Genomic DNA, 96242 nt, shown 5'->3' with positions numbered 1-96242 from the left:
CTTTGAGGTTGCAGATAAAACTGACGAAGTCAGCTCAAAACACTGTTTTGAGGTTGCAGATAAAACTGACGAAGTCAGCTCAAAACACTGTTTTGAGGTTGCAGATAAAACTGACGAAGTCAGCTCAAAACACTGTTTTGAGGTTGCAGATAAAACTGACGAAGTCAGCTCAAAACACTGTTTTGAGGTTGCAGATAGAACTGACGAAGTCAGTAACATATACCTACGGCAAGGCGACGTTGACGAGGTTTGAAGAGATTTTCGAAGAATATTATCTTTTCACATTCGGTCTCCTTATATAAAAAAGCGATTCATTTTGAACCGCTTTTTCTTATTTATCGCCCTTGTTACGAATAACAAAGCCTGTTTGCTTTTCACTTGAAGTATTGCGTGGTTTTTTATTGTCTTTATTACGGTAACGTCTGTCTTTATCAAAACGGTCATTGACACGACTTCCTTTTTTGAAATCATCACGGCGACCACCACGACGGTTGTCTCCACGGCGATTATCACGACGGTCATCTCCATGACGACCTCCCTTAGCTTTACCACCGAAGGCATTACCTGATGGTTTAAATGGCAGTGGTTTTTCACGCGCAATCTCCACTTCAGGAAGGCTATCAGGATCTTGAACAGTGAGACTCAAGATATACATTGCCAATTCTTCTGGAGTAAACTCAGCAGCTAGCTTACGAGCATCCTTACCAAATTTCTCAAAATTAGCACGAATGGTTTCATCTGCAAAATCACGTTCGATTTTCTTGAGAGCTACCTGTTTTTTAGCTTGGAAAGCTTCTTCTGCACTTGCAGGTTTAAGACCTTTCATGCGTTTCTTAGTCAAGTTTTCAATAATTTGAAGGTAGCCCATTTCGTTTGGAGCAACGAAGGTAATTGATTGACCTGATTTACCAGCACGACCTGTACGACCGATACGGTGAACATAACTTTCAGGATCTTGTGGAATATCGTAGTTGTAGACATGGGTCACACCTGAAATATCCAAACCACGTGCTGCCACGTCTGTTGCAACCAAAACATCAAGATTACCGTTTTTAAAATCACGAAGGACACGAAGACGTTTGTTTTGGTCCAGGTCTCCATGAATTCCTTCTGCACGGAAACCACGGATTTTAAGTCCACGAGTCAATTCATCTACACGACGTTTGGTACGACCAAATACGATAGCAAGTTCTGGTTGTTCCACATCCATGAGACGAGTCATAGTATCAAATTTTTCTTGTTCCTTGACACGGATATAGTACTGGTCAACCAATTCTGTGGTCAATTCCTTAGCCGCAATCTTCACATGCTCAGGTTCTTTCATAAACTGAACACCGATACGTTTGATGGCATCTGGCATAGTTGCTGAGAAAAGAAGAGTTTGTCGATTTTCAGGGACACGGGAGATGATAGCTTCAATGTCTTCAAGGAAGCCCATGTTGAGCATTTCATCCGCTTCGTCAAGGATGAGCGTTTCAATGTCTTGCAATTTCAAGGCCTTGCGTTTAATCAAGTCTAAGAGGCGACCTGGAGTTCCCACCACGATATGGGCACCCGATTTAAGAGCCTTAATTTGTTTTTCGATGCTTGATCCGCCATATACTGAACGGACTTTGACTCCCTTACTACGACCAAATCGGAAGAGTTCTTCTTGACTTTGGACAGCGAGTTCACGAGTTGGTGCAATCACCAAGGCTTGGATGGTCGCTTCTTCTGTACGGATTTTTTCAAGGGTAGGCAAGCCAAAGGCTGCAGTTTTTCCTGTACCAGTCTGAGCTTGACCGATAACGTCCTTGCCTTCAAGGGCCAAGGGAATAGTTTGTTCTTGGATCGGACTAGCTTCTACAAAACCAGCTTTTTCAATCTCTGCTAGCAAATCAGCAGACAAGTTTAAGTCATTAAATTTCACGTTATTCTTCTTTCTAAAGGTGGTGCGAAGCCACCCTATAGGGCTTAGTTTATACTTTTCTTTTTATGACGTATTTTCATATACTGGATACAAAATCGTGTTGCTTCTTTTCCACAAAAGAAAAGTACTGTTTTCTTTGCAACCCATCTAGTATAACACAAGACCAGAGCAAAAGATAGCCTAATTTCTCTAGAAAATCATGTAAGCGGTTTTTGGCTTTCCTTTTTGATGGAACGACCTAGATAATAAGACAAAGCCAAGGCGATACTATATAAAATGATAAAAACGAACAAGGTTTGTGTGTAAGAATGAGCCATTTTATAAGTCTCTGCTAATAAAATAGGTCCTGCTAAACCAGCCATTGCCCAAGCTGTTAAAATATAACCATGCAGAGCGGCCAATTCCTTGGTTCCAAAAATATCACTGAGATAAGCTGGAATCAAAGAAAAACCAGCTCCATAGCAAGTCATCAAAATAGACATAGCGACTACAAAGAAAACGGAATCTGTAAAGAGCCAAAGTGAGAGAGAAAAGAAAAGATTGACAAGCAGTAATATACTAAAGGTTAGAGGGCGACCGATATAGTCAGACAAACTCGCCCAGAGCAAGCGACCAAATCCATTGAAAATCCCTAAAACGCCCACCATTACTGCTGCATGACTTGTAGACAAGCCAGCCATCTCCTGTGCCATTGGCGATGCCGCTGAAATTAAGCCTAAACCACAAGCTATGTTGATAAAGAAAATAATCCAAAGTATATAAAACCGATTGCTTTTTAGAGCCTGATTTGCAGCCATTCCTTGCGTCAAAGAGGCTGTTTTTTCTTTCCCTGAAGCAGATAAAATTGCAAGCTCTTGCTCATTTGGACGCTTAATGAATTGTGAAGCTAGGAGCATGATAATAAAGTAACTTGCACCTAAAATATAAAAAGTTTCTACAAGCCCTACCCCTGCGATGAGATGTTGCGCTATGGGACTAGTCAATAAAGAAGCAAAACCAAACCCCATAATCGCTAAACCTGTTGCGAGACCACGTTTATCAGGAAACCATTTTATAATCGTTGACACAGGGGTAATATAGCCTGCTCCCAAACCAAGCCCACCTAAAATACCATAAGCGAGATACAACAACCACAGTTCCTGACGGTCTATTGCAAATCCTGTTAAGATATTTCCACCTGCGTATAGAAAAGCAGATAGACTCCCCATGACTCTCGGACCAAATTTTTCTACCAAACGCCCCATAAATGCAGCCGATAAGCCTAAACAAAAGATTGCTAGACTAAAGGCAAAGGCAACAGAAGCCTGATCCCATCCCGTTTTTTCAATAATAGGGTTACGATAAACACTCCAAGCATAAGTAGAACCCAGCATTAAGTGTAAAATGACCCCAGCAAAGGCAATAATATAACGATTCGATTTCATAAAACCTCCTATTTTCGAACATTTATTCTATCTTATATAAAAATAGGTAGGATTTTAGTTTATCAAGCTTGTCAAAAAATTACTAGTTTTTTGTCTGGAAAGCGTTTTTATCTTTTTCTGTCTTTTTCGTAGCAGAATTGTGCAAAAGTTTTTCTCTTGTGCTAGAATGAAATGCGAATAGGAGGAACTCTAAATGTTAACTTATGATTTAATCGTTATCGGATTTGGTAAGGCTGGTAAAACACTAGCTGGTAAATTAGCTTCAGCTGGCAAAAAAGTTGCCCTCGTTGAACGTAGTAAAGCTATGTATGGTGGAACTTGTATCAACATTGGTTGTATCCCAACTAAAACCTTGCTAGTTGCTGCTGAGAAAGACTTATCTTTTGAAGAAGTCATTGCTACCAAAAATACTATCACTGGTCGCCTCAATGGTAAAAACTATGCTACTGTTGCTGGTACAGGCGTGGATATCTTTGATGCGGAAGCTCACTTCCTTTCAAATAAAGTCATCGAAATCCAAGCTGGTGATGAAAAACAAGAACTAACTGCTGAAACAATCGTCATCAACACTGGTGCTGTTTCAAACGTCTTGCCAATTCCAGGACTTGCTACAAGCAAGAATGTCTTTGACTCAACAGGTATCCAAAACTTGGACAAATTGCCTGAAAAACTTGGAGTCCTTGGTGGCGGAAATATCGGTCTTGAATTTGCTGGTCTTTACAACAAACTTGGAAGCAAGGTTACAGTCCTAGATGCCTTGGATACATTCCTACCTCGTGCAGAACCTTCCATCGCAGCTCTTGCTAAACAATACATGGAAGAAGATGGTATTGAATTGCTTCAAAATATCCATACTACTGAAATCAAAAACGATGGTGACCAAGTGCTTGTCGTAACTGAAAACGAAACTTACCGTTTCGATGCCCTTCTCTATGCAACTGGACGTAAACCAAATGTAGAACCACTTCAACTTGAAAATACAGATATTGAACTAACTGAACGTGGTGCTATTAAAGTAGACAAACATTGTCAAACAAACGTTCCTGGTGTATTTGCAGTTGGGGATGTCAACGGTGGTCTTCAATTTACTTACATTTCACTTGATGACTTCCGTGTTGTTTACAGCTACCTTGCTGGAGATGGCAGCTACACACTTGAAGACCGTCTCAATGTTCCAAACACCATGTTTATCACACCTGCACTTTCACAAGTCGGTTTGACTGAAAGCCAAGCAGCTGATTTGAAACTTCCATACGCAGTGAAGGAAATCCCTGTTGCAGCCATGCCTCGTGGTCACGTAAATGGAGACCTTCGCGGAGCTTTCAAAGCTGTTGTGAATACTGAAACAAAAGAAATTCTTGGAGCAAGCATCTTCTCAGAAGGTTCTCAAGAAATCATCAACATCATTACTGTTGCTATGGACAACAAGATTCCTTATACTTACTTCACAAAACAAATCTTCACTCACCCAACCTTGGCTGAGAACTTGAATGACTTGTTTGCGATTTAAGTTGAGATTTGATCGTATCGAACAGCCCTCTTTGGGCTGTTTTTGCTTCTGCGAAACACCAAATCTGTCTTTTCACTCTTTTGTGATATAATAGAAACATGAACTTAAAAACTACTTTGGGCCTTATTGCTGGGCGCTCTTCCCACTTCGTTTTAAGCCGTCTTGGCCGTGGAAGTACGCTCCCAGGAAAACTTGCCCTTCAATTTGATAAAGATATTTTACAAAACCTAGCTAAGAACTACGAGATTGTCGTGGTCACTGGAACCAACGGAAAAACCTTGACAACTGCCCTCACTGTCGGTATTTTAAAAGAGGTTTATGGTCAAGTTCTGACCAACCCAAGCGGTGCCAACATGATTACAGGAATTGCGACAACCTTCTTAACAGCCAAATCTTCTAAAACTGGGAAAAATATTGCCGTTCTAGAAATTGATGAAGCCAGTCTCTCTCGTATCTGTGACTATATCCAGCCAAGCCTTTTTGTCATCACCAATATCTTCCGTGACCAGATGGACCGCTATGGTGAGATTTACACGACTTACAAGATGATTTTAGATGCTATTCGTAAGGTGCCTACTGCCACTGTTCTTCTTAATGGAGATAGTCCACTTTTCTACAAGCCAGCTATTCCAAATCCTGTAGAGTATTTTGGTTTTGACTTGGAGAAAGGCCCCGCCCAACTGGCTCACTACAATACCGAAGGGATTCTCTGCCCTGACTGTCAAGGCATCCTCAAGTACGAGCACAATACCTATGCAAACTTGGGTGCCTATATCTGTGAAAGCTGCGGATGTAAACGTCCTGAACTGGACTATCGTTTGACAGAACTGGTTGAGTTGACCAACAATCGTTCTCGCTTTGTCATTGACGGCCAAGAATACGGCATCCAAATCGGTGGTCTCTACAATATCTACAACGCCCTAGCTGCGGTTGCTATCGCCCGTTTCCTTGGTGCAGATTCACAACTCATCAAGCAGGGATTTGATAAGAGCCGTGCAGTCTTTGGACGCCAGGAAACCTTCCATATCGGTGATAAGGAATGCACCCTTGTCTTGATTAAAAATCCAGTCGGTGCAACCCAAGCTATCGAAATGATCAAACTAGCTCCTTATCCATTTAGTCTATCTGTTCTTCTTAACGCTAACTATGCAGACGGTATTGACACCAGCTGGATCTGGGATGCTGATTTTGAACAAATCACTGACATGGACATTCCCGAAATCAACGCTGGCGGTGTTCGCCATTCTGAAATTGCACGTCGCCTCCGAGTAACAGGATATCCAGCTGAAAAAATCATTGAAACAAGTAGTCTGGAACAAGTTCTTAAAACCATTGAGAACCAAGACTGCAAGCATGCCTATATCCTAGCTACCTATACTGCTATGCTGGAATTCCGCGAACTGCTGGCTAGTCGTCAGATTGTTAGAAAGGAGATGAACTAATGGTTTATACTTCACTTTCCTCAAAAGCTGGCAATTACCCCTATCAGCTCAACATTGCCCACCTCTACGGAAACCTCATGAATACCTACGGGGATAATGGAAACATTCTCATGCTCAAGTATGTGGCTGAAAAGCTGGGAGCTCATGTGACGGTTGACATCGTTTCTCTCCATGATGACTTTGACGAAAATCATTACGACATTGCCTTTTTTGGTGGTGGTCAAGACTTTGAACAGAGTATCATTGCAGACGATCTACCTGCTAAAAAAGAGAGCATTGACAACTACATCCAAAACGACGGTGTGGTTCTGGCTATCTGCGGCGGTTTCCAACTATTGGGCCAATATTATGTTGAAGCTTCAGGTAAACGTATTGAAGGGCTAGGGGTCATGGGACATTATACCCTCAACCAGACCAATAATCGCTTTATCGGGGACATCAAGATTCACAATGAAGATTTCGATGAAACCTACTATGGTTTTGAAAATCATCAGGGCCGTACCTTCCTCTCAGATGACCAACAACCACTGGGACAGGTAGTCTATGGAAATGGAAATAACGAAGAAAAAGTCGGCGAAGGGGTTCATTATAAAAATGTTTTCGGTTCTTACTTCCACGGGCCTATCCTCTCTCGCAATGCCAATCTGGCCTATCGCCTAGTCACTACTGCCCTCAAGAAGAAATACGGTCAGGACATCCAACTCCCTGCCTATGAGGACATTCTCAGCCAAGAAATCGCTGAAGAATATAGCGACGTCAAAAGCAAGGCTGACTTTTCTTAAACAAAGTAAAACTATATCAAAGAACTCCGTTATCTTGTCGGAGTTCTTTTTGTCTGTTCTTTTACCCTTCTCCCTTGCATTTTCTCTCATTTTTTGCCAAAATAGAGGGGTAGAAAGAAGGTAGCATATGTCTAAATTACAACAAATCGTAACATATCTTGAATCAGAAAAACTAGACGTCGCTGTCGTATCTGACCCCGTCACAATCAATTACCTCACTGGCTTTTACAGTGATCCCCATGAACGCCAAATGTTCCTTTTTGTCCTAGCAGATCAGGAACCTCTCCTCTTTGTGCCAGCCCTTGAGGTTGAGCGTGCAAGCAGCACTGTTTCCTTCCCAGTTGTAGGCTATGTGGATTCTGAAAATCCATGGCAAAAAATGAAACATGCTCTTCCACAACTTGACTTCAAACGTGTCGCTGTTGAGTTTGACAATCTCATCTTGACCAAATATCATGGTTTAAAAACCGTTTTTGAAACTGCTGAGTTTGAAAACCTCACTCCTCGTATCCAACGCATGCGCCTCATCAAATCAGCTGATGAAGTGCAAAAAATGATGGTTGCAGGTCTCTATGCGGACAAGGCTGTTAATGTTGGTTTTGACAATATTTCTCTTGATAAGACTGAGACAGATATCATCGCCCAAATTGACTTTGCTATGAAGCGTGAAGGTTATGAAATGAGTTTTGATACCATGGTCTTGACTGGTGATAATGCTGCAAATCCACACGGTATTCCAGCAGCAAACAAAGTTGAAAATAACGCCCTTCTCCTCTTTGACCTTGGTGTTCTAGTCAACGGCTATGCGTCAGATATGACTCGTACGGTCGCTGTCGGCAAACCAGACCAATTCAAGAAAGACATTTATAACTTGACTCTTGAAGCTCAACAAGCTGCTCTTGACTTTATCAAACCAGGTGTGACTGCCCATGAAGTGGATCGCGCTGCTCGTGAGGTCATTGAAAAAGCTGGTTACGGCGAGTACTTCAACCACCGTCTTGGTCACGGTATCGGTATGGATGTCCATGAATTCCCATCTATCATGGAAGGAAACGACATGATCATCGAAGAAGGCATGTGCTTCTCTGTTGAACCAGGTATCTATATCCCTGGTAAAGTCGGTGTCCGTATCGAAGACTGCGGTGTTGTTACCAAGGATGGCTTCGACCTCTTTACAAGCACCAGCAAAGACTTGCTTTATTTTGATTAAAATTTTTCAAAAATCTTCCCACAATAAAACGCATAATATCAAGTTTTTTCAATACCTGATACTATGCGTTTTTTCTGATTTTTAGGACTTTCTCCACAGCCTCTTTACTTAATCTTCTTGATACTTTGGCTAAGGATAAATCCTACAATCATCCCTACCATATTTTGCATGAAATTTGGTAGAATTTCTGGTAGAGCTGCAGCCCAGCCATTCATCAATGTAGAACCCAAGGCGTAACCCCCTACCATAGCAATCGTTGCCAAGATAAGGCCTAACCACTGAGCTTTTCCTTTAAATCCTGCGAAAAATCCCTGTAAGCCATGGTTGATTAAACTAAAGAACATCCACTGAGGGTAGCCTGATAAGAGGTCAATCAAGAAACCTGCTAGTCCTCCGACTACAGCCCCTTCACGACTACCAAAGTAGAAGGCCGCAAAGAAGACACCCGCATCTAAAAGAGTTAGAATGCCTGTCGGTGTTGGAATTTTTAAGAAATAACCTAGAACCACAGAAAGAGCGGTTAATAGGGATACAAGGGCGATTTTAGTTGTTTTGGTTTGCTTCATATTGTCTTACTCCATACTGATCTGCTTGTGCAATGGCACGGTAAACGAAAGCCTTAGAGCTTTCTACTGCTGGTAAAAGTTCATCACCTTTAAGCAAGTGACTGGCAATGCTAGAAGCAAAGGTACAACCTGCACCAGCATTTTGGCCTTGGATGACAGGATTTTCTAGGACTGTAAAGTTTTGTCCGTCATAAAAGACATCTACAGCCTTGTCCTGACTAAGGCGATTGCCTCCCTTGATAATGACTGCTGGCGCTCCTAATTCATGCAATTTCTGTGCTGCAGTTTTCATATCTTCAAGGGTTTTAATCTCTTGATCTGCTAGTAATTCTGCTTCAGGAAGATTAGGCGTAATCACACTGACATGAGGGAAAAAGCGAATCAACTCTTGGCAGAGTTCACTAACTGCTACGTCGTGCGTTTCCTTGCAGACCAAGACAGGATCCAGAACCACAGGCACTCCTGGTCGTTGTTTGATAAAGTCCAATGCCTTCTCAGCTACGCTGACAGTTGGTAGAAGACCAATCTTAATCCCCCCAAACTCCACATCACGCAAGCTATCTAATTCATATTGAAAAATGACATCGTCAGTTGGAAAGACTTCAAATCCTTTTTCTGTCAAGGCTGTCAAACAAGTCACTGCTACAAAGCCATGCAAGCCGTTCAAGGTATAGGTAGCCAAATCAGCTGACAAACCACCACCACTAAAAATATCATTTCCAGAAAGTGCTAAAATACGATTATTCTTCATAACGAATCTCCTTTAAATATAAACCATTTGGTGCTGCAGTGGGACCTGCAAGCTGCCTGTCCTTTTTCTCCAAGATGAGGTCAATCTGCTCTACTGGCATGCGGTTATTGCCAATTTTGAGTAGCGTCCCCACCATATTGCGAATCTGCTTATACAAGAAACCATTTCCTGAAAAGGTAAAGGTCAAAAACTGGCCTGTCTCATCCACCCTAAGGCTAGCTTCTGTAATAGTGCGAACCTTATCTTCTACACTAGTCCCAGAGGCTGTAAAGCCAGTGAAATCATGGGTTCCTTCTAGCTTTTTGATTGCAATCTGCATGCGTTCCACATCGAGTGGGTAGGGAAAGTGAGTGGCATAGTGACGGCGCATAGGATTCTTGGGACGTCCTCTATCCACAATAAACTCATAAGTCTTGCTATGCTTGGCATAACGGCAATGAAAATCATCTGCCACAAGCTCAATCGAAATCACATCAATATCTTCAGGGGACTGGGTATCCAAAGCAAAACGGAGCTTCTCCTCATCCATCTGATAAGGCAGGTCAAAATGAATAACCTGTCCCAAAGCATGAACCCCACTATCTGTCCTACCAGCACCGTGAACAGTGATGGCTTGCCCCTTATTCAATCTAGTCAAGGTTTTTTCAATTTCTTCCTGAACACTACGCGCATGAGGCTGGCGCTGAAAACCAGCAAAGGCGTAACCATCATAGGAAATAGTTGCTTTATATCTCGTCACAACTTCTATTTTATCAAGAAATTAATCTGTAGACAAGGTTCTAAAATAAATATTGTCTGGGTACAAAAAACTCAAAAGAAAAACCTAGGAAACCAATCCTAAGCTCTCTTTTGGAGTAGGTACATGACAAAGATAGAGGTTACAATTAACCAAGATCCTAAGATAGCAAAGACCAACATCCCATTGTGAGTCATCAAGCCAATTGCACCTAGAACCAATGGGGTCGTAAAGGCTCCGAAACTACAGCCTAATACGGCAAATGAAGTTGCTTGATTGAGGAGTTTAGCTGGAATTCGTTCAGAAACAAGTTGAAAGACCGTCGTCAAGGCTACACTGTAGGCAAAACCAGCCAGAATGCTTCCTGCCACTACCACCCACAAGGATGGAGACAAGGCAATCACAATTTGCCCCAAACCAAAAGTAATACCAGACCAGAGGAGCAGTTTCTCTTTAAAGATAGAAATCAAGAAAGAGAAACTCACACCAGCCACAATCCCGATCAACTGCATGACACTAAGAACAAAACTAGATAACTGGGCATCTCCAAGTCCTCTTTCCACCATCAAACTTGGAATACGGATGGTAATAGCTGTATTGGTACAAACTACCACTGCTGCTTCTATAGCTAGGGTAAAAATCAAGCCTTTCATTTCTCGAGTTAAGTGACTTGCTTCCTTCGCTTTTTTCTTGACTTCTTTCTTTTCTTTTCCATAAGGGACAAAGAGCAGATAAAGGGTCAGCACCAAAAATCCAGCACTATAGGCTAAGAAAGTAGCTGTCCAACCAAATGACAACAACTGGCCGACTGCCAAGGTAATGAGAGAAGCTCCAACAACCTCTGCAGAACCACGTAGCCCTAACATCTGAATTCGCGTTTTCCCTTGATAGCGTTCACTGATAATAGAAATTGCCTTAGCATTAATCATCCCAACACCCAAACCAAAAAGAATCCGTGTTCCAAAGACAAAGGGATAGGCTTGATACCAAAAGGGTGCTGTTCCACTCAGTGATAAAATCAACAATCCCAAACTAATCTGTAATCGCTCAGGAAATATTTTTTCTAAGAAACCATTTAGTAGTAACATAATCATAATTCCAAAGGAAGGCAAGCTAGCCAAGAGCTCAATTTGTTCCTTAGGATAGCCTTGATAATAGTCAAACATGGCTGGCAGGGCACTTGAAATCGAAAAGGAGGTAATCAAAACGAGGGAGAGAGCCAAAATACTGGCCCGTTCTAAAAATTGTTTCATGAAATCTCTTTCTATCTTTCTCTTAATCTTCTACTTTTTTGATCGTTATCAAACAAGCAAGAAAAGAAGAAGTCCCATTGGTTTGTAGACTCCTTCTTAAACTCGAAAATGAATCCCTTGTGTCTTATACTCAATGAAAATCAAAGAGCAAACTAGGAAGCTAGCCGCAGGCTGTACTTGAGTACGGCAAGGCGAAACTGACGTGGTTTGAAGAGATTTTCGAAGAGTATTAGGATGACTTTCTCTTGATTTGCTTAATAAAATAGAAGATAAATCCTGCCACCATATAGGCAACAAAGATAATCAGACACCACTTGAACACGACATCCCAACCCTTGTTCACATTCAAAAAGAAGTAAGGGAAAGGATTATCCTTGGCATTTGGAATATTGAGTTTTAAAACCAAACCATTAAAGAGAGCAAACATCATATACAGCAAGGGTAAAATCGTCCACACAACTGGATCCCAAATCTTGTATTGACCCTGTTTGTCAAAAAAGAGGGTATCTGCGAAAAACCAGAGGGGAACGATATAGTGGCAAAGGAAATTTTCTAGGGTATAGAAATTAGTCGCAATAGGCGCTAAGAGGAAATGGTAAATCACACAGGTAATCATGATACTCATGGTGACTCCACCTTTTAAGCGCAAGAGACTTGGTCTTTGCCAGTTTTCACCTACACGGCTCATAACCTTTAAGAGATAGAGCGTAAAAATAGTTACTAACAGATTTGACAGAACCGTGTAATAGAGAAGCATCCCAAAACCACCATGCTTGGTAATTTCAAGATAAACTCCCGTAAAAGCCGCTAGAAACAAGAAGATACGGCTATAAAATACAAGTTTATAGTGTTTTGACATGTTTAAATTTTCTTCACAAACTCTGATTTGAGTTTCATGGCACCGAAGCCATCAATCTTACAGTCGATATTGTGGTCGCCTTCTACGATGCGAATATTTTTCACGCGCGTCCCTTGTTTCAAATCTTTTGGCGCACCTTTTACCTTCAAGTCCTTGATGAGAGTTACTGTATCACCGTCAGCCAATTTATTTCCATTGGCATCGATAGCAACAAGACCCTCTTCTACATCTGCAACTTCAGCAGGATTCCACTCATAAGCACACTCTGGGCAAACCAGTAGGGCACCGTCTTCGTAGACATACTCTGAGTTACATTTTGGGCAATTTGGTAGGTTGTTCATGGTTTCTCCTTATCATCATTCGCTATTCTTTGAAAATCAAAATTTCTCGAACAGCAACTATTATACCCTAAAATCAGCATTTTGACAAATTTAGAAAAAAACCGATATCTATCTATCGGCTTTTCTACATTTACATTCTTTTTTTAGCTTCTGCTTTGATTTTTTCAACTACTTCTTGAATGTTCAAACCAGTTGTATCAAGGTAGACAGCATCCTCTGCTTGTTTGAGAGGCGAAGTCTCACGATGACTATCCTTGTAGTCACGCGCAGCAATTTCCTCTTTTAGAGTTTCAAGGTCTGTTTCAATTCCCTTGGCAACATTTTCCTTGTAACGACGCTCTGCTCTCTCATCAACAGAAGCTACTAGGAAAATTTTTAATTCTGCTTGTGGCAATACAACAGTCCCAATATCGCGACCGTCCATGACAATCCCGCCTTGTTGGGCAATCTCTTGTTGGAGAGAAACTAGTTTCTCACGCACTTGAGGAATTGCTGCAATAGCAGAAACATGATTGGTTACTTCATTTTCACGGATAGGATGGGTAATATCCACATCCCCTACAAAAACAAGCTGTTCCCCAGTTTCTGAACGCCCAAAACTAATTGGATGCTGGTCCAACAAGGCTAGAAGGGCTTCGACTTCTTCTACTCCTAACTGGTTTTGGAGAGCCATATAGGTTGCCGCACGATACATGGCACCTGTATCTAGATAGGTGTAACCAAAATCCTTGGCAATAATCTTTGCGACTGTACTCTTACCACTGGAAGCAGGACCGTCAATAGCAATTTGAATTGTTTTCATATCAACTCCTATTTTATTTTTATAACATCACCTGGATTAGCAAACCAAGACCCTGTAGCCATGTGCCCAGGATTTAAGGCTTCTAACTGTGCAATGGAGATTCCAGCACGAGCGGCAATGGCTGCTTCCCCTTCTCCAGCCAAAACTTTTATCGTTCCTTCAGGATTAGCAGCTTCTTCTGAACTACTAGAAGTAGATTCTGGCTCTGAACTTTGCTCAGGCTGGGAACTGCTTGAAGATGAGACTTGTACTACACTTGCATCAGAATCGTGAAAATCTTTCAAGGCTGCTGTGCGATTACTCCCCCCCGATGATAGATAGATGAGAACAATAATCATCACGACTACAATCACGAAGAAAATACTAGCTAAAATCGTCAAGACACGATTAGCCACTACATCTCTGCCTTGAGTTCTCTTACGACGCTCTGCTCTTGATTCTTCTTGATCATAAATATCTTCTTGCCACGGTTCTTTTTCCATACCCTACTCCTTGTTTTTTTTTACTTTTCTTATTACAATATAAATATGAACATGAAAATCACACTTATACCTGAACGATGTATCGCCTGTGGGCTTTGCCAAACTTATTCTGATTTATTTGATTACCACGATAATGGAATCGTGCGTTTTTACGATGACCCTGACCAACTAGAAAAAGAAATTTCTCCTAGTCAGGATGTCTTAGAGGCTGTTAAAAATTGCCCAACTCGCGCCCTGATTGGAAACCAGAAAGCCTAAATCAATGGCGATAATCCACTCCCTCTAGTTTAGCATATTTCCATGTAAAATTATAGTCTTTTCACTTTATTTTTTTCTGTAAAATCAGGAAGGTCACTTTTTTCTTTGATGAGATAAAGTGGTCTTTTTTTGGTCTCCAAATAAATTTTACTGATGTACTTGCCGAGAATTCCAATGGTCAAGAGTTGAATGCCTCCAAGAAAGAGAATGACAGCCATCAGAGAGGTCCAACCTGATGTCGGATTGCCCAAAATGAGAGTCCGAACCACAACAAAAAAGGTCATCAGTAGAGAAATAAAACAAGATAGGAGACCAGCTACGAAAGCTATAATCAGGGGAAAATCTGAAAAATTAACAATCCCTTCAATGGAGTAGAAAAAGAGTTGCCTAAAACTCCAACTGGTCTTGCCAGCCTGCCTTTCGACATTTGGATAGTCCAGATAGTGGGTTTTAAAGCCGACCCAGGCAAAGAGTCCCTTAGAAAAACGATTGAACTCAGTCAAACTTAAAATGGCATCGACTACAGACCTTCTCATCATACGAAAATCACGGACACCTGACGGCAGGGCTACTGGGCTGATTTTTTTCATAAGGCGATAAAAGAGATTAGCGCAGAGACTACGTAAAACTGGTTCTCCTTCCCGACTAGTTCTCCTTGTTCCAACACAGTCCAAATCTGCATTTTGGTCTAGTAAGTTTTTCATCTCAAGCAACATACTAGGAGGATCCTGGAGGTCTGCATCCATTACCACCACCAGATCTCCTGTCGCATATTGTAAGCCTGCATAGAGAGCTGCTTCTTTGCCAAAATTTCGTGAGAAAGAAATATAATGCACTGCCGGATTTTGCTCCCGATAGGTCTTTAAGAGTTCCAAGGTCCCATCACTTGATCCATCATCGACAAAGACATACTCGATTTCTGTTTCCAAATCTGGAAGTAAAGCTTCCAGAGCCTGATAAAAAAGAGGAAGTACTTCCTCTTCGTTTAAACAGGGGACAATGATTGATATCACCATCTTAGTCTTCAAATCCATTTGGATGCTTGCTTTGCCAACGCCATGCGTCTTCACACATTTGGGTGATGCCGAGTTCTGCTTCCCAGCCGAGTTCTGCTTTGGCTTTTGCAGGATCTGAATAGCAGGCCGCGATATCTCCTGGGCGACGGTCTACGATGCGGTAAGGAATTGGGCGTCCCACTGCTTTTTCCATATTTTGGATAATTTCAAGAACTGAGTATCCTTTACCTGTTCCAAGGTTATAAACGTTTAGACCTGAGCCTTTTTGGATTTTTTTCAGAGCTGCAACGTGACCTTTAGCCAAATCGACAACGTGGATATAGTCACGAACACCAGTTCCATCTTCCGTATCGTAATCGTCTCCAAACACTTGCACTTGCTCTAATTTCCCAACGGCTACTTGAGTCACATATGGCAAGAGATTGTTTGGAATACCGTTTGGATTTTCTCCCAAATCACCACTCTCATGGGCTCCGATTGGGTTAAAGTAACGAAGCAAGACAACATTCCACTCTGAGTCTGCCTTGTAGATATCTGTCAAAATTTCCTCAAGCATAAGCTTAGTGCGGCCATATGGGTTGGTCACTGAAAGTGGGAAATCTTCCAAGATGGGCACTGTGTGCGGATCCCCGTAAACTGTCGCAGAAGAACTGAAAATGATGTTTTTACAGTTGTTTTCTTCCATGACCTTCAAAAGACTAACAGTCCCAGCTATATTGTTGTCATAGTAGGCAAGAGGGATACGTGTTGATTCGCCAACAGCCTTCAAACCAGCAAAGTGAATGACACCTGTTGGTTCTTCTTGTTTGAAAATGTCTCTAAGGGTATCTGTATCACGGATATCAGCCTCATAAAAAGGAATCTCAACTCCTGTAATTCTCTCAACAACTTCTAAACTTTTTCTGTTACTATTAACAAGGTTATCCACCACAACAACCTGATGACCTGCTTGGATTAACTCAATAACAGTGTGGGTTCCGATAAAACCTGCTCCACCCGTTACTAAAATCTTTTCTTGCATCTTTTTTCCTCGATTCTCGGATTTTTTCTTATTTTACCATTTTTGATAGGGAATGTCATTTGCCATCCTAGAGGGTAGGATAAAATTTCAGTAAAATCTTATTGTTTAACATAGTTTTCAATTGAGTAGTTTGCTGGGTCTAAGGTCATTTCCCTGCTTTGTACCAGTTGTGCTAGGTGGTAACCAATGATAGGACCAGTTGTAAGGCCTGATGAACCTAGTCCACTAGCAGCATAGACACCTGCTAAGCCAGGTACTTGCCCAAAGAAAGGTGAGAAATCACTGGTATAGGCACGGATTCCCACACGCTCAGATCTTGAAGTAGCTTCGGCCAAGATCGGATAGTGAGGCAAGGCGACCTCCTCCATTTGTTGGAGTAAGGTTTCATCTACCGTCAAATCAAATCCCATATCATTTTCATGAGTAGCACCTAGAGACAATTTCCCACCTGCAAAAGGAATCAAATCCCACTCCCCTTCTGGCATAACAACAGGGTATGATTCTATATCTTGGGCAAGCTGATAATCTCGGAGTTGTCCTTTTTGAGGACGGACATCCACAGCATAACCCAAGGGTTCTAACATATCCCCCAACCAAGCTCCCGTCGCCAAAATAACCTGATCAAACACCTCTTCACCAATCTGGTAACCTGATGCTAACGGTGTCAGAGTCACTTTTTCTTTGACCAGCTTAACCTGACTGGCTTCCAGCAAACGAGTCACTAAGAGTTGACCATCTACTCTCGCTCCACCAGAAGCATAGAGCAAGCGGTCAAATCCCTGTAAGCCAGGGAATAATTCATTAGCTGATGCTGGGTCCAGAATGGCTAATTGCCCTATCAAGGGAGATTCTTCTCTGCGCTGGAGGGCTAGTTGATAGAGTTCTTCCAACTTAGTTTCATCCTTTTTCAGGAGAAAGACTCCCGAACGCTGGTAAAAGTCGATCTCTTGTCCTGACTTCTCTAAATCAGCCAATAAATCCACATAAAAATCAGCCCCCAAGCGCGCCATCTTGTACCAAGCTTTATTGCGGCGTTTGGAAAACCAAGGACTGATAATTCCTGCTGCAGCCTTGGTTGCCTGACCCTGTCCATGGTCAAAAACGGTCACCTCTAGGTCACTTTCTTTCGAGAGGTAGTAGGCAGCTGTTGCTCCCACAATTCCTGCTCCGATAATAGCAACTTTTTTCATTGTTTTCACTTTCTAACTAGATATGGTGGAAAGGATTGGTCGATGCTTGACTAGGTACAATATCGATTGTCCAGCCCTTTTCTCCTTTCCATTGATTAAGAAGCTCTGCAATTTTTTCCACAAAAAGCACTTCAATATAGTGACCTGGGTCCAATGCCAACAAGCCATCTGACAACATATCCTGGGCAGTATGGTAGTAGATGTCACCAGTGATATAAACATCTGCCCCTTTTGCTAAAGCATCCTTATAGAAAGACTGCCCACTACCACCACAGATAGCCACTCTTGAAATAGGCTTCTGCAAGTCATTCTCTTGATAATGCACCAATCGAAGACTATCTAGGCCAAAGACTTGCTTGACATGTTGGGCAAAATCCCCAAAGGTCTGAGGCTGAATATTCCCAATACGTCCAATTCCACGTTCAGGGCCAGTTTCCTGTAGATAAGTCGTCTCCTCAATTCTCAGCATCTGACAGAACCAATCATTAAGGCCATTTTCAACGATGTCAATATTGGTATGGCTGACATAAACTGCGATGTCATGCTTGATGAGATCAATGTAAATCTGATTTTGTGGACGGCTAGCTACCAAATCCTTGATGGGACGGAAAATCGGCGCGTGCTTGACAATAATCAAGTCTACACCCTTTTCAATAGCTTCAGACACCGTTTCTTCACGAATATCCAGAGTCACCATGACCCTTTGTATCTCCTTATCCAAAGTGCCAATTTGCAGGCCACGACTGTCTCCCTCCATGGAAAATTCCTGAGGGCAAAAGGCTTCATATGCATTAATTACTTCACTTGCTAGCATGGAGAACCTCCTTGATGGCTTGAATTTTATCTACTAGAACTTGACGTTCCTCCAGATTTTTTTCTGGGATTTGTCCGAGGGCAAACTCTAGCTTAACAGCTTCTTTTTGCCATTTTTGGACAAAGACTGAACTGACCTCTTTGGACAAGAAGGGACCAAAGCGAACATCACTGGCTGATAGCTTCATTTGTCCAGCTTCCACCACCAAAATTTCATAAAACTTGCCAGCTTCTTCTAGAATACTTTCTGCCACAATCTGAAAACCATTGTCTTGCAACCAAATGCGCAAGTCGTCTTCACGATTATTGGGCTGGAGGATCAAACGCTCTACATTAGCTAACTTGTCCAAGCCTTCTTCTAAAATCCTAGCAATCAAACGACCTCCCATGCCAGCAATGGTAATGACAGACACTTGGTCTGCCTCTTCAAAAGCTGCCAGCCCATTGGCTAAACGGACTTGGATTTTCTCCTTTAGGCCGTGAGCCTCAACATTTTTGACCGCAGACTGATAGGGGCCTTCCACCACCTCACCTGCAATGGCGCTTCTGATTTGGCCTCTCTCAACCAACTCGATAGGCAGATAAGCATGGTCACTTCCCACATCTAGCAAAATGGCTCCCTGTGGCACAAAGGAAGCCACTAATTCTAATCTCTTTGAAATCATTTTCTCTCACTTTCCAAAACTCTATTATCTCTTATTATACCACATTTCAGCCAGCACTCCTGCACCTAAAAAGACCGCAATCCATAGATTGCAGCCTTTATTTATTTTCTAGCTTGATAACGACTGGTTAGAATGAAAATCACGGTAAAGACCAACATCATGACACCATAAACAGGTAGCGTTTGTCCTGTCAAGGTTGAAATTTCAAGTAGTTTTTGGATTCTTGGGAAGAGAGCTGTCGCTAGGAAGCCTCCTACTGACCAAACAATCAAGAGGACACGCCAGAGAGTGAATGGCATGCAGGCTCTAAATACGGATAAGAAACCAATTGACCCCAATAGATAATAGAGTAGAGTTGAGATTTCTAACTCAGACCAACCTTGGCTACTTCCAAATATTTTCACAAAAAGAACGCTGAACACGACCATGAGAGCGCTTGGTAGGGCACGAAGCATGGATCTTCTGAGGAAGTTTGGTTCGACAGGTTTGATATTTCTCTCAAAAGTCAGAACGAATGGTGGGAAACCTTCCACGAATTGGTCAATCATGGTAATCTGGATTGGAATAAAAGGGAAAATCAAGATCCATTCAGACCGTCCCAGAAGAGCACTGGCAATACAGATAACTGCGAGCAAGAATGAGTAGATGGTCTTTATCAAGAAAATCGGTGCGATGTGGGCAATGTTATTGACCACACGACGACCTTCAAAGAGAATCTCAGGAACATCATTAAAGTCAGAGTTCAAGAGAACCAGATTGGCAATCTGACGAGTCGCTGGATCTCCCTCAGCCATTACGATGGAACAATCCGCCTCACGAAGAGCCAGGATATCATTGACTCCGTCCCCTGTCATAGCTGTTGTATGCCCTGCTTTTTTCAGAGTTTGGATGATGAGTTTTTTTTGATGAGGGGAAACACGTCCGAAAATAGCTATCTCTTCAGCCATAACAATCAATTCTTCATCAGTGATTTTTGAACAATCTACATAGCTATGGTAGTCCGCAAAACCAGCCTTCTGGGCAATGCTGGACACCGTAACTGGATTGTCACCAGAGATAATTTTCAATCCCACTTCCTGAGAACGGAGATAGTCCAGCGTCTCTGCTGCTCCTTCTCGAATGGGATCCAAAATTTCCAGCAAGGCTAGAGCCTGAATATCAGATGGTTTTTGTGGTTTGTGATGGTCTAATTTCTCCTGACTGAGAGCTAAGACCAATACACGTGAACCTCTCTCCAAGGCCTCTCTGGCTTCTGGGACCTCAGAATCCAGCAACATCTCAGGCGCCCCTAAGAAAGCTGTTCCCAAACCCTCTAACTCCATGGCTCCCCACTTGCGGTCGCTAGAGAAGGGAAGATTCGAAAGCATAGGATAGGCTACTTGGCCTTGGAAACGCTGGCGAATGGCTTGAGCTGTTGGATTTTTATCCTCACTGTGAGCTATGTAGCTGGTCAAAATGCTGGCAATAGTCTCTTTACCATAAGTGTCCGTCAGCGGAAGAACAGCCTCCACCTGCATCTTGCCTTGGGTGATAGTGCCCGTCTTGTCCAGACAGAGCATGTCCACGCGCGCCAAGGTCTCAACAGAGTACATCTCCTGCACCAAGACCTTTTTCAAGCCCAACTTAATCACCGCTGTCAAGAGCGAAGTAATGGTCAAAAGGGCAATTCCCTTAGGCAACATTCCCAGCAGGGCTGTCGACGAATTTACAACGGATGACTTGAGAGGCAGGCCTTTTAAAAGCAAGGCTTCTAGCAAGAGAGCCAGACCAAAGGGAATGATAATCTTTCCAGTAAAACCAGCTAACCTGTCCAGCGATTTCATGATACGGGAGTTAATCGGTTTAACGGTCTTGGCTTCCAGCATGAGCTTGGCAGCATAGTTGTCTGCACCTACATGATGGACACGAGCTAAAACTGCACCACTGGCTAAGAAACTTCCTGACAAAAGCAAGGCATCCACTTCCTTTTGCACCAAATCACTTTCCCCCGTCAACATGGCTTCATTGACTTCTGCAAATCCTTCCAAAACCAAGGCATCACTAGGAATCTGCTCTCCAGCAGACAAACGAATAACATCTCCTAACACCAATTCTTCCGGATTCAGAGTCACTTCTTGGCCATCACGAATGGTTTTGACCTTTTCCTTGGTCATGAGATTGAGCTTGTCCACCATGTGTTTAGCCCGCAGCTCGGTCACAATCCCAGAAAAAGCGTTAAAGCAGATAACAGCAAAAAAGACCAAATTGCTCCAAGCCTGCACAAAGGCAAGGGCCAAAGCAATGGCAAAGTTCAAAGCGTTAAAAAGGGTAAAGACATTTCGTTTGATGATTTGCCAAGTGCTGGTACTGGCCGAAGCAGTAAAATCATTGACCAAGCCCTTAGTCTGTCTTTCCTTGACTTCTCTTTGGGTTAATCCCATAATCTTATTTTTATCCATAAATTCTATCATATCATTTTTTTTAACAGAATTCTAATCTCATCCCAAATATGCACCTAGTCAAGGGAAAAGTTTGCCAGCCCTCCTTTGATAAGGTATAATAATAACAAGAAAATAATCGAAGGAGATCGCATGTTTTATACTTATTTACGTGGATTGGTTGTATTACTCCTATGGTCCATCAATGGCAATGCCCACTATCATAATACTGATAAAATTCCTAATCAAGATGAAAATTATATTTTGGTTGCCCCTCACCGTACCTGGTGGGATCCTGTTTACATGGCCTTTGCGACCAAGCCAAAACAATTTATCTTTATGGCCAAAAAAGAACTCTTTGCCAACCGTATATTTGGTTGGTGGATTCGTATGTGTGGTGCCTTTCCTATCGACCGTGAAAATCCTAGTGCTTCTGCCATCAAATACCCTATCAATGTTCTCAAAAAAAGTGATCGCTCTCTCATCATGTTTCCAAGTGGGAGCCGTCACTCAAACGATGTCAAGGGTGGCGTAGCCTTGATTGCCAAGATGGCCAAGGTCCGTATCATGCCGGTTACCTACACAGGTCCTATGACCTTGAAAGGCTTGGTTAGCCGTGAGCGTGTCGATATGAACTTTGGAAATCCAATCGATATCTCAGATATCAAGAAAATGAATGATGAAGGCATTGAAACAGTCGCCAATCGCATCCAAGCAGAATTTCAACGTCTGGACGAGGAAACGAAACAATGGCACAATGATAAAAAACCAAACCCACTCTGGTGGCTTATCCGCATCCCTGCCCTTATCCTTGCGGTTATCCTCGCTATCCTAACTATCATCTTTAGCTTCATCGCAAGCTTCATCTGGAATCCAGATAAGAAGAGAGAAAAACTTGGTTAAATAAATACAACAATCCCTTGGCAAAAGCCAAGGGATAAATCTTTTATTCAATTTTCCATTTTTGGGCCAACCAGCTGGAAAAAGCTAGGAATCGTTCAACTACTTGTTCATGGTGTCCATAAGGATCAAAGACAAACTGGCCGTTCGGATAGTGTTTCTGAAGACTGGTATGGATTTGCTCAGCATAGACCGGTGCTTGAGCCAAGCGATTGGTATGATGGGCTCCTTCTGTTTGACCGTTCTGTAAATACAGCAAACAGTCCAAATTTTTCACATTTTCTTCCTTGCAGTAAGTCACAAAATCAGGATACCAAAAGGAACCACAGATCGAAAAGACACAGGAAACCTTGTCAAAGCTGAAAAGACTGTAGACTGCCACCAAACCACCTAGTGAATAACCTCCGTAGGCAAGGCGAGTTTCGTCCAGGCGATAAAGAGACTGCAACTTGTCTAAAAGACCTCCAAATAAATGATCATGATAGACCTTGGCCTGACCTCCAAAATCTGGAGCTCCATCTCTCAGAGCAGCTGCCTTCCAAGGAGTGTAGTCATCTAGGCGATTTTTAGAGGTCAAGCCCACTAAAATCACAGTATCGGACAGAGACGATAGGAAATCCAAGTTTCCATCATTCAATAAAATAGCTGGATAGGTTTGATTGGGGTCGTAGTTAGAAGGAAGGCTGACCTTGACTTGGATTCCTTCCCAATCAAACTCATTATTTATTGATAAAGTCATTGATTTTCTCAAGGGAATCAATCACTGCTGGACCATAATCCATCAACTCATCGTAAGAGATAGTCATGATTTTTTGATTCTTAATAGCAGGAACACCTTCCAAAACAGCATTTGCCTTCATCAACTCTACTGCGTTGGCATCCAATTTTTTGTTGCGGTCGCTGGTTACATAGATAATCAATTCAGGATCCATTGACACGAGATTTTCCAAGGTCAAGCCCGATGTTCCCGTTGCAACATTTGTATAACCAAGTTGATTTAACAAACTTTCTTGCAAAGCAGACTTGTAGGCACCGAAGGTTTGATCATTATAAGCAACCATAATCAAAGCCTTTTTCTTTTCACCTTGGCTTGCTGGATTTGCTTTCTTAACAGCGTCAATTTTAGTTTGTAATTGGGCTGCGTATTCATTAGCCTTGTCCTGAACATTAAAAATCATTCCAAGATTTTTGACATCTTCTACGATATTCCCCAAATCTTGCTGAATTGTTGAGAGAGAAGCCTTTTGAGTATAAACTGGGATTTTATTTTCATTCCAAGTGCTAACTGTCCCCAAAGATTTTTCAGAAAACATCATGTTTCGACCCATCACAGCGTCTGGCTCATAAGAAAGGACTGTCTCTTGTGAGACTGTTTTTTTATCCCCAATTTGAGGAATAGTCGCAATCGCGTCCTTGTATTTGTCCGTCACAGCATTGTCAGGGTTGAGCATGCCAGCAATTTTATCTTTCAAGCCTAACTCCAATAAGATTTCAGTGGTTGAAAGATTGTTGGTAATAACTTTTTCAGGTGTCTTGTCAAAGACTTGTTCAACTTCATTTCCCTTAGCATCATAAGTTTTGATCGTTAACGGATAAGTCGTCTCTGTGCTGGCCTTTTGACTTGTTTCTGTGCTAGATTGTGTGGTAGCTGTTTCTGTAGTAGTATTGCCACAAGCTGCCAAAGTTAAGGTAGCTACTGTTACGAGTAAAATGCTTAGTGTTTTTTTCATCTTGTTTTCCTTTTCATTCTTATAAATAGTGAATCATAGCTTGCTGATCCTCGGTCCAAGTAACCTGACTTTGAACTCCATATACAGTTTGCAATGACTCAGGGGTGATGGTCTCCTTTGGAGTCCCTTGGTAAAGGATTTCCCCCTCTTTCATCAGATAGAGATAATCCGAATAGCGACAAGCAAGTTGAATATCATGCAGGACAGCTAGAACATTGACCTTGAGATTCTTCACAATGGCCAGCAAGTCTAGCTGGTACTTGATATCTAGGTGATTAGTTGGTTCGTCCAGGAGCAAGAGAGTCGGTTCTTGTGCCAAGGCCCGTGCTAACAAGACTCGTTGCTTTTCTCCCCCTGAAAGAGACGAATAGAGACGAGTTTTCTTCTCAAGCATATCCACCTTGACGAGGGCATCTTGAACGAGAGCATAATCTCTTTCCCTTTCCTTCTGTAAAAAATAGAGGTGGGGAGTTCTGCCTAGCAAGACGATTTCTTCAACTGTACAATCAAACTGTAGCTGGTTAAACTGGGTGACAACTGCCATTTGCTTGGCTGTTTCTTTGAGTGACCAATGCTCCAGCGGCTTTCCATCTAGGCTTATCAAGCCTTTGTCCGCCTTTTCCTGACGATAGAGGAGTTTAAGTAGACTGGTTTTCCCGCTTCCATTTGGTCCTAATATCGTGTGAAATTGATTCCCTTCAACCTTAAGAGAAACTCCTTTGAGGATTTTTTTCTCTCCCAGTCCAAAGTGGACATCCTGACAAATCAAGTCCATATCAGACCCTCACCTCCCTTCGCCTACCTCCAACAATGTAAATAAAGAAGGGAGCACCTACTAAGGCTGTGAAAATACCAATAGGAAGCTCTGCGTTTGGAATGATGATACGAGAGAGTACGTCTGCCCAGATGACAAAGAGGGCACCTAGCAAGGTTGCAACAGGAAAAAGCCTCCTGTAATTCGTTCCTACTAACCCTCGAGCTAAATGTGGGGTAATCAGACCGACAAATCCAATAATCCCACAGGTTGCCACCAAGACTGCTGTCAGCACAGCCACCATTGTCACATAAAGATACCAATAAAAGCGTAAGGGAATCCCCAAAGTTAAAGCAGCCTCATCTCCCATCATCATCGCATTGAAAACACGATACTGAGTAGAGAAAAATAGAAAGGCCATTCCTACTACTATAGTTGGCAGGACCAAGTCTGCCCAGGAAGTCCCAGCGAGCGAGCCCATGGTCCAAAACTTAATGGTCATCACACTATCCGCATTAGCGCCAACTGAGATAATAAAGTTGGAAAAAGCCAGAAAGAGAGCATTGACCACCGTTCCTGATAAAATCAGGCTAGAAGTTGTCATCCTTCCCTGCATAGAGGCTATGATGAGGACAGCAATTGTTGCCAAAATAGCTCCAAGAAAAGCTCCAAGGCTAATCATCACTTTTAAACCAAGAATGATGCTTAGGGTTGCTCCTAGAGTTGCACCAGCAGAGATGCCTAAGACATAGGGCTCAGCGATGGGATTGTTCACTGTAGACTGCATCACGCTACCACACATAGAAAGACCTGCTCCTACTATCAGACCTAATAATACTCGAGGGAATCTCATGTTCCATACAATGGCAAGAGTAGACTTGGAAACCTCTCCTATCTCAAGAGGAAATCCCAACCTGCTCAACATAATCCGATAGGTATCTCCTAGATTAATCGCAACAGATCCCATAGAAACTGCTAGAAAGAGAGAAATCCCTAAAATACCTAGCAAAATAAGCAAAAGTATCACAAATTGCTGGTCTTGTCGGCTTCCAGAAAATTTGGAAAGCATGCAAACCTCCTTTGATAGAATCTTAAAAATTTAGAAAATTCTCATGAAAAGTATACCATATTTTCAACAATGGAACAAGATGAGAAAAATAAATATAGTTGGTCTTACAGTGCTAATAATCGTAACCGAAGATTATACTTGAGTATATCGAGGTAAAGTGACAACATAAAAAGCCCTCTGAAAATCAGAGAGCCAATTTGAGCTCGGGATAAAATCCTAGTGAAACAAAAAAATCTACACGGTCAGAAAAGTCTCTATCGTGCCATTTTCATACATGATGTATAGTCCAAGTACAATGAATACTAAGGGCACAATGATTCGCTCGTATTTTTCAATTGTCTCGAATATTAACGGAATAGAGGATAACACCCGACTAATCTCGCATAAGATAATTATGCCGATTACAAACACAAGCAAGGCCACGAGGGTCTGTGACCAATCTAACGAAGCAAAATAAGGTATATAGATACCTAAATTATCTCCGCCAGACGCAATTGTCAGCAATGTAACTGTCCAAAACAGTTGATTTGCCTTGCTTTGTTCTAATCTTTCGATAATTTCTTCCTCTTCTTCCTCTTCTTCCTCACCTTCTCCAACAATTGCAAAGCGAATCCCTAAATAGATAGGGATTAAACCAAGCAATCCAACCATCCATTCTTCAGGCACGAAATTAACGACATAAGCAGCAACTAAACTCGCCCCTACAAGTAAGCCTGTGCCTAGATATTGCCCCGCATAAATATGCCATTTTTGTTTATTCTGTGATAGCTGTGCAAATAAAATAAATAAAATAATTAAATAATCGATACTGGTGGAAATATAAACACCAATAGCAGATATGATTGTCTGTCCCATAAAAAACCTCCTGTATTGGTCAGTAATAAATCAGCAGATTTTAGGAGAGCACAGACACATTAATTTAGCTATCGCTAGTGGGTAATTTCGAACATAGGAAAGCATTTTACTCCTCCTCAAAACGTAGTTACAAAGTAATTTCTAACTGGAATTCGGTGACTACTTCCATGTAAATTATAACATACTATACTTTACTTCGTAAAGTGTGGGCTCTCCGAAGGGGCTTGCAGACAGCTACTCGGCTTTTCAAGCCGAGTAGCTACGCACCCTTATGGTGTAATTAGCTGATACCATTTGAGGTTTTTGTAGTCTCCAAAATTGTGACCGATAAAACCTTAATGAAAAAGCCCTCTGAAAATCAGAGAGCTGATTTAAGCCCGGGCTAAAATCCTAGTGAAAAAGATGAAACTCCTTGCACTCATCGAACACTGTGTCCTTTCCCTATTTTCATACGGATTTTTGACGCCCTTAGCATCATAATTCTTGCTGGATAAATCGTTTATAGACTAGGCAACGAGGAGAAGAATGTACGAAACTTTCAGTGAAACAAAAAAAATCTCCCCGAAGGGAGATCATTCTGGTTTATTTTACCTTACAGTGCTAGGAACCGTAACCGAAGATTATACTTGAGTATATCGAGGTAAGGTGACAACGCAATGTAAGTGGAAAATAAAGCAGATTAGCGACGAAGTCCTAGAGAGTTGATCAACTCACGGTAACGGTTAACGTCGTTTTTACGCAAGTATGCAAGCAAGTTACGACGGCGACCGATTTTCTTCATCAATCCACGGTAAGTAGCGTGGTCTTTTTTGTGTTGTTTGATGTGTTCGTTAAGGTGGTTGATTTCCCAAGTAAGGACAGCAACTTGAACCTCTACTGAACCTGTATCACCTTCGTGACGTGCATATTGTGCGATGATTTCATTTTTTTTCTCTTTTGAGATTGCCATGATGTTTCTCCTTTTTATTTGGCTTCATCCGAGTGACAGGTTGGCATGCCTGTAACCAAGAAGAAGTTATTTGTCTTTACGACAATCCCTATTCTACCAATAACTAACTTCTTTGTCAACAGATTTACTTTCTTGTTTTAAATATGCTATAATAATCATAGCAAGAAATCTAAGTTGTCTGTTTTTTAAAACGAGGTGATTATCATGCCTAGATTCTATTCCCATCTCCCCTACTATCTGGTCATATTTTTCTTTTATTGGCCACTTTATCAGTTGTTATCACTAATTATTTCTGACCCCCTTTTGCTCAAGAGTCTCTACGTAAATAATATTCTCTTCTTTACACCTCTGGTAATCTTGATTGTATCGTTACTCTATAGCTACCGTTTCCGTTTCTCTCTTTGGTGGTTACTGGGGAACGGACTGCTCTATTGTTTTACCATCATTACTTTCAGAGAATTTATCCTTCCCTACTTCCTAGCCTATGAAGTCTTTGCCATAGTTGGTATGGCTGTCGGTATTGGTATCAAGCGTATTCTACAAAAAATGAAAAACAAAAAACTTTCACAAAATCCTTGAAAAATCTCACAATCATGCTATAATAATCCATAGAGACAAGTCACTTAATCCCTTTCTACTAGAGAGTGCGTGGTTGCTGGAAACGCATAGGAAGCCTAAACTGATACTACTCTACTGACTTTTATGAAAACATAAAACGGTGGCCACGTTAGAGCCGATCAGAGGTGTTCCTCTCTTTTGAGGAACATAAATGAAGGTGGAACCACGTTGCGACGTCCTTTCGAGGATGTCGCTTTTTGTTTTTCAGAAGGAGGAAGAATGGTGCTTTACATGATTGGTGGATCGCCTTGTAGTGGAAAGTCAACAATTGCCTCACTTCTTGCTAGACAATATCAGCTACGTCATATCAAACTCGATGATTTGGTAGACGAGATGATGAGTCAAGCAAGTGCAGACTCCCAACCAATTTGCCTTCTTAGACAGGATAGAAGTCCGGAACAAATCTGGATGAGAAATCCAGAAGAGATGGCGGATGAAGAATGGCACTTTTATGAGGAGATTTTTCCTTATGTAAAATCTTACTTGATAAAAAATCAAAACAGGCATCTCTTGGTGGAGGGAGCAGGACTGTTGCCTCACTTGGTTAAGGAGCTTGAATGTCCAGCGTCTTCCTATCTATGCTTAACTCCGACAGCTGATTTTCAGAAAAAGCATTATAGACAGAGAGAATGGGTTCCTTATGTCTTGGAGGGAACAACCAACCCTGATAAAGCTTTTGAAAACTGGATGCAACGAGACATTCTTTTTGCCCAAATGGTTCGTAAAGAAGCAATGGAATTAGGATATTCTAGTCTCTTGACAGATGGTAGTCAATCAGAAAATCAGACTATGAAAGAGGTTGCTCGGCTCTTAAAATTGTCCAACAAAAAATAATAAATATTTAAGGAGAACATCATGATTAACATTACTTTCCCAGATGGCGCTGTTCGTGAATTCGAATCTGGCGTTACAACTTTTGAAATTGCCCAATCTATCAGCAATTCCCTAGCTAAAAAGGCCTTGGCTGGTAAATTCAACGGCAAACTAATTGATACAACTCGTGCGATCACTGAAGATGGAAGCATCGAAATTGTGACACCTGATCACGAAGATGCCCTTCCAATCTTGCGTCACTCAGCCGCTCACTTGTTCGCCCAAGCAGCTCGTCGTCTGTTCCCAGACATTCACTTGGGAGTTGGTCCAGCCATCGAAGATGGCTTCTACTACGATACTGACAACACAGCTGGTCAAATCTCTAACGAAGACCTTCCTCGTATTGAAGAAGAAATGCAAAAAATCGTCAAAGAGAACTTCCCATCAATTCGTGAAGAAGTGACTAAAGACGAGGCACGTGAAATCTTCAAGAACGACCCTTACAAGTTGGAATTGATTGAAGAACACTCAGAAGACGAAGGTGGTTTGACTATCTATCGTCAAGGTGAGTATGTAGACCTTTGCCGTGGCCCTCACGTCCCATCAACAGGCCGCATCCAAATCTTCCACCTTCTCCATGTAGCAGGTGCTTACTGGCGTGGAAATAGCGACAACGCTATGATGCAACGTATCTATGGTACAGCTTGGTTTGACAAGAAAGACTTGAAAAACTACCTTCAAATGCGTGAAGAAGCTAAGGAACGTGACCACCGTAAACTTGGTAAAGAGCTTGACCTCTTCATGATTTCTCAAGAGGTTGGTCAAGGGCTTCCATTCTGGTTGCCAAATGGTGCGACTATTCGTCGTGAGTTGGAACGCTATATCGTTGACAAGGAGTTGGCTTCAGGCTACCAACACGTCTATACTCCACCACTTGCTTCTGTTGAACTTTACAAGACTTCTGGTCACTGGGATCATTACCAAGAAGACATGTTCCCAACTATGGACATGGGTGACGGGGAAGAATTTGTCCTTCGTCCAATGAACTGTCCGCACCACATCCAAGTCTTCAAACACCATGTTCACTCTTACCGTGAGTTGCCAATCCGTATCGCTGAAATCGGTATGATGCACCGCTATGAAAAATCTGGTGCCCTCACTGGTCTTCAACGTGTACGTGAAATGTCGCTCAACGACGGTCACCTCTTCGTTACTCCAGAACAAATCCAAGAAGAATTCCAGCGTGCCCTTCAGTTGATTATCGATGTTTATGAAGATTTCAACTTGACTGAATACCGCTTCCGCCTCTCTCTACGCGACCCTCAAGATACTCACAAGTACTTTGACAACGATGAGATGTGGGAAAATGCCCAAACCATGCTTCGTGCAGCCCTTGATGAAATGGGCGTGGACTACTTTGAAGCCGAAGGTGAAGCAGCCTTCTACGGACCAAAATTGGATATTCAAGTTAAGACCGCTCTTGGAAAAGAAGAAACTCTTTCTACTATCCAACTTGACTTCTTGCTTCCAGAACGCTTCGACCTTAAATATATCGGAGCTGATGGTGAAGAGCACCGTCCAGTTATGATCCACCGTGGAGTTATCTCAACTATGGAACGCTTCACAGCTATCTTGATTGAGAACTACAAGGGTGCCTTCCCAACATGGCTAGCACCTCACCAAGTAACTCTCATCCCAGTATCTAACGAAAAACACGTGGACTACGCATGGGAAGTAGCTAAAAAACTCCGTGACCGTGGTGTCCGTGCAGATGTAGATGAGCGCAATGAAAAAATGCAGTTCAAGATCCGTGCTTCACAAACAAGCAAGATTCCTTACCAATTAATCGTTGGGGACAAGGAAATGGAAGACGGAACTGTTAACGTTCGCCGCTATGGCCAAAAAGAAACACAAACTGTCTCAGTTGATGACTTTGTTCAAGCTATCCTAGCTGATATCGCCAACAAATCACGCGTTGAGAAATAAGAACCAAGTAAAAAGTCTTTAAAATCAAAAAAACGCATAATATCAGGTGTTGAATGACCTTGTTACTATGCGTTTTATTCTTTATAATTTAGCTATTTCAAAATTACAAGTTCTCCATTCTTAATTTCCCAAACTTGGTCAAACTTACTTAATAATTCGTTTTGGCGATGTAAAGTAACAATGACGGCGCTTGGTAGTTCCAGAACTCTTTCCAATTCCATTTTAAACTGATTAGTATCCAAGGCAGAGAAAGGTTCGTCTAGGATAAGCAATGGATTTTTACGATTTTTCTCACGATTTAAATACATTCGTTGTTGCTGACCACCTGACAGGGATTGTGGTGGAATTTTTTCAAAATCTTCTTCTCTGAATTTTTCATTGAAACTATTGAATAGCGTTACATTATTTTCATAACTCGAAATAAATGTATGTTCTTGTTGCAGAATCATACCGAATCTTCCCCAAAGATGGTCCAAAACAAGCCCATCTAGCACAATTTGTCCTTCAAAATCTTCATCTGTTCCATTTAAAATGTTGAGAAGACTACTTTTTCCAGACCCATTCTTACCAATAAGCGCAATTTTATCCCCTTTTTGAATCGTAGCGGAAGTAATTATCAATTTTGATTCTCCCAGTTGTTTGGAAATGTTTTTCAAAGTAATCGTATCAAAAGAATGTTGAGGTGCTTGAACTGAAACGGGTCTCCCAACAATGTTTTGAAAACTCTTGATTACAGGCTTTACGGACTCTAACATTTGTAAATCATAAAGGATTTCCTGTATTGGTTCAGAAAAAGCATTAATATATCCGAAACTCGCCACCACCTCAGGAATACCGAGTTGCTGGTGAGATAGAGAGTAGGCTAAATAAATAAACAGAACAAGACTAATGAATTCAAAAGAAACACCTGTCAATAAGATGCCTGTAATTTTTGTCAAACCATACTTAAAATACTTATCCTGCAAATTCTTTAGAGAACTCTTTTGTTGATTCAAAAAATGCGACATAGTTAGTTTATTTACCAAATGATGTCCCATGAGCAAATCCTCCAAAGTTCGATAGTAATCTCCTTGTTTTTTCAAGTAAACCTGTCTACGATTAGCGGTCAACTTCCCAACGATTTTAGGAATTTGAATACTAATTCCAGTAGAAAAGATTAAAATCAGTGATACAATAGGATTAATTGTTCTGCTAATAATGAAAGCGTAAATGATGATACGTAAAATTTGTTTGATAAAACTCATCAATGGAGGAAGGTAATCCTTTTCCAACGAATCTAGGTCATTAGATTGATAGGAAATATACTCTGCTACTGTTTTCTGCTTGAAATCGTGGTGACTGAGTCCCAGAAGTGAACGAAACCACTCATTTTTCAAAGTAGTCGAAAAGATAATCCCCTGCTTCCAATCAAGTATCATTTGGATATAGTTACAACTCAAATAGCCTGCCACTGACATAGAGTAACCATATAGAGCTACTTGATAATCCCCTTTGATTAATGCCTGCGTGAAATACGGTAACAAAGCTGTGCAGATATTCGATACTACACCAAAAAGAAAATTAAAGAAGAGATACCATCTAATAGTTTTAAGATATGGTAGCATATACGATACTCCTTTCTAATGCGTTTTTTTACATATCGCAGAACAATCTCTACTATTCCCTATTTCAGATAGTGCGATACTCGGACATTGAGTGCAATAATTGTAAATCACACAAGTACTGCCGTTTTTACTATCATTCAAAATATAATTTGCTATTTTGTAAAATATAGGTCTATCCCATGTTTCTTTGATAGATGTAAAATGAATATTTCCAATACTTCTATTGAAAGTAAGCTTTTTCAGTTTTTCTAACGATTTAGGCTATTTCGTGACACACCCACAATCCGTGAAAATTCTGGTTATATCAGATTATGTGATTTTCGTAAGAATTTTATATTGTCTCCAATCATGGCAGTCTCCTTTTACTTGATAAAACTATTGTAACATTTAGAAATTAAAAACTGGTTCAAAATCAATAGAATGTGTGTATTCGATACATTCAATAAATTCTTGGAAACAGTTCCACACCAGTTACACAAATCTATATACACCTATCTCATTCAAAATAAAAAGAAAGCTGCAGTTCTTTTAATCCTGTATCAACGATTCATTCTGAAATCGAATAGGAGACATTTCCCAAGTCTACAATTCACTTCATCTCAAATTAATTTTTGTAATTCACCTTTAGTTTATAGATTTTATACTCAACAAAAGTATAAAGCATACAAAACTTCACTTTGAACCAGTATTTATACTATATTCCGTATTAAAAATTCTATTATTGGTTTTGTAAAAAACAGTCTTCAAATATCCTGAAATATAGCAAAAAGAGATTGGGTAAAAACTCATTGTCTCTTCTCACTCAATTATCAGATTCATATCGGAAAACTTAATTCTTACTATCGTTCCTTTTCCAACCTCAGACTCGATACAAATCTGGTGCCCCAGTTCTTCAGAAATCTTCTTAGATAGATAGAGGCCAAGTCCAGATGACTGCTGAGTTAGGCGTCCATTATATCCTGAGAAACCGCGTTCAAAGACTCGGAGGACATCACTATTTTTTATCCCGATTCCTGTATCCTTGATACAGAGTTCCTGGCCTTCCATATAAATCTCCAGACCACCTTCCTTGGTGTACTTGAGGCTGTTTGAGATGATTTGCTCAATAACCACTAGTAGCCACTTTTTATCCGTCACAATTTCTTTATCAAGGTCATATAGGTTGACATTTAGGCCTTTTTGAATAAAGAAAAGAGCATATTTACGAATTATTTCCTTGACCAAATCCTCGATTTGCACCTGCTTTAAGACCAAATCATCATGGAAACTTTCTAAACGCAGGTACTGTAAAACTAGATTGGTATAGGAATCAATCTTGAAAATTTCCTGTTCTAATTGCTGCTTCAGTTGGCGGTCGGCTACTTCTGCAACTAAGAGTTGACTGGCTGCAATGGGGGTCTTTATCTGATGGACCCACAAGGTATAGTAATCCAACAAATCCGTCAGTTTTCTTTCTGCGTCAGACCTCTGCTGATAGAGTTCCATCTCACACGCTTCTAATTTTTCTGCTAAAGCTATTTCCAATGGAGATTTGGCTTCCCTCTCACCATAGAGAAGTTCCTGACGATAGACCTGCATTTCAACCAATATGTCCCAAGTAAAAAATAAGATGGTTACAAAACAACACAAGAGGAAAAAGTAGAGAAAGTAAATTCCCAAACTGGCAAATAAAAACTGAAAGAGCAAAACTAGAAATGCTAAAGCAAGCAGATAGACAAACAGACGACTACGGGAGCGCAGATAGGCTAGAAAAAATTGTTTCCAATCAAGCATGCTTCAGACCGTACCCTATCCCTTTCTTAGTTTCGATAAATCCTACCAAGCCCTGCTCTTCCAACTTTTTACGCAAACGAGCCACATTGACAGAGAGGGTATTATCATCAATGAAAAAGTCACTGTTCCAAAGTTCCCGCATCAGGTCATCACGCGCTACGATATTGCCCGCATGCTCAAACAGAACTCGTAAAATCTGGAATTCATTCTTAGTCAAATTCAAGACTTGCCCTTGATAATGTAAATCCATGGATTTGGTATTGAGAATCACACCGGCGTATTCCAGTAAACTCTCGTCACGCCCAAACTCATAGGAACGACGCAACAAGCCCTGAACCTTGGCTAAAAGAACCTGCTGGTCAAAAGGCTTGGTCACAAAGTCATCCGCCCCCATATTGATTGCCATGACAATATCCATAGCCTGATCTCTCGAAGACAGAAACATGATGGGTACCTTGGAAATCTTGCGAATCTCCTGACACCAGTGATAGCCATTAAACAAGGGCAAGCCAATATCCATGAGGACCAGATGAGGTTCCGACTGAACAAAAAGACTCAAAACTTCCATAAAATCTTCTACCAGCACCACTTCAAATCCCCATTCAGAGAGCATTTTTCCGACTTGTTGACGAATGACCTGATCATCTTCTACTAGTAAAATCTTGTGCATGCGCTCCTCCTTTTCTATTATTATAACAGATTTTTCCATGCTGGAAGGTCTGAAACTGAATTTGAAAGAGCTTGTTTTTAGCCAACAAAATGAGGCAACCCTACTAGCTAATTTGAGGGAAATTTGATAAGATAAACAAAAAGAAAGGAGCTCTTATGGCCAATATTTTTGACTATCTTAAAGATGTCGCACACGATTCCTTTTACGACTTACCTTTGAATGAATTAGACATTTTAGCCCTAACAGAAATCACCTACCTCTCCTTTGATAATCTGGTCTCCACAACTCCTCTGCGACTTTTAGACCTGGCAACTCAGGTTCCAAGGGAGCCTAACATGTTGACCAGCAAAAATCGCCTCCAGCTATTAGATGAACTAGCTCAACACAAACGCTTTAAAAATTGCAAACTCTCCCATTTTATCAACGACATCGACCCTGAGCTTCAAAAACAATTTGCGGCTATGACCTACCGCCTCACTCTCGATACCTATCTGATTGTCTTTCGTGGGACAGATGACAGTATCATTGGCTGGAAGGAAGATTTCCACCTGACCTATATGAAGGAAATTCCTGCTCAAAAGCACGCCCTTCGCTATTTAAAGAACTTTTTTGCCTACCATCCTAAGCAAAAGGTCATTCTGGCTGGGCATTCCAAGGGAGGAAATCTAGCTATCTATGCTGCTAGCCAAATTGAGCAAAGTTTACAAAATCAAATCACAACAGTTTATACCTTTGATGCGCCTGGTCTCCACAAAGAACTGACACAAGCTGCAGGCTATCAAGGGATAATGGATAGAACCAAGGTCTTCATCCCACAAGGATCTATTATCGGTATGATGATGGAAATCCCTAACCACCAAATCATCGTGTACAGTACTGCCTTGGGTGGTATCGCCCAGCACGATACCTTTAGTTGGCAGATTGAGGACAAGCGCTTCGTCCAACTGGATAAGACCAACAGTGATAGCCAACAAGTCGACACAACCTTCAAGGAGTGGGTGGCCACAGTCCCTGACGAGGAACTTCAACTTTACTTCGACCTTTTCTTTGGCACCATTCTTGATTCTGGTATTACTTCTATCAATGACTTGGCTTCCTTCAAGGCGCTTGAACACATTCATCATCTCTTTGTCCAAGCGCAATCCCTCACTCCAGAAGAAAGAGAAACCTTGGGACGCCTTACCCAGTTATTGATTGATACCCGTTACCAAGCCTGGAAAAATAGATAAAAAAACTTATGAAAAGGTAAAAAACTTTTCATAAGCTTTTCTTGTTTTAAAGAAGAATTCACTCCTTCATTTGACTCTCTGCATCGGCCACGACTTGTTCTAAACTGGTCTGACCAAGCTCTGCCTCCATAGCCAACTGAATTCTCTCCAATTTTTGATCCAAAACATCATGAATATGAGCTCCAACTGGGCAATTTGGATTTGGATTGTCATGGAAACTAAAGAGTTGACCAGTCTTACCAAGACACTCAACCGCTTGATAAACATCTAATAGACTAATGTCTTTGAGGTCCTTGACAATCTCTGTTCCCCCTGTTCCGCGCGCGACTGAAATCAGCTCTGCCTTCTTCAACTGGGACAAGGTCTTTCTGATAATGACAGGATTGACCCCAACACTAGCAGCCAGAAAATCACTGGTCACCTTGCTTTCCTTCCCCTCGAGGGCAATAATTATCAGCATATGAGTCGCAATGGTAAATCTACTTGGAATTTGCATCCTCTTCTCCTTTTTACGAGGCTCCCCTGCCTCTACTCTTCTTTTTCTTTTATTATACCCTTTTTAGTTGTAATGTCAATCGTTACCACTTTTCAACCAAGCATCTAATTCCCTATCATAACCCTCTTTCTGGGCTAATTCTCTCAGAAATTCCTGATTATGAGTATGGTGGATACCATTGACCAGACTTTCATAGTAAACCTCAAAATAAGGAAGTTTGAGGTCTTTAGCCAGCTGCAATTCAGCTGCCACATCGTAGTCTACCCGTCGGAAGTCCATATCTACCAAGCCCTTGCCATCAAACTCCAAAATCATGTACTGGGCTCGCAAGTCCTTCCGCAGCTGAGCGTCCAAAAAGAAAGGTTGCCCAATCGAACCCGGATTGACAATCAATTGCCCACCAGTCCCGTAACGAAGCAACTGCTGGTGAATATGACCATAAACAGCAATATCACAAGGGGGATTGGTCACCAAGCGGTCAAAGTCCTCTTGTGCTCCAGTATGAATCAACTCACGCCCCCAGTTCTTATCAGGCAGATGATGGCTAATTCCTACCGTCAAATCACCAAACTGACGATGAATCTGGAGAGGTTGATTGTGGAGCATTTCGATTTCTTCTAGGGAAATTTCCTCTAAAACATACTGGCACTGGCGCAAGAGATAGCGTTGACTGGGACGAGTACTATCCAATTCCTTGCGGACACCATGCCACAGACTATCTTCCCAGTTTCCCAAAACTCTAGCTGTAATCGGTAGTTGATCCAACAAGTCCAAAATCCTTCTACGCCCTGTCCCTGGCATGAGAATATCTCCCAAAAGCCAGTATTCATCCACTCCTAGCTGCCGAGCATCTGCCAAAACAGCCTCCAAGGCGGTGGTATTTCCATGAATATCTGAAAGAAGAGCTATTTTCGTCATATCCATCTCCTCGTTTTTTCTCTTGCAATAAGTATAACATAAAAAGTCACAGCTAGAGAAATCTAGCTTTTTTTGATATACTAGATAAAGATATTAGACAAGAGGAAGCGAATGACCCCGAATAAAGAAGACTATCTAAAATGTATTTATGAAATTGGCATAGACCTGCATAAAATCACCAATAAGGAAATTGCGGCCCGCATGCAAGTCTCTCCCCCTGCTGTAACTGAAATGATTAAACGGATGAAAAGTGAAAATCTCATCCTAAAGGACAAGGAATGTGGCTATCTACTGACTGACCTTGGACTTAAACTGGTCTCTGAACTCTACCGTAAACACCGCTTGATTGAAGTTTTTCTAGTTCATCATTTAGACTATACGAGTGACCAGATTCATGAGGAAGCTGAGGTCTTGGAGCATACTGTCTCTGACCTTTTCGTGGAAAGACTGGATAAATTGCTAGGTTTCCCTAAAACCTGCCCCCACGGAGGAACCATTCCTGCCAAGGGAGAACTCCTAGTTGAAATCAATAACCTGCCACTAGCTGACATCAAGGAAGCTGGCTCCTATCGCCTAACTCGGGTGCACGATAGTTTTGACATTCTCAGTTATCTGGACAAGCACTCACTTCACATCGGTGATCCGCTCCAAGTCAAGCAGTTTGATGGCTTCAGCAACACCTTCACTATCCTTAGTAAAGATGAGGATTTACAAGTAGGTATGGACATTGCCAAACAACTCTACGTCGAGAAAATCGACTAATTTCTCAAGTCCCCTACTAACCCTGAAAGTTTTATTTTCAGGGTTTTCTTATCTATTTTTTATATCAAAAAAGATAGCAAACGCTTTCACACTCCAACTAAATATTGTATAATAATTATAGAAAACATTACGTCACTAACATAAAAAAAAGGAGGGCTTATCATGAAAAAAATCATCTCCATCAAAACCATTCAACTTCTTGTCATTGATGGAATCATGCTGGCATTTTTGACATTTAAAGAGGGGCTTACTTGGGATTGGATTTTGATTTACAGTGGTTGGCTCATTTTCTTTCATCCTGTGCTATTGACCTATCTGTCCAACCAGCTTTGTGACTACTTTAGTCAACTCTATTCCCAGATTAGACCGAGATTCTGGCGTTTTTCCTTGCAAATCCTCCTATGGGATAGTCTAATGATTCTCTCCTTGATATTTTTAAGTCGCATCCCACTTTTCCTTCAGGGTACCCTCCTCATCCTAGGACATTTCATCCCCTCCTATCGCATAAGCCAAAGTCTGAAAAGAGACTTCCCCAAGGCCTATCAGAAACAGATTTCATTTTGGAGTATTTTATGATAGATGAGAAAGACCAAGCCCAGCCGGCTTGGTTTTTCTCATCTATTTTTAGTATCAAGGATAATGGTGACTGGTCCGTCATTGACCAACTCAACTTGCATATCCGCTCCAAAGATACCTGTCTGAATGGGTACTTCTTGCGCTAATTTTTGATTGAAAGCATCATAGAAGTCTGATGCCATATCAGGTTTGGCTGCTCCTGTGAAGGCTGGACGATTGCCTTTCTTGGTATCCGCAAAGAGGGTAAACTGAGAAATAGAAAGGATTTCTCCTTCAATATCTTTGACAGACAGGTTCATCTTACCTTCTGCGTCTGAAAAAATCCGCATATTGACAAGCTTTCTCACAGCATAGTCCAAATCTTCCTCTTGGTCCTCTGGTCCAACACCAACCAGCAATAAGAGTCCCTGATTGATTTTCCCCTGAACCTGACCTTTAATGCTCACTTGGGCTTTTGTAACCCGTTGGATAATGATTTTCATAATAGCCTTTCTAGTTAAGAGCTAGGACAATTAGCCGTTGGTCCGTTTGACAGAGTAAACTTCTGGCACACTCTTAATCTTATCTACGACCGTGGTCAGCGTAGAGAGGTTGGCAATACCGAAGGACACATGGATATTGGCAAACTTCATATCTTTGGTTGGTTGAGCGTTAACAGTTGAAATATTCTTGGTTGTGTTTGAAAGAACTTGCAATACATCGTTCAATAGTCCTGTACGATTGAGGCCGTAGATATCAATATGGGCCATATACTCTTTATTTGAGCTAGAGTACTGGTCTTCCCATTCCACATCAAGGAGACGTTGCTCGTAGTTTTCTTGGGCGCGCAGGTTCATACAGTCCACACGGTGAATAGCCACACCTCGACCCTTGGTAATGTAACCGACAATATTGTCACCAGGCACTGGATTACAACACTTGGCAATCCGCACAAGAAGACCTGAGGCACCTTCAATAACCACACCACCCTCATGCTTGACCTTGAGGGTTTCTTTGTTTTCAACCTTGACTTCGCCACCCTTGACAAGTTCTTCTGCCTCCGCCTTGGCCTTGGCACGTTCTTCTTCACGGCGTTCCTTTTCAGTCAGACGGTTAAAGACGGTAATGGCACCGATTTCGCCAAAACCAATGGCTGCAAAGAGGGATTCTTCTGTCTTGTAGCTGGTCTTTTGCAGAACTTGGTCCATATGACGCTTGTCCATGAATTTATTGGCCACATAGCCGTTTTCTTGGAACTGGGCCATCAACATCTCACGACCCTTGTTAACAGACAATTCCTTATCTTGATTTTTAAAGAATTGGCGAATCTTGTTACGCGCCTTGCTGGTTTTGACCATATTGAGCCAATCACGGCTCGGCCCAAAAGAGTTGGGGTTGGTAACAATCTCAACCTGATCTCCTGTCTTGAGCTTGGTTGTCAGTGGGACCATACGACCATTGACCTTGGCACCAGTTGCTTTTTCCCCAACTTTTGTATGGATTTCGTAGGCAAAGTCAATCGGTCCTGAATCTTTGGGAAGAGAACGGACAGCTCCATCTGGGGTAAAGACGTAAATCTCCTCAGCCAGATAGTTTTCCTTAACAGAGTCCACAAATTCCTTGGCATCATCAGCCTGGTCTTGGAGCTCCATCATCTCCTTGATCCAGTTCATCCCAATAGCCGATTCCTTGCTGTTAACCTGCCCCTTAACGCCTTTCTTATAAGCCCAGTGAGCCGCAACCCCGTACTCAGCCACCTCGTGCATGGCCTTGGTCCGAATTTGGAATTCAATCGGCCCTTTTGGCCCATAGACAGTCGTATGGATAGACTGGTAACCATTGGCCTTGCGGTTGGCGATATAGTCTTTGAAACGGCCAGGCATGGGTTTCCAAAGTTCATGCACGTAACCAAGCATGGCATAAACATCACTTTGGGTATCCAAAATACAACGAATGGCAATCAGGTCATAGATTTCCTCAAACCGTTTTCTCTTGTCCTGCATTTTGCGGAAAATCGAGTAAATATGCTTGGGACGACCGTAAATCTTCCCTTTCAAGTGACGATCTGTCGTATATTCCTCTAATTTTGTAACTACCTCATCCACCAAGGCTTCACGCTCTCTGCGCTTTTCCTTCATCATATGGGTAATCTTGTAAAACTCCGTTGGGTTGAGATAACGGAAAGACAAGTCTTCCAATTCCCATTTGACACTAGAAATCCCCAGACGGTGAGCAAGCGGTGCATAGATTTCCATAGTTTCTTTGGAAATACGCTCCTGCTTGTCTTTTCGAAGGTGTTTCAGGGTCCGCATATTGTGCAAGCGGTCAGACAGTTTGACCAAGATAACACGGATGTCCTCAGACATGGCCATAAGCATCTTGCGATGATTTTCCGCTAATTGTTCCTCGATTGATTTGTACTCGACCTTACCAAGCTTGGTAACCCCATCTACGATTACCCGTACATCAGGACCAAACTCCCTTTCCAAATCGTCCAAGGTCGCATCTGTATCCTCCACCACATCATGCAAGAAACCACAAGCTACCGTTACGGCATCCAGCTTGAGTTTGGCTAAAATACCTGCCACTTGGATGGGGTGAATGATATAAGGTTCACCTGATTTACGATATTGACCACTGTGGCAATCCACCGCATAGACCAAGGCCTTATGGACAAAATGGACATCCTCTTCCGTTAAATATTCTTTGGTTAAAGCGACAACTTCTTCGCCTGTTAAATTCACTTCTTTTGGCATCTCTACTCTCCAATTCTTCCTACCATTTTATCACTTTTTTAAGAATATGAAAACTAGATTGGAACAGAATAAGAAAAAAATAATTCAGAATTGCTTGATAATTCTGAATTATTAGTCTATAATATATTACGAAGTTAGATTTTAAACTTAGGTGATAGAAGGAGAGATAGAAGAACGGAAACCATATTGTAACCGAAAGACTTTCTGACTTCCCCAATTCCATTGAATATACGAAAGATAAACGGTGGAATTCGTGTCACATACACTGGTACCTTGACTGGATTTTAGAATTAAAATCCTCAAGATGCTTTCTTTTATCCTTTAGTTTATAAGGAGAACACCTATGAAAAAAACTGCTATTTCTATCTTTGCTCTCCTAGTGTTAGGAGTTAGCTGCCTGTTCCTATTCAGCCAGCAAAGTTATAAAAAAACAGTCGTTCAATACTATGCTAACGACCAGAACCTGCCCAATAGGATAACTTATAGTGAATATAGCGATAAACGAGAAGCCAACTATGGTGGCACTCTAAACATCACATCTATCAAACAAGCTAATGACGGAGTTTATGCAACCTATGAAGGGCAATTGACACCTCTCCGATATTGATAAATTGATAACCAGCCTGTCTTCATCTAGTCATGCTGGTTTTTAAGTTCATCCTAAATCCTTACCTATTCTCCCTAACTGTGCTATACTTAATTTAGTACATTCTTTGAGATTGGAGCTAGTATGAAAATCCATAAAACCGTGAATCCTGTTGCCTATGAAAACACCTATTACCTAGAAGGCGAAAAGCACCTCATCATTGTCGATCCTGGTAGCCATTGGGACGCTATTCGCAAGACGATTGAGAAAATCAACAAACCCATCTGTGCTATTCTATTGACCCACGCTCATTATGACCATATCATGAGTCTGGACTTGGTTCGTGAGACTTTTGGCAATCCTCCTGTCTATATCGCAGAGAGTGAAGCCAGCTGGCTCTACACTCCTGTCGATAATCTCTCTGGTCTCCCTCGTCACGATGATATGGCAGATGTGGTCGCAAAACCTGCAGAGCACACTTTTATCTTTCACGAAGAATACCAACTAGAGGAATTTCGTTTCACTGTCTTGCCAACACCAGGACATTCTATCGGTGGTGTTTCTATCGTCTTTCCACAAGCTCACTTGGTCTTGACAGGTGATGCCCTGTTCCGTGAAACTATCGGACGAACAGATCTTCCAACTGGTAGTACGGAGCAACTTCTCCATAGTATCCAGACCCAACTCTTCACTCTACCAAACTACGATGTTTATCCAGGACATGGTCCAGCTACAACCATCGCTCACGAAAAAACTTTCAATCCCTTTTTCTAGTAAAATGATGACAATCAATAGCACAATTTAAGTAAACTATCCAGCAAATCTTTCCACTATAAAAGGCATCCTATCAAGGTTTTCACACCTGATTGGATGCCTTTTTTCTGATGACTAAATTTTTTGCCTTACCAAATAATCACGCGCTCTTCTGGTGAACGCCACATACCGTCTCCTTCTTTGACATCATAGGTTGTAAAGAAATCATCGAAGTTTGGTACTTGTACATTGACACGGAGTTTGGCTGGCGCGTGCACATCGACGCTGGCCAAAAGTTTCATAAATTCTGGACGACCTTTCATACGCCAGATGCGACCGAAGTTGTAGAAGAATTCTTCTGCTGAGAAGTCTGGTTCTCTCTTAGCTGCTTCAAGGGCTGCAGCGATTCCTCCCAAGTCAGCCACGTTTTCTGACACAGTCAATTTACCATTGATGGTTGCTCCATAAGAATCCTGTCCATCAAACTGGTCAATAACTTTTTGTGTTTTCTCCTTGAAGGCAGCATAGTCGCTCTCTGTCCACCAATCCTTGAGGCTACCATTTTCATCAAAGGAAGCTCCGTTGGTATCAAAGGCGTGGGAAATTTCATGGGCAATAACTGCCCCAATCCCACCGTAGTTAGCAGAAGATGACTGATGCAAGTCATAGAAAGGAGCCTGTAAAATGGCCGCTGGAAAGACAATCAGGTTCTTCTGTGGATTGTAGTAGGCATTGACCATATGAGCAGGCATGCCCCATTCCTTATAGTCTACAGGCTGGTTCCACTTGCTCCAACTGTGCTTGATTTCCACACGCGCAAAGGCTAGAGCATTGTCAAAAAGACTAGCAGTCTCATCCACTACCTTGTCCTTGTAGCGTGCTGGCAATTCTTCTGGGTAACCAATATAAGGCTTGATGACATTGAGTTTGACGATGGCCTTGTCACGAGTTTCTGGAGTTAGCCAGTCATTTTTGGCCAAGCGCTCCTTATAGACATCAATCATGGTTGCCACTTTTTTCTCTACATCTGCCTTGGCCTCTGGAGAGAATTTTTCATGGGCATACCAAAGACCTAAGGCTTGTTTGAAAGGACCTTGTGCTAGCTGGTAGGCTGCCTTGACCTTGTCTTTGGCTTCTGGAACTCCTGAAAGCGCACGGCTATAGGCACCTGACAAGACACGGATTTCTTCTGTTAAATAGCTGGTTGAGAGATTCACAACACTTAAAATTAAGGTTGCCTTGAGGAGAGGCCAAGCTTCTTCACTATAGAATTGGTCTGCGGCTTGCCAGAAACGTTCCTCGTCTACGATAACCTTGTCTGGTACTTGTCCAAGAACAGCTTGGAAGAAGTCATCCAAAGGTAGGGCAGGCGCAAATTTCTTGAAATCTTCATAAGCATATGGATGGTAAAGTTTAGCATATTCTGAACTTTCTTCATTAGAAAGAACTACTGCTGCAATTCGGCTGTCCAATTCAAGTCTTTTCTCTAGCAAGTCTTCAATTTCTTCATCAGAGAAATCATAAGCCTTGAGGAGATTTGCGCTGCTTTCTTTCCAAAGAGTCAAGAGCTCCTGGCGCTGAGGATGGTCTTCTGCATAGTAGGTCGTATCTGGCAGGATCGTGCTTGGAGCACTAGCCCATAGAACATTGATTCTGGCATCCATAAAGTCTGGCGATACACCAAAAGGAAGGAAATTAGGTTTTCCTGCAAGCTCAAACTCTGCTAGTTTAGCTGTAAAATCCGCAAAAGTCTCCAATTCTTGGAATTCTTTAAGAAGTGGTAAGACAGGTGTGATACCGTCAGCTTCTCTCTTGTCAAAATCACGAACTAGGCGGTGATATTTGACAAAGTTTGCCAAGATAGCATCCTCAGGCACCTCTTCTCCTGCCAACCACTTGTCTGTTGTCGCCAGCATCAGATCTTCAATTTCCTGGTCTAAATCAACAAAACCTCCCGTTTGAGACTTATCTGCTGGAATTTCAGCTGTCTGTTGCCATTCCCCATTGATAGCATCATAAAAATCATCTTGATAACGTGTCATCTTGTTCTCGCTTTCATTTGTACTTGTTTTTAGCTTAACAAAAATTGCTTGGGAATGCAATTAAAAATGAACGGATGTTTCCCATTGTTTTTCAGTTATTATTTTAATTTTTTCAAAAATTAACTTGACTTAATTTTTTTTTTAATGTATATTAAGAGACAGGAGGAATATAAGTTTATGATACGTATCGAAAACCTCAGTGTCTCCTACAAAGAAACGTTGGCACTTAAGGATATTTCACTAGTGCTCCATGGACCGACAATTACAGGTATCATTGGCCCAAACGGTGCTGGAAAATCAACATTATTAAAAGGGATGCTGGGAATTATCCCACATCAAGGTCAGGCATTTCTCGATAACAAGGAAGTTAAAAAATCCTTACACCGAATTGCCTATGTCGAACAAAAAATCAATATCGACTACAACTTTCCCATCAAGGTCAAGGAATGCGTCTCGTTAGGACTCTTTCCCTCTATCCCTCTCTTTCGAAGTTTAAAGGCTAAACATTGGAAGAAAGTGAAAGAAGCCCTTGAAATCGTCGGTCTAGCTGACTACGCTGAACGGCAAATCAGTCAACTGTCTGGAGGTCAATTCCAGCGGGTCTTGATTGCCAGATGTTTGGTACAGGAAGCCGACTATATCCTCTTGGATGAACCCTTTGTTGGGATTGACTCTGTCAGTGAGGAAATCATCATGAATACGCTGAGAGATCTGAAAAAAGCTGGGAAGACGGTTCTCATCGTCCACCACGACCTCAGCAAGGTTCCCCACTACTTCGATCAAGTCTTGCTTGTCAATCGAGAAGTGATTGCCTTTGGTCCAACCAAAGAAACCTTTACCGAAGCCAATCTCAAAGAAGCTTACGGTAATCGACTCTTTTTCAATGGAGGTGACCTATGATTGCAGAATTTATCGATGGATTGCAAAAATTCCATTTCCTACAAAATGCCTTGATAACAGCCATTGTCGTCGGGGTCGTAGCTGGAGCTGTAGGATGTTTCATCATCCTACGCGGGATGTCACTCATGGGAGATGCCATTTCACATGCTGTCTTACCAGGTGTAGCCCTCTCCTTCATCTTGGGCCTTGACTTCTTTATCGGAGCCATTGTCTTTGGACTGCTAGCTGCCATCATCATTACCTACATCAAGGGAAACTCGATTATCAAAAGCGATACCGCCATCGGCATTACCTTTTCTTCTTTCTTAGCCCTCGGTATCATCTTGATTAGTGTCGCTAAAAGTTCAACTGACCTTTTCCATATCCTTTTTGGTAATATCCTAGCCGTCCAAGATACGGATATGTTTATTACTATGGGTGTTGGGGCAGTCATTCTCTTGTTAATCTGGATTTTCTTCAAGCAACTCTTGATAACTTCCTTTGATGAACTCTTGGCCAAAGCCATGGGAATGCCTGTCAATTTCTATCACTACCTTCTCATGGTACTCTTGACTCTCGTGTCTGTGACAGCCATGCAAAGTGTCGGAACTATCCTGATTGTAGCCATGCTGATTACCCCAGCTGCAACTGCTTATCTGTATGCTAATAGCCTGAAAAGTATGATTTTCCTTTCCTCAACCTTTGGAGCGACAGCTTCAGTTTTGGGGCTCTTTATCGGCTATAGCTTTAACGTTGCGGCAGGTTCTAGTATCGTGCTTACAGCCGCTAGTTTCTTTCTCATTAGCTTCTTTATCGCTCCAAAACAACGATATTTGAAACTAAAAAATAAACATTTGTTAAAATAAGGGGTAAAACCCCAATAAATTGGAGGATCTAATGAAAAAATTAGGTACATTACTCGTTCTCTTTCTTTCTGTTATTGCTCTTGTAGCATGTGCTAGCGGAAAAAAAGATACAGCTTCTGGTCAAAAACTAAAAGTTGTTGCTACAAACTCAATCATCGCTGATATTACTAAAAATATTGCTGGTGATAAAATTGATCTTCATAGTATCGTTCCGATTGGGCAAGACCCACACGAATACGAACCACTTCCTGAAGATGTTAAGAAAACTTCTGAGGCAGACCTCATTTTCTATAACGGTATCAACCTTGAAACAGGTGGCAATGCTTGGTTTACAAAATTGGTAGAAAATGCTAAGAAAACTGAAAACAAAGACTACTTTGCAGTCAGCGAAGGCGTTGATGTTATCTACCTTGAAGGAAAAAATGAAAAAGGTAAAGAAGACCCACACGCTTGGCTCAACCTTGAAAATGGGATTATCTTTGCTAAAAATATCGCTAAACAATTGAGCGCAAAAGACCCTAACAACAAAGAATTCTATGAAAAAAATCTCAAAGAATATACTGATAAGTTAGACAAACTTGATAAAGAAAGTAAGGATAAATTTAATAACATCCCTGCTGAAAAGAAACTCATTGTAACCAGCGAAGGAGCATTCAAATACTTCTCTAAAGCCTATGGTGTCCCAAGTGCCTACATCTGGGAAATCAATACTGAAGAAGAAGGAACACCTGAACAAATCAAGACCTTGGTTGAAAAACTTCGCCAAACAAAAGTTCCTTCACTCTTTGTAGAATCAAGTGTGGATGACCGTCCAATGAAGACTGTTTCACAAGACACAAACATCCCAATCTACGCACAAATCTTTACTGACTCTATCGCAGAAGAAGGTAAAGAAGGCGACAGCTACTACAACATGATGAAATACAACCTTGATAAAATTGCTGAAGGATTGGCAAAATAATCCTCTGAAAAACGTCATTCTCACATGAGCTGACGTTTTTTCTATGCACACATTTCCGGTCAAATCATTGGAAAATTCTGACCGTTTCAGCTACAATGGAAGAAAAAAGATTGGAGTATCCTATGGTAACTTTTCTCGGAAATCCTGTGAGCTTTACAGGTAAACAACTACAAGTCGGCGACAAGGCGCTTGATTTTTCACTCACTACAACAGACCTTTCTAAAAAATCTCTGGCTGATTTTGATGGAAAGAAAAAAGTCTTGAGTGTCGTACCTTCTATCGATACAGGCATCTGCTCAACTCAAACGCGTCGTTTTAATGAAGAACTGGCTGGACTGGATAATACGGTTGTCTTGACTGTTTCAATGGACCTCCCCTTTGCCCAAAAACGTTGGTGTGGTGCTGAGGGAATTGAAAATGCCATCATGCTCTCAGACTATTTCGACCATTCCTTTGGACGTGATTACGCCCTCTTAATCAATGAGTGGCACCTATTGGCACGCGCGGTCTTTGTCCTTGATACTGACAATACTATTCGCTACGTTGAATACGTGGACAATATCAATTCTGAGCCAAACTTCGAAGCCGCAATTGCAGCTGCTAAAGAACTATAGAAAAAATCCTCTGTCACAAAGAGTTTCCTGCTCTTTGAAACGGAGGATTTTTGTTTACGAGTAAATACCAGTTCAATCAGATAAGAACAACTACCTTATACTCTTCGAAAATCTCTTCAAACCACGTCAGCTTTATCTGCAACCTCAAAGCGGTGCTTTGAGCAACCTACGGCTTGCTTCCTAGTTTGCTCTTTGATTTTCATTGAGTATTACTCTACAGATTTCAGGGCTTCAAGCATATCAACCTTTCTCAGATGATAATTGACAAAAAAACCAAGCAAGGTCAAAATGATACTTACTGCCGTCACGGGGATTACATAGACTTCCCAGCCTACCTGCGGATAAAAGAGAATGGTCGCAGGCGAAATCATTTGAATCAAAAATTGGTGTAAATAGAAACCAGATACCAAACCAAGTACGATTCCCACAAGGGACAGCACAATCGTCTCACGGTAAATGTAGAGGGTGACTTCATTATTATGAAAACCGAGAACCTTGATAGTAGAGAGTTCACGGATTCTCTCAGCTACGTTGATATTGGTCAGATTGTAGAGGATAACAATAGCCAATAGAACCGACACGATGACCAAGATGGTCATGGTCTGATTGAGTGAACTTGCGACCGAGTCAAAGAGTCGAATGGCTGAAGCATTCTGGACAACACTGGACACCGCAGATTGATTCATAAGCAAGCCGGCCTGTCTTTCGATACTAGGAGCACTGGTATCCCTTAGCGAGACCAGATAAGTGTTGGCTTGGGGTAGCTGTCCATAAATTTGCTCATAGCTAGCCTGACTCATATAAATAAAGTGACCAACGTAATTCTCAGCAATGGCAGCGACCGTTAGTGCCTTACCTTCAATTTCTAGAGTCTGCCCAACCTTGACACCTGCCAGCTGGGCAAGTTTAGCTGTAATAACGACGCCATCTTTTAATGTCAGATCCTGCTGATGATGTTGCAGATGGATAAAGGGAGTCAAATCTTCCTTCTCTGTCATCATAAGAGTAATGGTTTGAAGACCAGCCTTACCTTTGAAATCCTTGTCTAGCGTTTTAGAATAGATTTTCTGATAGGCTTGAATATCCTGCCCTTTCAACACTTCTTCTAACTCTGCCTTGTCCTGATTGGTCGCACTAGGGTTTTCAGAGACAATCATCTGATACTGTTGGATTTGTTGAAACTGTCTAGACGGAACTCCTGCTACAGAGGATTGGATTCCCAAACCTGCATAGAGCAAAGCTACAGAACCTGCCACACCAAAGATCGTCATCAACATCCGCTGCTTATAACGGAAGATATTGCGAGCAGTTACCTTATGAGTAAAACTGAGACGGCGCCAGATAAAACCGATGCGCTCCAGTAAGATTTTAGCTCCTTTAACAGGAGGTTTAGGCAGTAAAAGATGGGCTGCTTCATCATGAAGTTCCCTCCGAGCCACCAGATAGGCTGGTAACACACTCGCCAACCAACTCAAACCAAGAGCCAGTAAGCTATAGGTCCAATAGAACTGAATCTGGGTTTCTCCCACCACCATGCCTTTTGTAATGACACTTGAAATTACACTAGCTAGTAAATAATGGCCAAGTATACTACCTAGAGCTGTTCCGACAGTTCCAGATACTAGACCGTAGAGAAGAAACTTGGCGATAATATCCTTACTACGATAGCCCAAGGCCTTAAAAATCCCTGCATGAGTTCGCTCTTCATCCACAAAACGAGTCATAGTTGTGAAGGTCACCATAGCCGCTACGGCATAAAGCACTACAGGAAAGATATTGCCCACTGCCCGAATACTGGCTGAAGCATTACTGTACATGAGGTAGCCTTGACTGCCAGGCATGGTCTGACGATTATATACTTGATATTTGGGCTCAGACAAATCATCCAAGACTTGCTGATGTTTTTCTAATTTTTCCTTTTCTTGGGCTAGATTTTGTTCAGCTTGCTTTAGTTTGTCCTCTTCCTTGCCCAGTTCCTGCTTGGCTTGGGTAAGTTGAGCACTAGCCTGCTCTCTCTGAGCTTGAGGAAACAAGGCTAGTTGACTTTCTTGAGCCTGTATACGAGCTTGAGCAGCTGCTAAACGACGCTTGCCTTCCTGCAAATTAGTCTGAGCCTTGTCAAGGGTCTCTTGCCCCTTGTCTAGAGACTCTTGTCCTTCTTTTTTCAAAAGTTGCAGACGTACCTTGCCATTATCTGATAAAGTTTGTTCAAGGTCTTCCTGATGTTGCTTGGATTTTTCTTCATAAGCTGATGAAAAGGCATTTAAACCTGCTAAATCTTGATATTTCAAACGAGCTATATTGTAGACTTTCTGATCAAATTGACTAGGTAAAATCACCCCATAGGCTGTCAGAGTCCCACTTCCACTTCCTGCGTAGCCCATATCTCGCTGGGAGAGGATTTCAGCCGAATCCACAAAACCAGTAATGGTATAAGTATGGTCTTTTAAAGAGGAATGACCCTCTTCTTTTTCTTTAAAACTAATCTCCTGTCCCACACGATATTGACCTTGCAAATGACTTGCCAAGGCGATTTCCTTATCTGACTGCGGAAGTCGTCCCTTTCTTAGCTGAAAGGTTGAAATTCGATCTGGTTTGGAGTACAGCCGAATGGCATCCTGCCCATTATCCATAGTCACATCTGTCAAATAGCCAAACTCAACCTCTGCGCCCTGCGTCTGTTTTAGTTCTTCTTGATCTGTTTGATCCAAGCCATAGTTAGACATGACTGCCAAATCCAAGGTTTTAGCAGTTGTTAAATAAGCATTAGCTGTTGCCTCCATGTTGGGACTGGTTACTTTGAGACCTACTAGGGCTAGAGAGCCCAACATCATCAAGGTCAAGATGGATAAAAAACGCCCCTTTGAGCCTGTGAAGGACTGAATTAAGTCCTTCCAATAGGTTTTTCGCTTGATCATGCTAGTACTCCAAACTGTCGATATCCTGAGGATGCTGGTTGAGCACCACATCCTTGACACTGGCATCGTGCATATGAATCACGCGATCAGCAATGGGAGCCAAAGCTCCATTGTGAGTCACGATAATCACCGTCGCTCCCTTTTGACGAGACATATCTTGGAGGATTTTCAAAACCTGCTTGCCCGTCTGATAATCCAAGGCGCCTGTCGGTTCGTCACAAAGGAGAATTTTAGGATTTTTGGCTACCGCGCGTGCAATGGAGACTCGCTGTTGCTCCCCTCCAGAAAGCTGGGCTGGAAAGTTATTGAGACGATGAGCCAGACCTACATCTGTCAAGACCTGTTCAGGATTCAAGGCATCTGTCACGATTTCTGAAGCCAACTCCACATTTTCCTTAGCAGTCAGATTGGACACTAGATTGTAGAACTGAAAAATAAAACCGACATCATTGCGGCGGTAATTGGTTCTCTGGTGGGAACTATAGCCTGCAATATTGGCACCATCAATCCAGATTTCCCCTTCATCATTGGTATCCATGCCTCCAAGAAGGTTAAGAACCGTTGACTTGCCTGCACCAGATGCACCTAGAATAATAACCAATTCACCCTTTTCAATCTCAAAATTCACATCACGATTGGCCACAATCTCCGTGTCCCCAACCTGATACCGCTTGTAACAGTGTTTCATCTCAATATAAGCCATCAGACCCACCCTCTCTCAAACAAATTACTTCATATTACCATTATAACGCTTTTTCAACTAGTTGGAAACTGCTTACATTCTCAAATCCTTATTAAAAGGCAGTCTCAAACTACTGCCTTCTATCACCTTCTTAAAAATAAAATTGAACCAGATCACCTTCTGCTGTCGCTACTGAAATACAATCTTTCTCTATGCATTTCGCTTTTATTTTTTCTTGATTCACTTCAATCACACTCTTCTCAATATCTGGATAAGAAACTCGCAAATCTCCTCCACTCCTTGATAAAATGGTCAACTGTAAAAGTTTTTTATCCTCCCACCTCATGCTCACTTCAAAATGTCCACGTGCCACTAAGCCTGAAACATAACCTGTTGACCATGCATCGGGAAGGGCAGCTAGAGGTACCAGATAAGCTGCATGAGACTGGAGTAACATTTCTGCCATGCCACTAGTAGCACCAAAATTACCATCTATCTGAAAAGGAGGGTGACTACACCAAAGATTTAGCAAGGTGGATGTCTTTAACTGCTCTGCTAATAATTTATGGGCTCGATTGCCATCTCCTAGACGCGCCCAAAGATTGATCTTATTGGCCTTGGACCAGCCTGTGCCGCCATCTCCACGATCATTGAGGCTAGCACGCGCCGCTTCAAGATAGTCTTGTCCCTTATGACTAAAGAGATTTCCAGGATAGAGTCCCACCAGATGGGAAGCGTGCCGATGCTGGGCCTCCACTTTCTCATTTTGAAAATACTGCTCTTCCTCCTCATACCACTCCCTGATTCGACCAGATTGAGTGATTTGAATAGGATTAAGCAAGTCAAACTTCTCCTTGACCTCAGTCAACAAAGCCTCATTCAGTCCCAATTCCTGAGCAGCCTGAATAAAATCATGAAATAACTGCCAAATCAGAGATTGGTCATAGGTATTGCCAATCGAAATCGGCCCATGTTCTGGAGAATAAGACGGAGAAGACACCCAACGCTGCGCCTGCTGATCCTTATGTAAAAAGGCATTCCAAAAACGCACCGTTTCCCTCAACATGGGATAAATTTTTTCCCTGAGATAGTCTTGGTCCCTGTAAAATGAATAGGCCTCATAAACAGTTTGCATCATCCACGCATTGGCAGCTGGTGACCAACCCCAATAGTAATCCCAACCAGGTGCCGTCCAGCCAAAAGGAGTCGCTTGGGTATGGACTAACCAACCATTCTCTTCCCCTTTCTGAGAAACGATTCCTGCATACCTTGCAGCTGCTAGGCGACCATAGACACGCAAATCATCGATATAGTTGATGACTGGAAAAGCCGTCTCTAGGAGATTGGTAACATAGGCTGGCCAATAATTCATCTGCAGGTTGATATTCAGGTGATAGTCCGAATTCCAAGGAGGATTATCGACCGCATTCCAGACTCCTTGCAGGTTAGCTGGTAGCGAATCTGGGCAATCTCTAGAAGAACTAATCAATAAATACCGCCCATACTGGAAGAACAGTTCCTCCAAAGCCTGCCCTTCTTGTGGCTTATAATTTCTTAGCAACACATCTGTAGTAGAGGCGTCAACCTCAGCTTTCAAATCCAATTGAACACGCTGGAATAAGGCTTGGTAGTCCTCAATATGCCTTGATTTCAATCGAGTATAGCCCTTTTCTTTAGCTGTGTCCACCAAGTCCTTTACTTGCTGCTCTAAATCTAGTTTCTTGCGATAATTGCTAGCAGGATTTTGAGCAAAATCCGTCTTAGCCGCCAAGAAGAGATTAGCATAACTAGCCCCTGATATCTGAACCTTATCCGACCAGACTCTAATATCACCATCAGTTTGCCAAGCTAGACAGCCAGCAAACTGCAGATTATTATCCTTAACTCTTCCCTTCATCAAGATATGAGAATCAGTAATATCCAACTTACACTCCTTGTAATCAGATTTTTCCTGCTCATACTTTCCATCAGAAGCCAAATCACAGGTCAAAGATAGTTCTATAGTAAAATCTAGAGTTTCCAACCCTTCCTTAGTAAAATGTTGAACCAATAGATCATCTGGAAAACTCGCAAAGGCTTCACGTTCAAATCGCGTTCCCTTATAGGCATAAGAAGTCGTCTCAAGTGCCTTACTAATATTCAGCTGTCTCTGATAGTCCGTCACCTGAGACAAAGTTGTGCCTTGCTGGCTGAACTCAATGAAAATATCTCCAAAGGACAGATAGGTCCCATATTGACTCGTTTGGGGCCCAACTAGGTTCTGTTCAGCCAGTTCCTTAGCTCGATTGTAATCTCTCTTTTCCAAAGCCTGCCGAATCTCAGCTAAAAAGTTATGCTGATCTTGAAGATTTCCACCCTGATAATCTGAACTATCAGGAAGTGGACCTCCAGACCAGAGACTTTTTTCATTAAATTGAATCCGTTCAGCACCTATAAGCCCAAATACTTTAGCCCCTAAAGAACCATTGCCTATCGGTAAGGCCTCTTCTTCCCAACCCTTATATGTTGTTGATGCTGGTTGCTTGTAGACCAATACATAATCTTGTTTTTTATTCCTTATCATACTTCCATACTAACATAAAAAGCCTAGAAATCAATTCTAGACTTACATTTTTTTATTTTCCAAGGTAGTATTCAGAAACGACGTTCAATTTTTCGTCAAATTCGAATACCAATGGTGGGAAGTTAGGGATTTCCACGTCCATGATTTCGTCATCTGACAAACCTTTGATGTGTTTTACAAGGGCACGGATTGAGTTACCGTGAGCTCCTACGAATACGTTTTTACCATCTTTAAGAGCTGGAGCGATTTTATCTTCCCAGAATGGAAGGGCACGTTCCAAAGTCACTTTCAAGTTTTCAGCATCTGGGATTACTGAGTCGTCAAGTGAAGCATAACGACGGTCTGTGTGAGCTGAGTGCTCATCATCACGGTCCATGTTTGGAGGCAATACATCGTATGAACGACGCCAGATGTGAACTTGTTCATCACCAAATTGTTCAGCAGCTTCAGCTTTGTTTTTACCAGTCAAACCACCGTAGTGACGTTCGTTCAAACGCCATGATTTTTCAACTGGAACCCACAATTGGTCAGAAGCTTCAAGAGCCAAGTTAGTTGTTTTGATCGCACGTTTCAATACTGAAGTGTAAGCTTGGTCAAATTCGATACCAGCTTCTTTGATCAATTTACCAGCGTCAATCGCTTGTTGTGTACCTTTTTCAGACAAATCAACATCAGCCCAACCAGTGAAAAGGTTAGCTTTGTTCCATTCAGACTCACCGTGGCGAGCAAAAACCAATTTTACCATTAGATGGATTCTCCTTTAAATTTTCCGAGGTTTCCCCTCGTTTATCTATTCTATTTTACACAATTTTTCACAAAAAAGCTAGTCAAAACCAAAAAGGAAAGAGTTTCACACATGAAGAAACGAAACCTATCTTCATGTGCTACCCTAATTAGTAAATTTATTTTCCTCATCAAAAATTGAACTTCTAAAATCATCAGTTTTATCTAGATAAGCTTTGAAAATAGCTTTTTTAAGTTTGTAAACTTTACTACTTTCTTTTGGATATAATATTGAAGCATAATTAGTAGCATCCGCCTGAACCGCTTCTTTAATTATATTTCTTAACTTAGCAATACTATCAATAGTTATCGTCTCTTGACGTCCCCAATTATTAGGATTTATAAAGCTAATATTTGTTAAGTTATTAAATTTATTTTCTCGTTCTTTATACATAGCTTTTTTAAAATCAGCCCAAGATGAATACTGGTTATTAAATATCTTATTAAGCACTAATTTATCAGTTACCAATCCTACTTCTTTACCGTATGAATTAATTTTACTTCCATTAGCTTTCACTTCATTTTCATATTGGTTAGAAATATATGGTACCATACCTTCTTTATATCCTTTTGCAGCTAATAGTTCAAATGCCATACGACGAGCCATTAAATCACCCGGAGTCCCTTTATCACTACTTAAGGCAGAATATATTGGCGAGAAAAGATTGATTGTGTAGTATCCATTTCGTTTATACTCACCTTCATCAATATACCCTCTTCTTGTGATTATATCGTTTTCTATTAAACTATTGAAAGAGGTTAACTTATTAAGCTCATCAGGTTTTAATCTACGGACTACATTCGTTGCATAAACATCATTTCCATCAGGATCAGGTTTATACTCATTCTCTATTTTCCTTAATAGCTCACCTTTCTCATTGGCACCTAAGTTAACTACTGCTTCTCCTTCTAATTTTTCAAGTGTATAAACTAAATCGAATAAGTTATGCATATATTTACGCAAGTCTTCTGCATTATTAAATCGTTGAGTTGGATTTTTCACTTGTAGTCTATTAGCATTTTCCGCTTCATCATATTTCAATACAGAGTTTATCGTGATTGTTGCATCATCTGGATGATCGGGAGCTTGTAATAATCCTTTTGCATAAAACTCTGGTCCAAGCCCATTTCTTCTTCCATATCCTCCAAGATAAATTTCTCTATCTGAGTTATGTGTCATTTCATGAGTATATGTTACTGCGCCAGCCTTATCAAGCATACGATAAGCCATATAGTAGAACGCATCTCCCGTAGCATATGCTCCGTGTCCATTATGAACAACATTATTCCCCGCAGGACCGAAGAAATGTTTTATTGCTGGATGATCAGTTTCAAAATCTGCTTGACTAGTATTTTTATCTTTATCATTACCAAATCTGAAAGAATCATATACCAAAATACTTCTAAACAATTTGTCTTTATTTTTCGTATCTAGTATTTTGTACCAATAATCATAATGATCTCTAAAGCGTTTAGCCGCTTCTTTTGCATTATCTTCTACAAATTTATTTAATTTTTCTCCCTTAGGATATTCTGAACTTCTATATCTGTCATAGGCTCCAAATCCTATAGTTGAAATATTCGCTATCATAAACACTGATTTTTCAGGTAGTGTTAATAACGGTAACACCATACTTTGATATTTCCAAGAAGGGCTAGTTAATCTATCATATACTCCAATAGAATACTTCGTCCCTTCCTTAGATTGTTTTTCGCTTACTTCAGGAATTGTAGATTTTTCTTCTACTATATAAGCTTTAGATTGTTCTTTAAACCATTCGTTATTTGTTTTATTCGGCACTAAAACTTTTCTATATTTTTCCAATGCCTCAAATAAACTCTTAGTTCCATAATTTTTTGATAATAATACATTATAAGTAATTACATTATTTTTAGCTAATAAATTGTTAAATCCTGATTTACCTAGCTCAATAACATTATCTAATGCAGAACTATTAGATTTACCAAAGAAATCTAAATGATATAATACTAAATCTTTTGCACTTGCATTATCATATTTAAAATTATACCAACGTTCAAGATATGTTAAACCTAAAAGCAACGCCTCTTTATTATTCTTAATTTTTTCTACTACATAATTATCTATTATCGAATTATTATTTACAGCTATTGCCGCATCTGCAGAAAGAAGTTTTGATAAAGTATCTTCAATATTTGCTTTTGTTTTATCGAACTGTTCATCTAGATATAATTCTGTTAATTTTATATCATTAGAAATATCTAATACTTTTCTAACATCAGCTGAATTATATTGAACAGATTTCAGATCATTTAAAACAGATTTTACAATATTATTGTAATTATGTAATAACGTATTAGGTGTGTATATTAATTTTGTATTAGTTATTTCGTATTCTGCTACTTTAGAGAAATCTTGTAGATATTTTATATCTAATGTTTGAGAAGTATTATCTGAATAATGTAGTAACAACTTATTAATACTAGCTTTATGTTTATTAATATCAGAAATTACTTCTTTGTCATGCATTGAAACTACAGACACAAGATCCTTAGTATATAAAGCATTATTAGTATCCACTAAATTACCATACTTAACAATAGTCTCTCTGTTATAAAATGGCAGTAATTTTTCTATATTTTTATACACCCTTAACCTAGAAACATCAACATCTTTTAATTTACTATAATCCGTTCCATATTTAGAAGAGAAATTAAAGTCCTCAGTTTTAATATTATTTTTAGGAACAAGTTGAGCTTTTTTCACATTAATCTCATCCGCTTCTAGCACAGTTCCTCTTTGCTCTTCAGAATCTTTACTAAGTACTTCGTCATCTACTTGAACTACTTTTACCACCTTATTATTTTTATTACTATAAGTGTTAGTTGCTTTTATACCATTAAAATCATAACCAGCAATAGCATTACCGTTAGTAACATTGACATCGCTTAATACATCAGATAGTCGACCTGAATTTTCAACTTCACCTGAATTATCCCAAAGATTACCTACAACTCCTCCTACTTTACCAAAAGGCTTCACATTGTTAAGATTTCCTTCAACGTAACTATTACTAATTCTAGCACTTCTATCAACAACCCCAGCTATACCACCAACTGTTTGGTCCCCTTGATTAGCGTTTGTCGCCATATCGATAGATGAAATTGAGTTTTCTATTAAAGCACCAACACCTGAAAGTTTGCCAACTAAACCACCTATTTGATAAGTAGCATTTGTATTATAAGTATTTGTTATTCTACCTGTAAAACTACTATTAGAAATTGTAGAGTCAGTTACTTTTGAAACCAAACCACCAATGCTACGCTCACCAGCAATTACACCTGATGAATGAACATTTGTAATTGTAGTACCATTGTTCGCCTCTTTCGCTATTGTAGCAGCATCTTCTTTCAAAGAAACATTAGCTTCTTTTATTGAAAGATCTTGAATAGCAGCATGATTTAAAACTTTAAATAACGGTTTTTTCAAGTTATATATAGCATAGTTCTTATCATTGTTTGTACCTATTAATGTACCACTAAATTCTTGATTTATATAACTTTCTTGACCATCCGAAAGTTCTACTTCACGAGCATCCATAGTTGCTCCTAAACGAAACGTACCATGTAAATTTCTATTCATTGCTTCTACTAGATTTTTAAATGATGTATAAACTTCGTTTTCACTATTAATAGTTTTTGGTAAATAATAAGTATAATTTTCTACAGTACTATCATTTTCATGTTGAATTAAATCATTTGCTCGACCAACAATTTTATATACTTCTTGATTATCTCTTCTGACACTTGTAATACTTGAGACAGGTAACATCACATCTTTAAACTTCTCTGATTTTACTTTCATAAAGTAGTTACTAGGATTATTTGGAACCGTATCAAATGAGGTTACATGTCGATATTTATTATTTTCTACTGTAAATAATTCCACATTTGAAATATTCCTAAGCTCTAGTTTCTTGTCGACTTGTTTTTCTTCTGCTTTTGGTGCTGATTCTTCTTTTCCTGTAGATGTTCCTTCTGTTGACGCTGTTGGGTCTGATCCTACTTGTACAGCTGGTTCATCACCCTGTGGTTTTTCTGAATCTGAATTAGATGATTCTGAGTTTTCGTTCACAGTCGAAGCTTCAGTATTTTGTGAATTTGTTTCTTCTTTATTGCCTTCTGTTACTGAAGGTGATGACTCTGAATTACCTGAATCATTTGTAGCATCTACAGATGGAATAGTTGAAGTTTCTGACGTTGGTTCGGATTTATTTTCTTCTCCAGCTGGTTGTGTAGCTGGTAACCCACCTTCAGAGACAGTTTCTGAAGCCGGCTGTTCTTCTGTAACTGTTGTATCCCCTGCAGATGAATCTTCTTCTTTCGACTCTGATTCTGATGGTACTTCTGAAGCTGGGGTTGCCGCCTCTGGCTCTTCCGCTTTTGGTGCTGTTGCTGTTTCCGTAGTTGCAAGTTCTTCAGCTTCCGATGTTGAATCTGTTTCTTCTTCTACAGCTGGCTGCGTAGCTGTTGACTCCCCTTCAGAAGCAGTTGATGAAGATTCAGTTGAAGAAACTGAATCCTCCGCTTTACCTTCTTCTCCTAATTCTTTTGGTGCTGGGGTTGCTTCTGCTATTATTCCTGGTTCTTCATCTTCTTCCGTTGCTTCGGCTTTACCTTCTTCTCCTGCTGGTGTTGATTCCACAGTTGCAGATGTTCCTGGTTCTGCTGACTCTTCTGCTTTTGCTTCTTTTTCTGTTGCTTCTGGTGTTGTTACCGCTTCTTCTTTAGACTCAGCTGACGGTGTATTTGTTGCGCTATCTTGTTTTCCTGTCTCCTCAACAGAGGTTTCTTCTGCATTGCCTACTTCACTTGAAGTTGTAGCCTCTGTAGCTGCTTCTGTTGAAGCTGGGGTTTCTGGTTTTGATGGTGCTGGAGTTTCTTCTGCTGGTTGGCTTTGTTCTCCTGAAGTTGTAGCCTCTACCACTGGTGCTTCTGAAACTTCTGCTTTTGGTGTTGTTCCTGAAGCTTCTTCTGTTGAACCTAGAGTCGCTTCTGAACTTCCTTCCGCTGCTGGTGCACCTGTTGTAGCTACTTCTGAACCTGTTCCTGCTTCTTCAGTTTCTTTTACTTCATTTCCTGCTGTTGTTCCTGCTTCTTTTGGAGCTGGTTTCGCTGCCTCGGACTCTGTTACTTTTGGTTCCGGTGCTTCTGTTGCACCTGGTTGTTCTTCTTTATTTTCTGGAGTTGTAGGTGCTTCTGTTTTTGGTTCAGCCAATTCTGCTGACTCTGTTCCTGTTTCTCCTTCTGAAACTGTTCCTTCAGGTGTATCTTCTTTTGGAGTTGTAGGTGCTTCTGTTCCTGATTCTTCAGTTTCTTTTCCTGTTACTCCTGGAGTTACTTCTGAAGCCCCTTCTGTTCTTCCTGAAGCTCCATTTGCCACTAATTCTGTTGAATCTGGTGCTGATTCTGCTGTTCCTGTAAATGTTCCTTCAGGTGTTGATTCTGCTTCTTTAGGATCAGCTGGTTTTTCTACCTCTGGCGCTGATTCTGTTGGTGCTGGAGACACTGGTTTTTCTGCTTTTGGCGTTGTTACAGTTGGCTCTTCTGCTTTTGGTGCTACTGGAGCTTCTGTTTCTTCTTTAACTTCTGGGCTTGTCTCTGCTGGTGCTTCTGAAGCAGGTTCTTCACCTGATTCTTCCGCTCTTTCCACTACTGGTGCTGATACAGGCTGATAAACTAGGCTATAGTTCACAGTCATTTTTTCAACTTTCTCAGTGACATCTGTTAATTCAAAGGTAACAGCTTTTGTTTCCTGATCTTTCTTGAGCAAGACTTCGTAAGTGCGAACTTCGCCACTTGCACCACTTTCTTTGATGACAATCTTGTGTTTTGTGACTGTATCTGAAACCGTTTCAGCTTCAGTAAAGTACAATTCATTGTGTGGTAAGAATAAATTCTTGCCTGAAGCTTGATTCATTTCTTGGAGTACATCTACAGGGATATTGCTTGCTTCGCTGATAACACTTAATGTATCTCCCCACTTAATGACATACTTAAATAAATCACCTTCTTTTTGAAGGTCAGCTTTCACTTCCTCAACTGTTCTGGCTACCCAGACACCATCTTGTTCACTGGCTGATACAGTTGGGGCTAAAAAGCCCAGACCCAATAAAATCACACCTGTCGCAACAATTGCACCAGTTCTTAATTTTCTAAAGCCACGGAGGGACAAGCTTCCTCTAACATTTGTTTGTCTCATAATGTTTATTTTTCCTCACTAGTTTAAGAAATCGCAAGAAAAACAATCTTGCGATTTTAGCATACTTACTTTCTCCTAGTATTAGCAAAACCAATTCTCATTAAACTTTAGCATCTCACAAGAGAGATTATAAACTTGGAATAACTGATTTTTATATACTAGACGCATAGAGACTTTTCAACCTTACTTCTCTTCAAATCCTTCTGCGACTGCTTCTGCAAAGTTTTCTTCTACGATGCTTGCACAGTGGTCACAGATGACTGCCTGGTAGCTGCGTTCTGCTGTTGTTGGGTCAATACGACGGCAACGGTCACATACTTGGCCTGCAGCGCGTTCAACTGTGAAGGCAACATCTTCGAAGCTTACGGCAGCTTCTGGAGCTGGTCCTTCTGCGATGGTCAAGTCTGACACGATCAAAAGTTGAGCCACATTGCTGTTCACTGCTTCGAGTAGAGTTTTCACAACTTCGTTTGGATAAACTGTCAAGTGTGCTTCAAGCGATTTACCGATAACTTTGGCATTACGCGCTTCTTCCAAGGCTTTTTGAGCTTGTCCACGGAAGTCCATGAAGGAAGCCCATGTATCCAAGATTTCTTCTTGATTAGCAAAAGTTTGAGCCTCTGGTAATTCTGACAATTGAACGAAGTCTTCAGCTTCAAACTCAAGATATGACCAGATTTCTTCCGCAGTGTGAGGAAGGATTGGTGTCAAGAGTTTGGTGATTTTGACAAGAATGTCATAGAAAACAGTTTGCATTTGACGGCGTTCCACTGATTTGGCACCTTCAATGTAAACAACATCTTTAGCAAAATCAAGGTAGAAGGCTGACAAGTCAACGTTGATAAAGTTCACCAAGGCCTTGTAGATTGTCAAGAATTCAAAGTTTGCGTAAGCGTCACGAATGGTCTTGACAAGCTGGTTAAAGCGAATAGTCATGTACTTATCAACTGAACGTAGTTCTTCATAAGCTACTGAATCTTGAGCTGGGTTAAAGTCAGATGTATTGGCAATCAAGAAACGAAGGGTGTTACGAATCTTACGGTATGTTTCAGAGACTTGGCTCAAGATATCCATAGAGATACGTACGTCATTGCTTGAGTCAACACTTGTTACCCAGAGACGTAAGATTTCAGCACCAAATTGTTTTTCAACATCGCTTGGAGCAATGGTATTTCCAAGAGATTTAGACATCTTCTCACCTTTACCGTCAAGGGCAAAACCTTGTGACAAGATTTGTTTGTAAGGTGCTACGCCATGGTTGGCAACAGATGTGATGAGTGATGAGTTAAACCAACCACGGTATTGGTCAGAGCCTTCTAGGTAAAGGTCTGCTGGGTAAGTCAACTCAGGGCGGTTTACAACCACTCCATTCCATGATGAACCTGAGTCAAACCAAACGTCCATGATGTCTGTTTCTTTCTTGAACTCGCCATTTGGTGAGCCTGGATGAGTAAATCCTTCTGGCAAGAGGTCCTTAGCATCACGTTCCCACCAAATGCTTGAACCGTGTACTTCAAAGAGTTGAGCCACATGTTCAATGGTTTCAGCAGTCATGATAGCTGTACCATCTTCAGCGTAGAAGATAGGAAGTGGAACTCCCCAAGCACGTTGACGAGAGATGACCCAGTCGCCACGGTCACGAATCATATTGTAAAGACGAACTTTACCCCATTCTGAGTGGAATTTCACTTTTTCAATTTCGTCCAATATTTCTTGGCGGAATTTAGAAACTGAGGCAAACCATTGTGGTACTGCACGCCAGATGATTGGTTTCTTAGTACGCCAGTCAAATGGGTATGAGTGAGAGATTTCTTCTTGGGCAAGAAGGAGGTTAGCAAGTTTTTCAATAACAGTTGGAACTACCTTGTCATAGAATTGACCTTCAAACTCAGGACCGGCATTCTTCATCATGATACCACGTTCGTCAACAGTGACTGCAACTTCAAGACCATTAGCAATACCAACATTGTAGTCGTCCTCACCAAAACCAGGAGCTGTATGGACGATACCTGTACCAGAGTCAGTTGTAACGTGGTCACCAAGGATAACGAGTTCATCTACTGCAGTATCCCATGGATGTTCTGTCACGATGTGGTTGAGTTCTTGACCACGGTAAGTTGCCAAAACTTGAACATCAATCCAGCCAAATTTCTCAGACAAGCTGTTCAACAATTCTGCAGCAACGACAAACTTACGAGTTTCACCAGCAGGTTGAACCAAAACGTAATCAATATCCGCACCAACCGTCAAACCACGAGAAGCTGTGATGGTAAATGGAGTCGTTGTCCAGACAACGATATAAGTATCTGTATCTAGAACATCTTTGCCATCTTTTACCTTGTTGGCATAGTAAAGGGAAGTTGAAACCAAGTCATGGTATTCAATCTCTGCTTCAGCAAGGGCTGACTCAGATGACCAAGACCAGTAAACTGGTTTTGCACCACGGTAGATATAACCTTTATTAGCCATCTCACCAAAGACACGGATCTGGGCTGCTTCATAGTCAGGAGTCAAGGTCACATATGGATTTTCCCAGTCACCAGAAACCCCCAAACGTTTAAAGTCTTCACGTTGTTTATCTACTTGAGAAAGAGCGTATTCACGGCAAAGTTTCAAGTACTCAACCAAGTCCATTTCTTTACGTTTGACACCTTGTTTTGCCAAAACTTGCTCGATTGGCAGACCATGAGTATCCCAACCTGGGATAAATGGTGCGTAAAAACCTGACATTGATTTTGAACGAACAATGATATCTTTTGAAATCTTGTTCATAGCGTGTCCAACGTGGATATTTCCGTTCGCGTATGGAGGGCCATCATGCAAGGTGAAATGAGGTTTTCCTTGGTTCAATTCTTGACGACGTTGATAAAGTTTTGCATCTTCCCATTCCTTTTGCCAAACTGGTTCTTTGATAGGAAGACCTGCACGCATTGGGAAAGCTGTTTTCCCAAGATTAAGGGTATCTTTGAGTTTCATGGTATCTCCTTTATAAATAATAACAAATTAAAAACCACGACTGCCAAAAAGGACGAAAATCGTGGTACCACCTTTATTCGGAAAAAGATTTAGTCTTTCTCCCTCTTATCCCGTAACGTGGGGAACGTCAAATCTTACTAGATTCAGACTTGAGTTTTTGAGAGGATAATCTTATCAATAGGGATTACAGGACTCACACCATCTCCTGCTCGCTGGAAATATAAGGATAAGATATTGTTCTCACATTGTTTCTTATAAAATTGTAACGGATTCTTGCGGTGCTTCAAATCCTGGTGCTGAATCAAATGTTTCTGTAGCTGGTGTTGGAGCCGAAGGATGTACTGGAGCTACTTCTGGTTCTTCGTACATTGGACCAACTGGATGAGCAGGCTCTTCTTCCATTTGAGGACTCACTACAGGAGTTGGAGCTTCCACTTCCTGTTTAGCCTGAGCTTCAAATTCAGCCAATTCTTTATTGGCTGCCTCAATACGAGCCTGTAACTCTGCCATTTCTGCTTGAGAGAACTGACGTGTCATATCAATTGGTTCTTCCTCAATTGGAGCTGGAATCGGTTCTCCAAGTACTTCGCTAACCACTTCTTTAAAGGCTTCATCACTGGTTTGAAGATAAGTAGCTGTTGGACGGAGAATATCTTCCCAATCTGAAGATTCAACAATAGCTAACTGACTCTCAATTGTAGATTTGAGACGTTGGTGGAAGACACGGCTCTTGTTCTTCAATTCTTCTGTTTCAACAGCAACTTTCTTAGCATTGTCTGTTGCTTGACGAAGAATCTCGTTTGCCTTATATTTAGCTTCTTCCAACAAGCGTTGCGCATCTTGCTCTGCTTGATGAATGATATTGTTTGAACGTTCATGCGCCGCCTGTTTCACTCGCTCAGCTGTATCTTGGGCAATCAATACAGACTGGCTCAATGAATCTTTCATTTCGTCAAAGTAAGACAAACGCTCTTCTAAACTCTTAATACGCAAATCTTTATCATGATTCGCACGCACAAGATCTTCGTAATCACGAACCACAATATCTAAAAATTCATCGACTTCTTCTGGATCAAAACCTCTGAATCGAGTTCCAAAGGTTTTGTCCTTTATTTCTAATGATGTAATTGGCATTCTATTCCTCACTTACTTAATAATAACTGGACGGTTATTTTTTTCTTCTCTTTTTTCGTTTGTCCCTTATCTTGAAGCAATCTCAAGCGCCCAAATTTTCTCACACTAATCAAGTCTCCAACTTGAACAATATAATCTGATTTGTCTACCACATGATAATTTACTTGGACAAGTTTCTTTTCAATCAACTGGTTTGCTTGATTCCTAGATAGTTTCAAAACATTTGATAAAAGAACATCTAATCTAAAACTAGACACACATAAATCCAGCTCTCGATACTGTTCTAGCTTATCTATTTTCTCGGTGAAAGGACGGTCCTCCAGCGAAACGGGTATACGGCCAATTTTCTTTAATCCATCTTGAAATAGAAGAAGAAACTGCTGATTAATCATAATCTGCGCCCGTTCTTCATCTACTAGGATATCTCCAAAAAGTTTCCGTTCAATCCCTAATTGATTGATGACTGTCCCTAAAATCTTAGCATGCGTTAAGTGTTCAAATTTATTGGAATACACAATTTCTTGGAGAGATATTTCAAAATCTGAAAACTCTGGTTGGAAATAATATGGGTATAATAAAACTCGAACATACTCACTCGAGACGAATTCCCCACTACTGCTACAAGCAAGACCATAAGTTTTGGCCAAAATCTTTAATAGCTTCTCCTGATGAGGATTGATAAAAGGAGTTAAAAAAGGAGCATAGCTATCTTCTACTTTCTTTATCCACTCCATTCCCTTGTCAAGAAAGGGACGATCTTCTATGGAGAAATGCTGGTAAATCCCTTTATTCATCCTATCATCGCCAGAAAACGGACTAGGTTTTCTCCTAAAAATCGAATCAAAACAATCGCAACCCAAACAGATAAATCAAGACCTGCTATCTGTAAAGGCAGGCGTTGTAAGGGAGCAAGCACTGGTTTTACCAACGCTACAATCCAACGACCTAAACTTGATTCGTAGGCACCTGGAAACCAAGACATGACAGCAAAGGCCACCAAAATCAGGGAGTAAATATCCACTGCATTATAAATCATACGAATTAAAAAAATCATTATCGTACTCTATTTCGCTTCATATCAAAACCAAACTCACCCTGTTGATCTTCATCTGGTAAACGAATATCTTCAACATTGACAATAACATTCACTGGTGTCAACAGATACATGGTAGAAGCTACCTTTTTCAAATTTCCAGCTAAAACATGACAAGCTCCATCCAAATAGTCCAAACAACGACGGGCCTGTACCTCTGTCATATATTGAAAATCAATCAAGATACTTTCGTTGCCTGCCAATAAATCAACAATTTCTGTTGCGTCTTCATATTTTCTAGGATAACGAACATCTATAATGACCTTATCCGTTGCACGCTGACTCTGATTTGCCAATTCCTGTTGTCTTGCATGAAGTCTGGTAATATTGCTATCTTTTGCACCAGCAGACTGTGAAGGTTGATTCATTGGGAGAGCCGGTTCCTGTGAAGAATTTACTGGAGTAAACACAGGCTCATCTCTTTTTTCATAAGGGAGACTTGAATCCTCATCCTCCGTAAAATAATCTATAAATCTATCGAATCTATCTTTTAAAGACATGGTTCTCTCCTACTTAAAAAATGATGTACCTATACGAACAAAGGTGGAACCGAATTGAATCGCTTCTTTATAATCACGACTCATTCCCATACTTAACTCGGTCATAGGCATATTTGGAATTTGTTTTTCTTGGATTTCTTTTTGTAAATCTTGGGTTGCCTTGAAAATCTCTTTCAACTGCTCACTGCTAGCCTCAAAGGGTGCCATCGTCATTAAACCAACATATTCAATCTTATCTAGTCTGGCTAACTCTGGCAAGATTTCCAGCAGTTCCTCTCTCGAAAAGCCGTGTTTGCTTTCTTCTTTAGAAATATTTACCTGAAGGAAACATTTGATGACTCGGTCACTTCTTTTTTGAATTTCCTCTGCTAGCTTGACTGAATCCAAGGCATGGAAATAATCGACAAATTGTATGACATCTTTCACCTTACGTCTTTGCAAGGTACCAATCAAATGCCAAGTCACATCTCGATCTTTTAAAGCTTCATATTTTTCCAGAAACTTATCGACACGATTTTCACCGATATGATGAACACCTAGCGGAAGCAAGGCTTCCGCTGTCGGTATATCTACATACTTGGTAACTGCAATGACAGAGGCTGAACCACTCTCTCGATGAGCATTCAGACTAGCCTCTGCAACTTCTCGAAAAACAAGTTCTGTATTTTCTTTTACATTCATTTACTTAACGATTTTTGAAAAATGGAGGTGTATCCAATTCATCTTCATCTTGTGATGTTGGGACTTCAAAGCGTTCAACTGGAGAAACGACTGAGTCTGTTGTACGAACAATCGATTCACGGCGAAGATCCCAATCACCAAAAGCAGATGCCTGAGTTGGTTCCAAACGACGTGGATTTTGTTTTGGCAATTCAGCTGTTTCTGCCATATCAAAATGACGATCAAAGCCATGTGAATGAGCTGGTTTCACTGTCTCACGGTAGTTAGTAGTAGGTCTAGCTTGTGGAGCCACAACCTTTTCTACGCGGTCTTGACGAACACCCGTTGCGACAACTGTTACACGAATTTCATCACGCATACTTTCATCAATTGAAGTACCGAGCCAGATGTTCACTCCTTGACCTGCTGCCTGGTTCACAATTTGTGAAGCCTCTTCTGCCTCAATCAAGGTTAAGTCGAGCCCACCAGTAACGTTGACGATAACATCCTCAGCACCGTCAATTGTTGTTTCAAGAAGTGGAGAGTAAATTGCCTTACGCGCCGCTTCTACCACACGTTCTTCTCCACTACCGATACCAATCCCCATAAGAGCATTCCCTTTATTTGCCATCACCGTTTTCACATCGGCAAAGTCAAGGTTAATCAATCCTGGATTGGTAATCAAATCGGTAATTCCTTGAACACCTTGACGAAGAACGTTATCCGCTTCGCTAAGAGCCTCCAAGAGCGGTGTTTTCTTATCAACAATTTCAAGCAAGTTGTTGTTTGAAATAATCAATAGAGTATCTACATGCTCACGTAGTTGATTGATTCCTTCTACAGCAAATTGTCCACGCTTGCTTCCTTCAAAACCAAACGGACGTGTTACAACACCAACTGTAAGAGCACCTAAATCTTTGGCGATACGAGCAATAACAGGAGCAGCTCCAGTTCCAGAGCCTCCTCCCATACCAGCAGTGATGAAGACCATATCTGCGCCACTGATAGCTTCCGTCAGTGTTTCTTCGCTTTCTTCAGCAGCTTTACGACCAACCTCAGGTTGACCTCCTGCACCCAAACCACGAGTCAATTTAGGTCCCAACTGAATAACAGTCTCAGCTTTTGTACTGCTCAATGCTTGTACATCTGTGTTTGCTGCGATAAATTCTACACCTGTAACACCTTCGTCGACCATACGGTTGATGGCATTGCCACCACCTCCACCGACACCAATTACTTTAATCACTGCACCTTGAGCAGCAGCTGTATCAAATGAAAATGTCATAATTTATTTTTCCTCTTTATTCGTCAAACATGCTTCCGATCAAGCCACGGAAACGATCTGCTAATTTCGGTTTATTTTGTGAAGCTTGTTGGAAATCCGCCATTGGTTCTGTAGGCGCCACCGGCTCTACTTCTGGAGCTGGAGCTGGTTGAATAGGCGTTGATTGTACAAACTGAGCTGTCTTTTGCAACATCCCACCAAAGCTAATCGGCTGATGACTTAAGTCATTCTCACCTTTTATAGCTCTCTGAGCCAAAAGATTAACTTCTGTTAATTGACCCGCAAATTCTGATAAACTAATCACATGCGCAAAGGCTGGATTACGGATACCAACTTGATTTGGAACATAAAGCTTGACACGGACGCCAAAGACTTCCTGAGCAAGTTCAACCATACCCGGTAAAATGGCATTCCCACCGATTAAGACAATACCACCAGGGAGCTCCAATAGACGTCTTCTATCTAATTCTTGCTTAATTTGTTCAAGGATGTGCTTAATTCGTGCAGAAATAATTTCTGACAAGTAGGCTTCCGTCACTTCGACTGCTTCTACTTCTCCAATAACTTCTACTTGGAAGGTTTCTTTGCTTGCAAGAGGCGGATAGGCTTCCCCATAATTCAGTTTCAAGCCTTCCGCTAATTTGCGAGAAGTTTTCAAGACTTTAGAGATATCCTTAGTTACATAATCTCCGCCTTCTTGGAGAATATTGGTAAACTGGAGTTCTTGGTTACGGATTGTAGCGACAGTCGTTTGACCTGCCCCCATATCAATCACTGTAGCACCAAATTCACGTTCCCCTTCGTTCAAAACTGATTGAACCATTGCTAGTGGTGAAATGATAATATTTTCAACCTGAACACCTGCACGCTCAACCGTCTTACGCAAATTGTGCAAGATAGTACGAGGTCCTGTATAAAGCAAACCACGCATTTCAAGGCGAACCCCCATCATGCCACGTGGGTCACGAATCCCTTGGAAACCATCCACAATAAATTCTTCAGGAATAAAGGTAATGACTTCACGGTCAGGTGTCATACTCTTTGTCAAAGCTGATTTGACAACATTTTCAACATCTTGATCCGTAATTTCCTTGGTATCAGATGTTACTGGAATCATCCCTTGAGTTGGTTCTACCTGCAAAAGATTACCAGGCAAGCCGACATTCACTGATTTAATAGAAATGCCTGCCTTTTCTTCCGCTTGGGAAATAGCTGATTTGATAGCAGTTGCTGCTGCATCAATATCAACAATAATTCCATCCTTTACACCTTTACTTTTGGCATTACTCACGCCAATTACATTTAATTCACCATTTCTCTGCTCGGCTACAAGCACCTTGACAGAGCTTGTTCCAATATCTAGACCTGTAAAAAAGCCTTCTCTAGCCATTACATCGCATCCTCTCTATCTTCCAAGTTTCGCACTTCGTATTATTCCATAGCTAAACATAGGCATAGCTATTCACAGAATATTATAACACAAAAATTTTAATCGTGCTTGCTTTTTTCCTAAATTTCCCAGCCAATTTTTGAGTTTGTCTATTCAGAAATTCTTATTTTATAAGCTGCTTGTAAAAACTCTCTAAGATCAAAAAAGAAAGCTCATTTCTAAGCTTTCTTTGCGATCATTTTTTCTGCTTCTTGTTCTAAAAATAATTCCAAGATTTTCTTTGTCAACGTAATCGCTGCTGACAGGGCCAGGGAAACGATTAAATAATTGGCTACTAAGCCATGGTCTCCAACCAATGGTGGTTTTGTCAGGAATCCATAATCCCCACCTGTTACCAAATTGACCACAAAAATCAAGGCATTTAGGGCAAAGGTCATGAGAAAAATTCCCTTCACATCCAGTAATTGCGCATTATATTGTCTCAATAGATAAACTAGAGAGTTCCCCAAGAGTGCTAAATGCCCAAAAATAAAGGATAAAATGGTGATATGGGGGAAAGGATAGGCATCTGACACTGGATAAACAAAGGCTGCTAATGTCCCAAATGTTCCTAGTAATGCAAAATACTGCCTATATTTGGACTGACCAGGAAGCAAAAGCACCACAAACATAGCCATACGGCAATGGTAAAAGGGTAGGCTTTCTGACAGTGGCATATGATTGACCCAATACCAACCATAAAGGAGGATTAACTGAACGGCCTGTAAAATCTGGAAAAATCGTTGGTAAACCTTCTTTTCACGATAACGATAGGCTGTATAAAAGGTCAAAGCCAAGAGTGTAAATATACTGACATACCAAAAAAGGTCAAATTGGGGTGGCTCTGTTGCTTGGGTCGTAAAGAAAATATCCCATAAATTCATCTAGTCTTCCTCATGATTCAAAATTTTCCTGCATTTTATTATACCATGCTATTTGTCAAAAATGGATTTAGAAATACGATAATCATCTTCTTAGTCAAGATATTGCTCCCTCTGACCTTGATAAACCTGCCAAAGAAGCTCTATTTGCTCCTTGGTAATGCGTTTTTCAGATAAGTTCGGCAGTTGGTCAATGGCAAAAAATTGAAGGTCTGCAATTTCTTGATTTTCTTGGAATTGTCCATCGAGAAGCTTACATTCAAAAACAAACTTTGCATATTGCTTGCTCTGTAGTTGGAAACGATTTGTATCAAAAACTGCAAGTAACCTTTCAGCTTTTGCTGTAAAACCTGTTTCTTCTTCAATCTCCTTGAGAATATTTTCAGTTGGTGAATAACCGACCTCGCCAAAGCCACCTGGCAAAGCCCAATCATTCTCTCCTTGTCCCCTAACCAGACAAATTTTTTCATCCTCAACTATCCAAGCACGGACGTCCATTAACGGAGTCGCATAAGCAGAAGTTGGCTTCAAGACTTCTGCCACTTCTTCGGCATCAAGGTCTGATGCTTGATTCAACATTTCTCCTAACAGACTTCGCAAGTCTTCGTAGCGCTCACGGTCAAAAGGATCTTTTGTAAAGGTTAATCCAGTATCTGTAATGGCAATCATTCTTTGCAAATACTTGACAAAATTACTTGTCTTCAGTTTCTAAACATTCTACCAACTTGGCTAGATTCATAGAATTGGAGCCTTTGAGTAGGATTTGGTCATGCACTCCTAGGCTTTCCTTAACCTGCTTGACTAGGTCTTCAAATTGGTCTTGGTCTTCTGTTGTCTTGAAGTAGTAAACGTGGCCGATTGGGAACATTTGACTGGCCAATTGAGCTAATTCAGCAATGTCTTCTCCATAGAAAATAACGGTATCCAGCACATCTGGCGAAAGACTCAAAATCATCTGGTTATGAAGTTGAACAGACTGGTCACCAAGTTCCTTCATATCCGCCAAGACAGCGATTTTCTTGCCGCCTTCGTTGGCTGGAATGGCAGAGAAAGTCTCTAAAATCAGCTTCATAGCAGTTGGATTGGCATTGTAAACATCTGATAGGATATCTGCTCCATTGGCTGCTTTCTTCCACTCGGTACGGTTACGCGTCAATTCAAGATTTTGGAAGGCCTGACGAATTTGCTCCTCTGAAACTCCTTCTTGTAGGGCAACATAGGACGCAATCATAGAATTGGTGGCATTGTACTTACCTGTCACTGGCAAGTCAAGGGCTTGTTCCAAGAAATTAGCTTTAAAGGTCAGACTATCCTTGCGCTCAACCAAGTCTGTAATTTCCAGCTCTGCTCCTTGCCCAAAACGAACTACCTTTTTATCAGCTGGCAAATAGGCCTCTACAATCGGGTCAGCTGGTGCCAAAAGCAAAGAACCCGATACCATACCATCTGCAATTTGCATTTTTCCTTTGGCAATTTCCGAACGGTCTTTGAAAAAGGCCAAATGGGCTTCTCCAACCAAGGTCACGATGGCTGTTTTTGGACGAGCCAATTCTGACAAGAGATGAATATCTCCCAAGTGATCCTGTCCCATCTCCAAGACCAACTTTTCTGTTCCTTCAGGCATATGGAGAACTGTGTAAGGAAGGCCAATCTCGTTGTTGTAGTTGCCTTGTGTTTTGTAGGTTTTGTAGGTTGTTGATAGCAAGTGCGCCAACATATCCTTGGTGGTTGTCTTGCCATTTGAACCCGTAACCGCAAAGACATCAACAGCCGTTTTTTCAAGATAGTAGGCAGCTAGGGTTTGAAAGGCAGTCAAAACATCATCTACTAAAAGGTACGGATGATTTGAGACCTCTTTCTCAGACAGGGTTACTACTGCACCATTTTCAAAGGCTGTTTCGATAAAGTCATGACCATCACGCGCACCTTTAAGTGGCACAAACAAGTCCCCTGTCCCAATCAAACGACTGTCAAACTCAGGCTTTTCTAACTGAGCATCCTCAAAAAGACTAACATCATTTTTAGCTCCAACAGCTTGGGCAACTTCGTGAATTGTAAGTTTCATTTCTACTCCTTTAAAAAGGGTTGAAGTCCGAGAACTCTAATCACCTTAAAGTGATGGTTCTGGCTTCTACCCTCTCTTTCATTTTTATAGCAAATGCGCTTCGCGCTTGTCAAAACTTTCCTTGGCAAGTTCAACCAAACGCTCGATTAGGTCTGGGTAGGTGATCCCCATATTGTCCCAAAGTAATGGGTACATAGACCACTGGGTGAAGCCTGGCATAGTATTGAGCTCGTTTAGGAAAATCTCTCCCTTATCTGTATAGAAGAAATCGCAACGAGATAGACCAAGGCCACCAATGGCACGGAAGGCCGTCTCTGCATTTTGACGCATGACAGCTACCACATCATCACTGATTTTAGCTGGGATATCCATGGTAATCTTGTTATCAATATACTTGGCATCGTAGTCATAAAAGGCAACATCCTTAACCACTTCTCCTGGAAGGGTGCTTTTGACATCGTAGTTGCCCAGTAGACCAACCTCGATTTCACGGGCATTTACCCCTTGCTCTACCAAGACACGGCTGTCATATTGGAAGGCAAGTTTCAAGGCTTGACGGAGCTCTTCTTGATTTTCAGATTTTGAAATACCGACACTAGAACCCATGTTTGACGGCTTAGTGAAGACTGGATAAGTCAATTTTTCTTCCACTTCAGCAATTTTAGCAGTCACATCATCCCCTTCAACGATAGCCACATAAGGAACTTGGGCAATACCAGCAGATTCCAGAACACGCTTGGTAGTGATTTTATCCATGGCAAGGCTAGATGACAAGATATTACATCCGACATAAGGCATTTTCAAAACTTCCAAGAATCCTTGAACAGAGCCATCTTCTCCCATCGGACCGTGAAGAACTGGAAAGAGCACTGCACCTTCTTCGTAGATGGCACTTGGTGCAACTTTCTTATCCCAATCAATGGTTCCATTGGTCATGAGACGGTCCTCTTGCCCTGGAGTCTGACTAAATTCCTGTGTTTTGATAAAGTCACCTGACTGACTGATAAAGAAAGTCTTAACTGTGAAACGATCATAATTGACCGCACGCATGACACTCTCAGCTGAAAGGACAGAGACTTCGCGTTCCGCACTCCGTCCACCATATAAAAGAATAATCGTTTGTTTCATATTATTTGTCCTAATTCTACTAGAATACTCGCTCTTTAGTATATCATATTTGCTTGTTTTTTTAAACTTGAACCTGCTCCTACTCATCACACTATACAAAAAGAGGCCGATAGGAACGATTTTCAGCCTCTTTGATTTTTTATAAATGAATGGAGTTCGTAAATTTGTCTACACTTACAACTCTGTTCGATTTTCAATAGCCCGTAAGAGTGTGACTTCGTCCGCATACTCGATATCTGCTCCCACAGCAAGGCCTCGTGCCAAGCGCGTAACCTTGATCCCAGCTGGCTTGAGTAAGCGGGAAAGATACATGGAAGTCGCTTCCCCATCTGCTGTGGCATTGGTTGCTACGATTACCTCTGAAACTTCACTATCCATAAGACGAGTCATAAGGCTCTTGAGATTGATATCATCTGGACTAATGCCATTCATAGGAGAAATGAGGCCATGCAGGACATGATAAAGTCCATGGTATTCTTGGATATTTTCCATGGCCGCCACATCCCGACTATCCTCTAGCACCAAAATCGTTGTCTGGTCACGAGTTGGATCGGTACAAATAGAGCAAGGATCGTCATCAGTCAGGCGACCGCAGATGGAACAGTAGGTCAGCTCTCTCTTCGCAGAAAGGAGATTTTTAGCAAATTCATTGACATCGTCATCAGACATTCCAATCGTATAGAAGGCCAGACGTGTAGCCGTCTTAATCCCGATACCCGGTAACTTAGAATAACTGTCAATTAGCTTAGCAATAGGTGTTGGATAAAGCATATGTTCCTTTCTAATTCATTGGATGATGTTGGTTATAGAGGTTGATAATATCGCGCGCAATGGAAGGTCCGACACCATTTGTAAGGTTAGTGTTATGTGGGAAGACAACAGCTACAGCGATTTGAGGATTATCTGATGGTGCATAGGCCACAGCATTAGTATTATTAGCTTCTTGACCTCCCGCAACATAACTTTCGGCAGTACCTGTTTTCCCACTAATGGATACAGCTGCGCCATTTGAAAAGGCACGACCGGTTGTCAATCCGCTAGTCCCATGAGCAACCTGATAAAAACCTTGGTGCAAGATACTCATATCGGAGTCGGATATATTGACCTTATTCATCTCTGTCGGTTGCAGTTGCTGAATCAAGTCGCCCAGTCCTCCCTTATCATTATTGCCATAAATGCCTTCAACAATACGAGGAGCCACACGAACACCATCATTTGCAATCGTTGCCACATACTGAGCTAATTGCATTGGGGTATAGTTATCAAACTGCCCAAAGGCATTAGTAATGTAATTAGCAAAGCTATAGTCTTTGGGAACAAATCCAGTAGATTCATCTGGTAGGTCAATCCCAGTCGCAGAACCCAAACCATATTCACCAAAGGTTGAACGCAATTTCCCCATAGCAGACTCTAGATTGCTGGTGCCGACAAACATATTGGGTTGATAGGTTTGCCCCATAAGACCTAAGGCTGTTTGGACCATATAAGCATTGGATGAATACTCCAGAGCTTGAACCGCCGTAATCGGCATTGGAACAGAAAAGGCAGTATACCAAGAATTAATTGGAGCTGAACCTTGGAAGACAATGGACTGGTCTGTCAAGGTCTGATTTCCCGACAAGACTCCATTTTCCCAACCTGAGCTGATGGTCGCCGCCTTGACAACCGAACCTGGAACAAAGACATTGGTTACCGTTCCCAAGGAATCAGGCGTCAACTCTCCCGTTTTCAAGTCATGTTTGATCCCTGACATGGATAACACAGCACCTGTTTTTGGGTTAAGGGCGACTGCATACACACCTTCAGAATACTTAGCTCCACCATTCCCCAACTCTGAATTGAAATAACTTTTCAGCAAAGCATCCACGCTATCTTGGAAGGCCAAATCAATGGTCAGTTTGATATTGTTTCCCTTACTACCTTCCTCAATTGTATCCACGCTTTCCATGTTGCCATATTTGTCCAGATGGATTTCTTTTACCGAGCGTTTTCCTTGTAAGGTCTCTTCATATTGCTTTTCCAAATAGGAGGTTCCAACACGGTCATTTAGAGAATAGCCTTTTTTAAGATAGGCTTCTGCTTCTTCCGCTGGGAGACCAGCTTTTTCACTGGATACACTCCCTACTATAGAAGAAAGGGAAGTTTCCAAAATCTTTCGATCCCAAGAAGTAGAAATACTAATGCCAGGCATCTCCTTTGAAATAGAGGCAATAACAGCTACCTGAGAATCATTTAGAGGATCTGTCACAATGGTTCCTGTCGCAAAGTTTCCAACAGCATTTAACTGACTAAAAAGATAGATTTCTTTCTTTTCATCCTCTGTATAGTTTAGTTGACTTGTTGGGACACTATCGACCGCATTGTTATACAGTTCTGATTCGGATAGGCGATTGCCATCTGAATCCAAGCGTTTCTCACTTGGGAGAGCTTCCACTGTTTTTTTATAGATTTCAGGATCAGCCAAATAGTAATCAGCCAGCTGACGTTCTGTCAAATTTGGCGAACTGATGCTCACATATCCCAGCAACTGACTAGCGATTTCTTTCAGATCTTTAGCCGTCATTTTATTACTACGCGTAAAGGAAACAACCTGCTTTAACGTATTTTCTACCAAAGGTTTTCCACTAGCATCATAGATTTCCCCACGGGCAGAACTGGTTGTGACCTTGGTCTGACTAGCTGAGGCTAGCTTTTTTTCGTAAAAATCCTTGTTCAAAACCTGCATATACAACAAACGACCAATAATGGTCATAAAGAGTAAAATGACGATTGAAAACAATAAATTAAGCCGAATCGGAATCGAATGGCTGTTAAATTTTCTCATACAAATCAGTCTCATTTCTAACTTAAAATCTTACTCTTAATTGTACCACAATTTGAGCAGAAAATTATGGAAAAGAAAGAAGCTTTTTTTCGTTTTTACAGTAAGATACGTTTTTATTTATCCCTCCCTATATTATATGTTATAATGAATGTAAAAGTTCAATAATCTAGTCTTTTTCCAACACGACTCATTTAAAGGAGCCTTCCCTATGGACAAACCAGATATCGCAACTATCATTGATTCACATTTTGAAGAAATGACAGACCTAGAGCAAGAAATCGCTCGCTATTTTTTACAAGCAGAAACCATTCAAGATGACCTTTCTTCCCAACAAGTCACCCAAAAATTACATATTTCTCAGGCTGCTTTGACTCGCTTTGCTAAAAAGTGTGGCTATACTGGCTACCGAGAATTTATTTTCCAATACCAACATGAGGCAGAAAATCAAGCCAACCAAGTCTCCAAGCACAGTCCACTGACCAAACGAGTCCTCAGAAGTTATAGCAATATGAGGGAACAAACACAAGACTTGATTGACGAAGTCCAACTAGAACGAATTGCCCAATTAATCGAAGATGCTGAGCGTGTCTACTTCTTCGGAACAGGGAGTTCTGGCCTCGTTGCTCGTGAAATGAAATTGCGATTCATGCGTCTGGGTGTGGTCTGCGAAGCCTTGACCGATCAAGACGGCTTTGCTTGGACAACCAGCATCATGGATGAAAATTGTCTCGTACTTGGTTTCTCACTTTCTGGTACAACACCTTCTATTTTAGATAGTCTACTAGATGCCAAGGAGATGGGGGCAAAGACTGTACTCTTTTCAAGTGTTCCCAATAAAGATAGCCAGACCTATACAGAGACCGTTCTCGTTGCTAGCCACAGCCAACCTTCCTACATCCAACGAATATCCGCTCAACTTCCTATGCTCTTCTTTATCGATTTGATTTATGCCTACTTTTTGGAAATCAATCGCGAAAGCAAGGAAAAAATCTTTAATAGCTACTGGGAAAATAAGAAACTCAACGGCTATCGTAGACAAAAACGTGTCAGAAAATCCTAGTTTGGTTGGGCCAAACTAGGATTGTTTTGTATTGATACTCTTCGAAAATCAAATTCAAACCACGTCAGCTTCGCCTTGCCGTACTCAAGTACTGCCTACGGCTAGCTTCCTAGTTTGCTCTTTGATTTTCATTGAGTATAAAATGATAGTAGGCGCCCAACATACCTGCTGTATTTTGATGATGAGCAAATTCTAATCGTGTTTTTTCAGCTAGACTTGGTACCAAAGCATCTTTCAAGGCTGTGCGGATCTTGGGTTTGAGGATTGCTTCTTGCCCCATGATACCACCCCCGAGAATGACCACTTCTGGATTGGCAACGTAGCAAATATTAGCTAGACCTTTTCCTAGATAGTCTACCATTCGGTCAATACCAGCCATGCAAATCTTGTTTCCTTCAGTTGCTTCCTTAAAGATGCGTCGGCCATTCCACTGATCAACATCTTCTCCATGTGCTTCAGCTACATATTTCACTAAAGCTGTTGTAGAAGCCAAATCTTGGAACGCTCCATCCTGCATATGCATATAGCCAACTTCACAGGCCGAATTACTAAAACCATGGAAAACTTTCCCATCCATAATCAAGCAACCACCGATACCGGTTCCAATAGTCAAGCAAAGAGTAACACTCGCTCCCTTGCCTGAACCAGATACTGCCTCAGCCAGACCTGCACAGTTGACGTCATTCTCAATTTCACAAGGAATAGCAAAGCTTTCTTCGATTTCCTTCTTGAACTGAGTTCCTGCATAGTTGGGAATCTGAGGCCCAGCATAGAAAATCTCACCCTTGTCAGGGTCCACCATTCCTGCAGAAGAAATGGCAACACCTGCTACTGGGTCTTTTTCTAAATAGCTGGCTACGATATCTTTGGTCTTTTGTAAGATATGAGGTCCACCCTTATGCGCCTCTGTTGGCATTTCATGTGATTCAACAAGTTGGCCTTCTTGGTCGATCAAACCATATTTGATGTTGGTTCCACCGATATCAATTGCAACGTAGTGTGTCATAAATACCTCCTTATGGATTAGAGGAAGCGCTCCTTGGTTTCACGAATCAAGGCTGCAGCTGCTTCTACAACTGGACGATCTTCTTCAGTCACTGGTGTCAATGGTGAACGAACAGAACCAATATTCAAGCCTTCATTGATTTTCAAAACTTCTTTGATGACACCGTACATATTTCCATGTGCAGCAGTCAATTTACCAATGATAGCGTTGATAGCATACTGCAATTCACGCGCTGTTTCCAAATCTTTATCTGCAATCAACTGATTGAGTTTCAAGAAGAGTTCTGGCATAGCACCATAAGTACCACCGATACCAGCTTTAGCACCCATGAGGCGGCCACCTAAGAACTGCTCATCTGGACCGTTAAAGACGATGTGGTCTTCTCCCCCAAGGCTCACAAATGTTTGGATATCTTGAACTGGCATAGAAGAGTTCTTCACACCGATAACACGTGGATTTTTCAACATTTCAGTGTAAAGACTTGGCGTCAAAGCAACACCAGCTAATTGAGGAATGTTGTAAATCACGTAATCGGTATTTGGAGCTGCAGAACTGATATCGTTCCAGTATTTGGCAACTGAGTATTCAGGCAAGCGGAAGTAAATTGGTGGAATCGTTGCAATGGCATCTACTCCCAAACTTTCTGCGTGGCGAGCAAGTTCCATACTGTCTTTGGTGTTGTTGCAAGCAACATGGGCAATAATGGTCAATTTACCTTTGGCAACTGCCATGACTTCTTCCAAAATCAACTTGCGGTCTTCAACGCTTTGGTAGATACATTCACCAGAAGAACCATTGACATAAAGACCTTGAACACCTTTATCAATGAAGTATTGAACCAAGGCACGCGTACGTTCTGGACTTACTTCTCCTTGATCATCATAACATGCGTAGAAGGCTGGAATGACACCTTCGTATTTTTTCAAATCTGACATAGATTTTCTCCTATTATTTTTATTTTCTGCTAAAGCAGATTCTTTCTTTACTTCTTTAGTATACACTTTACCGAAAAGGCTTTCAATATCTTATAGACACTTAGATTTTAGTTTCTCGCTTATAGAATAGCGTTTGGAGCGTTTGAAAGTAGTTTCAGAAATAATTGCACCCCTTACTCATACTTAGCAAATAGCTTTTCCATCACTCCCACTTGTAAAAAAGCAAGAAATCCAAAACCAAAGAGAATAAAAGCTGATCCTCCCAATAGAAGGGTAAAGGCTGATAGATATAGAATCATCAAAATCAAAAAGATAATTGCAATCATCAAGATAAACCAAGGAGCATTAAAACTAGCCAACATCAATCCTTTTTGGAGAATTTCTTTCCAAGATAGGTCATAACGTGCAGCGATGGGATAGCTAGCCAACATCACGATAGTAAGGAAAATCAGAATACCTAGACAAATAGCTTTCAGCAATTGGAAGGGCAGAGCTGTCTGACCCCAGAAGAGATAGAGATCTAGAAGGCTTAATGAGACAATGCCCAACTCAAGCAGACCTAACTGAAGACCTAGTTTTAGATTTTGCTTGAAAGCTCTTAGATATATTTTAAAGACAGGCACACGTCTGCTCTTCTTAATCTCAAACATAGTCTCGTAGAGGCTAATTTTAGCCACTCCAATCGTCACAATGGGCAAACAAGAGACGACAAAAAGAAGATTGGCTGTCACGATATCCAATACCTTCTCACTAAAACGCATGAGAAAGTTGTCTGTATCAAATGCTGCCTTGATAAGGCTTACTCCTTTTTGTGCCATATTTGCTCCCCCATCATTTTTCTTTGTAAACTGTTTTCTTTTTTGTCAGTAAAGCTTTCATAAGTCCCTACCATGAACAAAGCTATTTTTTCTTTTTTCTTTTGGACTTTTTTCTATTTTTATCTATGGACATATAATCTATATATATGCCGGACAGCGAAGCAACTAAAATACTACTCCAAGTATGCTCATTAAATCCATCTAGCCCTCCACGGACTATCATTGCAAGCACTGTCCAAGCTAACATATTCAATAAAAAAATACAAAGTGCTTTTAATAAAAAAATACAAAATGCTTTCATTCTCTCGTTTTAAAAGTTTATACAACCATATACATCAACTAGATTCACAGCTATTTGTAAAATCCTTCCATAAATCTTGATCAGTGATCCTACTCTTGCTCCCGCAGCCATAAAGACTTTGCTGAACTTCAATCCTGCCATACCAATAGTATTTCTGAATAAAGATACTGACAATAAGAGCTCATTTCTCTACCTCAAAAAGAGAAATTTCATGGTAGATTATGATCAAAGATTTACAAAAAGACAATTCATCCTATTTTTAATCAATCAAAATTTTAAAGAGATACTTGCGAACTTGATCTTCCATACCTGCATAACCAGTTGGTTGATGTGGCTCACCTGGGAAGAAAATCGCAAAATTGTGATAACCCAACAAGAGTGGGTAGTGTTCATGACAATGAACAAAGCCAATGTCACTTGCTTCGTCAAATGCTACTGCTTCATCTTTGATACGTGAACCGTAGATCGAATATTCATGTCCTTCTACCAGCAAATGCAAATCTGCATAGTTCTGATGATGCTCAAATTGATCATTTTCAGCTTGATTGAGGACATTTTCCTGAACAACTAGAAAGACTTTATCTCCATCAATATCATACTTTCCTAATTCGAAAGAATCCTTACGATGTTCATAAAGATAGTCGATAGCCTTGTCAAGATTGGGATGAATCCCTTTATAGAAGCTAATATTTTTTAAATCGTCAAAAATCATACTCTTTCCTTCGTTTCTGATAGTTAACTAAAATCATTCTTAAGTTGATAAGTGTCTGACAAAACTTCATAAAGTAACTGCATACCCTCCATTTTGTAGACACTTATAGCTCTATATTCTTTTAATCTATAAAATATACTTCTGTATTTTGATAGATTGATTTTCCTATACTCAATGAAAATTGAAGAACAAACTAGGAAGCTAACCGCAGGCAATACTTAAGTATGGCAAGGTGACGCTGACGTAGTTTGAATTCGATTTTCGCAGAGTATTATCCTTTGACCGCTCCCATAGTAATCCCCTGTGTGAAGGATTTTTGGAAGACAAGGAAGACTGTTACGATGGGTACAGCAGCAAGGGCTGCTCCTGCCATGATCAAACCATAGTTGGTTGCCATTTCAGCTTGCATAGTTGCAACCCCAAGTGAGATGGTCAAATTGTTACGTGAAGTCAACATAACCAACTGCATGAAGTAGTCATTCCAAGTATTGATGAAGGTGAAGATTGCAAGGGCTGCAAATCCTGGTTTCACAATCGGGAAGGCTACGCTCCAGAAGGTACGAATCTCACCACAACCGTCGATTTTAGCTGATTCAAGCAACTCTGTTGGAATATTTTCACTGAATTGTTTCATGAGGAAGACACCGAATGGCCATCCAATCAAAGGCAAAATAACTGCCCAAAGAGTGTCATGAATTCCCATGAAGTTGACGATACGTACCAATGGTACAAGGACAACTTGTTTTGGAAGCGCCATAGCAGCGATGAAAATAGCGAAGAGAATGCGTTGACCATAGAAACGTTTTTTAGCCAATACATAACCTGCTAGAGATGAGGTTGCACAGACTAAGAACATGGTTACCAATGAGATAAATACTGAGTTCCACATCCATTGTAAGGCAGGGTTCTGCACCATGAGTTGTTGAAAGTTTTCCATGGTTGGCATTTTAGGGAACCATTGTGGCGGAATCATAATTGTATCAGGTTGTGATTTGAATGCCCCTGTCAAAATCCAGTAGAATGGAAAGATGAACAGCACAGTCAACAAGAGCAAAATGATTGTTGAAATAACAGTAAAGGCTGTTAATGGTTTTTTTTCTGTAGATTGCATAGCTGTCTCCTTTCTTTAGTATTCTACGTCGTTTCCGAGCGCCTTAAATTGAACAAAACTTACGATCGCAATCATGACTGCCAAGAAGACACCAATGGTGTTTGCATAACCGTATTCTGTCAATTGGAAGGCTTTTTCGTAAAGGTAGTACATCAAGGTACTTGTAGAGTAGTTTGGCCCACCAGATGTCAACAATTGAATCAAGGCGAAAACTTGGAAGGAGTTGATTGTCGTGATGATTGCGATATAAAGAGTTGTTGGAAGAAGGCTTGGCCATTTAATCTTCCAGAAAACTTGAAATTCAGTTGCACCGTCAACACGAGCTGCTTCAACCAATGAATTGTCAATATTCCCCATAGCTGCGATGTAGAGGATAATCGGTTGACCAACAGACGTTGTCAAGAGGATAATCATAATCGCCAGCAATGCCCAGTGCTTGTCGCCCAGCCATGAAATATTTTGAGTAATGATATGACTAGATTTAAGTACAAAGTTGAGAATCCCTGATAATGGATCATAGATCCATTTCCATACAACTGTTACGGCAACACTACCTGTTACAACTGGAAGGAAGAAGACAAAACGGTAGAAAGATCTAGCAATAGCATTTTGATGGTAGGTCTGTGACGCTACAAAGAGCGAGAAGAGAACAACAATCGGTACAGAGCCAACAACCAAAATAACTGTGTTAATCAGAGATTTTGTAAAGACAGGATCTTTAAACATACGGACATAGTTATCTAAGCCCACAAATTCAAAACTAGTCATAGAGTAGTTAAAGAAACTTGTGATGAAGCCCATAATCATTGGTACTAAAACAAAGATAATAAAGAAGAACAACACTGGTGCTAGGAAAGCATAGGAAATCACTGTTTCCCTCATACGGATTTTATTGACTTTCACAGTCGGCACCTCTCTTTCAAATAGAATAATTTTTTGACTTTCTTGAACTGTTTTAAAATCAAAATGAAATTTTTTATGATTCGCTTATGTAAGAACTTCATTTTAATTTCGTGACAATTTCTTACATTTTAAACAAAAGCCCCCCTTTTCTTACACTATCTGTGTAGAGGGAAAAGGGGGTATACACTCTTAGGTTCTTTAAAAAACTACTTTTTATAGAATAACTAAGGACTATTGTTTCATAGCTTTTTTAATTGTTTCGTTCGCTTTTTCAGTAAAGGCTTTCAAAGCGTCCGCTGGTTTTTCGTCACCATTTGATACAGATTGCAACATTGGGAACCAAAGTGTTCTCATTTCAGCAAATCCATCAATAGTGTTGTAGTATGGTGAGTAGTATTGAGTCCAGCTGCTGATTGTTTCCATACGTTTATCATCATAAAGTTTTCCAAATGAAGTACGGACTGGGAAAGCACCTGTACGAACTACGTCTTTAGGTCCCCACTCTTTGTCATCTGCGATAAATTGGATGAATTTCTTAGATGCAGCAACTTTCTTGTCGTCTTTGTTGTTGAATACTGCAAATCCGTTTACAAGGTATTCAAGAGCTGGTTTACCTTCGTCTGATGGGAATGGTACTTCTACCACTTCTACCTTACTTGCTTCTAAAAGTTTAGCTTGGATACCATTTTGAGCTGGTGCCCAAAGGATTGTGTAAGATGTTTGACCGTTGGCAAAGTTTTGGATATCTGCTCCACCGTCAAATTGTGAACCATTATTGAGCAAATTGTCTTTAATCCAGCCAGTTGCTTTTTCAAGACCTTTGACGAATTTAGGATCATCAGTTGTATATTTGCTAACTTTTTCATCTGTTACAGAACCGCTATAAAGGTTAGAGATAAAGGCACGTGTTCCTTGGTCTCCCCCTTGACCAGAACTGAACAATGAACCTGGTGTGTAACCCTTGTCTTTGAGTGCTTTCAATACTTTTTCAAAATCATCAGTTGTCCAACCTTCTTTTACAAGGTTTGCCACTCCAGCATCTTCTAACATTTTCTTGTTCATTGCCATGTAGAATGGGGCAGAACTAATTGGATACATGTAAGCCTTGTCTCCAGCTTTACTTGCTTGTACGATGTTTTCATTGTTGACATCTTTAACAAATTCATCTGTGAAAAGGTCGTTCAACTCAGCCAATTTACCGTTTTTACCGTATTGGATGATACGTCCTGGTGCATCAAAGAGTACGTCTGGAGCTGTTCCAGCTTCGATAGCTGTTGTGATTTTTTCAGGGCCTGACTTGAAGTCAATGGTTTCCAATTTCACTTTTACATCTGGATTGGCTTTTTCAAACGCTTCGATGATTGATTTTTCATAAGTTCCAACACCGTCACCAGTTTTTTCTTGGGTAAATACTGGGAATGCCCACCAAGTGATTTCTGTTTTGGCACTGTCACCACCTGATTTGCCAGCATCTTTACTTCCGCCAGAATTGCCACAAGCAGCAAGACCAAGAACCGCAGCACTCGCAAGTACTGTACAAGCTAATTTTCTAAATTTCATTTGTATTCTCCTATTTTATAAGCGTATCCAACTTGGATAATGAGTTCTTTATTTCTTGTATGCGATTTCATTTCATCCTACTCATCCACCACTCTCCTCTTTTTTTTATTAAGTCAGTAAGTACTTAATCATCTACACCTAAAATTTCATTAATACTATTTTTATATAAGATTGCTTTTGCTCCATAGATTGCTTGAATGCCACCCTTCACTTCTAAGACATCAACTGCACCAATTTGTTTTAAAAGTGCTTTATCAACTTGATTAACTTCTTTTACAGCTACACGTAAACGTGTCACACAAGCATCTACATCTTCTATATTATTTGATCCACCCAAGGCTCTGATAATTTGTAGGCTATCCTGTTTTAAATGATCCGCAGTATTTGAAGTTGAATCTGCGGATTCAGAAACTTCTTTAGAATCTACTTCTTCTCCTCTTCCTAGCGTTAGAACGTTGAATTGAGTAATGAACCATCTAAAAATAATATAATACAAAACACTCCAAATAAGTCCAAATGGAATCTGAAGAACCCAATTCGTCTTAGCGTTCCCCTGCAAAATTCCAAATAAAGTGAAATCGATTACACCTCCTGAAAATGTGTTTCCTATTGAAATATTTAAGATGTCTGCAATAAAGAAGCTGACACCATCAAGGAATGCGTGAACAACATATAGAACCGGACTGACGAATAGAAACATAAATTCAATTGGTTCTGTAATACCGGTAATAAAAGATGTTAAAGCAACTCCAAAAAACAAACCCGCGTATTTTTTACGACGATTCTTAGGAACACTATGGTACATCGCTAAACAGGCAGCCGGTAAACCGAACATCATTGTTGAGAAACGACCTGCAAAAAACCTTGTTCCTTCTGTAAATAATCCAGAATGAGCCGGATCGGCTAATTGAGCAAAAAATATTTTTTGAGCTCCAACCACTGTTTGTCCTGCAACAGTTTCAACACCACCAAGTTCAGTATACCAAAACATAGGATAAATCATATGATGTAAGCCTACTGCTCCAGAAAGTCTCATTAAAAATCCATATAGAAAAGTTCCAATTGGACCTGCCTGAGAAATATATCCACCTGTAGAAACAAGAAGTTGTTGGAAAGGTGGCCAAATAACAAAGAAGACAAAGCCAATTAAGATAGAAGAGAACGATGTAACAATAGGAACGAAGCGTGAACCTCCAAAGAATCCTAAAGCGGAAGGTAATTGAATATTGCTATATCGGTTGTGCAAATATACGGCAACTATTCCGACAACTAATGCTCCAATAACTCCAGTATCAATTGCAGATCCTTCTGCCATAAAAAGTTTTACCAGAGCTTTGATCGTTGCAGTCATAACTAAGTAACCAGTTACTCCTGCTAACGCAGCGGTTCCTTTATCTCGTTTCGCTAAGCCAATACATAATCCCACACAGAGAAGTAGTGACAAGTTACTGAATACAACCTCTCCTGCAGAGCTCATTACTTGGAATATCGATTGAAAAATACTATTGTCTAGTATTGGATAAGTTGCTATCGTGGTTGGGTTTGAAAGTGCACCACCAATCCCCAAAAGTAGACCTGCTGCAGGAAGTATAGCTATAGGTAACATAAAAGCTTTTCCAACTTTTTGTAAAACTTTAAATATAAAACTCCCCCCCTCACATCTTATTTAAGACCAGCAACGAAGCGTTCTGTAATCTCTTTTGGTCTAGTAATAGCGCCACCAACAACGATGCCTCGCACTCCGTATTCAAGGATTTGTTTGGCTTGTTCTGGTGTATGAATTTTTCCTTCTGCAATGACATCTACACCGGCATCACAGAGTTTTTTGATGAGTTCAAAATCTGGACCATCCACTTTTGGACTGTAGGATGTGTAGCCTGATAAGGTTGTTCCGACAAAGTCAATTCCTGCTTCGACCGCTGCCAATCCTTCTTCAAAAGTACTGGTGTCCGCCATCAAGAGCTGGTTAGGATATTTCTCCTTGACCTGACGAATGAACTCTTGAATTTCCAAACCATCGTAGCGTTCACGCTTGGTACAATCCAGAGCAATCACCTCGATGTCCAGTTCTGCCAATTCATCAACTTCTTTCATAGTAGCCGTGATGAAGGGTTCTTGTGGCGGATAATCTCGTTTGATTATCCCAATAATCGGAAGTTTGGTGACTTCCTTAATTTCCTTGATATCGCGAACACTATTGGCTCGGATACCGACTGCTCCACCTTGCTCAGCCGCTTTGACCAGCAAGGGAATCACCCCTCCCGCTTCTGTATAAAGCGGTTCATGAGGAAGAGCCTGACAAGAAACGATGATTCCATCTTTGATTTGCTCAATCAAGGCTTCTTTGCTAATCTGTGGCATCCTCTTTCCTCCTTTTCCTTTTTCTTTGTTTCTATGAGATTATTATACCTCAAAAATAAAACGCTTTCAAGAGTTTGTAGTATAATAGATTTCAGTTTCAAAAACTAGCCAAGTCAAACAGCTCCTCTAAAAGTACTTTCAGAGGAGCAAGTCGACCTATAATAGGAGAATACCAAAATTTAGTTTACAATTTCTGACAATTTTACTTTGCGATCTTCAAACATAGACTGGGTACAAGCATCTGCAGTAGCAATTGCTTCGAGAGCAGCTTCTCCTGTCAAAAGTTTTGCAAATTCTTCTGATACTGGAGCTCCTTGCATAATCTCATGCAGATAGCGCATTTCTTTATCAATGACAGATGATAGCCATAATGGAGTACGTTTACCTGGTTTACCATAAGCAATTGCTCCATCCATCTCTGTACTATGATAGATACGAGTCCGATCATCATCTTCTTCTTGCGATTCATGAATCAAGAAATAACTTTCTTGTCCATCTAGCTTAAGAGTTCCTTTACAGTTGAATAAGTCTAAGCGGATAGCACCTTTGGTTCCTTGGATTAAAACATAATGTTCACCCCAACGATAAGCTGAACCCCATTCTAACAAGGCAAAACGCTTATTAGAAAATTCCATATTGACAAAAATCATATCATCTTCATCACCGAAATGTTCACCTTCATGGGCTACATTTCCACCTGTCATGGTTACAGTTTCAGGCATGCCACCCATAAGGAATTGAACACAATCCAACTCATGGATGTGGTGATACAAGTGACCACCTGATTTTTCACGAATTTTTTTCCATGATACGGACGGTTGTTGTTCTTCCCAACCATTACGAGCTGTGTGACAATATAGAACGTCTCCGATGACTCCTTGATTTATGAGTTCTTTTGCATGATGGACACCATTAAAGAAATTCATAATATGTCCTGCCATAAAGGTTACATTGTTTTCTTTGCATGCATCTACCATCTCACGGCAATCTTGATAAGAAAGCGCAATTGGTTTTTCACAGAAAACATTTTTACCATGTTGTGCAGCCTTAATAACCGGTTCCTTATGAAGATTATTTGGAGTTGCAACGATAACACAATCTACTTCATCGCTAGAAACCAACTCATCTAAGGAGCTTGCTACTTTCGCTCCCAATTCTTCTGCAATTGCCTCTGCATTATCTGGATCATAGAGAAGAGTAATCTCTGCTCCATCATTCTTTTGCATATAACGAGCTAACTCAGCTCCAAAATATCCTGTTCCAACAACACCATATTTAACCATGTTTTTCTCCTTTATTATTGAATAAACTTTCTAATTTTAACTTATACTCTTCGAAAATCTCTTCAAACCGCGTCAACGTCTCCTTACTGTGTGTATGGTTACTGACTTCGTCAGCTTCATCTACAGCCTCAAAAACATGTTTTGAGCTGACTTCGTCAGTTTCATCTACAACCTCAAAAACGTGTTTTGAGCTGACTTCGTCAGTTTTATCTGCAACCTCAAAGCTGTACTTTGAGCGGCCTGAGGCTAGTTTGCTCTTTGATTTTCATTGAGTATTACTTCACAGATCCTTCTGACAATCCACTTGCAATCTTATTTTGGATGATAGAGAAGAAAATGATTGATGGAAGAACCACAATAACAGATGCTGCCATCATATCTCCCCAGTCTAAAATTTCTGAACCGTTAAGTGAACGAAGGGCTACTGCTACTGTCATCTTTCCTGTATTGTTAATCAAAATCAAAGCATACAAGAATTCATTCCAAGCATTGATAAATGTATAAATAGCTGTTGCTACAATACCTGGTGCTACAATCGGTAGCACAACTTTATAAAACGTAACAAATTTATTCGCACCATCAATTCGAGCTGCTTCTTCAATTCCAATTGGAACTGTTTGGAAAAATCCAACTAAGAGCCAAACTGCATATGGAACACTAAAAGATAGATAAACCATCATCAAGCCAAATAAACTATTTGTTAAGCCAACTTTAGCAATGGCAATTGAATAGGGAATTGCCAACAAAATTGGTGGAAAAATGTAGGTAATGACGAGTAGTCTCGACATGATTGCTCCCAATTTAGGGAAGAATCGAACAATACCGTAGGCTGCCATAGCAGAAATAATAATCGCAATAAGGGTTGTAGCTAAGGCAATGATTAAACTGTTTCGAATGTTATCAATAAAGTGCAAATCATTGATAACATGAGTGAAATAATCTAATGTGAACTGTTCAGGCCAAAATCGTGTTGGATACTGAGTTAATTCCCCTTTCCCCTTGACAGAAGATATGATAATCCATACCAATGGGAAAATTGCAACAATGGTCGCACCAATCAAGAGTACATGTGAGAGAATATCTAAATAAATACCGGATTTCTTCTTCATTATTTTCTCCCCTCCTTTTCCCACTTACTGATGATAGCAAAGTAGATAAAGCAAATCGCCATCAAGAAGATAAAGAGCAACACTGTAACTGCTGAAGCACGACCCAACAATTTAGTTCCCCAACCTAGGTTGTAAGCAAAAATTGGAAGCGTCGTTGTAGCATTGGCTGGCCCACCACCAGTAATGAGGTAGATAATGTCAAAGTTATTAAAGATCCATACAGTTCTCAAAACAACTAGAAGCCCTACAACCACTTTAATATGTGGAAAGACAATAAACTTGAACACTTGCCAACTTGAAGCACCATCTATCTTAGCAGCCTCAAATTGTTCTTCTGGTACTGTCTGCAATGCCGAAAGCACATTGACCATAATCATCGGCGCTCCAAACCAAATGTTGATAAACACCAAACATAGGAAGGCCCATGTACTATCTGTCAAAAATGCAGGTGTATGATCCATTAAACCTAATTTTACGATTAGATTAGGTAAATAGCCATAAACCCCGTTTAGAATCCATTGCCAAGAGAAGGCAATAACGATGGTAGGAAATGCCCAAGGAACAATCAATAAGGTCCTATATAATTTCTTGAAGTGGCGTACTCTGTGAAGAGCTAAAGCCAATACAAACCCTACTAAAACTTGACCAACTAATGAGAAAATGGTCCACTTAATTGAATTAAAGAACGCATTAAAGAAGTTGGGATCTGATAGCACAGCTTTATAATTAGCTAAACCAACAAATTTGTAATTGGGCATAATCAAATGCTTATTGGTAAAGCTATAAAAAATACTCGAGAAAAACGGATAAACAAAGAGTAATCCTACGATAATCATAGCTGGCAAAACAAATATCCAGCGAGTTAAATTACGTTCTTTAACCATTCTCCTTCTCCCTTCTTTTACAAGATTGGGCTAGAGCTTTTCAGCTCACTAGCCCACCTATTTTCTAGTCTTTTACATCTACTGAACAGCCTCAAATAAATCGTTTAATTGTTTTTCTGCTTCTTTTGCTGCTTTCATAGGATCTGTTCCATTTGTAATGATATCTTGGAACATTTGTTCAATAATGTGTTGGTTAGTCAACATACCAGCTTGTACACTTGGTCCATTTTCATAACCAATAGCAGTACCTTTTTTAACAGCTTCAGTAATTACTTCTTCAGCATGTTTAAATTTCTTACGAGTTTCATTTTCTTTATAGGCTGCAGAATCGCTAATCCCCTTAATAGTTGGCAACATACCTACTGGAGTTGAATCAAGGAATTTAATGTAGTCTTCTTCATTATAAAGTGATTCTAAGAATGCTTTAGCAACTTCTGGATGTTTTGAATTTTTCCAAACAACCATTGGAATGTTTGAGGTTTCAATTCCTTGATCTTTATCAGACTCTTTGATTTTTGGAATAGGATAAGCATCAATCGAATCAATCAATTGAGGACTATTGGCATTGATTCCTCCAATCTGGAAGCCAGAGTTAAAGTCAAATGCTGTTTTTCCTTGATAGAACAAGGTAGCTTGTTGAAGGACATTAAAGTTCAAAGAATCTTGAGGTGAGATTTCTTTATACATTTTAACCCAGTATTTAATACCATCTTGAGCAAGTTGACTTGTCAAATCCGCTTTAAGATCTTTTGTCAAGAGACTTCCACCACCACTACGTACGTAGAAGTTCAAGAAACGTGTTGCCATTAAGTCATTTGTTCCAAACGGAACAGACAAGCCATAAACTCCAGCTTCTTTCAATTTTTTAGAAGCTTCATAGAGTTGATCCCAAGTTTTAGGAACCTCAATATTATGTTCTTTTAACAAATCTGTTCTAACCCACATGACTTGTGCATGTGAATAAAGAGGAACAGAGTAGTAATCATCTCCGATTTTTGCCTCATTTAAGGCAGTTTCGTTAAATTTATCCTGTCCAATACGCTTGATAGAATCGTTTAGCGGAACCAAAGCATCTGAGTTGACCATTTCCATTACTTGGTTAGGAAGAGCTGTACTGATATCTGGCACATTTCCATTTGCTAAACCTGTAGTCCATTTAGTATAGAAGTCATTCCAAGAAAATGTTTCAATCTTGATTTTCGTTTTTGGATGCTTTTGCATGAAGGCATCTGCTGATTTTTGAATACTTTCTAAACGGGGTCCTTGAGTAAAGGAGTGCCACATTGTAATCTCGCCAGATAATTCTGTCGGTGGTTCAGTACTAGTTGTAGCTTCTTTTTTTCCTGAACAAGCTACCAAGGCAACGGCTGCTAGCGCAACTCCGGCTAGACATAAAAACTTTCTCATTTTTTTCATTGTTCTTCCCTTTCTACATTAAGAAATCGCAACTTTAAAGACAACTTTTTTCACAGGTTCATCATTTATACGAACCTTGGGTTGATGTAAATCTTCTGGAAAAGTGATGAGGCATTCGCCAGCTCTCAAATGAACCAACTGTTCCACTTTCCCTGTGTATAATTCAATATCCTTCTCTTCATCATACTCTTGGGTAACGCTTACATTTTCTGGCGACGTAACAGCCATGGCTTCTTCGTTTTCCAAAACTAAATGAATATCCAAATATTTTTGGTGAGTTTCAAAGAAAGCCCCTGCTTGACCGTCTGCTAGATAAGTAAAGCAATTCCCAAACAATCGATCACCATCGATAGCAATCGAACCTTCTGTTAAATTTTCTAGTCCTGTTTTTTCTAGAAAATCTATTAATGTTGCAAAATGTGGATTTACTCCCACATAAGTTCCTAAACGGCTAATTTTTGTAATAATCATCTCTTCTAACCTCCTTTCTCAATCTATTTTTCCTATCCAAGTTCCCCATTCTTCTGTCTAGCATTTTCTACTAGAAGGACATAAAAACACAACACTCTCTAGCCTATACTCTTTGAAAATCTCTTCAAACCACAGTTGCTTCACCTTGGATTATATAGGTCAGTCTTATCTACAACCTCAAAGCGGTGTTTTGGGCAATCTGCTACCAGCTTGCTAGTTTCTTCTTTGATTTTCATTCAGTATCTCCTCAATCTTCACAAGGAGGTCTGATTTTTCTAGCGACAAACAGAATAAATAAGTTAGTTCAATTAGCTACCTTCCTTATAGATGAAATTGATATTCATGAAGGAAGTTGCCCTTTATTTTTTGCAAAAGATACTAGTATGAATCTATTTGGGGAATTGAATTTATAAGCTGCTCACTTATACTCTTCGAAAATCAAATTCAAACTGCGTCAACGTCGCCTTGCCGTACTCAAGTACAGCCTGCGGCTAGTTTCCTAGTTTGCTCTTTGATTTTCATTGAGTATTAGTTTTTCTAAAATAATTCTAATCTATTATTCTAGCACTAATAGACTCTTTGGCTAAATCTCCTTTCTACATCTCGTTTCACCAAGAACTTTTTAAGAGAGAAATACTCTAAATTAGTTTTGTTACCGTTTTCAATTAGAGTATACTTTTTTTTTTTAGCATTTCAAGTCTTTTTCTAATTTGGAATTTAGTTTCAAATCTTTTTAACTATAGCAACTACATTAAAAGTACTTTCAAAAATAAGTAGGTTTCTTGCAAGACCTGTTTCGAGTGGACAAGATAAAAAAACAAGAAAGCAGGTAAAAGTCAATTTTAGGAGAAAATGAAAGAAATAACCTTATGATATAACAGTATAATATGATAATTGAACAAATTGATTGGAAAATTCAAACTAATTTCTAACAATGATTTAAGAATTGTAGTGTTCTAATATAGATTCAATGCACTATAAAACGCATAGTATCAAGCTTTCTTAATCCCCTGATACTATGCGTGTTTGTATTTTTTAAGATTTTGTGCTTAGAGTTTTTTAATTCCAAGAATGCCATCTTAACCAGATGGTTTTCTTGTCTATTATTGCTGATCTTACAACAACGCCTCAAACTCAGATACTGACATACCCAACTGCTGACTGGCAACCTCGGAAGTCAGAAGTCCTTGGCGAACCATATCCAGAAAGGCAAAAAGTTTTCCACGTTCAAGTCCTTCTGCCCGACCTTTCTCCAACCCTTTTTCTTCAGCTTGTTCCAAGGCATAGTCCTGTGCTAACAAGGCTTGTTCTTCGCGCATACGTAGTTGACTAAACATTTTCCTATCCTCCTCGGACCAGCTCTTGTAGTCTAGCAGTTGGTCTGCCTGGCTGATGGCTCGCTCGGGTTGTTGGGTAAATGGTTTATTCCCAAAAAACTCCAACCATGGTTTACGAACCTCGTCTTTGCTGGTTTCTCTGTATTTTTTTAATTCCAAGAAAGCCATCTTGACTAGATGGTTTGCTTGACCGTTATTTGTGATGGTTAAGACCTCACCTGTCGTATCCTCGCGCATGCTAAAGCTATGAAAAGCTAAGTCATCTTGAAAATAATTACTGTCCACGATAGCGATAGCGTATACTGGTGCGATATGCTTATAACTCTGGTGGGTATCACCTTCTCGTTGACGAATTTTTTCGAGATTTTGATTGACCTGACTACACAAGTAAGCCCACAGGCGATTGATGAAAAAATTCTGATGATGTACCTGAATCTCAATAATAACTTGTGTCCCATTGTCTAACTCTGCCAAGACGTCTATACTGGTATAGAAATCCTGCGCTGAATAAGGCATGGAAGGCAAGACGTGAATGTTACTTCCCTCCAAAATGGTCACATTTTTTGCTGGCAAGTCCAGCATATCGCGAATAAATTGACAAGTGATTTCTGGGTTGCTGAAAATTTTCTTAGCAACCAAGTCATTGGTCGGGCTAATGCCCGGATGTCTTAGAATCATCCTTTTCCTCCTTCTATTATACCATAGTTTTAAATCTAATTTTGCTAGATTCTATGGTTCTATCTATTTATTCGGAAAAGAAGTGAGAAAGTTAAAAACTATTGACCCTAATCACTTGCAAAGAGATATATCTTGCTCACATTATTTATTAAAAGCTATATTTTACAAAAAAGATTACAAAATCAACCATTTTAGAAAATCCTTACCACTTTCTAGACTATGAATTCTAGTGTTTTTATACTCCTAGCTTTCTCGTCAATATGCCATAAAGCAAGTTCAGTTGATCCATTCCCCGTACTCGTTCACTCTATAGCCGTCTGGTGTTAGCGATACGAAATTTTCCTAAACCTTTTAAATATAAAAACATCTTTTTCCTCACTTTAGTTTCTAATACTTATTTATCCAGATATAATAGCTTACAATCTTTTAAAATCTTCAAATAAGTTATGATTGTTCCATACTCTTCAAACCATGTCATCTTCGTCTTGCCGTATGTATATGTTACTGACTTCGTCAGTTCTATCTGCAACCTCAAAACGGTGTCTTGAGC

General features: G+C 40.6%; 84 protein-coding genes and 1 pseudogene. 21 read left to right on the top strand and 64 right to left on the bottom strand.

Features of this window, described 5'->3' with window-relative positions; translation table 11 throughout:
- On the top strand, positions 1-253 hold a 253-nt coding region (locus HT679_RS01525), incomplete at its 5' end, for a hypothetical protein (RefSeq protein ID WP_173212507.1).
- A 78-nt stretch (positions 254-331) separates the two neighbouring features.
- Here the strand turns inward: HT679_RS01525 and HT679_RS01520 are convergent.
- Entirely contained in the window at positions 332-1909 is a 1578-nt protein-coding gene (locus tag HT679_RS01520; RefSeq protein ID WP_173212506.1) for a DEAD/DEAH box helicase, read from the bottom strand.
- Between the two features lie 197 nt (positions 1910-2106).
- Positions 2107-3333 (bottom strand): OFA family MFS transporter, encoded by a 1227-nt coding sequence (locus tag HT679_RS01515; RefSeq protein WP_173212503.1) that lies wholly within the window; start codon positions 3331-3333, stop codon positions 2107-2109.
- 193 nt (positions 3334-3526) lie between these two features.
- On the opposite strand from HT679_RS01515, the gene HT679_RS01510 reads away from it, so the two are divergent.
- The 4 genes from HT679_RS01510 (at position 3527) to HT679_RS01495 (ending at position 8277) form a co-directional block, all read left to right on the top strand.
- Positions 3527-4843, top strand: coding sequence for an FAD-containing oxidoreductase (locus HT679_RS01510; protein WP_049524702.1), 1317 nt, complete (start codon positions 3527-3529; stop codon positions 4841-4843).
- Between the two features lie 98 nt (positions 4844-4941).
- A complete protein-coding gene (gene murT / locus HT679_RS01505; protein WP_173212501.1) occupies positions 4942-6285 on the top strand; it encodes a lipid II isoglutaminyl synthase subunit MurT in 1344 nt (447 codons plus the stop codon).
- Positions 6285-7067 carry a lipid II isoglutaminyl synthase subunit GatD gene (gatD, locus tag HT679_RS01500; protein ID WP_173212499.1) on the top strand — a complete coding sequence of 261 codons (783 nt, stop codon included), beginning with the start codon at positions 6285-6287 and terminating at the stop codon, positions 7065-7067. Before murT ends, gatD begins: the two co-directional genes overlap by 1 nt.
- A 127-nt stretch (positions 7068-7194) precedes the next feature.
- Entirely contained in the window at positions 7195-8277 is a 1083-nt protein-coding gene (locus tag HT679_RS01495; RefSeq protein WP_173212497.1) for a Xaa-Pro peptidase family protein, read from the top strand.
- A 104-nt stretch (positions 8278-8381) separates the two neighbouring features.
- Here the strand turns inward: HT679_RS01495 and HT679_RS01490 are convergent, their stop codons facing one another.
- The 8 genes from HT679_RS01490 to HT679_RS01455 form a co-directional block, all read right to left on the bottom strand.
- A complete protein-coding gene (locus HT679_RS01490; RefSeq protein ID WP_173212495.1) occupies positions 8382-8843 on the bottom strand; it encodes an ECF transporter S component in 462 nt (153 codons plus the stop codon).
- Positions 8821-9594 (bottom strand): bifunctional hydroxymethylpyrimidine kinase/phosphomethylpyrimidine kinase, encoded by a 774-nt coding sequence (locus tag HT679_RS01485; RefSeq protein ID WP_173212492.1) that lies wholly within the window; start codon positions 9592-9594, stop codon positions 8821-8823. Before HT679_RS01485 ends, HT679_RS01490 begins: the two co-directional genes overlap by 23 nt.
- Positions 9584-10333 carry a tRNA pseudouridine(38-40) synthase TruA gene (gene truA / locus HT679_RS01480; protein ID WP_125416066.1) on the bottom strand — a complete coding sequence of 250 codons (750 nt, stop codon included), beginning with the start codon at positions 10331-10333 and terminating at the stop codon, positions 9584-9586. The genes HT679_RS01485 and truA overlap by 11 nt, the downstream gene beginning before the upstream one ends.
- Before the next feature lie 98 nt (positions 10334-10431).
- Positions 10432-11583 (bottom strand): MFS transporter, encoded by a 1152-nt coding sequence (locus HT679_RS01475; RefSeq protein WP_173212490.1) that lies wholly within the window; start codon positions 11581-11583, stop codon positions 10432-10434.
- A gap of 229 nt (positions 11584-11812) precedes the next feature.
- Positions 11813-12442, bottom strand: coding sequence for a Pr6Pr family membrane protein (locus HT679_RS01470; RefSeq protein WP_173212488.1), 630 nt, complete (start codon positions 12440-12442; stop codon positions 11813-11815).
- A 2-nt stretch (positions 12443-12444) separates the two neighbouring features.
- Positions 12445-12783, bottom strand: a complete 339-nt coding sequence (locus tag HT679_RS01465) for a zinc ribbon domain-containing protein YjdM (RefSeq protein WP_001061596.1) — start codon at positions 12781-12783, stop codon at positions 12445-12447.
- 130 nt (positions 12784-12913) lie between these two features.
- Positions 12914-13585 (bottom strand): (d)CMP kinase, encoded by a 672-nt coding sequence (gene cmk / locus HT679_RS01460; RefSeq protein WP_173212486.1) that lies wholly within the window; start codon positions 13583-13585, stop codon positions 12914-12916.
- A gap of 8 nt (positions 13586-13593) precedes the next feature.
- A complete protein-coding gene (locus tag HT679_RS01455; RefSeq protein ID WP_173212484.1) occupies positions 13594-14067 on the bottom strand; it encodes an SAG1386/EF1546 family surface-associated protein in 474 nt (157 codons plus the stop codon).
- A 51-nt stretch (positions 14068-14118) separates the two neighbouring features.
- On the opposite strand from HT679_RS01455, the gene HT679_RS01450 reads away from it, so the two are divergent.
- Positions 14119-14325 carry a ferredoxin gene (locus HT679_RS01450; protein ID WP_080551653.1) on the top strand — a complete coding sequence of 69 codons (207 nt, stop codon included), beginning with the start codon at positions 14119-14121 and terminating at the stop codon, positions 14323-14325.
- Positions 14326-14375: 50 nt separating this feature from the next.
- Here HT679_RS01450 and HT679_RS01445 read toward each other — a convergent pair whose 3' ends face one another.
- The 6 genes from HT679_RS01445 to HT679_RS01420 all read right to left on the bottom strand — a co-directional run bounded on the left by HT679_RS01445 (position 14376) and on the right by HT679_RS01420 (position 21468).
- Positions 14376-15341, bottom strand: coding sequence for a glycosyltransferase family 2 protein (locus HT679_RS01445; RefSeq protein WP_173212482.1), 966 nt, complete (start codon positions 15339-15341; stop codon positions 14376-14378).
- A 1-nt stretch (position 15342) separates the two neighbouring features.
- Positions 15343-16362: a UDP-glucose 4-epimerase GalE gene (gene galE / locus HT679_RS01440; protein WP_001156540.1), complete on the bottom strand. Its 1020-nt coding sequence runs from the start codon at positions 16360-16362 to the stop codon at positions 15343-15345.
- 98 nt (positions 16363-16460) lie between these two features.
- Entirely contained in the window at positions 16461-17552 is a 1092-nt protein-coding gene (locus tag HT679_RS01435) for an FAD-dependent oxidoreductase (RefSeq protein ID WP_173212480.1), read from the bottom strand.
- Between the two features lie 16 nt (positions 17553-17568).
- Positions 17569-18366 carry a Nif3-like dinuclear metal center hexameric protein gene (locus tag HT679_RS01430; RefSeq protein WP_173212478.1) on the bottom strand — a complete coding sequence of 266 codons (798 nt, stop codon included), beginning with the start codon at positions 18364-18366 and terminating at the stop codon, positions 17569-17571.
- Positions 18353-19030 (bottom strand): tRNA (adenine(22)-N(1))-methyltransferase TrmK, encoded by a 678-nt coding sequence (locus HT679_RS01425; RefSeq protein WP_173212476.1) that lies wholly within the window; start codon positions 19028-19030, stop codon positions 18353-18355. The genes HT679_RS01430 and HT679_RS01425 overlap by 14 nt, the downstream gene beginning before the upstream one ends.
- A 101-nt stretch (positions 19031-19131) precedes the next feature.
- Complete coding sequence (locus tag HT679_RS01420) at positions 19132-21468, bottom strand: cation-translocating P-type ATPase (RefSeq protein ID WP_173212474.1); 2337 nt, start codon at positions 21466-21468, stop codon at positions 19132-19134.
- A gap of 132 nt (positions 21469-21600) precedes the next feature.
- Here HT679_RS01420 and HT679_RS01415 point away from each other — a divergent pair, with 132 nt between their 5' ends.
- The gene (locus tag HT679_RS01415) at positions 21601-22350 is read left to right on the top strand and encodes a 1-acyl-sn-glycerol-3-phosphate acyltransferase (RefSeq protein ID WP_173212472.1); all 750 of its coding nucleotides are present in this window, start codon (positions 21601-21603) and stop codon (positions 22348-22350) included.
- Positions 22351-22393: 43 nt separating this feature from the next.
- On the opposite strand, the gene HT679_RS01410 is transcribed toward HT679_RS01415, so the two are convergent.
- The 6 genes from HT679_RS01410 to rpsO all read right to left on the bottom strand — a co-directional run bounded on the left by HT679_RS01410 (position 22394) and on the right by rpsO (position 27704).
- Positions 22394-23086 (bottom strand): alpha/beta hydrolase-fold protein, encoded by a 693-nt coding sequence (locus tag HT679_RS01410; RefSeq protein ID WP_173212470.1) that lies wholly within the window; start codon positions 23084-23086, stop codon positions 22394-22396.
- On the bottom strand, positions 23067-24077 hold the full coding sequence (locus tag HT679_RS01405) for an ABC transporter substrate-binding protein (RefSeq protein WP_173212468.1): 1011 nt from the start codon (positions 24075-24077) through the stop codon (positions 23067-23069). The genes HT679_RS01410 and HT679_RS01405 overlap by 20 nt, the downstream gene beginning before the upstream one ends.
- Before the next feature lie 19 nt (positions 24078-24096).
- Positions 24097-24852 (bottom strand): ABC transporter ATP-binding protein, encoded by a 756-nt coding sequence (locus tag HT679_RS01400; protein ID WP_173212466.1) that lies wholly within the window; start codon positions 24850-24852, stop codon positions 24097-24099.
- A gap of 1 nt (position 24853) precedes the next feature.
- Positions 24854-25900 (bottom strand): iron ABC transporter permease, encoded by a 1047-nt coding sequence (locus HT679_RS01395; RefSeq protein ID WP_173212464.1) that lies wholly within the window; start codon positions 25898-25900, stop codon positions 24854-24856.
- Positions 25901-26134: 234 nt separating this feature from the next.
- Positions 26135-26755 (bottom strand): CadD family cadmium resistance transporter, encoded by a 621-nt coding sequence (locus HT679_RS01390; protein ID WP_173212462.1) that lies wholly within the window; start codon positions 26753-26755, stop codon positions 26135-26137.
- 679 nt (positions 26756-27434) lie between these two features.
- A complete protein-coding gene (gene rpsO, locus HT679_RS01385) occupies positions 27435-27704 on the bottom strand; it encodes a 30S ribosomal protein S15 (RefSeq protein ID WP_001018251.1) in 270 nt (89 codons plus the stop codon).
- 204 nt (positions 27705-27908) lie between these two features.
- Here rpsO and HT679_RS01380 point away from each other — a divergent pair, with 204 nt between their 5' ends.
- The 4 genes and pseudogenes from HT679_RS01380 (at position 27909) to thrS (ending at position 31121) form a co-directional block, all read left to right on the top strand.
- Positions 27909-28283 (top strand): hypothetical protein, encoded by a 375-nt coding sequence (locus HT679_RS01380; protein ID WP_173212460.1) that lies wholly within the window; start codon positions 27909-27911, stop codon positions 28281-28283.
- A gap of 73 nt (positions 28284-28356) precedes the next feature.
- A pseudogene (locus HT679_RS11635) lies at positions 28357-28557 on the top strand (hypothetical protein).
- Entirely contained in the window at positions 28542-29156 is a 615-nt protein-coding gene (locus HT679_RS01375) for an AAA family ATPase (protein WP_240149562.1), read from the top strand. The pseudogene HT679_RS11635 and the gene HT679_RS01375 overlap by 16 nt, the downstream one beginning before the upstream one ends.
- Before the next feature lie 21 nt (positions 29157-29177).
- Complete coding sequence (gene thrS, locus HT679_RS01370) at positions 29178-31121, top strand: threonine--tRNA ligase (protein ID WP_000608345.1); 1944 nt, start codon at positions 29178-29180, stop codon at positions 31119-31121.
- A 92-nt stretch (positions 31122-31213) separates the two neighbouring features.
- Here thrS and HT679_RS01365 read toward each other — a convergent pair whose 3' ends face one another.
- From HT679_RS01365 to HT679_RS01355, 3 genes are all read right to left on the bottom strand, one after another.
- A complete protein-coding gene (locus HT679_RS01365; protein WP_004242726.1) occupies positions 31214-32725 on the bottom strand; it encodes an ABC transporter ATP-binding protein in 1512 nt (503 codons plus the stop codon).
- A gap of 798 nt (positions 32726-33523) precedes the next feature.
- Positions 33524-34498, bottom strand: coding sequence for a sensor histidine kinase (locus HT679_RS01360; protein WP_173212457.1), 975 nt, complete (start codon positions 34496-34498; stop codon positions 33524-33526).
- On the bottom strand, positions 34491-35168 hold the full coding sequence (locus HT679_RS01355) for a response regulator transcription factor (RefSeq protein WP_000548991.1): 678 nt from the start codon (positions 35166-35168) through the stop codon (positions 34491-34493). The genes HT679_RS01360 and HT679_RS01355 overlap by 8 nt, the downstream gene beginning before the upstream one ends.
- 155 nt (positions 35169-35323) lie before the next feature.
- On the opposite strand from HT679_RS01355, the gene HT679_RS01350 reads away from it, so the two are divergent.
- The gene (locus HT679_RS01350; RefSeq protein WP_173212455.1) at positions 35324-36397 is read left to right on the top strand and encodes a DUF2974 domain-containing protein; all 1074 of its coding nucleotides are present in this window, start codon (positions 35324-35326) and stop codon (positions 36395-36397) included.
- Positions 36398-36455: 58 nt separating this feature from the next.
- On the opposite strand, the gene HT679_RS01345 is transcribed toward HT679_RS01350, so the two are convergent.
- Positions 36456-36893 (bottom strand): Rrf2 family transcriptional regulator, encoded by a 438-nt coding sequence (locus HT679_RS01345; RefSeq protein ID WP_001166788.1) that lies wholly within the window; start codon positions 36891-36893, stop codon positions 36456-36458.
- A gap of 75 nt (positions 36894-36968) precedes the next feature.
- Positions 36969-37811, bottom strand: coding sequence for a metallophosphoesterase family protein (locus tag HT679_RS01340; RefSeq protein ID WP_173212453.1), 843 nt, complete (start codon positions 37809-37811; stop codon positions 36969-36971).
- Between the two features lie 111 nt (positions 37812-37922).
- On the opposite strand from HT679_RS01340, the gene HT679_RS01335 reads away from it, so the two are divergent.
- Together HT679_RS01335 and HT679_RS01330 are read left to right on the top strand one after the other, a co-directional pair.
- The gene (locus tag HT679_RS01335; protein ID WP_173212451.1) at positions 37923-38573 is read left to right on the top strand and encodes a metal-dependent transcriptional regulator; all 651 of its coding nucleotides are present in this window, start codon (positions 37923-37925) and stop codon (positions 38571-38573) included.
- 162 nt (positions 38574-38735) lie between these two features.
- Positions 38736-39149 carry a hypothetical protein gene (locus HT679_RS01330; protein ID WP_173212449.1) on the top strand — a complete coding sequence of 138 codons (414 nt, stop codon included), beginning with the start codon at positions 38736-38738 and terminating at the stop codon, positions 39147-39149.
- Between the two features lie 38 nt (positions 39150-39187).
- Here the strand turns inward: HT679_RS01330 and dtd are convergent, their stop codons facing one another.
- Together dtd and HT679_RS01320 are read right to left on the bottom strand one after the other, a co-directional pair.
- On the bottom strand, positions 39188-39631 hold the full coding sequence (dtd, locus tag HT679_RS01325) for a D-aminoacyl-tRNA deacylase (protein ID WP_173212447.1): 444 nt from the start codon (positions 39629-39631) through the stop codon (positions 39188-39190).
- Positions 39632-39661: 30 nt separating this feature from the next.
- On the bottom strand, positions 39662-41884 hold the full coding sequence (locus HT679_RS01320) for a bifunctional (p)ppGpp synthetase/guanosine-3',5'-bis(diphosphate) 3'-pyrophosphohydrolase (protein ID WP_173212445.1): 2223 nt from the start codon (positions 41882-41884) through the stop codon (positions 39662-39664).
- A gap of 379 nt (positions 41885-42263) precedes the next feature.
- On the opposite strand from HT679_RS01320, the gene HT679_RS01315 reads away from it, so the two are divergent.
- Entirely contained in the window at positions 42264-42491 is a 228-nt protein-coding gene (locus tag HT679_RS01315) for a hypothetical protein (RefSeq protein WP_345694211.1), read from the top strand.
- A 123-nt stretch (positions 42492-42614) separates the two neighbouring features.
- Complete coding sequence (locus tag HT679_RS01310) at positions 42615-43244, top strand: MBL fold metallo-hydrolase (RefSeq protein ID WP_000690840.1); 630 nt, start codon at positions 42615-42617, stop codon at positions 43242-43244.
- A 128-nt stretch (positions 43245-43372) separates the two neighbouring features.
- Here the strand turns inward: HT679_RS01310 and pepO are convergent, their stop codons facing one another.
- Complete coding sequence (gene pepO, locus HT679_RS01305) at positions 43373-45265, bottom strand: endopeptidase PepO (RefSeq protein ID WP_173212443.1); 1893 nt, start codon at positions 45263-45265, stop codon at positions 43373-43375.
- A gap of 177 nt (positions 45266-45442) precedes the next feature.
- Between pepO and HT679_RS01300 the strand changes: the two genes are divergently transcribed.
- The 4 genes from HT679_RS01300 (at position 45443) to tpx (ending at position 48585) form a co-directional block, all read left to right on the top strand.
- A complete protein-coding gene (locus HT679_RS01300) occupies positions 45443-46165 on the top strand; it encodes a metal ABC transporter ATP-binding protein (RefSeq protein WP_000619152.1) in 723 nt (240 codons plus the stop codon).
- Positions 46162-47010 carry a metal ABC transporter permease gene (locus tag HT679_RS01295; protein WP_000559787.1) on the top strand — a complete coding sequence of 283 codons (849 nt, stop codon included), beginning with the start codon at positions 46162-46164 and terminating at the stop codon, positions 47008-47010. Before HT679_RS01300 ends, HT679_RS01295 begins: the two co-directional genes overlap by 4 nt.
- Positions 47011-47041: 31 nt before the next feature.
- Entirely contained in the window at positions 47042-47971 is a 930-nt protein-coding gene (psaA, locus tag HT679_RS01290; RefSeq protein ID WP_000733084.1) for a metal ABC transporter substrate-binding lipoprotein/adhesin PsaA, read from the top strand.
- 122 nt (positions 47972-48093) lie between these two features.
- A complete protein-coding gene (gene tpx / locus HT679_RS01285) occupies positions 48094-48585 on the top strand; it encodes a thiol peroxidase (RefSeq protein ID WP_061366224.1) in 492 nt (163 codons plus the stop codon).
- Between the two features lie 209 nt (positions 48586-48794).
- On the opposite strand, the gene HT679_RS01280 is transcribed toward tpx, so the two are convergent.
- From HT679_RS01280 to pbp2b, 19 genes are all read right to left on the bottom strand, one after another.
- Positions 48795-51503, bottom strand: coding sequence for an FtsX-like permease family protein (locus HT679_RS01280; protein ID WP_173212441.1), 2709 nt, complete (start codon positions 51501-51503; stop codon positions 48795-48797).
- Between the two features lies 1 nt (position 51504).
- Positions 51505-52206: an ABC transporter ATP-binding protein gene (locus HT679_RS01275; RefSeq protein ID WP_172923719.1), complete on the bottom strand. Its 702-nt coding sequence runs from the start codon at positions 52204-52206 to the stop codon at positions 51505-51507.
- Between the two features lie 130 nt (positions 52207-52336).
- Positions 52337-54748, bottom strand: a complete 2412-nt coding sequence (locus HT679_RS01270; RefSeq protein WP_173212439.1) for a glycoside hydrolase family 95 protein — start codon at positions 54746-54748, stop codon at positions 52337-52339.
- A 52-nt stretch (positions 54749-54800) separates the two neighbouring features.
- On the bottom strand, positions 54801-55493 hold the full coding sequence (locus HT679_RS01265; protein ID WP_000240129.1) for a phosphoglycerate mutase: 693 nt from the start codon (positions 55491-55493) through the stop codon (positions 54801-54803).
- Between the two features lie 144 nt (positions 55494-55637).
- Positions 55638-61772 carry a ZmpA/ZmpB/ZmpC family metallo-endopeptidase gene (locus tag HT679_RS11215; protein ID WP_240149561.1) on the bottom strand — a complete coding sequence of 2045 codons (6135 nt, stop codon included), beginning with the start codon at positions 61770-61772 and terminating at the stop codon, positions 55638-55640.
- Positions 61773-61955: 183 nt separating this feature from the next.
- Positions 61956-64748: an isoleucine--tRNA ligase gene (gene ileS / locus HT679_RS01255; protein WP_173212437.1), complete on the bottom strand. Its 2793-nt coding sequence runs from the start codon at positions 64746-64748 to the stop codon at positions 61956-61958.
- Positions 64749-65000: 252 nt separating this feature from the next.
- Positions 65001-65882: a DivIVA domain-containing protein gene (locus HT679_RS01250; protein WP_345890087.1), complete on the bottom strand. Its 882-nt coding sequence runs from the start codon at positions 65880-65882 to the stop codon at positions 65001-65003.
- An 8-nt stretch (positions 65883-65890) separates the two neighbouring features.
- A complete protein-coding gene (locus tag HT679_RS01245; RefSeq protein ID WP_173212435.1) occupies positions 65891-66676 on the bottom strand; it encodes an RNA-binding protein in 786 nt (261 codons plus the stop codon).
- Positions 66673-66936: a YggT family protein gene (locus tag HT679_RS01240; protein ID WP_000576512.1), complete on the bottom strand. Its 264-nt coding sequence runs from the start codon at positions 66934-66936 to the stop codon at positions 66673-66675. Before HT679_RS01240 ends, HT679_RS01245 begins: the two co-directional genes overlap by 4 nt.
- On the bottom strand, positions 66936-67475 hold the full coding sequence (locus HT679_RS01235) for a cell division protein SepF (protein WP_050256853.1): 540 nt from the start codon (positions 67473-67475) through the stop codon (positions 66936-66938). Before HT679_RS01235 ends, HT679_RS01240 begins: the two co-directional genes overlap by 1 nt.
- 9 nt (positions 67476-67484) lie before the next feature.
- On the bottom strand, positions 67485-68156 hold the full coding sequence (locus HT679_RS01230) for a YggS family pyridoxal phosphate-dependent enzyme (protein ID WP_173212433.1): 672 nt from the start codon (positions 68154-68156) through the stop codon (positions 67485-67487).
- A gap of 4 nt (positions 68157-68160) precedes the next feature.
- Positions 68161-69420: a cell division protein FtsZ gene (gene ftsZ / locus HT679_RS01225; protein ID WP_173212431.1), complete on the bottom strand. Its 1260-nt coding sequence runs from the start codon at positions 69418-69420 to the stop codon at positions 68161-68163.
- Between the two features lie 16 nt (positions 69421-69436).
- The gene (gene ftsA / locus HT679_RS01220) at positions 69437-70810 is read right to left on the bottom strand and encodes a cell division protein FtsA (RefSeq protein WP_050079038.1); all 1374 of its coding nucleotides are present in this window, start codon (positions 70808-70810) and stop codon (positions 69437-69439) included.
- Positions 70811-71028: 218 nt separating this feature from the next.
- Entirely contained in the window at positions 71029-71733 is a 705-nt protein-coding gene (locus tag HT679_RS01215; RefSeq protein ID WP_173212428.1) for a TIGR02206 family membrane protein, read from the bottom strand.
- Positions 71734-71823: 90 nt separating this feature from the next.
- Positions 71824-72435 (bottom strand): NUDIX hydrolase, encoded by a 612-nt coding sequence (locus HT679_RS01210; protein ID WP_173212509.1) that lies wholly within the window; start codon positions 72433-72435, stop codon positions 71824-71826.
- The gene (gene murF, locus HT679_RS01205; protein ID WP_173212426.1) at positions 72422-73795 is read right to left on the bottom strand and encodes a UDP-N-acetylmuramoyl-tripeptide--D-alanyl-D-alanine ligase; all 1374 of its coding nucleotides are present in this window, start codon (positions 73793-73795) and stop codon (positions 72422-72424) included. Before murF ends, HT679_RS01210 begins: the two co-directional genes overlap by 14 nt.
- A gap of 84 nt (positions 73796-73879) precedes the next feature.
- The gene (locus HT679_RS01200) at positions 73880-74923 is read right to left on the bottom strand and encodes a D-alanine--D-alanine ligase (protein WP_173212424.1); all 1044 of its coding nucleotides are present in this window, start codon (positions 74921-74923) and stop codon (positions 73880-73882) included.
- A gap of 174 nt (positions 74924-75097) precedes the next feature.
- On the bottom strand, positions 75098-75694 hold the full coding sequence (gene recR / locus HT679_RS01195) for a recombination mediator RecR (protein WP_000966754.1): 597 nt from the start codon (positions 75692-75694) through the stop codon (positions 75098-75100).
- Positions 75695-75704: 10 nt separating this feature from the next.
- On the bottom strand, positions 75705-77762 hold the full coding sequence (pbp2b, locus tag HT679_RS01190) for a penicillin-binding protein 2B (RefSeq protein WP_173212422.1): 2058 nt from the start codon (positions 77760-77762) through the stop codon (positions 75705-75707).
- A 193-nt stretch (positions 77763-77955) separates the two neighbouring features.
- Here pbp2b and HT679_RS01185 point away from each other — a divergent pair, with 193 nt between their 5' ends.
- The gene (locus HT679_RS01185; protein WP_173212420.1) at positions 77956-78807 is read left to right on the top strand and encodes a MurR/RpiR family transcriptional regulator; all 852 of its coding nucleotides are present in this window, start codon (positions 77956-77958) and stop codon (positions 78805-78807) included.
- 109 nt (positions 78808-78916) lie between these two features.
- On the opposite strand, the gene HT679_RS01180 is transcribed toward HT679_RS01185, so the two are convergent.
- From HT679_RS01180 to HT679_RS01110, 15 genes are all read right to left on the bottom strand, one after another.
- Positions 78917-79813 carry an ROK family protein gene (locus HT679_RS01180; RefSeq protein ID WP_173212418.1) on the bottom strand — a complete coding sequence of 299 codons (897 nt, stop codon included), beginning with the start codon at positions 79811-79813 and terminating at the stop codon, positions 78917-78919.
- A gap of 17 nt (positions 79814-79830) precedes the next feature.
- Positions 79831-80748, bottom strand: coding sequence for a dihydrodipicolinate synthase family protein (locus tag HT679_RS01175; protein ID WP_001281495.1), 918 nt, complete (start codon positions 80746-80748; stop codon positions 79831-79833).
- A gap of 173 nt (positions 80749-80921) precedes the next feature.
- On the bottom strand, positions 80922-81566 hold the full coding sequence (locus HT679_RS01170; RefSeq protein WP_173212416.1) for a DUF624 domain-containing protein: 645 nt from the start codon (positions 81564-81566) through the stop codon (positions 80922-80924).
- A gap of 560 nt (positions 81567-82126) precedes the next feature.
- Complete coding sequence (locus tag HT679_RS01165) at positions 82127-82579, bottom strand: YhcH/YjgK/YiaL family protein (RefSeq protein WP_173212415.1); 453 nt, start codon at positions 82577-82579, stop codon at positions 82127-82129.
- Between the two features lie 271 nt (positions 82580-82850).
- Positions 82851-83690, bottom strand: coding sequence for a carbohydrate ABC transporter permease (locus HT679_RS01160; protein WP_001192006.1), 840 nt, complete (start codon positions 83688-83690; stop codon positions 82851-82853).
- Between the two features lie 15 nt (positions 83691-83705).
- Positions 83706-84572, bottom strand: a complete 867-nt coding sequence (locus HT679_RS01155) for a sugar ABC transporter permease (protein ID WP_162278974.1) — start codon at positions 84570-84572, stop codon at positions 83706-83708.
- Between the two features lie 252 nt (positions 84573-84824).
- Positions 84825-86153 (bottom strand): ABC transporter substrate-binding protein, encoded by a 1329-nt coding sequence (locus tag HT679_RS01150; RefSeq protein WP_057553798.1) that lies wholly within the window; start codon positions 86151-86153, stop codon positions 84825-84827.
- Positions 86154-86277: 124 nt separating this feature from the next.
- Positions 86278-87795: a PTS transporter subunit EIIC gene (locus HT679_RS01145; protein ID WP_025172073.1), complete on the bottom strand. Its 1518-nt coding sequence runs from the start codon at positions 87793-87795 to the stop codon at positions 86278-86280.
- A 20-nt stretch (positions 87796-87815) separates the two neighbouring features.
- Positions 87816-88514 carry an N-acetylmannosamine-6-phosphate 2-epimerase gene (locus HT679_RS01140; protein ID WP_001135655.1) on the bottom strand — a complete coding sequence of 233 codons (699 nt, stop codon included), beginning with the start codon at positions 88512-88514 and terminating at the stop codon, positions 87816-87818.
- 179 nt (positions 88515-88693) lie between these two features.
- A complete protein-coding gene (locus HT679_RS01135) occupies positions 88694-89797 on the bottom strand; it encodes a Gfo/Idh/MocA family oxidoreductase (protein WP_050073351.1) in 1104 nt (367 codons plus the stop codon).
- Positions 89798-90072: 275 nt separating this feature from the next.
- Positions 90073-90906 carry a carbohydrate ABC transporter permease gene (locus HT679_RS01130; RefSeq protein WP_000730331.1) on the bottom strand — a complete coding sequence of 278 codons (834 nt, stop codon included), beginning with the start codon at positions 90904-90906 and terminating at the stop codon, positions 90073-90075.
- Positions 90906-91790 carry a sugar ABC transporter permease gene (locus tag HT679_RS01125; protein WP_173212413.1) on the bottom strand — a complete coding sequence of 295 codons (885 nt, stop codon included), beginning with the start codon at positions 91788-91790 and terminating at the stop codon, positions 90906-90908. The genes HT679_RS01130 and HT679_RS01125 overlap by 1 nt, the downstream gene beginning before the upstream one ends.
- Before the next feature lie 78 nt (positions 91791-91868).
- A complete protein-coding gene (locus tag HT679_RS01120) occupies positions 91869-93206 on the bottom strand; it encodes a sugar ABC transporter substrate-binding protein (protein WP_173212411.1) in 1338 nt (445 codons plus the stop codon).
- An 18-nt stretch (positions 93207-93224) separates the two neighbouring features.
- Positions 93225-93677, bottom strand: coding sequence for a YhcH/YjgK/YiaL family protein (locus tag HT679_RS01115; RefSeq protein WP_000587462.1), 453 nt, complete (start codon positions 93675-93677; stop codon positions 93225-93227).
- A gap of 1115 nt (positions 93678-94792) precedes the next feature.
- Positions 94793-95692: an Rpn family recombination-promoting nuclease/putative transposase gene (locus HT679_RS01110; RefSeq protein WP_173212409.1), complete on the bottom strand. Its 900-nt coding sequence runs from the start codon at positions 95690-95692 to the stop codon at positions 94793-94795.
- Positions 95693-96242: the final 550 nt, after the last annotated feature.

It is taken from the genome of Streptococcus sp. 4886, from assembly GCF_013276485.1.
Lineage (GTDB): Bacteria > Bacillota > Bacilli > Lactobacillales > Streptococcaceae > Streptococcus.
This window is presented reverse-complemented; position numbering and strand designations above follow the sequence as displayed.

Bases quoted from the DNA above. Each gene is read 5' to 3' on its own strand.
- HT679_RS01215 (WP_173212428.1), bottom strand. From the start codon at position 71,733: ATGAATTTATGGGATATTTTCTTTACGACCCAAGCAACAGAGCCACCC.
- HT679_RS01345 (WP_001166788.1), bottom strand. From the start codon at position 36,893: ATGCAAATTCCAAGTAGATTTACCATTGCGACTCATATGCTGATAATT.
- HT679_RS01170 (WP_173212416.1), bottom strand. From the start codon at position 81,566: ATGGCACAAAAAGGAGTAAGCCTTATCAAGGCAGCATTTGATACAGAC.
- HT679_RS01235 (WP_050256853.1), bottom strand. From the start codon at position 67,475: ATGTCTTTAAAAGATAGATTCGATAGATTTATAGATTATTTTACGGAG.
- thrS (WP_000608345.1), top strand. From the start codon at position 29,178: ATGATTAACATTACTTTCCCAGATGGCGCTGTTCGTGAATTCGAATCT.
- HT679_RS01240 (WP_000576512.1), bottom strand. From the start codon at position 66,936: ATGATTTTTTTAATTCGTATGATTTATAATGCAGTGGATATTTACTCC.
- HT679_RS01185 (WP_173212420.1), top strand. From the start codon at position 77,956: ATGGACAAACCAGATATCGCAACTATCATTGATTCACATTTTGAAGAA.
- HT679_RS01130 (WP_000730331.1), bottom strand. From the start codon at position 90,906: ATGAAGAAGAAATCCGGTATTTATTTAGATATTCTCTCACATGTACTC.
- HT679_RS01515 (WP_173212503.1), bottom strand. From the start codon at position 3,333: ATGAAATCGAATCGTTATATTATTGCCTTTGCTGGGGTCATTTTACAC.
- psaA (WP_000733084.1), top strand. From the start codon at position 47,042: ATGAAAAAATTAGGTACATTACTCGTTCTCTTTCTTTCTGTTATTGCT.
- HT679_RS01320 (WP_173212445.1), bottom strand. From the start codon at position 41,884: ATGCCAAAAGAAGTGAATTTAACAGGCGAAGAAGTTGTCGCTTTAACC.
- HT679_RS01310 (WP_000690840.1), top strand. From the start codon at position 42,615: ATGAAAATCCATAAAACCGTGAATCCTGTTGCCTATGAAAACACCTAT.
- murT (WP_173212501.1), top strand. From the start codon at position 4,942: ATGAACTTAAAAACTACTTTGGGCCTTATTGCTGGGCGCTCTTCCCAC.
- HT679_RS01455 (WP_173212484.1), bottom strand. From the start codon at position 14,067: ATGGAAAAAGAACCGTGGCAAGAAGATATTTATGATCAAGAAGAATCA.
- HT679_RS01125 (WP_173212413.1), bottom strand. From the start codon at position 91,790: ATGGTTAAAGAACGTAATTTAACTCGCTGGATATTTGTTTTGCCAGCT.
- HT679_RS01490 (WP_173212495.1), bottom strand. From the start codon at position 8,843: ATGAAGCAAACCAAAACAACTAAAATCGCCCTTGTATCCCTATTAACC.
- ftsA (WP_050079038.1), bottom strand. From the start codon at position 70,810: ATGGCTAGAGAAGGCTTTTTTACAGGTCTAGATATTGGAACAAGCTCT.
- HT679_RS01165 (WP_173212415.1), bottom strand. From the start codon at position 82,579: ATGATTTTTGACGATTTAAAAAATATTAGCTTCTATAAAGGGATTCAT.
- HT679_RS01120 (WP_173212411.1), bottom strand. From the start codon at position 93,206: ATGAAAAAAATGAGAAAGTTTTTATGTCTAGCCGGAGTTGCGCTAGCA.
- HT679_RS01415 (WP_173212472.1), top strand. From the start codon at position 21,601: ATGTTTTATACTTATTTACGTGGATTGGTTGTATTACTCCTATGGTCC.
- HT679_RS01465 (WP_001061596.1), bottom strand. From the start codon at position 12,783: ATGAACAACCTACCAAATTGCCCAAAATGTAACTCAGAGTATGTCTAC.
- HT679_RS01390 (WP_173212462.1), bottom strand. From the start codon at position 26,755: ATGGGACAGACAATCATATCTGCTATTGGTGTTTATATTTCCACCAGT.
- HT679_RS01510 (WP_049524702.1), top strand. From the start codon at position 3,527: ATGTTAACTTATGATTTAATCGTTATCGGATTTGGTAAGGCTGGTAAA.
- HT679_RS01410 (WP_173212470.1), bottom strand. From the start codon at position 23,086: ATGACTTTATCAATAAATAATGAGTTTGATTGGGAAGGAATCCAAGTC.
- HT679_RS01115 (WP_000587462.1), bottom strand. From the start codon at position 93,677: ATGATTATTACAAAAATTAGCCGTTTAGGAACTTATGTGGGAGTAAAT.
- HT679_RS01335 (WP_173212451.1), top strand. From the start codon at position 37,923: ATGACCCCGAATAAAGAAGACTATCTAAAATGTATTTATGAAATTGGC.
- rpsO (WP_001018251.1), bottom strand. From the start codon at position 27,704: ATGGCAATCTCAAAAGAGAAAAAAAATGAAATCATCGCACAATATGCA.
- HT679_RS11215 (WP_240149561.1), bottom strand. From the start codon at position 61,772: ATGAGACAAACAAATGTTAGAGGAAGCTTGTCCCTCCGTGGCTTTAGA.
- HT679_RS01405 (WP_173212468.1), bottom strand. From the start codon at position 24,077: ATGAAAAAAACACTAAGCATTTTACTCGTAACAGTAGCTACCTTAACT.
- HT679_RS01380 (WP_173212460.1), top strand. From the start codon at position 27,909: ATGCCTAGATTCTATTCCCATCTCCCCTACTATCTGGTCATATTTTTC.
- HT679_RS01420 (WP_173212474.1), bottom strand. From the start codon at position 21,468: ATGGATAAAAATAAGATTATGGGATTAACCCAAAGAGAAGTCAAGGAA.
- HT679_RS01150 (WP_057553798.1), bottom strand. From the start codon at position 86,153: ATGAAATTTAGAAAATTAGCTTGTACAGTACTTGCGAGTGCTGCGGTT.
- HT679_RS01475 (WP_173212490.1), bottom strand. From the start codon at position 11,583: ATGAAACAATTTTTAGAACGGGCCAGTATTTTGGCTCTCTCCCTCGTT.
- HT679_RS01140 (WP_001135655.1), bottom strand. From the start codon at position 88,514: ATGCCACAGATTAGCAAAGAAGCCTTGATTGAGCAAATCAAAGATGGA.
- HT679_RS01400 (WP_173212466.1), bottom strand. From the start codon at position 24,852: ATGGACTTGATTTGTCAGGATGTCCACTTTGGACTGGGAGAGAAAAAA.
- HT679_RS01395 (WP_173212464.1), bottom strand. From the start codon at position 25,900: ATGCTTTCCAAATTTTCTGGAAGCCGACAAGACCAGCAATTTGTGATA.
- HT679_RS01230 (WP_173212433.1), bottom strand. From the start codon at position 68,156: ATGAATGTAAAAGAAAATACAGAACTTGTTTTTCGAGAAGTTGCAGAG.
- HT679_RS01175 (WP_001281495.1), bottom strand. From the start codon at position 80,748: ATGTCAGATTTGAAAAAATACGAAGGTGTCATTCCAGCCTTCTACGCA.
- HT679_RS01340 (WP_173212453.1), bottom strand. From the start codon at position 37,811: ATGACGAAAATAGCTCTTCTTTCAGATATTCATGGAAATACCACCGCC.
- HT679_RS01245 (WP_173212435.1), bottom strand. From the start codon at position 66,676: ATGAATAAAGGGATTTACCAGCATTTCTCCATAGAAGATCGTCCCTTT.
- cmk (WP_173212486.1), bottom strand. From the start codon at position 13,585: ATGAAAACAATTCAAATTGCTATTGACGGTCCTGCTTCCAGTGGTAAG.
- galE (WP_001156540.1), bottom strand. From the start codon at position 16,362: ATGCAAGAAAAGATTTTAGTAACGGGTGGAGCAGGTTTTATCGGAACC.
- HT679_RS01295 (WP_000559787.1), top strand. From the start codon at position 46,162: ATGATTGCAGAATTTATCGATGGATTGCAAAAATTCCATTTCCTACAA.
- HT679_RS01160 (WP_001192006.1), bottom strand. From the start codon at position 83,690: ATGCAATCTACAGAAAAAAAACCATTAACAGCCTTTACTGTTATTTCA.
- HT679_RS01350 (WP_173212455.1), top strand. From the start codon at position 35,324: ATGGCCAATATTTTTGACTATCTTAAAGATGTCGCACACGATTCCTTT.
- HT679_RS01280 (WP_173212441.1), bottom strand. From the start codon at position 51,503: ATGATCAAGCGAAAAACCTATTGGAAGGACTTAATTCAGTCCTTCACA.
- HT679_RS01155 (WP_162278974.1), bottom strand. From the start codon at position 84,572: ATGAGGGAAACAGTGATTTCCTATGCTTTCCTAGCACCAGTGTTGTTC.
- HT679_RS01375 (WP_240149562.1), top strand. From the start codon at position 28,542: ATGGTGCTTTACATGATTGGTGGATCGCCTTGTAGTGGAAAGTCAACA.
- HT679_RS01365 (WP_004242726.1), bottom strand. From the start codon at position 32,725: ATGCTACCATATCTTAAAACTATTAGATGGTATCTCTTCTTTAATTTT.
- HT679_RS01135 (WP_050073351.1), bottom strand. From the start codon at position 89,797: ATGGTTAAATATGGTGTTGTTGGAACAGGATATTTTGGAGCTGAGTTA.
- gatD (WP_173212499.1), top strand. From the start codon at position 6,285: ATGGTTTATACTTCACTTTCCTCAAAAGCTGGCAATTACCCCTATCAG.
- pbp2b (WP_173212422.1), bottom strand. From the start codon at position 77,762: ATGAGACTGATTTGTATGAGAAAATTTAACAGCCATTCGATTCCGATT.
- HT679_RS01445 (WP_173212482.1), bottom strand. From the start codon at position 15,341: ATGGTGATATCAATCATTGTCCCCTGTTTAAACGAAGAGGAAGTACTT.
- HT679_RS01110 (WP_173212409.1), bottom strand. From the start codon at position 95,692: ATGATTCTAAGACATCCGGGCATTAGCCCGACCAATGACTTGGTTGCT.
- HT679_RS01300 (WP_000619152.1), top strand. From the start codon at position 45,443: ATGATACGTATCGAAAACCTCAGTGTCTCCTACAAAGAAACGTTGGCA.
- HT679_RS01470 (WP_173212488.1), bottom strand. From the start codon at position 12,442: ATGTCAAAACACTATAAACTTGTATTTTATAGCCGTATCTTCTTGTTT.
- HT679_RS01485 (WP_173212492.1), bottom strand. From the start codon at position 9,594: ATGAAGAATAATCGTATTTTAGCACTTTCTGGAAATGATATTTTTAGT.
- HT679_RS01355 (WP_000548991.1), bottom strand. From the start codon at position 35,168: ATGCACAAGATTTTACTAGTAGAAGATGATCAGGTCATTCGTCAACAA.
- dtd (WP_173212447.1), bottom strand. From the start codon at position 39,631: ATGAAAATCATTATCCAACGGGTTACAAAAGCCCAAGTGAGCATTAAA.
- murF (WP_173212426.1), bottom strand. From the start codon at position 73,795: ATGAAACTTACAATTCACGAAGTTGCCCAAGCTGTTGGAGCTAAAAAT.
- HT679_RS01250 (WP_345890087.1), bottom strand. From the start codon at position 65,882: ATGCCAATTACATCATTAGAAATAAAGGACAAAACCTTTGGAACTCGA.
- HT679_RS01265 (WP_000240129.1), bottom strand. From the start codon at position 55,493: ATGGTAAAATTGGTTTTTGCTCGCCACGGTGAGTCTGAATGGAACAAA.
- recR (WP_000966754.1), bottom strand. From the start codon at position 75,694: ATGCTTTATCCAACACCTATTGCTAAGCTAATTGACAGTTATTCTAAG.
- HT679_RS01435 (WP_173212480.1), bottom strand. From the start codon at position 17,552: ATGAAAAAAGTTGCTATTATCGGAGCAGGAATTGTGGGAGCAACAGCT.
- HT679_RS01425 (WP_173212476.1), bottom strand. From the start codon at position 19,030: ATGATTTCAAAGAGATTAGAATTAGTGGCTTCCTTTGTGCCACAGGGA.
- HT679_RS01270 (WP_173212439.1), bottom strand. From the start codon at position 54,748: ATGATAAGGAATAAAAAACAAGATTATGTATTGGTCTACAAGCAACCA.
- tpx (WP_061366224.1), top strand. From the start codon at position 48,094: ATGGTAACTTTTCTCGGAAATCCTGTGAGCTTTACAGGTAAACAACTA.
- HT679_RS01180 (WP_173212418.1), bottom strand. From the start codon at position 79,813: ATGACACACTACGTTGCAATTGATATCGGTGGAACCAACATCAAATAT.
- HT679_RS01430 (WP_173212478.1), bottom strand. From the start codon at position 18,366: ATGCTAGCAAGTGAAGTAATTAATGCATATGAAGCCTTTTGCCCTCAG.
- HT679_RS01200 (WP_173212424.1), bottom strand. From the start codon at position 74,923: ATGAAACAAACGATTATTCTTTTATATGGTGGACGGAGTGCGGAACGC.
- pepO (WP_173212443.1), bottom strand. From the start codon at position 45,265: ATGACACGTTATCAAGATGATTTTTATGATGCTATCAATGGGGAATGG.
- HT679_RS01330 (WP_173212449.1), top strand. From the start codon at position 38,736: ATGAAAAAAATCATCTCCATCAAAACCATTCAACTTCTTGTCATTGAT.
- HT679_RS01275 (WP_172923719.1), bottom strand. From the start codon at position 52,206: ATGGCTTATATTGAGATGAAACACTGTTACAAGCGGTATCAGGTTGGG.
- HT679_RS01450 (WP_080551653.1), top strand. From the start codon at position 14,119: ATGAAAATCACACTTATACCTGAACGATGTATCGCCTGTGGGCTTTGC.
- ileS (WP_173212437.1), bottom strand. From the start codon at position 64,748: ATGAAACTCAAAGATACCCTTAATCTTGGGAAAACAGCTTTCCCAATG.
- ftsZ (WP_173212431.1), bottom strand. From the start codon at position 69,420: ATGACATTTTCATTTGATACAGCTGCTGCTCAAGGTGCAGTGATTAAA.
- HT679_RS01495 (WP_173212497.1), top strand. From the start codon at position 7,195: ATGTCTAAATTACAACAAATCGTAACATATCTTGAATCAGAAAAACTA.
- HT679_RS01360 (WP_173212457.1), bottom strand. From the start codon at position 34,498: ATGCTTGATTGGAAACAATTTTTTCTAGCCTATCTGCGCTCCCGTAGT.